The sequence below is a fragment of the Pseudomonas sp. NPDC077649 genome, from assembly GCF_044542855.1.
Classification (GTDB): Bacteria; Pseudomonadota; Gammaproteobacteria; order Pseudomonadales; family Pseudomonadaceae; genus Aquipseudomonas.
Genome location: NZ_JBITVF010000007.1, coordinates 166156 through 275589 on the forward strand (window position 1 = coordinate 166156; position 109434 = coordinate 275589).

General features: G+C 68.4%; 111 protein-coding genes and 1 pseudogene (1 of these 112 only partly in view). 45 read left to right on the plus strand and 67 right to left on the minus strand.

The features are described from left to right. Positions 1-88 precede the first annotated feature (88 nt). Complete coding sequence (locus tag ACIGFL_RS19880) at positions 89-2719, plus strand: DEAD/DEAH box helicase (protein ID WP_397498300.1); 2631 nt, start codon at positions 89-91, stop codon at positions 2717-2719. Positions 2720-2960: 241 nt separating this feature from the next. Here the strand turns inward: ACIGFL_RS19880 and ACIGFL_RS19885 are convergent, their stop codons facing one another. The 7 genes from ACIGFL_RS19885 to ACIGFL_RS19915 all read right to left on the minus strand — a co-directional run bounded on the left by ACIGFL_RS19885 (position 2961) and on the right by ACIGFL_RS19915 (position 9876). After that, positions 2961-3455 carry a phosphate-starvation-inducible protein PsiE gene (locus ACIGFL_RS19885; protein WP_021444933.1) on the minus strand — a complete coding sequence of 165 codons (495 nt, stop codon included), beginning with the start codon at positions 3453-3455 and terminating at the stop codon, positions 2961-2963. 143 nt (positions 3456-3598) lie between these two features. Next, a complete protein-coding gene (locus ACIGFL_RS19890; RefSeq protein WP_397498301.1) occupies positions 3599-3922 on the minus strand; it encodes a DUF3325 domain-containing protein in 324 nt (107 codons plus the stop codon). Continuing rightward, a complete protein-coding gene (locus tag ACIGFL_RS19895) occupies positions 3919-5442 on the minus strand; it encodes a PepSY-associated TM helix domain-containing protein (RefSeq protein ID WP_397498302.1) in 1524 nt (507 codons plus the stop codon). Before ACIGFL_RS19895 ends, ACIGFL_RS19890 begins: the two co-directional genes overlap by 4 nt. After that, complete coding sequence (locus tag ACIGFL_RS19900; protein ID WP_021443557.1) at positions 5439-5735, minus strand: hypothetical protein; 297 nt, start codon at positions 5733-5735, stop codon at positions 5439-5441. Before ACIGFL_RS19900 ends, ACIGFL_RS19895 begins: the two co-directional genes overlap by 4 nt. 163 nt (positions 5736-5898) lie before the next feature. Next, positions 5899-8346: a TonB-dependent siderophore receptor gene (locus ACIGFL_RS19905; protein ID WP_397498303.1), complete on the minus strand. Its 2448-nt coding sequence runs from the start codon at positions 8344-8346 to the stop codon at positions 5899-5901. An 88-nt stretch (positions 8347-8434) separates the two neighbouring features. Continuing rightward, positions 8435-9376, minus strand: coding sequence for a FecR domain-containing protein (locus ACIGFL_RS19910; RefSeq protein ID WP_397498304.1), 942 nt, complete (start codon positions 9374-9376; stop codon positions 8435-8437). After that, complete coding sequence (locus tag ACIGFL_RS19915) at positions 9373-9876, minus strand: sigma-70 family RNA polymerase sigma factor (RefSeq protein WP_397498305.1); 504 nt, start codon at positions 9874-9876, stop codon at positions 9373-9375. The genes ACIGFL_RS19910 and ACIGFL_RS19915 overlap by 4 nt, the downstream gene beginning before the upstream one ends. Positions 9877-10121: 245 nt before the next feature. Between ACIGFL_RS19915 and ACIGFL_RS19920 the strand changes: the two genes are divergently transcribed. Further along, positions 10122-10385: a YebG family protein gene (locus ACIGFL_RS19920; protein WP_397498306.1), complete on the plus strand. Its 264-nt coding sequence runs from the start codon at positions 10122-10124 to the stop codon at positions 10383-10385. 54 nt (positions 10386-10439) lie between these two features. Here ACIGFL_RS19920 and ACIGFL_RS19925 read toward each other — a convergent pair whose 3' ends face one another. Next, entirely contained in the window at positions 10440-10694 is a 255-nt protein-coding gene (locus tag ACIGFL_RS19925) for a hypothetical protein (RefSeq protein ID WP_397498307.1), read from the minus strand. Positions 10695-10795: 101 nt separating this feature from the next. Here ACIGFL_RS19925 and ACIGFL_RS19930 point away from each other — a divergent pair, with 101 nt between their 5' ends. Beyond that, positions 10796-11200 carry a DUF488 domain-containing protein gene (locus tag ACIGFL_RS19930; RefSeq protein ID WP_397498308.1) on the plus strand — a complete coding sequence of 135 codons (405 nt, stop codon included), beginning with the start codon at positions 10796-10798 and terminating at the stop codon, positions 11198-11200. Positions 11201-11202: 2 nt separating this feature from the next. On the opposite strand, the gene ACIGFL_RS19935 is transcribed toward ACIGFL_RS19930, so the two are convergent. The 4 genes from ACIGFL_RS19935 to ACIGFL_RS19950 form a co-directional block, all read right to left on the minus strand. Next, positions 11203-12309 (minus strand): dihydrolipoamide acetyltransferase family protein, encoded by a 1107-nt coding sequence (locus tag ACIGFL_RS19935; protein WP_397498309.1) that lies wholly within the window; start codon positions 12307-12309, stop codon positions 11203-11205. Positions 12310-12464: 155 nt separating this feature from the next. Beyond that, positions 12465-13451 carry an alpha-ketoacid dehydrogenase subunit beta gene (locus ACIGFL_RS19940; RefSeq protein WP_397498393.1) on the minus strand — a complete coding sequence of 329 codons (987 nt, stop codon included), beginning with the start codon at positions 13449-13451 and terminating at the stop codon, positions 12465-12467. Between the two features lie 10 nt (positions 13452-13461). Further along, positions 13462-14553 (minus strand): pyruvate dehydrogenase (acetyl-transferring) E1 component subunit alpha, encoded by a 1092-nt coding sequence (gene pdhA, locus ACIGFL_RS19945; protein ID WP_397498310.1) that lies wholly within the window; start codon positions 14551-14553, stop codon positions 13462-13464. A 103-nt stretch (positions 14554-14656) separates the two neighbouring features. After that, a complete protein-coding gene (locus tag ACIGFL_RS19950; RefSeq protein ID WP_397498311.1) occupies positions 14657-15679 on the minus strand; it encodes a Leu/Phe/Val dehydrogenase in 1023 nt (340 codons plus the stop codon). A gap of 105 nt (positions 15680-15784) precedes the next feature. On the opposite strand from ACIGFL_RS19950, the gene ACIGFL_RS19955 reads away from it, so the two are divergent. The 7 genes from ACIGFL_RS19955 (at position 15785) to ACIGFL_RS19985 (ending at position 21534) form a co-directional block, all read left to right on the plus strand. Then, positions 15785-16588, plus strand: a complete 804-nt coding sequence (locus ACIGFL_RS19955; protein ID WP_397498312.1) for a SirB1 family protein — start codon at positions 15785-15787, stop codon at positions 16586-16588. A 164-nt stretch (positions 16589-16752) separates the two neighbouring features. Beyond that, complete coding sequence (locus ACIGFL_RS19960; protein ID WP_397498313.1) at positions 16753-17424, plus strand: DUF3313 domain-containing protein; 672 nt, start codon at positions 16753-16755, stop codon at positions 17422-17424. 74 nt (positions 17425-17498) lie between these two features. Next, on the plus strand, positions 17499-17852 hold the full coding sequence (locus ACIGFL_RS19965; RefSeq protein ID WP_397498314.1) for a DUF3302 domain-containing protein: 354 nt from the start codon (positions 17499-17501) through the stop codon (positions 17850-17852). A gap of 3 nt (positions 17853-17855) precedes the next feature. Beyond that, positions 17856-18815 (plus strand): HlyD family secretion protein, encoded by a 960-nt coding sequence (locus tag ACIGFL_RS19970; RefSeq protein WP_397498315.1) that lies wholly within the window; start codon positions 17856-17858, stop codon positions 18813-18815. A gap of 63 nt (positions 18816-18878) precedes the next feature. Beyond that, positions 18879-19247, plus strand: coding sequence for a DUF5064 family protein (locus tag ACIGFL_RS19975; protein ID WP_397498316.1), 369 nt, complete (start codon positions 18879-18881; stop codon positions 19245-19247). Between the two features lie 54 nt (positions 19248-19301). Further along, complete coding sequence (gene potE, locus ACIGFL_RS19980) at positions 19302-20630, plus strand: putrescine-ornithine antiporter (protein ID WP_397498317.1); 1329 nt, start codon at positions 19302-19304, stop codon at positions 20628-20630. A 10-nt stretch (positions 20631-20640) separates the two neighbouring features. Continuing rightward, positions 20641-21534, plus strand: coding sequence for an amino acid ABC transporter substrate-binding protein (locus ACIGFL_RS19985; RefSeq protein ID WP_397498318.1), 894 nt, complete (start codon positions 20641-20643; stop codon positions 21532-21534). Positions 21535-21542: 8 nt separating this feature from the next. Here the strand turns inward: ACIGFL_RS19985 and ACIGFL_RS19990 are convergent, their stop codons facing one another. From ACIGFL_RS19990 to ACIGFL_RS20000, 3 genes are all read right to left on the minus strand, one after another. After that, complete coding sequence (locus ACIGFL_RS19990) at positions 21543-21899, minus strand: PilZ domain-containing protein (RefSeq protein ID WP_021442481.1); 357 nt, start codon at positions 21897-21899, stop codon at positions 21543-21545. A gap of 59 nt (positions 21900-21958) precedes the next feature. Continuing rightward, a complete protein-coding gene (locus ACIGFL_RS19995; RefSeq protein WP_122108733.1) occupies positions 21959-22381 on the minus strand; it encodes a DUF4124 domain-containing protein in 423 nt (140 codons plus the stop codon). A gap of 70 nt (positions 22382-22451) precedes the next feature. Then, positions 22452-22826, minus strand: coding sequence for a tol-pal system YbgF family protein (locus ACIGFL_RS20000; RefSeq protein WP_021442408.1), 375 nt, complete (start codon positions 22824-22826; stop codon positions 22452-22454). 151 nt (positions 22827-22977) lie between these two features. On the opposite strand from ACIGFL_RS20000, the gene ACIGFL_RS20005 reads away from it, so the two are divergent. The 3 genes from ACIGFL_RS20005 (at position 22978) to pyk (ending at position 26322) form a co-directional block, all read left to right on the plus strand. Further along, entirely contained in the window at positions 22978-23784 is an 807-nt protein-coding gene (locus ACIGFL_RS20005) for a tetratricopeptide repeat protein (protein ID WP_397498319.1), read from the plus strand. Between the two features lie 107 nt (positions 23785-23891). Beyond that, complete coding sequence (locus ACIGFL_RS20010) at positions 23892-24815, plus strand: universal stress protein (protein WP_397498320.1); 924 nt, start codon at positions 23892-23894, stop codon at positions 24813-24815. A gap of 55 nt (positions 24816-24870) precedes the next feature. After that, positions 24871-26322: a pyruvate kinase gene (gene pyk, locus ACIGFL_RS20015; protein WP_397498321.1), complete on the plus strand. Its 1452-nt coding sequence runs from the start codon at positions 24871-24873 to the stop codon at positions 26320-26322. Between the two features lie 91 nt (positions 26323-26413). On the opposite strand, the gene ACIGFL_RS20020 is transcribed toward pyk, so the two are convergent. The 3 genes from ACIGFL_RS20020 to ACIGFL_RS20030 all read right to left on the minus strand — a co-directional run bounded on the left by ACIGFL_RS20020 (position 26414) and on the right by ACIGFL_RS20030 (position 29347). After that, positions 26414-27187: an enoyl-CoA hydratase gene (locus ACIGFL_RS20020; RefSeq protein ID WP_397498322.1), complete on the minus strand. Its 774-nt coding sequence runs from the start codon at positions 27185-27187 to the stop codon at positions 26414-26416. 101 nt (positions 27188-27288) lie between these two features. Next, positions 27289-28227, minus strand: coding sequence for an iron-sulfur-binding ferredoxin reductase (locus ACIGFL_RS20025; protein WP_397498323.1), 939 nt, complete (start codon positions 28225-28227; stop codon positions 27289-27291). After that, positions 28220-29347 carry a diguanylate cyclase domain-containing protein gene (locus ACIGFL_RS20030; protein WP_397498324.1) on the minus strand — a complete coding sequence of 376 codons (1128 nt, stop codon included), beginning with the start codon at positions 29345-29347 and terminating at the stop codon, positions 28220-28222. Before ACIGFL_RS20030 ends, ACIGFL_RS20025 begins: the two co-directional genes overlap by 8 nt. A 362-nt stretch (positions 29348-29709) precedes the next feature. Here ACIGFL_RS20030 and ACIGFL_RS20035 point away from each other — a divergent pair, with 362 nt between their 5' ends. After that, positions 29710-31233, plus strand: a complete 1524-nt coding sequence (locus ACIGFL_RS20035) for a fumarate hydratase (protein ID WP_397498325.1) — start codon at positions 29710-29712, stop codon at positions 31231-31233. A gap of 225 nt (positions 31234-31458) precedes the next feature. Beyond that, on the plus strand, positions 31459-32787 hold the full coding sequence (locus tag ACIGFL_RS20040; protein ID WP_397498326.1) for a beta-xylosidase: 1329 nt from the start codon (positions 31459-31461) through the stop codon (positions 32785-32787). 231 nt (positions 32788-33018) lie between these two features. Here the strand turns inward: ACIGFL_RS20040 and ACIGFL_RS20045 are convergent, their stop codons facing one another. From ACIGFL_RS20045 to ACIGFL_RS20080, 8 genes are all read right to left on the minus strand, one after another. Further along, positions 33019-33318: a ribbon-helix-helix domain-containing protein gene (locus ACIGFL_RS20045; RefSeq protein WP_021442219.1), complete on the minus strand. Its 300-nt coding sequence runs from the start codon at positions 33316-33318 to the stop codon at positions 33019-33021. Positions 33319-33420: 102 nt separating this feature from the next. Further along, positions 33421-34005 carry a DJ-1/PfpI family protein gene (locus ACIGFL_RS20050; RefSeq protein WP_397498394.1) on the minus strand — a complete coding sequence of 195 codons (585 nt, stop codon included), beginning with the start codon at positions 34003-34005 and terminating at the stop codon, positions 33421-33423. 136 nt (positions 34006-34141) lie between these two features. Then, on the minus strand, positions 34142-34750 hold the full coding sequence (locus tag ACIGFL_RS20055; RefSeq protein WP_397498327.1) for a DUF2846 domain-containing protein: 609 nt from the start codon (positions 34748-34750) through the stop codon (positions 34142-34144). A 78-nt stretch (positions 34751-34828) separates the two neighbouring features. Beyond that, complete coding sequence (locus tag ACIGFL_RS20060) at positions 34829-35596, minus strand: crotonase/enoyl-CoA hydratase family protein (protein WP_122108747.1); 768 nt, start codon at positions 35594-35596, stop codon at positions 34829-34831. 97 nt (positions 35597-35693) lie between these two features. After that, the gene (locus tag ACIGFL_RS20065; RefSeq protein WP_122108748.1) at positions 35694-36605 is read right to left on the minus strand and encodes an SDR family oxidoreductase; all 912 of its coding nucleotides are present in this window, start codon (positions 36603-36605) and stop codon (positions 35694-35696) included. A gap of 109 nt (positions 36606-36714) precedes the next feature. Continuing rightward, positions 36715-37245 carry a DUF1569 domain-containing protein gene (locus tag ACIGFL_RS20070; protein WP_397498328.1) on the minus strand — a complete coding sequence of 177 codons (531 nt, stop codon included), beginning with the start codon at positions 37243-37245 and terminating at the stop codon, positions 36715-36717. After that, positions 37224-38135, minus strand: a complete 912-nt coding sequence (locus ACIGFL_RS20075) for an alpha/beta fold hydrolase (protein ID WP_397498329.1) — start codon at positions 38133-38135, stop codon at positions 37224-37226. Before ACIGFL_RS20075 ends, ACIGFL_RS20070 begins: the two co-directional genes overlap by 22 nt. Further along, a complete protein-coding gene (locus ACIGFL_RS20080; protein WP_397498330.1) occupies positions 38132-38908 on the minus strand; it encodes a class II aldolase/adducin family protein in 777 nt (258 codons plus the stop codon). The genes ACIGFL_RS20075 and ACIGFL_RS20080 overlap by 4 nt, the downstream gene beginning before the upstream one ends. 293 nt (positions 38909-39201) lie before the next feature. Here ACIGFL_RS20080 and ACIGFL_RS20085 point away from each other — a divergent pair. Beyond that, positions 39202-39399 (plus strand): annotated as a pseudogene (locus ACIGFL_RS20085) (LysR substrate-binding domain-containing protein); the annotation flags it as partial. Positions 39400-39412: 13 nt separating this feature from the next. On the opposite strand, the gene ACIGFL_RS20090 reads toward ACIGFL_RS20085, so the two are convergent. Continuing rightward, positions 39413-39862 carry a flavodoxin gene (locus tag ACIGFL_RS20090; protein WP_397498331.1) on the minus strand — a complete coding sequence of 150 codons (450 nt, stop codon included), beginning with the start codon at positions 39860-39862 and terminating at the stop codon, positions 39413-39415. A 103-nt stretch (positions 39863-39965) separates the two neighbouring features. Between ACIGFL_RS20090 and ACIGFL_RS20095 the strand changes: the two genes are divergently transcribed. Continuing rightward, a complete protein-coding gene (locus ACIGFL_RS20095) occupies positions 39966-40403 on the plus strand; it encodes a PAS domain-containing protein (RefSeq protein WP_397498332.1) in 438 nt (145 codons plus the stop codon). Between the two features lie 65 nt (positions 40404-40468). Beyond that, positions 40469-41083, plus strand: coding sequence for a PilZ domain-containing protein (locus ACIGFL_RS20100; protein ID WP_397498333.1), 615 nt, complete (start codon positions 40469-40471; stop codon positions 41081-41083). A gap of 244 nt (positions 41084-41327) precedes the next feature. On the opposite strand, the gene ACIGFL_RS20105 is transcribed toward ACIGFL_RS20100, so the two are convergent. Then, positions 41328-42281 carry a MerR family transcriptional regulator gene (locus tag ACIGFL_RS20105; RefSeq protein WP_031303067.1) on the minus strand — a complete coding sequence of 318 codons (954 nt, stop codon included), beginning with the start codon at positions 42279-42281 and terminating at the stop codon, positions 41328-41330. A gap of 90 nt (positions 42282-42371) precedes the next feature. Here ACIGFL_RS20105 and ACIGFL_RS20110 point away from each other — a divergent pair, with 90 nt between their 5' ends. Continuing rightward, positions 42372-42809, plus strand: a complete 438-nt coding sequence (locus ACIGFL_RS20110; protein WP_122108755.1) for a thiol-disulfide oxidoreductase DCC family protein — start codon at positions 42372-42374, stop codon at positions 42807-42809. 111 nt (positions 42810-42920) lie between these two features. After that, positions 42921-43484, plus strand: coding sequence for an antibiotic biosynthesis monooxygenase (locus tag ACIGFL_RS20115; RefSeq protein WP_397498334.1), 564 nt, complete (start codon positions 42921-42923; stop codon positions 43482-43484). Here ACIGFL_RS20115 and ACIGFL_RS20120 read toward each other — a convergent pair whose 3' ends face one another. Continuing rightward, a complete protein-coding gene (locus ACIGFL_RS20120; protein ID WP_397498335.1) occupies positions 43485-43763 on the minus strand; it encodes a hypothetical protein in 279 nt (92 codons plus the stop codon). It lies immediately after the preceding gene. Positions 43764-44027: 264 nt separating this feature from the next. Between ACIGFL_RS20120 and folM the strand changes: the two genes are divergently transcribed. From folM to ACIGFL_RS20150, 6 genes are all read left to right on the plus strand, one after another. After that, entirely contained in the window at positions 44028-44738 is a 711-nt protein-coding gene (folM, locus tag ACIGFL_RS20125) for a dihydromonapterin reductase (protein WP_397498336.1), read from the plus strand. 22 nt (positions 44739-44760) lie between these two features. After that, on the plus strand, positions 44761-45321 hold the full coding sequence (gene folE / locus ACIGFL_RS20130; RefSeq protein ID WP_021444044.1) for a GTP cyclohydrolase I FolE: 561 nt from the start codon (positions 44761-44763) through the stop codon (positions 45319-45321). Continuing rightward, positions 45321-45692 (plus strand): dihydroneopterin triphosphate 2'-epimerase, encoded by a 372-nt coding sequence (folX, locus tag ACIGFL_RS20135; protein WP_031303127.1) that lies wholly within the window; start codon positions 45321-45323, stop codon positions 45690-45692. Before folE ends, folX begins: the two co-directional genes overlap by 1 nt. A gap of 77 nt (positions 45693-45769) precedes the next feature. Further along, the gene (locus ACIGFL_RS20140) at positions 45770-46063 is read left to right on the plus strand and encodes a DUF1244 domain-containing protein (RefSeq protein ID WP_397498337.1); all 294 of its coding nucleotides are present in this window, start codon (positions 45770-45772) and stop codon (positions 46061-46063) included. Then, complete coding sequence (locus tag ACIGFL_RS20145; RefSeq protein WP_122108760.1) at positions 46060-46401, plus strand: HopJ type III effector protein; 342 nt, start codon at positions 46060-46062, stop codon at positions 46399-46401. The genes ACIGFL_RS20140 and ACIGFL_RS20145 overlap by 4 nt, the downstream gene beginning before the upstream one ends. 156 nt (positions 46402-46557) lie before the next feature. Next, on the plus strand, positions 46558-47145 hold the full coding sequence (locus ACIGFL_RS20150; RefSeq protein ID WP_397498338.1) for a putative glycolipid-binding domain-containing protein: 588 nt from the start codon (positions 46558-46560) through the stop codon (positions 47143-47145). 9 nt (positions 47146-47154) lie between these two features. On the opposite strand, the gene ACIGFL_RS20155 is transcribed toward ACIGFL_RS20150, so the two are convergent. The 4 genes from ACIGFL_RS20155 to ACIGFL_RS20170 all read right to left on the minus strand — a co-directional run bounded on the left by ACIGFL_RS20155 (position 47155) and on the right by ACIGFL_RS20170 (position 49714). Then, on the minus strand, positions 47155-47484 hold the full coding sequence (locus ACIGFL_RS20155) for an AzlD domain-containing protein (RefSeq protein WP_397498339.1): 330 nt from the start codon (positions 47482-47484) through the stop codon (positions 47155-47157). Beyond that, the gene (locus ACIGFL_RS20160) at positions 47484-48194 is read right to left on the minus strand and encodes an AzlC family ABC transporter permease (protein WP_021444038.1); all 711 of its coding nucleotides are present in this window, start codon (positions 48192-48194) and stop codon (positions 47484-47486) included. The genes ACIGFL_RS20155 and ACIGFL_RS20160 overlap by 1 nt, the downstream gene beginning before the upstream one ends. Positions 48195-48304: 110 nt before the next feature. Next, positions 48305-49141, minus strand: coding sequence for an AraC family ligand binding domain-containing protein (locus tag ACIGFL_RS20165; RefSeq protein ID WP_397498340.1), 837 nt, complete (start codon positions 49139-49141; stop codon positions 48305-48307). A 3-nt stretch (positions 49142-49144) separates the two neighbouring features. Further along, positions 49145-49714, minus strand: coding sequence for a GNAT family N-acetyltransferase (locus tag ACIGFL_RS20170; protein WP_021444174.1), 570 nt, complete (start codon positions 49712-49714; stop codon positions 49145-49147). A 191-nt stretch (positions 49715-49905) separates the two neighbouring features. Between ACIGFL_RS20170 and ACIGFL_RS20175 the strand changes: the two genes are divergently transcribed. Next, complete coding sequence (locus tag ACIGFL_RS20175) at positions 49906-53388, plus strand: NahK/ErcS family hybrid sensor histidine kinase/response regulator (protein WP_397498341.1); 3483 nt, start codon at positions 49906-49908, stop codon at positions 53386-53388. Positions 53389-53575: 187 nt separating this feature from the next. After that, the gene (locus ACIGFL_RS20180) at positions 53576-54829 is read left to right on the plus strand and encodes an MgtC/SapB family protein (RefSeq protein WP_397498342.1); all 1254 of its coding nucleotides are present in this window, start codon (positions 53576-53578) and stop codon (positions 54827-54829) included. A 14-nt stretch (positions 54830-54843) separates the two neighbouring features. Here the strand turns inward: ACIGFL_RS20180 and ACIGFL_RS20185 are convergent, their stop codons facing one another. Further along, complete coding sequence (locus ACIGFL_RS20185; RefSeq protein ID WP_397498343.1) at positions 54844-55656, minus strand: MerR family transcriptional regulator; 813 nt, start codon at positions 55654-55656, stop codon at positions 54844-54846. Between the two features lie 293 nt (positions 55657-55949). Between ACIGFL_RS20185 and ACIGFL_RS20190 the strand changes: the two genes are divergently transcribed. Next, positions 55950-56876: an alpha/beta fold hydrolase gene (locus tag ACIGFL_RS20190; RefSeq protein ID WP_397498345.1), complete on the plus strand. Its 927-nt coding sequence runs from the start codon at positions 55950-55952 to the stop codon at positions 56874-56876. A 78-nt stretch (positions 56877-56954) separates the two neighbouring features. On the opposite strand, the gene rmuC is transcribed toward ACIGFL_RS20190, so the two are convergent. From rmuC to ACIGFL_RS20210, 4 genes are all read right to left on the minus strand, one after another. Next, positions 56955-58316 (minus strand): DNA recombination protein RmuC, encoded by a 1362-nt coding sequence (gene rmuC, locus ACIGFL_RS20195; protein WP_397498395.1) that lies wholly within the window; start codon positions 58314-58316, stop codon positions 56955-56957. 165 nt (positions 58317-58481) lie between these two features. Continuing rightward, entirely contained in the window at positions 58482-58895 is a 414-nt protein-coding gene (locus ACIGFL_RS20200; RefSeq protein WP_122108769.1) for a tetratricopeptide repeat protein, read from the minus strand. 379 nt (positions 58896-59274) lie between these two features. Next, positions 59275-60027, minus strand: a complete 753-nt coding sequence (locus ACIGFL_RS20205) for an RES family NAD+ phosphorylase (protein ID WP_021445018.1) — start codon at positions 60025-60027, stop codon at positions 59275-59277. A 172-nt stretch (positions 60028-60199) separates the two neighbouring features. Then, positions 60200-60571 carry an XRE family transcriptional regulator gene (locus tag ACIGFL_RS20210; RefSeq protein WP_021445017.1) on the minus strand — a complete coding sequence of 124 codons (372 nt, stop codon included), beginning with the start codon at positions 60569-60571 and terminating at the stop codon, positions 60200-60202. Between the two features lie 131 nt (positions 60572-60702). On the opposite strand from ACIGFL_RS20210, the gene ACIGFL_RS20215 reads away from it, so the two are divergent. From ACIGFL_RS20215 to ACIGFL_RS20225, 3 genes are read left to right on the plus strand one after another with little or no spacing between them, the layout of a single operon-like run. Continuing rightward, positions 60703-63267, plus strand: a complete 2565-nt coding sequence (locus ACIGFL_RS20215; protein WP_397498346.1) for a YdbH domain-containing protein — start codon at positions 60703-60705, stop codon at positions 63265-63267. A gap of 4 nt (positions 63268-63271) precedes the next feature. Continuing rightward, positions 63272-63463 carry a YnbE family lipoprotein gene (locus tag ACIGFL_RS20220; protein WP_021445189.1) on the plus strand — a complete coding sequence of 64 codons (192 nt, stop codon included), beginning with the start codon at positions 63272-63274 and terminating at the stop codon, positions 63461-63463. Positions 63464-63474: 11 nt separating this feature from the next. Then, a complete protein-coding gene (locus ACIGFL_RS20225; protein ID WP_021445190.1) occupies positions 63475-63813 on the plus strand; it encodes a YdbL family protein in 339 nt (112 codons plus the stop codon). A gap of 70 nt (positions 63814-63883) precedes the next feature. Here ACIGFL_RS20225 and grxD read toward each other — a convergent pair whose 3' ends face one another. From grxD to ACIGFL_RS20240, 3 genes are all read right to left on the minus strand, one after another. Next, the gene (gene grxD, locus ACIGFL_RS20230) at positions 63884-64210 is read right to left on the minus strand and encodes a Grx4 family monothiol glutaredoxin (protein ID WP_003246056.1); all 327 of its coding nucleotides are present in this window, start codon (positions 64208-64210) and stop codon (positions 63884-63886) included. Positions 64211-64310: 100 nt separating this feature from the next. Next, positions 64311-66419, minus strand: a complete 2109-nt coding sequence (locus ACIGFL_RS20235; protein ID WP_397498347.1) for a molybdopterin oxidoreductase family protein — start codon at positions 66417-66419, stop codon at positions 64311-64313. Positions 66420-66564: 145 nt separating this feature from the next. Further along, positions 66565-66996 carry a hypothetical protein gene (locus tag ACIGFL_RS20240; RefSeq protein WP_021445192.1) on the minus strand — a complete coding sequence of 144 codons (432 nt, stop codon included), beginning with the start codon at positions 66994-66996 and terminating at the stop codon, positions 66565-66567. A 336-nt stretch (positions 66997-67332) separates the two neighbouring features. Here ACIGFL_RS20240 and argF point away from each other — a divergent pair, with 336 nt between their 5' ends. Beyond that, positions 67333-68253, plus strand: a complete 921-nt coding sequence (gene argF, locus ACIGFL_RS20245; RefSeq protein WP_397498348.1) for an ornithine carbamoyltransferase — start codon at positions 67333-67335, stop codon at positions 68251-68253. Then, positions 68250-69356 carry an ABC transporter ATP-binding protein gene (locus ACIGFL_RS20250; RefSeq protein WP_397498349.1) on the plus strand — a complete coding sequence of 369 codons (1107 nt, stop codon included), beginning with the start codon at positions 68250-68252 and terminating at the stop codon, positions 69354-69356. Before argF ends, ACIGFL_RS20250 begins: the two co-directional genes overlap by 4 nt. 72 nt (positions 69357-69428) lie before the next feature. On the opposite strand, the gene ACIGFL_RS20255 is transcribed toward ACIGFL_RS20250, so the two are convergent. The 3 genes from ACIGFL_RS20255 to ybaK all read right to left on the minus strand — a co-directional run bounded on the left by ACIGFL_RS20255 (position 69429) and on the right by ybaK (position 72374). Beyond that, positions 69429-70235: a PhzF family phenazine biosynthesis protein gene (locus ACIGFL_RS20255; protein ID WP_397498350.1), complete on the minus strand. Its 807-nt coding sequence runs from the start codon at positions 70233-70235 to the stop codon at positions 69429-69431. A gap of 129 nt (positions 70236-70364) precedes the next feature. Then, complete coding sequence (glpK, locus tag ACIGFL_RS20260; RefSeq protein ID WP_021445196.1) at positions 70365-71852, minus strand: glycerol kinase GlpK; 1488 nt, start codon at positions 71850-71852, stop codon at positions 70365-70367. Positions 71853-71903: 51 nt separating this feature from the next. Continuing rightward, positions 71904-72374, minus strand: a complete 471-nt coding sequence (gene ybaK / locus ACIGFL_RS20265) for a Cys-tRNA(Pro) deacylase (RefSeq protein ID WP_397498351.1) — start codon at positions 72372-72374, stop codon at positions 71904-71906. 97 nt (positions 72375-72471) lie between these two features. Here ybaK and ACIGFL_RS20270 point away from each other — a divergent pair, with 97 nt between their 5' ends. The 3 genes from ACIGFL_RS20270 to bfr all read left to right on the plus strand — a co-directional run bounded on the left by ACIGFL_RS20270 (position 72472) and on the right by bfr (position 75598). After that, a complete protein-coding gene (locus ACIGFL_RS20270) occupies positions 72472-73230 on the plus strand; it encodes a DeoR/GlpR family DNA-binding transcription regulator (RefSeq protein ID WP_021445198.1) in 759 nt (252 codons plus the stop codon). A gap of 122 nt (positions 73231-73352) precedes the next feature. After that, a complete protein-coding gene (glpD, locus tag ACIGFL_RS20275) occupies positions 73353-74873 on the plus strand; it encodes a glycerol-3-phosphate dehydrogenase (protein WP_397498352.1) in 1521 nt (506 codons plus the stop codon). A 254-nt stretch (positions 74874-75127) separates the two neighbouring features. Beyond that, positions 75128-75598 (plus strand): bacterioferritin, encoded by a 471-nt coding sequence (bfr, locus tag ACIGFL_RS20280; protein ID WP_397498353.1) that lies wholly within the window; start codon positions 75128-75130, stop codon positions 75596-75598. A 234-nt stretch (positions 75599-75832) separates the two neighbouring features. On the opposite strand, the gene ACIGFL_RS20285 is transcribed toward bfr, so the two are convergent. Both ACIGFL_RS20285 and ACIGFL_RS20290 read right to left on the minus strand, forming a co-directional pair. Next, positions 75833-78907, minus strand: coding sequence for an efflux RND transporter permease subunit (locus tag ACIGFL_RS20285; protein ID WP_397498354.1), 3075 nt, complete (start codon positions 78905-78907; stop codon positions 75833-75835). A gap of 6 nt (positions 78908-78913) precedes the next feature. Continuing rightward, entirely contained in the window at positions 78914-80017 is a 1104-nt protein-coding gene (locus ACIGFL_RS20290) for an efflux RND transporter periplasmic adaptor subunit (RefSeq protein WP_397498355.1), read from the minus strand. Positions 80018-80111: 94 nt separating this feature from the next. On the opposite strand from ACIGFL_RS20290, the gene ACIGFL_RS20295 reads away from it, so the two are divergent. Then, entirely contained in the window at positions 80112-80747 is a 636-nt protein-coding gene (locus ACIGFL_RS20295; RefSeq protein ID WP_397498356.1) for a TetR/AcrR family transcriptional regulator, read from the plus strand. Between the two features lie 42 nt (positions 80748-80789). On the opposite strand, the gene ACIGFL_RS20300 is transcribed toward ACIGFL_RS20295, so the two are convergent. Then, positions 80790-81539: a class I SAM-dependent methyltransferase gene (locus ACIGFL_RS20300; RefSeq protein WP_371921468.1), complete on the minus strand. Its 750-nt coding sequence runs from the start codon at positions 81537-81539 to the stop codon at positions 80790-80792. 219 nt (positions 81540-81758) lie between these two features. On the opposite strand from ACIGFL_RS20300, the gene ACIGFL_RS20305 reads away from it, so the two are divergent. Then, entirely contained in the window at positions 81759-82445 is a 687-nt protein-coding gene (locus tag ACIGFL_RS20305) for a hypothetical protein (RefSeq protein ID WP_397498357.1), read from the plus strand. 14 nt (positions 82446-82459) lie between these two features. Here ACIGFL_RS20305 and ACIGFL_RS20310 read toward each other — a convergent pair whose 3' ends face one another. From ACIGFL_RS20310 to ppc, 6 genes are all read right to left on the minus strand, one after another. After that, entirely contained in the window at positions 82460-83320 is an 861-nt protein-coding gene (locus ACIGFL_RS20310; RefSeq protein WP_397498358.1) for a DUF72 domain-containing protein, read from the minus strand. Positions 83321-83461: 141 nt separating this feature from the next. After that, entirely contained in the window at positions 83462-83806 is a 345-nt protein-coding gene (locus tag ACIGFL_RS20315; protein WP_397498359.1) for a hypothetical protein, read from the minus strand. Positions 83807-83919: 113 nt separating this feature from the next. After that, positions 83920-84603: a tRNA (adenosine(37)-N6)-threonylcarbamoyltransferase complex dimerization subunit type 1 TsaB gene (tsaB, locus tag ACIGFL_RS20320; RefSeq protein WP_397498360.1), complete on the minus strand. Its 684-nt coding sequence runs from the start codon at positions 84601-84603 to the stop codon at positions 83920-83922. A gap of 108 nt (positions 84604-84711) precedes the next feature. Next, positions 84712-85497, minus strand: a complete 786-nt coding sequence (locus ACIGFL_RS20325; protein ID WP_397498361.1) for a 5'-nucleotidase, lipoprotein e(P4) family — start codon at positions 85495-85497, stop codon at positions 84712-84714. A 197-nt stretch (positions 85498-85694) separates the two neighbouring features. Next, positions 85695-86342 (minus strand): adenylate kinase, encoded by a 648-nt coding sequence (adk, locus tag ACIGFL_RS20330; protein WP_021444676.1) that lies wholly within the window; start codon positions 86340-86342, stop codon positions 85695-85697. Positions 86343-86564: 222 nt separating this feature from the next. Then, a complete protein-coding gene (gene ppc, locus ACIGFL_RS20335; RefSeq protein ID WP_397498362.1) occupies positions 86565-89201 on the minus strand; it encodes a phosphoenolpyruvate carboxylase in 2637 nt (878 codons plus the stop codon). A gap of 184 nt (positions 89202-89385) precedes the next feature. Between ppc and ACIGFL_RS20340 the strand changes: the two genes are divergently transcribed. Then, positions 89386-89730, plus strand: a complete 345-nt coding sequence (locus ACIGFL_RS20340; protein ID WP_021446420.1) for a hypothetical protein — start codon at positions 89386-89388, stop codon at positions 89728-89730. 58 nt (positions 89731-89788) lie between these two features. Here the strand turns inward: ACIGFL_RS20340 and ACIGFL_RS20345 are convergent, their stop codons facing one another. From ACIGFL_RS20345 to prfB, 8 genes are all read right to left on the minus strand, one after another. Next, positions 89789-90109 (minus strand): hypothetical protein, encoded by a 321-nt coding sequence (locus ACIGFL_RS20345; RefSeq protein WP_021446419.1) that lies wholly within the window; start codon positions 90107-90109, stop codon positions 89789-89791. After that, the gene (locus ACIGFL_RS20350) at positions 90106-90999 is read right to left on the minus strand and encodes an alpha/beta hydrolase (RefSeq protein ID WP_397498363.1); all 894 of its coding nucleotides are present in this window, start codon (positions 90997-90999) and stop codon (positions 90106-90108) included. The genes ACIGFL_RS20345 and ACIGFL_RS20350 overlap by 4 nt, the downstream gene beginning before the upstream one ends. Next, positions 90989-91735, minus strand: a complete 747-nt coding sequence (locus ACIGFL_RS20355; RefSeq protein ID WP_397498364.1) for a TIGR00266 family protein — start codon at positions 91733-91735, stop codon at positions 90989-90991. The genes ACIGFL_RS20350 and ACIGFL_RS20355 overlap by 11 nt, the downstream gene beginning before the upstream one ends. A 138-nt stretch (positions 91736-91873) precedes the next feature. Next, positions 91874-93163, minus strand: a complete 1290-nt coding sequence (locus tag ACIGFL_RS20360) for a flavohemoglobin expression-modulating QEGLA motif protein (protein WP_021446416.1) — start codon at positions 93161-93163, stop codon at positions 91874-91876. Positions 93164-93171: 8 nt separating this feature from the next. After that, positions 93172-93723, minus strand: coding sequence for a hypothetical protein (locus tag ACIGFL_RS20365; protein WP_397498365.1), 552 nt, complete (start codon positions 93721-93723; stop codon positions 93172-93174). Positions 93724-93766: 43 nt separating this feature from the next. Next, positions 93767-94480: a TetR/AcrR family transcriptional regulator gene (locus tag ACIGFL_RS20370; protein ID WP_021446414.1), complete on the minus strand. Its 714-nt coding sequence runs from the start codon at positions 94478-94480 to the stop codon at positions 93767-93769. Positions 94481-94624: 144 nt separating this feature from the next. Further along, positions 94625-96142 carry a lysine--tRNA ligase gene (gene lysS, locus ACIGFL_RS20375; protein ID WP_397498366.1) on the minus strand — a complete coding sequence of 506 codons (1518 nt, stop codon included), beginning with the start codon at positions 96140-96142 and terminating at the stop codon, positions 94625-94627. 46 nt (positions 96143-96188) lie between these two features. Beyond that, positions 96189-97284, minus strand: a protein-coding gene (prfB, locus tag ACIGFL_RS20380) for a peptide chain release factor 2 (protein WP_156350974.1) whose coding sequence is annotated in 2 segments (ribosomal slippage) — positions 96189-97211 and positions 97213-97284 — 1095 coding nt in all. Because the reading frame shifts where the segments join, the coding sequence is not laid out codon by codon here. A gap of 168 nt (positions 97285-97452) precedes the next feature. On the opposite strand from prfB, the gene ACIGFL_RS20385 reads away from it, so the two are divergent. After that, complete coding sequence (locus tag ACIGFL_RS20385; RefSeq protein WP_397498367.1) at positions 97453-99099, plus strand: diguanylate cyclase domain-containing protein; 1647 nt, start codon at positions 97453-97455, stop codon at positions 99097-99099. On the opposite strand, the gene ACIGFL_RS20390 is transcribed toward ACIGFL_RS20385, so the two are convergent. The 3 genes from ACIGFL_RS20390 to recJ form a co-directional block, all read right to left on the minus strand. Beyond that, positions 99089-100744 (minus strand): GMC family oxidoreductase, encoded by a 1656-nt coding sequence (locus tag ACIGFL_RS20390; RefSeq protein WP_397498368.1) that lies wholly within the window; start codon positions 100742-100744, stop codon positions 99089-99091. The genes ACIGFL_RS20385 and ACIGFL_RS20390 overlap by 11 nt on opposite strands. Positions 100745-100848: 104 nt before the next feature. Then, the gene (locus tag ACIGFL_RS20395) at positions 100849-101571 is read right to left on the minus strand and encodes a tellurite resistance TerB family protein (RefSeq protein WP_397498369.1); all 723 of its coding nucleotides are present in this window, start codon (positions 101569-101571) and stop codon (positions 100849-100851) included. A 163-nt stretch (positions 101572-101734) separates the two neighbouring features. Beyond that, a complete protein-coding gene (recJ, locus tag ACIGFL_RS20400; protein ID WP_397498370.1) occupies positions 101735-103444 on the minus strand; it encodes a single-stranded-DNA-specific exonuclease RecJ in 1710 nt (569 codons plus the stop codon). A 298-nt stretch (positions 103445-103742) separates the two neighbouring features. Here recJ and pxpB point away from each other — a divergent pair, with 298 nt between their 5' ends. Continuing rightward, positions 103743-104447 (plus strand): 5-oxoprolinase subunit PxpB, encoded by a 705-nt coding sequence (pxpB, locus tag ACIGFL_RS20405; RefSeq protein ID WP_397498371.1) that lies wholly within the window; start codon positions 103743-103745, stop codon positions 104445-104447. Then, a complete protein-coding gene (locus ACIGFL_RS20410; RefSeq protein WP_397498372.1) occupies positions 104444-105361 on the plus strand; it encodes a biotin-dependent carboxyltransferase family protein in 918 nt (305 codons plus the stop codon). The genes pxpB and ACIGFL_RS20410 overlap by 4 nt, the downstream gene beginning before the upstream one ends. A gap of 22 nt (positions 105362-105383) precedes the next feature. Here ACIGFL_RS20410 and ACIGFL_RS20415 read toward each other — a convergent pair whose 3' ends face one another. Then, positions 105384-105926, minus strand: a complete 543-nt coding sequence (locus ACIGFL_RS20415) for a YaeQ family protein (protein ID WP_021446137.1) — start codon at positions 105924-105926, stop codon at positions 105384-105386. 132 nt (positions 105927-106058) lie between these two features. Here ACIGFL_RS20415 and ACIGFL_RS20420 point away from each other — a divergent pair, with 132 nt between their 5' ends. Continuing rightward, entirely contained in the window at positions 106059-107258 is a 1200-nt protein-coding gene (locus tag ACIGFL_RS20420; RefSeq protein ID WP_397498373.1) for a CaiB/BaiF CoA transferase family protein, read from the plus strand. A 4-nt stretch (positions 107259-107262) separates the two neighbouring features. Continuing rightward, positions 107263-107514, plus strand: a complete 252-nt coding sequence (locus tag ACIGFL_RS20425; RefSeq protein WP_021446139.1) for a hypothetical protein — start codon at positions 107263-107265, stop codon at positions 107512-107514. A 104-nt stretch (positions 107515-107618) separates the two neighbouring features. Here the strand turns inward: ACIGFL_RS20425 and thrC are convergent, their stop codons facing one another. Beyond that, complete coding sequence (thrC, locus tag ACIGFL_RS20430) at positions 107619-109028, minus strand: threonine synthase (RefSeq protein WP_397498374.1); 1410 nt, start codon at positions 109026-109028, stop codon at positions 107619-107621. Positions 109029-109085: 57 nt separating this feature from the next. After that, on the minus strand, positions 109086-109434 hold the 3' portion of the coding sequence (locus tag ACIGFL_RS20435; RefSeq protein ID WP_397498375.1) for a homoserine dehydrogenase. Its footprint extends 956 nt past the window's final position; the window shows 349 of its 1305 coding nt (coding positions 957-1305); the start codon falls outside the window, past its right edge; it ends in the stop codon at positions 109086-109088.

Below are 109434 nucleotides of genomic sequence, written 5' to 3' on the forward strand. Positions count from 1 at the left end.
ATCGCGCCGCGGCTGTGCGAAAATCTGCGGCTTTGCATTGCCGCGGCCGAGTCATGCGCCTATCACCTGCGTCCCCGGGGTTTCGCTGATGCCCCTGGATATTCACCAGCTGCGCCAGGAGGACTGGCGCTCCGAGTTCGGCGCCGGCGACCTGCGCCGCGGCATCGCCTACGCCGAGGAAAAGCGCAGCAAGCTGCTCAGCCTCAAGGACAACAGCCTGCTGGCCAGCTGCCGCGGCGCGGTCGGGCACACCTACCAGCAGCGCATCACCCTGCACCCCTATGGCCGCCGCTGGAGCGTCACCGGCCACTGCAACTGCCCGGTGGGCTTCAACTGCAAGCACGTGGTCGCCGCCCTGCTCACCCTGGAGGCGCAACAGCGCGGCGGCGGCGATCTGTCCGAGATCATCGTGGCGACCAAGGAAGTGGCCGAGCAGCGCCTCGAAGGCATCGCCCCGACCCCGCAGCTGAGCCTCGGCAGCCAGGTGCGCGTGCATTTCGACGCGCGCAAGGGGCGCATGCAGGAGCAGACCCAGCACCGCGCCGCGCTGGCCTTCGATTACGCCGGGCACCGGGTGTTCGGCAAGCCGGCCAAGGATCTGGTCAAGCGCCTCGATGCCGACACCAACCTGCGCCTGATCCGCGACGCGCAAGCGGAGGCGGCGCTGCGCAAACGCCTGGAAGGCCTCGGCCTGCAGGTGGCGCTACGGCAGAGCGAGGCGCTGCCGGCCGAGGCCGGCGAGCCGTTCGAGCTGGACAGCGAGCGCGACTGGCTGGATTTCGTCCAGCAGCAGCTGCCGCAGCTGCGCGCCGAGGGCTGGCAGATCCACATGCGCCCGGACTTCCAGTACAACCTGGCGGAGGTCGACGACTGGTACGCCGAGGTCGAGGAAGACCCACAGCAGAACTGGTTCGACCTGGAGCTGGGCATCGAGGTGGAGGGGCAGCGCCTGAGCCTGCTGCCGATCCTGCTCCAGGCCATCCGCCGTACGCCCTGGCTGCTGGCCCCCGAGACGCTGGCCCAGCGCGCCGACGAGGACCGCCTGCTGGTCAGCCTGCCGCAGGGCGGCAAGCGCATCGCCCTGCCCTTCGCCCGCTTGAAGCCGCTGCTGGCCACCCTCGGCGAGCTGTATTTCCGCGACCCCGGCGAGGATGTAGGCCGCCTGCGCCTGGGCCGCGCCGACGCCGCGCGCCTGGCCGAGCTGGCCGCCGGCCCGGCACTGAGTTGGCAGGGCGGCGACGAACTGCGCGGCTTCGCCCAGCGCCTGCAGCAACTGCAGAGCCGCGAGGTGGTCGCCCCCGAGGGCTTGCGCGCCGAGCTGCGGCCCTACCAGCTGCAGGGCCTGAACTGGATGCAGACCCTGGCCGAGCTGCGCGTCGGCGGCGTGCTGGCCGACGACATGGGTCTGGGCAAGACCCTGCAGACCCTGGCGCATATCCTCTGCGAGAAACAGGCCGGGCGCCTGAGCCAGCCGGCGCTGATCGTCATGCCCACCAGCCTGATTCCCAACTGGCAGGACGAGGCCGCGCGCTTCGCCCCCGAGCTGCGCGTGCTGGCCCTGCACGGCGCCAGGCGCCGCGCGCTGTTCGAGGAGATCGAAGCGCACGACCTGATCCTCACCACCTACGCCCTGCTGCCGCGCGACCTCAAGGCGCTGAACCGGCATGCCTATCGCCTGCTGATCCTCGACGAGGCGCAGAACATCAAGAACCCGCGCAGCAAGGCGGCCACCGCCGCCGGCCAGGTGCGCGCCGAGCTGCGCCTGTGCCTGACCGGCACGCCGCTGGAAAACCACCTGGGCGAGCTGTGGTCGCTGTTCCACTTCCTCATGCCCGGCTGGCTGGGCGACGCCAAGGCCTTCACCCGCGACTACCGCACGCCGATCGAGAAACGCGGCGACGCCCAGCGCCTGGCCCACCTGGTCGGGCGCATCCGCCCCTTCCTGCTGCGCCGCAACAAGGAACAGGTGGCCCGCGAGCTGCCGCCGAAGACCGAGATCACCCACTGGGTCGAGCTGACCCAGCTGCAGCGCGACCGCTACGAGACCCTGCGCCTGGCGATGGATCAGAAGGTGCGCGCGGAGATCGCCCGCCAGGGCCTGGCGCGCAGTCATATCGTCATCCTCGAGGCGCTGCTGCGCCTGCGCCAGAGCTGCTGCGACCTGCGCCTGCTGGGCGACGGCGCGGCCGAGCTGAGCGCCGCCGACTCAGGCAAGCTCAGCGCCCTGCTGGAGATGCTCGAGGAACTGGTGGACGAAGGCCGCCGGGTGCTGCTGTTCTCCCAGTTCACCTCGATGCTGGCGTTGATCGAGACGGAGCTGGCGGCGCGGCAGATCGCCTACGCCAAGCTCACCGGTAGCACCCAGGACCGGCGCACGCCGGTGCAGCGCTTCCAGGCCGGGGAGTTCCCGGTGTTTCTGATCAGCCTCAAGGCCGGCGGCAGCGGCCTCAACCTGACCGCCGCCGACACTGTGATCCACTTCGATCCCTGGTGGAACCCGGCCGCCGAGGCCCAGGCCAGCGACCGCGCCTACCGCATCGGCCAGGACAAGCCGGTGTTCGTCTACAAGCTGATCGCCCGCGGCAGCGTCGAAGAGAAGATCCAGCAGCTGCAACAGGCCAAGGCCAGCCTGGCCCAGGGCGTGCTGGAGGGCGGCAGCCAGGGTCAGTGGCAGCTGAACGAGGCCGACCTGGCGGCGCTGTTCGCCCCGCTCGACTAGCAGGCCGTTGAAAAACGTAGGCGAGGCAGCCAGTGCAAGGCAATAACAGGCGAAAAAGCGGAGTTTACGAGCTGTAAATGAGCATTTTGAGCCTGTTTTTAACGCAGCAATGGCAACGCAGGTAGTTTTTCAACAGCCTGCTAAAGGCCCTGGCCCTTGTCGTCGCAGGGTGGATCACGCTTTATCGATCCACCATGGCGCCGGCATAGGTGGATGCAAAGAGCCTGATCCACCCTACGCCTCAATCGGAGGTGTCGTCGCGCTCGGCTTCGGCATCGGCGCGGTTGCGCGCCTTGCCGCGCGCCGCCGGGGCGGCCACCGCCGGGTAGCGGGCCGAGGCATAGCGCACCACCAGAATCGCCAACGCCAGCAGCAGGATGGCGCCGGACACCATCACCACGCCCCAGTCCGGCTTGTGGTTGTGCGAGATGTCGGAGATCAGCAGGCGGGTCAGCGCGGTGATGGCCACATAGATCATGAAGCGGATCGGCATGTGGTTGGTCTTGAAGTAGATCCCCACCATCGCCGCCAATTCCAGGTAGATGAACAACAGCAGGATGTCGTCCACCGTGATCTGGCCGTTGTCGAGCATGCCGATAAAGGTCATCACCCCGCCCCAGGCGGTGATCGCGCCGATGGCGAACAGCGCCAGGTAGTGGAAGGCCTCCATCAGCAGGTTGCCCAAGGATTCGGCCAGGCCATGCATGCCCGCGCGCAGACGTTCCGCCCAATTCATCGTGTCACTCCCCAAAGCCTGGCATGACGGCCCGGACATCCGACATGGATGCCCGCCCCCAGCGATCATGCAGGAAAAACACCAGCCTCAGGATGATGCCGGCGGACGCGCAAAAGGCACAGGCGCAGATTGCCGCAGGCGCGCTACAACAGCCAGCCGAGCCCCCCGGCGGCCAGCAGCGGCGCGGCGGCCGGCAGCGCCCAGCGCAGGCGCCAGGCCAGCAGGGCGACCAGCAGCAAGGCGGCGAGCATCAGTTGGCACAGCCACAGCAGCGCACCGATCTCGCCGCCCTGGCTCAGGCTGCACAGCCCCAGGGCGAGGCCGAAGCACAGCGCCGCAGCCAGGCGCAGGCCGCGCTGGCGCACGCGCCCCGGCTCGCCGCCGAGCAGCGGCTTGTGGTGACGCGGCATGGCCAGGCACAGGGCGAGCATGCCGAGATAGGCCAGGGCGAAGGCGAGCAACATCACAGCGCCTCCCCGGCCGGCTTGCGCGGCGCAGGCACCGGCCTGGCCAGCGGTTGCGCGCCCAGGCGCCAGGCGCACAGGGCGCAGAGCAGGCCGGCGAGCAGCAGGAACGCGTCGACCCCGGCCAGCGCCCAGTCGCCGCGCGCCAGGCTGGCCAGCAGATGGCCCTGCGGCGCGAGCAGCGCCGACAGCAGCGGCAGGCCGAGGGCCAGCAGCGCGCCGAGGCGCAGTTGCCGGCGCAGCAGCTGCGCGCTGTGCCGTTGCCACACGGCCCACAACGCCAGCAGCGCCCAGCTGGCGACGAACACCCAGGCCTCGGCGCTGGCCCGCGCCGCGAGGTCGTCCGGCAGCAGGCGATTGCCCCACAGCAGCGCCAGGCTGGCCAGCGGCAGGCCGGCGAACACCGCGCCGTTGAGCGCCCGCACCAGGCCGATGCCAGGCCCGCCGCGGGCCGCGCGCTTGCTCAGCCAGACCCGGCTACCGGCCACCAGCATGGCGCAGCCGGCCAGGCCCAGCAGCAGGTAGAGGCCGCGCACCAGGGCGCCGCCGAATTGCGCCATATGCAGGCCGACCAGCCACAGGTAGGCGCCGTAGCCGGCCGGCGCGCGCTGCGCGTGGAGCAACTCGCCGCTGCTGGCATCGAAACTCAGGGTGTCGGCCGGGATGGCGATGCGCGAGCGATCGGCGCGACGGATCTCCACCACCGCCGAGGCGTCGTCCGGGTGGTGCACGCTGATCCGCCCCGGCTCGCCACCCTGCCAGTGGTCGCGCGCGCGCTCGATCAGTAGGTCGAGGGAAACCGGCGCCGGTGCCGGACGCTGCAGCTCCTCGCGGTGATAGCCGCCCATCACCTCGCTGAAGAAGTGCTCGATGTCGCTCTTGTAGGCCACCTGGGCGCCGGCCGGCATATAGGAGGCGACGAAGACTGCCACGCCGGTGTAGGCCAGCACCAGGTGGAAGGGCAAGCCGGCGACGCCGAACAGGTTGTGCGCATCCAGCCAGGCGCGCTGGCCGTTGGCGGCCGGGCGCAGGGTGAAGAAATCCTTGAAGATGCGCCGGTGGATGATCACCCCGGAGACCAGCGCCACCAGCATGAACATGCCGGCCAGGCCGACCAGGTAGCGCCCGGCCATGCCGCCGTGCAGCTCGTAGTGCAGCTTGAAGAAGAAGTCGCCGCCCTGGGTCTCGGGCAGGGGTTGCAGGCTGTGCGGGGCGAAGGCGCGGCGCTCGATGCGCTCGCTGCCGTCCACTTCCCAGGCCAGCTGCCAGAAGGGCTCGCGCGCGCTCGGCGGCACCATCCAGAAGGCATGCAGCCGGTCCGCGACGTTGCCCTGCAGCCAGCCGCGCAGCTGCTCGGCGCTCAGCGTGGCCGCCTGCGGCCGGTGCAGCGCCGGACGCATCCAGCGCTCCAGCTCCTTGTCGAAGCAGGCCACAGTGCCGCTGAACAGGATGACGAACAACAGCCAGCTGGGCAGCAGACCGCCCCAGGTGTGCAAACCGGCCATGGATTGACGCAGGCTCATGGGCGCGCTCCGAACTCGGCGGGGAGGAAGGCGGCCAGGCACAGCAACAGCGCCAGCCCGAGCGGCAGCGACCAGGCGCGCAGGGCGCTGCGCGCGGCGAACACGTAGATCACCGCGGCGGTCCACACGGCGAAGCACAGCAGGCTGGCGAACACCACGCGGTCGGCGCGCGCCAGCGGCAGGTAGACGGCGAAGAACGCGGTAAAACCGTAGGCCAGGGCATAACCACCGAACAGTGCGGCCAGTATTCGCGAGGCGATGCTCCAGGGGGTCGGGGAAGGTTGCTTGCTCACGGTCGGCTCGTTGTTCGCTGATCGGGCTGGGGCCGGCGCCCGCAGGACGGGCGCCGAGCTTGAGTAATGTAAACAGTCTGTATGGCGACGCCATATTAGTGAGAAGTGTTTTTATTTGAAATATCAGTCGTAAAAATGGCCGCCGCCTGGCGGCCTTTTCCACTTACCAGCTGTAACTGGCGCTGGCAGTCAGGGTGCGGCCGTAGCCGTAGTAGCAGGTCACCTCGCTGCAGGAGGTGTCGTACTCCTTGTCCAGCAGGTTGCTGGCGTTGAGCGCCAGGCGCATGCCGTCCAGCTGGTAGTGCAGGCTGGCGTCGACCAGGCTGTAGGCCTCGGACTCGACGCTGACGATGGGCTCCAGGGCCGGGTTGAACGCCCGCGCGGCGTTGCGCCCGGTGTGCCGGCTCTCGCCGACGTATCGCACGCCGATGCCGCCGCCCAAGCCCTTGAGCGCACCGCTCGGCTGGGTGTAGTCGAGCCAGGCGCCGGCCGAGTCGCGCGGCGTGCGCGGCAGGCGGCTGTCCTCCTCCCAGGGGTTGGGGCTCTTGCTGACGAAGGCGTCGGTGTAGCTGTAGAAGGCGGTCAGGTCCAGGCCTTCGGCCAGGCTGGCCAACGCCTCGATCTCGACGCCGCGCGAGTTGACCTCGCCCACCTGACGGCGCAGGTTGCGCCCCGGATCGCTACTGGAATCGTTGAGCACGTAGTCCTGCTTGGTCAGGTCGAACAGTGCCAGGCTGACGAAGCTGCGCGCGCCCTCGGGCTGGTACTTCACCCCGACCTCGTACTGCTTGCCGCGCTCCGGGTCGAAGGGCTTGCCGCTCAGGCTGTCGCTGCCGCTGACCGGGTTGAACGACTCGCTGTAGCTGACATAGGGCGCCAGGCCGTTGTCGAACAGGTAGACCAGTCCGGCACGGCCGCTGAAGGCCTCGCTGGTGGCCCTGCTGTCGGCGCGCAAGGCGTCGTCAGTCTGGTTCACCGCCCAGTCGTAGCGGCCGCCGAGCAACAGCCGCCAGTGCTCGCCCAACTCGAGCTGATCCTGCAGGTAGAGGCCGGTCTGGCGCACCAGCAGGCTCTGCTTGCGGTCGATCCCCGGCGGCGCCACCGGCCGGCCGTACTGCGGGTCGAGCAGGTCCAGCGGCGGCACCGCGGCGCCGTAGTAGGCCGCCTCGTTGGAGCGGCTGCGGCGCCAGTCGAGGCCGAGCAGCAACCTGTGCTGGACGCTGCCGGTGGCGAAGCTGGCCTCGGCCTGGTTGTCCACGCCCCAGCCGCTCATGTGCTCGTCCTGAATGCCGGCGTTGCGCAGCAGGGTGCGACCGTCGGACGGCAGCACGGCGTAGGCATTGATATAGCGGTAGTCGAGGTCGACGTCGTCGTAGCGCAGGTTCTGCCGCAGGGTCCAGGTGTCGTCGAGACGGTGCGACAGCTGATAGCCGACCGAATAGTAGCTGCGCTGGAAGTCGTTGAAGTCCGGCTCGCCATCGAAGAAGTCGGCGTCACGGTCGTAGGGCAGATTGAAGGCCTCGCGCAGGTAGGGCGAGAAGTGCGTGCTGAAGCCGTAGCGCCCTTCGTCCTTCTGGTAGGCGGCCTGCAGGGTCAGCTCGGTGTCGGCGTTCGGGCGCCAGGTCAGGCTCGGCGCCAGCAACTGGCGCTGCATGCCGGTCTTGTCGACCTGGGCATTGGCGTCGTTGCCGAGCATCACCACGCGGTAGAGCAGCCTGCCGTCGTCCGTCAGCGGCCCGCTGAAGTCGCCGGCCAGTTCCGCCAGGTCGTCGCTGCCGGCGCGCACGCGCACTTCGTTGTGCGCGGTCTCGCTAGGCCGCTTGCTCACCAGGTTGACGATGCCGCCCGGCTCGGCCTGGCCGTAGAGCACCGAGGCCGGGCCGCGCAGCACCTCGATACGTTCCAGCGCCCAGCTGTCCAGACGCGGCAGGCCATAGGTGCTGGCCGGTTGCACCAGGCCATCGCGGAAGACCCGGGTCTTGGCGTCGAAACCGCGGATGCTGAACCAGTCGTAACGGGTGTCGAAGCCGTAGGGCACGCTGATGCTCGGGGTGTAGCGCAGCGCCTCCTCGAGGGTGGTGACGCCGCGCGCGTCCATCTGCTCGCGACTGATCACGCTGATCGCCTGCGGGGTTTCCAGCAGCGGCGTGTCGGTCTTGGTGGCGGTGGCGCTACGAGTGGCGACATAGCTGCCGACCGGCCCATTGGCGCGCTCGGCAAGCTGGGCGGTGACGGTCTGGCTCTGCAGCTCGAGACTGCCGGACGCCGCCCGCGGCGCCGGCTCCAGGCGATAGGCGCCCTGCCCGTCCGCCACCACGCGCAGGCCGCTGCCGGCCAGCAGCTGGGCGAAGCCCTGCGCCACCCCGTATTCGCCCTGCAGACCGGAACTGCTGCGGCCGCGGGTCAGCGCCGGGTCGAAACTGAGCAGCACGCCGGACTGGCGGGCGAACTCGGTCAGCGCCGCCTCCAGGCCGCCGGCACCGATCTGGTAGGACTGTGCGGCCCAGGCCACAGGCGCCGCGGGCGACAACGCCAGCGGCAGGCTTAGACTCAGCAGCGCGGCGCGTACGGCACGCGCCAGGGGCTGGGGACGACGAACAACGCGGGGCATGACGACTCCTTCGGCATAGCGTTAGGTAACGATTGCCTGGGAAGCCGGACGAACGCGAAAAACCTGCAAAGGAATCTGCGAATTATTTTCATGCAGCCTGCAGACTGACCCAGAAACGGGTGCGATAGACCACCCGCACCGGCAGAGTGCGGGCCAGCATCGCCAGTACACGGTCGCCGTCGTCCAGTGGGAAGACCCCGGAGATGCGCAACCCGGCCACCTCCGGGGCGCAGCGCAGCACACCCGGTCGCTGGCGCCCCAGCTCGGCGAGAAACTCCGCCAGCGGCATGTCGTGGGCCACCAGCAGGCCGTCTGCCCAGCGCCCGCGGTCGACATCGGCGGCGCCCAGCGCTTGCAGCGCGCCTTCGCTCAGCCTTACCCGCTGCCCGGCCTCGACCCGCTGCGTCACGCCGCCCCACGGCCGTGCCTCGACCGTACCCTGATACACCGACAGTTCGCAGGTATCCGCCTGCTGACGCACCTGAAAGCGCGTGCCGAGGGCGCGCAGCAGGCCCTGCTCGGTACTCACCAGGAACGGTCGACCGAGCGGATCAGCGGCGGTCTGCACCAGGATCTCGCCCTGGTACAGCTGGATCAGCCGGCGCTCGGCGCCATAGTGGATATCCAGCGCGGTATCGCTGTTGAGGTGCAGGGTGCCGCCGTCGGCCAATTGCAGGCGGCGGCGTTCGCCGGTGCCGGTGCGCTGTTGCGCCAGCAACGGCTGCCAGGGCTGCAGGTGCTGGCCCAGCACCCCCGCGGCCACCAGGGTGCCGAACAGGCCCAGTTGCTTGAGGCTGCGCCGCCGCTGGCGATCCACCTGCGCACCGGCCAGCGCATGGCGAGCCAGCGGCGCGGACAACCCGGCAAACGGCTGGCCCAGTTGCTCCAGGCGCTGCCAGGCCTGCTCGTGCTGCGGATCGGCCGCCCGCCAGTCGGCGCACAACCGCCACTCCTGCGCCGTAGCGGTTCCCGAGGACAGCCGCACGCGCCAGGCGATGGCCTGCTGCACCACCTCGTCCAGCGCGCTCATGGGTAAGCCACCCGGTAACAATGGGCGAAGGCCTGGGTCATGTACTGCTGGACGGAACTGACCGACAGGCCCAGGCGTTCGGCGATCTGCGGGTAGGTCAGGCCGTCCAGTTGCGACAGCAGGAAGGCTTCGCGCACCGCCGGCCTGAGTCCGTCGAGCAGGCGGTCGATGGCCACCAGGCTTTCCATGACCAGCGCCTGGCTTTCCGGCGAGGGCACCTGCGGTTCGGGCAACTGCGCCAACGCCTCCAGATAGGCACGCTCCAGGCTGGCGCGACGGTAATGATCGATCAGCAGGCCGCGCGCCACCGTGGCGAGAAAGGCCCGCGGCTCGCGTACCGCTGGTGCCTCGCGCTGCAGCAGCAGGCGCACGAAGGCGTCCTGGGCCAGATCGGCCGCCTGCTGCGGGCAGCCCAGGCGCTGCCGCAGCCAACCGAGCAGCCAGCCGTGATGGCCGCGATAGAGCGTGGCGAGGGAGTCGTTCGAAGCGGAGTGGGCCATCGCTGGAATGTTCCGAGAGACAGTAAAGAGCGAATGCGAATATATTGCATTTGAAAAATACTGTCACTCTGCCTTATCGCGCGGCACGGCCCTTTCAGGCCCCGAGGGGGCCAAGACATGACTTACCGCGAATGCCGAGCTATTCAATGCTGGCCAAACGGCAGCGAGTTCTTTATGCTCGCCAGCACTGTACAAATAACCAGTTAAAAACTGATCGACACGCATGAAGGCAGACGAGGTGATGAATGGCCGTCGAAGTGGTGTACCGCAGCAGCCGCGATCCGGAGCGCTTGTTTATGGATAAGGCCGAAGCCGACCGTCACGACAAGATGCTGGAACTGGCCGAGCGCCTCAGCCAGGTGCTGCACAAGGCGGTGCCGTCGCTGAGCGAGGAACAGGGCGAGGAGCTGGGCATCTTCATGGCGAAGAATCGCGAGGTCTTCGCCAAGGCGTTCAAGAGCCAGCCCGATGCCCTCGACGAGCTGGAAAGCGACGCCGCCGACGAGTGACCCTATCCCCCTGGCCCCGCCGTCCGCCCTGGACGCGGGGCTTTTTTCATAGCATCAAGCCGCTCCGCCGCTATCGCTCGCCCGGTACTGCGCCGCGGCGCGTTCCAGCCAGGCCGGCAGTTCGCGCCGGCGCACGCCTTCGCGCTGCGCCCGGGCCAGCTGCTCGAGCATGTACTGGCGCATCGGCGCGTCGCCTGCGGCCAGCGACAGCGCCAGGTCGCGGTCGCTCCACCGGCGGATGCACCGATACAGCCACCAGTGGAAGTACAGCCCGGCGGCCGTGGTGACGACGATGATGAAGTAGTCCATGGCATGCCTCCTCGCCCGCCACGCTAATCCAGCGGCGCCGCGGCGCCAAGTGCAGGATTGCCGCAGGGTCATGGGCTAGGCTCTGAGCGAGGAGGCACAGCATGATCCAGTGCAAACGGGTTTATCTCGGCGCCGCCGCGGGCGACGGCCGCCGCGTGCTGGTCGACCGCCTGTGGCCGCGCGGCCTGGCCAAGGAAAAGCTGCAGCTGGACGCCTGGCTGCCGCAGGTGGCGCCCACCAGCGCACTGCGCAAGGCCTTCGGTCATAAGATCGGCGCCTTCGCGGATTTTCGCCGCGCCTATCTGCAGGAACTGGCCGGCCATCCCGAGCACTGGCAACAGCTGCTGCACTGGGCCGCAGACGGCCCCCTGACCCTGCTCTATGCCGCCCGCGACGAGGCGCACAACAACGCCCGGGTGCTGGCGGAGTTTCTCGAGGACGAGCTGGAGCGCCATGGCACACCGAGCTCGCCGGTGTGCTATCGGGGTGAGTTCGACGGCGCTTGAGTTCAATCCGGCTGCTGCAGCGCCTCGACCAGCGCCTTGAGAAAGCGCGCTGCCTCGCCGCCGGTGACCGCGCGGTGGTCGAAGGTCAGCGACAGCGGCAGGATCGGGTGCACCACCACCTGACCATCGACCGCCACCGGCTCGTCGCGGATGCCGCCGGCGCCGATGATCGCCACCTGCGGCGGCACCACCACCGGGTTGGCGTAGCGGCCGAACAGGGTGCCGAAGTTGGACAGGGTCAGGGTCGCGCCCATCATCTCCTGCGGCGGAATGGAGCGTGCGCGCACGTCGGCGCGCAGGCGCGCGACGCCCTCTTTCAGATCCTCGGCACTGCGCGCGCCGACATTGCGCAGCACCGGCACGAACAGGCCGTCGGGGGTATCCACGGCTATCCCCAGGTCGAGCTGGGCATGGCGCCTGATCGACAAACCCTTGCCGTCGAACCAGCTGTTAAGCACCGGCTCCGCCGCGCAGGCCACCGCGATGGCCTGGGCGATGCGCACCAACGGGTCGCGCGCCTCGCGCCAGCGATGCAGGTCGGCGTCGCCGACTATCACCACCGGCACCACCTCGGCATGCGCGCGCGCCATGTTCAGCGCCATGCTGCGCCGCACGCCGCGCAATTTCTCGCCGCCGAAACGCTCGCGCGCGCCCTGGCTGGCGCCCTCGACGTCGGCGCGGGTGATCAGGCCGTCGGCGCCGCTGCCCGGCACGGTGGCCAGGTCGACGCCGAGCTGGCGCGCCAGCTGGCGCACCGCCGGCGTGGCGCGCGGCGCCAGGTGTTCGCGGGTGCTCGGCGCGGCACCGACGAAAAAGCTGTCCGCGCCGGCCTCGCCACCGCCCTCCAGGCGCCCGACCACCGTGCCGGCGTCGGCTTCACCCTCGTAGGCAGCCAGCGGCTCGCCGACATGCAGGATGTCGCCCTCCCTGCCGAAGGTCTTGACCAGCACCCCGTCATAGGGCGCAGGGATATCGACTATGGCCTTGGCGGTTTCCACCGACACCAGCAACTGGTCGGCCTTGACCTGGTCGCCGGCCTTGACGTGCCACTCGACGATCTCGGCTTCCTGCAGGCCCTCGCCCAGGTCGGGCAGTTTGAAATATTTCATCGTGGTGCTCCTTGGGTCTTCTGCTCGTCTAGACCCTCTCCCCCGGCCCCTCTCCCGCATGCGGGAGAGGGGAGCAAAAGACGCACGCGCCAGAATCCACGTCGCGGCCGGCCCCCTCTCCCATTAATGGGAGAGGGCTGGGGAGAGGGCAGCCCCTAGGCATAGTTCAACACCGTCTCGCAGGCGGCGAGGATGTCCTCGACGCCAGGGATATACAGCTGCTCCAGGCGATACAGCGGCGGCGGAATATCCGGCGCAGCGACCCGCTGGATCGGCGCCTGCAGGTCGAGCAGCGCACGCTCGTACAGGCTGGCGGCGATTTCCGCGCCGACCGCGCAGCTCTTCGGCGCCTCGTGGACGATCACGCAGCGCCCGGTCTTGCGCACCGAGGCCTCCAGGGTGTCGAGGTCCAGCGGCTTGACGCAGGCGACGTCGATCACCTCGGCCGCGATGCCACGCTCGGCCAGCCGGTCGGCGGCCTGCAGCGTCTCGTGCACGCTCGCACCCCAGCTGATCAGGGTCAGGTCGCTGCCTTCGCGCAGGGTAAAGCAACTGTCCAGCGGCAGGCGCTTGCCATCGTCGGCCAAGGGTTGCGGGTTCATCCGGTACAACCGGGTGGGTTCGAGGAACACCACCGGGTCGGGGTCGTCGATGGCGGCCAGCAGCAGGCCGTAGGCGCGCGCCGGCGAAGACGGCATGACCACGCGCAGGCCGGGGATATGCGCCAGCAGCGCCTCGGTGCTCTCGCTGTGGTGCTCCGGCGCGCGAATCCCGGCGCCCATCGGCGTGCGCAACACCAGCGGGCAGCTGAGGCGGCCGCGGGTGCGGTTGCGCATCCGGCTGGCGTGGCAGATCAGGTGATCCAGGGCCGGATAGATGAAGCCCATGAACTGGATCTCCAGCACCGGCTTGAGCCCCTGCGCGGCCATGCCGACGCCGAGCCCGGCGATCATGGTCTCGGCCAGGGGGGTGTCGATCACCCGCTTGAAGCCGAACGCCTCGCGCAGCCCGGCGGTGGCGCGGAACACCCCACCGTTGACGCCGATGTCCTCGCCCAGCAGCACCACGTTCTCATCCTCGGCCATGGCCCGGTGCAGGGCCAGGTTGACCGCCTCCAACAGGCTGACTTTCTTCTCGCTCATAGCTGGTTTGTCATTCATGGCCGCTCTCCTCCCGCCGCGCAGCGCGCTCGCGCAGCCATTCGCGCTGCTCGGCCAGGGCCTGCGGCCATTGGCCGTAGACATGCTCGAGCGCCGCCTCGGCCGGCGGCATGAGCGTCGCCTCGAAGGCCTCCACCGCGCGCTGCACCTCGGCCTGGCACTCGCCGACCAGGGCCTGCTCGCGCTGCGCATTCCACACGCCATGGCTGACCAGAAAGGCCTGCAGGCGCGCCACCGGCTCCTCGCGCCAGGCCTGCTTGACCTCTTCGGCCGGGCGATAGCGGGTGGCGTCGTCGGCGGTGGTGTGGTCGCCCAGGCGGTAGCTGAGGCACTCGATCAGGGTCGGCCCCTTGCCCTGGCGCGCCCGCTCCAGCGCCGCCTGCACCCGGTCGTACACCGCCAGCACGTCGTTGCCGTCGACCTGCTCGCCGGGGAAGCCGGCGCCGATCGCCTTCTGCGCCAGGGTCGGCGCGCCGCACTGGATGCGCCGCGGCACCGAGATGGCCCACTGGTTGTTGTTGACCACGAACACCACCGGCAGCTGCCAGGCGCCGGCGACGTTGAGCGCCTCGAGAAAATCGCCCTTGCTGGTGGCGCCGTCGCCGCAGGTGGTGACGGCGACGCGGTGCTGGCCGCGGATCTTGAACGCGCTGGCCACGCCGCAGGCGTGCAGGGCCTGGGTGGCGATCGGCACGCAGAGCGGGAAGTCCTCGGCCACCGCCGGGTCGACATAGGCGCTGCCGCGCTCGTCGCCGCCCCAGTAGAGCAGGATCTCCTCCATGCGCACACCGCGCATCACCTGCACCGCGGTGTCGCGGTAATAAGGCACCAGCACGTCGTCGGCGCGCATGGTCGCGCCGATGGCCACGCCTATGGCCTCCTGGCCGATGGTCGGCGCGTAGGTGCCGATGCGCCCGGTGCGCTGCAGGGCCACCGCCTTCTGGTCGAACAGGCGGGTCAGCAGCATCTGCCGGTACAAGCGGATCAAGAGTTCGAAGTCGTCGCTCCAGGCCGGCAGCTCGGCGCAGGGCGTGCCGTCAGCGGCAAGGTAGCGGGTATGCGGCAGTTTCGGCTGTTCGGACATGGCAGTCTCCTCGGCATCTTGTGGACACCTTGCTGGCCCCGGGCTGGTGGCCTGGGGCCGGATGCGCCGCCACGCGGGTGGGCGTGGCGCGCGCAGCGGGCCATCAGGGCCCGTAAAGCAAGCGTTCGGCCAGGCTGTCGGCGACCCGCGCCGGGGAGCGCTTGTCGGCCTGGGCATGGGCGTAGATCTCGGTCAGACGCAGGCTGATCTGCGCCAGATGGGCGGTGATCGCCGCCAGCTCCTCGCCGCGATGGCGCAGCGCGACGTAGATCAGCCCACCGGCGTTGAGCACGTAGTCCGGCGCGTAGAGGATGCCGCGTGCCTCCAGCTCGTCGGCGATCTCCGGGTTGGCCAGCTGGTTGTTGGCCGCCCCGGCCACCGCCGCGCAGCGCAGCTGGCCGACGGTCTGGCCGTTGAGCACGCCCCCCAGGCCGCAGGGCGCGAGGATGTCGCAGGGGGTGGTGAGCAGCGCCTCGCTGGCCACCGGATGGGCGCCGAGCTGCTCCACCGCCAGCTGCACCCGGCCGGGGTCGAGGTCGCTGACCAGCAGCTCGGCGCCGGCCGCATGCAGTTCCTCGGCCAGGGCGAAACCGACGTTGCCGAGGCCCTGGATGGCGATGCGCAGCCCCTCCAGATCGTCGCTGCCAAGGCGCGCCTGGGCAGTGGCGCGAATCCCGGCGAACACCCCCAGCGCCGTATGCGGCGAGGGATCGCCCTCGCTGGTGGTGCTGGTGGCATGGCGGGTGTGCTGGGCGATGCAATCCATGTCGACGCTGGAGGTGCCACTGTCCATGGCGGTGATATAGCGCCCGTTCAGCGTCTCGATAAAGCGGCCGAAGGCCTCGAACAGCGCCGCGCGGTTGGCCACGTGGGGCGGACGGATGATCACCGCCTTGCCGCCGCCGTGGGCGATGCCGGCCAGGGCGGCCTTGTAGCTCATGCCCTGGGCCAGGCGAATGGCGTCGCGGATGGCGCTCTGTTCGTCGGGATAGGCCAGGTAGCGGCAGCCGCCGAGGGCCGGGCCGAGACGAGTGTTGTGGATGGCGATGACGGCCTTGAGGCCAGTGGCCGGATCCTGCGCCAGGTGCAGGGCCTCGAGGCGGGCGGCTTCCATCATGCTGAACATGGGCGAGCTCCCGGTCTGACTTTAGGCCTCAGTATAGGTGGCTGGGCGGAGACTGGACGCGGATCGGCCGAAGGGCTACAAGAGCAGGAGTCACCGGAGAAAGCGATGAGCCCACGCCAAGCCTGCCTGCTGTGCCTGGAGCGCGATCCGCCCGAACCGTTCGAGGCGGCGCTGTGGATCGCCGCCGAACACGATGGGCAAGTGCAGCCGGCGCAGGTGCTCGGCGAACTGCACGGCCTGCAGCTGCAGGTCAGCGCCGGACTACCCGCCCTGCCGGCGCGCGAACTGGCCCAGCCGCTGTTGCGCCGGCTCGCCGAATTGGACTTTCAGGAAGACGACGAAGGCGTCACCCGCCCCCGCCATGCGCTGCTCCACGAGGTGCTGCGCCGGCGCCGCGGACAACCGCTGCTGCTGGCGCTGATCGCCCTGGAGCTGGCTCGGCGCCTGGACATCCCCCTGCAGGGGGTGAACTTCCCCGGACATTTCCTGTTGCGCGTGCCCGGCGCCGATCACCTGCTCGACCCCTGCGGCGGTCGCCGCCTGTACACCCGCGACTGCCGCGAACTGCTCTACCGCCAGCTAGGCCCGGATGTCGCGCTCAGCGCCACGCACCTGCACAGCGCCGACGCCCGCGCCATGCTGCAGCGCCTGTCGCGCAACCTGCGCCTGTTGCACCTGCAGCAGGACGACGACCTGGCCGCCCTCAAGGACGCCGAACGGGTGCTGCAGATAGGTCCCGCGAGCATGGTCGACCATCTGGCGCGCTCCGACATCTACCGCAATCTGGCCTGTCCACAGGGCGAACGCTACGACCTCGAACGCGCCCTGCTGCTGTGCGACGACGCCGCCCTGCGCCTGCAGCTGAGCCAGCGCCTGCGCAAGCTGGACAGTGCGCCGGCGTTGCATTGAGCGGCGCCTGAGCGGCAAACCGCGCAACGTTCTGCAGCGCCCCGCACGATCTTTCGACCGGCCCGTGTAACTGGATATTTCCCGCCTACACTTTCGCTTGTTCGGCCTTCTGCCAACGCAGCGAACACCACGAACGCACGAATGACTCCACGAAGGGAAATAGCATGCAAAGACTCCTTGGTTTGTCGCTGTTGGCGGCCGTTCTGAGCACTGCCGGTTGCAGCAGCACCCTGGTGGCCCCCGAGCAGTATTCGGGTTTCTTGCAGGACTACAGCCGCCTGAGCGAGCAGCAATCGCCGTCCGGCGCCAAAGTGGCGCGCTGGATCGACCCGGATCTGCAGATCGCCCGCTACAACCAGCTCTTTCTGGAACCCAGCCAGTTCTACCCGCAGCCGCAACCCAGCGCCCGTCTGTCCCAGGAGACCCTGCACGGCATCACTCGCTACTTCGATACCGCGCTGCGCCGCGAGCTGAGCAAGGTCATGCCGCTCAGCGACTCGCCCACCGCCGGCACCCTGGTGTTGCGCCCGGCCATCACCGCGGTCTCGGCCTCGACCGAAGGCCTCAAGCCCTACGAAGTCATTCCCATCGCCCTGGTGGTGGCCGCCGCCAGCACCGCGGCCGGCACCCGCGACCAGCAGGTGGAGATCGCCGTCGAGGCCGCGGTCATCGACGCGCAGAACAGCCGCGTCGTCGCCCAGGTGGTACGCAAGGGCAGCGGCCTGGACCTGGAGAACGACGAGCAGGTGATCAGCCTCGACAACGTCAAGCCGGTGATCGATGTCTGGGCCAACGACATGCGCCAGTCCGTCGAGCAGCTCAAGGCCAAGCGTTGAGAACTAGTCTGCCGGCACCGCTGCGGATCGTCCGAGCGGTGCCGTACGCAGAACAGCCGCATTAGGGAGGCAACATGCTGGACTACTTCGCCCTGGGCGTACTGATCTTCGCCGCCGTGGTGCTGTTCTACGGCGTCATCGCGATCCACGATATTCCCTACGAGATCGCGGTGCATCGCAACCACCCCCAGCAGGACGCCATTCATGTGGCGGGCTGGGTCAGCCTGTTCACCCTGCATGCGATCTGGCCCTTCCTGTGGATCTGGGCGACGCTCTACCGCGAGGATCGCGGCTGGGGCTTCGCCACCACGGCCAAGGCGGATACGGCGCGCCTGCAACAGCTGGAACAGCAGGTGGCAGCGCTCCAGGCCCGTCTGGATGCGCTGGAACAGCCACCCGCCGAAGCACCATTGGAGGCGAGGGACTGAGCCATGGACCTGCTGCTGATACTCACCTACACCGCCATCTGCGTCGCCATCTTCAAGATCTTCAAGATCCCGCTGAACAAGTGGACGGTGCCCACCGCGGTACTGGGCGGCATCGTGCTGATCGGCACGCTGATTTTCCTGATGAACTACAACCACCCCTATTCCGAGGTCTCGCGCAGCTACTTCGTCAGTACCCCCATAGTGCCGGCGGTGAGCGGACAGGTGATAGAGGTACCGGTGCGTGGCAACCAGTTGCTGGAAAAGGGCGACGTGATCTTCCGCATCGACCCCACCCCCTTCGAGAACCGCGTGCGCTCGATCAAGGCTCAGCTGGTTTCGGCCAAGGGTGACCAGTTCCGCGCCAGCGAGCTGGTCAAGCGCAACCTGGGCAATCGGCGCGATCTGGACATCACCACGGCGCGCGTGGACGATCTGCAGGCGCAACTCAATATCGCCCAGTTCGAGCTGGACAACACGGTGGTGCGGGCGCCGTCACGTGGCTACGTGACCCAGGTGGTGCTGCGCCCCGGGGTCTATGCGGTGAAGATGCCGCTGCGTCCGTCGGCGATCTTCATTCCCCAGGAAGAGTATTTCTACGTGGCCTGGATGCGCCAGAACAGCCAGCTGCGCCTGACCCTGGGCGATTCCGCCGAGATCGCCCTCGACGGCCTGCCCGGCCAGGTGTTCCAGGCGCGGGTCAAGCAGGTGCAACCGGTGATTGCCGAGGGCCAGGTGCAGCCTGGCGGCAATCTGGTGGGCGTGACCGGCGCCATGCCGGCCGGACGCGTGCCGGTGGTGCTGGAAATCATCGACCCGGCCTTCGAGCCCTACAAGGAGCTGATACCGGGCGGCGCCTACGGCCAGGCGGCGCTCTACTCCGAGCACTTCCCCCATGTGGCGATCCTGCGCAAGGTGCTCCTGCGCATGGCGGCCTGGATGAACTACATCTTCCCGTTCCACTGACGCCCGCAACCCACCCGGCGACGCCTGGCACAGGCGCCGCGCCATGACACAGAGGAGTCCATCATGTTCGAACCCGGCCACCTCAACCGCAAGAAACAACCCGGCATGCCGGGCGTCCCCGATTACGACATCGACGTCTACTACGACGTGCGCCACGACCCCAAGGAGGGTGTGCTGTTGCACTTCAAGCTGTCCGGCCAGGTCGCCGGCCGCAGCGTCGCCGAAGAGTTCGACATGCACCGCGACACCGCCTTCAACTTCGCCAGCCGCCTGGCCAAGGCTGCAGTGAAACTGGGACTGCCGCCCAACGCCAGCCCGATCATGCGCAGCCACGGCGAGTACGACGCGATGTTCGCGGACATCCGCAAGAAGCTCAACGTCAACCCCGGCGACCCGGTGGACTTCGACCACTTGGACAAGGACGGCTGCTGACCCTGCGCCCGCCGCTCGTATCCCTCCACCCACGCGTAGCGCGAGGATCAGGCCATGGCCGACGCCAGCAAGAAGATGGGCCTGACCGGCCTGACCACCCTGGTGGCGGTCAACATGATGGGCTCCGGCATCATCATGCTGCCCTCGAGCATGGCCCAGCTCGGCGCGGTGTCGCTGCTGTCCTGGGTGGTCACGGCGGTCGGCTCCATGGCCATCGCCTACGGCTTCGCCCAATGCGGCATCTACTGCCCGCGGCCCGGCGGCATGTCGGCCTATAGCGAGGAAGCCCACGGCAAGTCCGCGTTCTTCCTCTGCTCCTACCTGTACTTCCTGTCGCTGGTTATCGGCAACGTGGCCATCGGCATTTCCGCGGTCGGCTACCTCACGCCTTTCTTCCCCTGGCTGGGCAGCAGCGCCGGCGCCCTGGTGCTCGGCACCGTCGGCCTGATCTGGCTGACCATCCTGGCCAACCTCGGCGGCCCCAGCCTCACCGGGCGCCTCGGCGCCGTGACCGTGTGGGGGGTGATCATCCCGGTGGCCGGCCTCGGCCTGATCGGCTGGTTCTGGTTCCAGCCCAGCCTGTTCCGCGAGGCCTGGAACCCCAACGACCTGGCCGTCGGCGATGCCATCGCACAGAGCATCCCGCTGACCCTCTGGGCCTTTCTCGGCATGGAGTCGGCGGCGCAGAACTCCGATGCGGTGGACAATCCCAAGCGCAACGTGCCGCTGGCCTGCCTGCTCGGCACCCTCGGCGCCGCGGTGGTCTACGTGCTGTCGACCAGTGTGATCCAGGGCATCATCCCCAACCCGGAGCTGGCCAACTCCAGCGCGCCCTTCGCCCTGGTCTACGCGCGCATGTTCAACGACGGCGTCGGCGACGTCATCATGGCCCTGGCGGTGATGGCCTGCCTCGGCTCCCTGCTCGGCTGGCAGTTCACCCTGGCGCAGACGGCCAAGGTCACCGCCGAACAGGGCATGTTCCCCAAGCTGTTCACCCGGGTCAGCTCGCGCGAGGCACCGCTGCTGGGCCTGCTGTTCTGCGGCGTGCTGCAAAGCCTGATCGCGCTGTCGACCATCTCGCCCAACGCCAGCGCCCAGTTCAACAAGCTGGTGGGTCTGGCCGCGGTGACCAACATCATCCCCTACGTCACCTCCCTGACCGGACTGTTGGTGATCATGCACAAGGCCCGGGTGACGCCCCAGGTATTCCGCCGCAACAGCCTGATCCTGCTGGTGGCCATGCTCTACTGCTTCTATGCCCTGTACGCCTCGGGCCTGGATGCGGTGTTCGGCGCGGCGCTGGTGATGGTGGTCGGCTACCTGCTGTTCGGCGCCATCGCCAAGCGCTTCGTCGGTGCCCTCGACAGCCTTGGACGCCCCTAGGAGAACCGGCATGCCCATTCCCTACCTGGCCCGGCTGCTGCTCCTCTGCGCCTGGCTGCCTGCCATTGCCAACGCCGCCACCCTGGAGCGCATCCGCGACAGCGGCCAGCTGGTACTGGGCTTCGTGCCCGGCAACCCACCCTTCTCCGACGGCGACGCCCGGCAGGCCGACGGCTATGCCATCGAGCTGTGCCGCCGCGTCGCCAGTCAGGTACAGGAACAGCTGGCCATGCCCCACCTGCAGCTGCGCTACCAGCCGCTGACCACCGGCGACATGCTCGACGCGGTGGCCGCCGGACGCGTCGATATCCTCTGCGCGCCCGTGGTGGAGAGCCTGGAACGGCGCCGCCAGGTCAGCTTCTCCCTGCCGATCTTCACCGCCGGCCTGGGCGTGGTGGTGCGTCAGGACGCTCCGGCGACGCTACTGCTGCCGCTCAAGGGCGAGGCGGCGCACAGCGGCCCGACCTGGCGCGCCACCATCAATCAGGGCCTGAACCGCCACCGCTTCGCCGTGCTCGAGGGCACGGTCAGCGTCGACTGGGCGCGCACGCGCATTCGCCAGCTCGGCCTGCAATCCGAGCTGGTCGAGGTCGACAGCAATCGAGAGGGCGTCGAGCAGGTGGTCAGCCGCCGGGTCGACGCCTTCTTCGCCGACCGTCTGGTGCTGCTCAACTACCAGGCCCAGCATCCGCAGGGCGCACAGCTGTGGGTGCCGGAGCGCCTGTTCGAAGTGGAAGCGGTGGCCATGCCGCTGGCCCGCGACGACGAGGACTTCCGCCTGCTGGTGGATACTGCGCTCAGCCGGCTGAACCGTTCCGGCGACGGCGAGGCGCTCTATCGCCGGTTCTTCGGCGAGCTCAGCGAGCAGAGTCGGCTGATGTTGCGGCTCAACTCGCGGCCCTGAGCCCGCGCTCAGGCCGAGGCGGCCAGGCTGTGGAAACTGAAGTAGTAGCGCAGGGCGTCGACCATCTCGACGTAGTCGGCCGGCGGCGCCACCAGGGCGAAGCCGGAGTCGTAGCTGCCGGGGGTGACGTCCTCGCGGCACCACTGGCAGGTGGCGGAGAAGTCGACGAAGTGCTGGCCGTGCTGGCCGGGGATCTTCAGACGCATGTCGAAGCGCGCACCCACCAGCATCGGCAGCTGGCTGATCAGCATCAGGCCGTCCAGTGAGACATTGCCGATGGAGCCCATCGGCTTGTCGGTGATGCGGTTGAACACCTTCAGGTAATAGGGCAACTGATGGCGTTCGATTCGACGTTGGCTGCGCATGCTGGCGAATCGCTACAAGGGGCTTTGAGTATGGCCCCGAAGCCGCCGCTTAACCAGCCTCAGCCACAGCGCTCGGCGATGCGCGTGCGCAGCTGGCGACGAGCGGTGTCGGTCTCTTCATCACTGTAATAAATGCGCTCGCCATTGGCGTCCGTGCGGTAGTAGCTGAAGCCTTCCGGAATCTGCGCCAGGCGCCGGCGCAGGTCGCGGCACTCGGCGGCGCGCGCCTCGCGCTGTTCGGCCGCGGCGGCGGCGGCCTGCTGTTGCTCCTCGCGGCGGGCATCGAAGAAGCGCTGGCTGCGCGCCTCGCGCTCGCGGGTGTGTTCGTCGCGTTCGACCACCTGAGGCTTGACCTCCACCGGCTCGGCGCCGGCGCCCGGGCGCTGGCCGAAATGCACGCGGCCCTGGGCATCGGTCCAGCGATAGATTTCCGCTGCGGCCAGGGCCGGCAGCAACAGGGCGACAAGCAGCAGGCTGCGCATGCTGATCCTCCGTGAACAGGTGGCCCAGCTTAAACCGCCGCGCAGCCGGCGCAAATGGCTGACGATCGGCTCACAATGGCGCCGGCGTAGCCTTGGCCGGCTCCGCCGGGTTGTGGTGGCCGAGCTGCTCCAGGGTCTGCAGACGCGCGCGAGCGCGGTAGGCGTACTCGCTGGTCGGGTAGCGGCTGATGATGAACTGGTAGGTCTGCGCCGCGTCGACGAACAGGTTCTCGCGCTCCAGGCACTGGCCGCGCAGCAGCGAGATTTCCGGCTGCAGGTAGCCGCGCGAACGGCTCTTGCGTTCGGCCTTCGACAGCTCCAGGGCGACGCAGGCGCAGTCGCCATCCTCGTAGGCGCGATAGGCGTTGTTCAGGTGATGGTCGAGCGACCAACGGGTGCAGCCCGTGGCGACCAGCGCCAGGGTCAGGATGATCAGGGTTCGCATGGGCAATTCCTCCGCTGAGCAGTGTATCGACTGGCGCCGGGAAAACTGAACCGCCGCAAACCTCCGATGGGTTGTGCCGCGCCCGCCTTGGCGCTGGGCGGGCGGCTGACTAGACTGCGGCGCATCGGCCGACTCCGGCCAAGGAGCCCGCATGCCGCGCACTCGCCTGATCCCATTTATCGCCCTCGCCGCGCTGCTGAGCGCCTGTGCCCCCACGACGCCGCTGTTTATCGCCCAGGTCACCACCAACGAGGTGGTCGAGTACAAGGCGCTGAAGACCAAGCGCATGACCGCCGCCATCGAAGAGGAAGGCGACCTGCTCACCTACAGCGCCATGGCCATCCGCGACGCCCACAGCGACAAGGCCGAGGCCCTGTACCTGGACGGCTACCGCGACCGCCAGCTGAGCGGCGAGGTGCGCGCCATCGCCCTGTACCAGATCGGCCTGATCTACATGAACCGCTTCAACGAGCAGCGCGACGACGCCAAGGCGCTCAACTACTTCTACCGGGTGCTCAACGAGTTTCCCGCCAGCCGGGCCGCCGGCCGGGCCGAGCAACGCATCACGCTGATCCGCCAGCGCAGCGAGGAGCCGCTGCACAAGACCTCGCGCGAGCTGCTGGCGCACTGGCAGCCGAGCCAGAACCTCGACCTGTACCAGAGCAGCCTCGATCCGGACATGACCCTGCTGTCGCGCCGTGCCGTGCTCAAGGGCCGCGTCGCCGAGGCCGAGGAGCTCTACCTGCTGGGCCTGGCCGACCCGCACGTGCCGGCCGGGATCAAGGAAAAGGCGCTGTACCAGCTGGCGCTGATGCACATGGCGGCGGACAACCCCGACGCCGACCGCGCCAAGGCCATCGCCTACCTGCGCCGCCTGCTGGTGCAGTACCCGGACGGCGAGCTCAGCGCCAAGGCCGCCCGCCACCTGGACATGGTGCTGAATCCGGCCGTGCGCTGAGCGGCGCCCGCCCTTCGTTCACCTCCTGGGACTAAGCTGACCCATATCAAGACAGGCGCCTGCAAGGCGCGCTGCAATGCCCGGGTCACCCTCGCGAGGTACAGACCATGAAACTGCAACGACTGCTGGTGGTCATCGACCCCAACCGCGACAGCCAGCCGGCGCTGCAACGCGCCGCCTGGCTGGCCCGGCACAACCCGGCGCAGCTGCACCTGCTGCTGGTGGACTATCACGCCGGCCTCGACGGCCGCCTGTTCGACAGTGCGATCCAGGCCAAAGGCCGCGCCGCGCTGCTGGAGCAGCACGGCCAATGGCTGGAGCAACGCATCGCGCCGCTGCGCAGCGGCGGTCTCGAGGTGCAGGTGGACATCCGCTGGGGCAAACGCCTGGACAAGGAGGTGCTGGCCAAGGTCGCCGAACTGCAGCCGGACCTGGTGCTCAAGTCCGCTGCGCACAACAGCCTGCTGCGCCGCCTGCTGCTGACCGACAGCTGCTGGCAGCTGATCCGCCATTGCCCGGTGCCGCTGTGGCTGGTGCACCACGCCGAGTGGCAGGGGCGCAGCCTGTGCGCCGCCCTCGATCCGCTGCACAGTGCCGACAAGCCGGCGGCCCTGGATCACCAGCTGATCCGCACGGCCATGGAGCTGAGCCAGCGCTTCGCCCTGCAGGCCCACTACCTGCACTGCCACGCGCCGCTGCCGCGCACCCTGGTGTTCGATGCGGCGATGGTCGCCGACTACGACAACTATGTGCGCGACAGCGCGAAAAGCCACCGCGAGGCCTTCGAGCAGCTGCTCGGCCAGTACCCCATCGCCCTGCCCGACACCCACCTGCTGGAAGGTTTCACCGAGGAAGTGCTGCCTCGTTTCGTGCGCGAGCACAATATCGACCTGCTGCTGATGGGCGCCATCGCCCGCGGCCAACTCGACACTGCCCTGATCGGCCACACCGCGGAGCGGGTGCTGGAGGCCGTGGAGTGCGACCTGCTGGTGCTCAAGGCGGATTCGTCACGTAGTGCAACGGAACAATGACTACAGCGAATCGCCGTAGTAGCCTCGCCGGCACATTCCATTAGGGAGTCCGCGCATGACCTTTCGCCGCACCAAAATCGTCGCCACCCTGGGCCCGGCCAGCAACTCGCCGGAAGTGCTCGAGCAGCTGATTCTCGCCGGCCTCGACGTGGCCCGCCTGAACTTCTCCCACGGCACGCCCGACGACCACAAGGCCCGCGCCCAGCTGGTGCGCGACCTGGCGGCCAAGCACGGCCGGCACGTGGCGCTGCTCGGCGACCTGCAGGGGCCGAAGATCCGCATCGCCAAGTTCGAGAACAAGCGCATCGAGCTCAAGGAAGGCGACCTGTTCCGCCTGTCCTCCAGCCACTCGCGCACGGCCGGCACCCAGGACGTGGTCGGCATCGACTACCCGGCGCTGATCCAGGACTGCGACGTTGGCGACGAGCTGCTGCTGGACGACGGCCGGGTGGTCATGCGCGTCGAGCTCAAGGGCGCCGACGAGCTGCACTGCCGCGTGCTGATTGGCGGCCCGCTGTCGGACAACAAGGGCATCAACCGCCGTGGCGGCGGCCTCACCGCGCCGGCGCTGACCGAGAAGGACAAGGTCGACATCAAGCTGGCCGCCGAAATGGACCTGGACTACCTCGCCGTGTCCTTCCCGCGCGACGCCGCCGACATGGCATATGCCCGCCGCCTGCTCACCGAGGCCGGCGGCACGGCCTGGCTGGTGGCCAAGATCGAGCGCGCCGAAGCGGTGGCCGACGACGAGACGCTGGACGGCCTGATCCGCGCCAGCGATGCGGTGATGGTGGCTCGCGGCGACCTCGCCGTGGAGATCGGCGATGCCGAGCTGGTCGGCATCCAGAAGAAGATCATCGCCCACGCCCGCCGCCTGAACAAAGCGGTGATCACCGCCACCCAGATGATGGAGTCGATGATCCACAGCCCGATGCCGACCCGCGCCGAGGTCTCCGACGTAGCCAACGCCGCGCTGGACTACACCGACGCGGTGATGCTGTCGGCCGAGAGCGCCGCCGGCGAATACCCGGTGGAAGCGGTCGAAGCCATGGCCCGCGTCTGCCTCGGCGCGGAAAAGCACCCGACCAGCCAGAAGTCCAGCCACCGCATCGGCCGCACCTTCGAGCGCTGCGACGAGAGCGTGGCCCTGGCCACCATGTACACCGCCAACCACTTCCCGGGCGTCAAGGCCATCATCAGCCTGACCGAAAGCGGCTACAGCCCGCTGATCATGTCGCGCATCCGCTCGTCGATCCCGATCTTCGCCTTCACCCCGCACCGCGAGGCGCAGGCCCGCGTGGCGCTGTTCCGCGGCGTCTACACCGTGCCCTTCGACCCGGCCGCACTGCCGGCCAACAAGGTCAGCCAGGCGGCGGTGGACGAGCTGCTCAAGCGCGGCGTGGTCGAGCCCGGCGACTGGGTGATCCTGACCAAGGGCGACAGCTACCACGGCACCGGCGGCACCAACACCATGAAGATCCTGCATGTCGGCGATCCGCTGGTTTAAGGCACAGCTGAACGCAAAAGGCCGCTCGAACGAGCGGCCTTTTGCTTTTCTGTGGGAGGCGCTTTAGCGGCGGTGCGCGCGACGCCACCCCCTACGCGAACCTGGAGAAATCCGGCTTTCTGCGCTGCATAAAGGCCGACAGCGCCTCGATGGCCTCGGGCGAGCGCAGGCGTTGGCCGAACAGTGCGCCCTCCTCCTCGATCACCCGGCGCAATTGCTCGCGATCCGGTGCGCGCATCAGGCGCTTGCTGTCGGCCAGCGCCGCGGGCGCCAGGTCGAGAAAGCGCAGCGCCATCTCGCGTGCCTTGGCCAGGGTCGCCGCGCCGTCGTCCAGCGCCTGGTTGGCGATGCCCCAGGCCGCCGCCTGCTCGCCGCTGAAGCTCTCGCCGAGCAGCAGCAGTTCGGCGGCGCGGGCGTGGCCGAGCAGACGCGGCAGGATCAGGCTGGAGCCGTACTCCGGGCACAGACCGAGGTTGACGAAGGGCATCTTCAGCTGCGCGTCGCGGCTGACGTAGACCAGGTCGCAGTGCAGCAGCAAGGTGGTGCCGATGCCCACCGCCGGCCCCGCCACCGCCGCCACCACCGGCTTGCTGAATTCGAACAGCGCACGCATGAACTGGAACACCTCGCTGTTCAGCCCGCTCGGCGGCGCCTGGATGAAGTCGGCGACGTCGTTGCCGCTGGTGAAGCACTGCTCGCCGCCGGTGAGCAGCACGGCGCGCACCGAGCGGTCGCGGTCGGCCTCGTACAGGATTTCAGCCATGCCGGCGTACATGGCGCGGGTCAGCGCGTTCTTCTTGTCCGGGCGCTGCATGCGCAGGGTCAACAGCGCACCGTCGCGCTCGATTTGCAGGAATTCGCTCATAGATGCTCCGAGGTCGTAGGCGCATGGATCCGTCTGAGCCGCGCACCGGAGGCCCGCTGTGATCGGCGCCAGTGTGCCCAGCCTGGATGGCCCCGCGCATCCTACATACGGGTTAGAAACAGGTCGGCAAACATCTGGCTACGCGGCAAACCGGCCATATAGAGGCGCCGCGCGAAGCTGTCGACCGTCGTGGGATGGCCGCAGAGTAAGGCGAGGGTCTGCCGCGAAACAAGCCGCAGTTCGGCCAAAGCAGCCGGCAACTGCGCCGCCGTCACCAGCTCGATCTGCAGCTGCGCATGCTCGGCAGCCAGCGCCTGCAGCTCGCCGGCCAGGTAGTGCTCGGCCGGCTCATGGGCCGCATGCAGCAGGCGGATGGCGCCGCGATGCTCCTGGCGCAGCGCCTCGCGCAGCACGCCGTAGAGCGGCGCCAGGCCGGTACCGGCGGCCAGCAGCCAGAGCGGCCGCGCCTGCCAATCGGGATCGTAGTGCAGCGCGCCGCCGCGCAACTCGCCCAGGCGCAGGTCGTCACCGAGCTGCAGGCGTCGCGCGGCGTCGCAGAAGGCGCCGGGCTGGCGGCAGTCGAGATGGAATTCCAGCCAGGCGTCCTCGCCCGGCAGGCTGGCCAGGGAATAGGGCCGCGCCACGCCGTCTGCGCTCCACAGCAGCAGGTGCTGGCCGGCCTGGTAGCGCAGCCGTCGCTCGGGTTGCAGGCGCAAGCGCAGCACGCTGGGGCTCAGCCAGTCGAGGCCGACCACCCTGGCGGCCAGGCCGTCGCGCTGCGGGTCGAAGGGTTCGACCTGCAGATCGCCGCCGACCTGACACTGGCAGGCCAGGCGCCAGCCCTCGGCGCGCTTGTCGGCGGCCAGCGCCTCGGGCTGCAGATCCAGCGGTTCGCCGGCCAGGCAGCGCACCAGGCAGGCGCGGCAGCTGCCGGCGCGGCAGCTGTAGGGCACTTTGATGCCGCCGGCCAGCAGGGCATCGAGCAGATTGGCCTGTTCGGCCACCTGCAATAATTTGGCGCCAACGCGCAATTCAGGCACCCGCTCTCTCCCAGCTGGCATCGCAGCGATTGCGGCCGCCGCGTTTGGCCTGGTACAGCGCCTGGTCGGCGCGCTGCAAGGCCTCCTCGAGGTCGTCGCCGGCGGCGAGCAGGGTCATGCCGGCGGACAGGCTGAGATTATCCACCTTTATCCCCACCGGTTCAGCCTGGGCGAAGGCTTCGCGCAGGCGTTCGCAGCAGGCGGTGAACTGGTCGGCATCGGTATTGGGCAGCAGCAGGACGAATTCCTCGCCGCCGTAGCGGGCGATGACGTCGCCGTCGCGCAGGCAGGCGCGCGCCACCGCGGCGAAAGTCTGCAGCACGCGGTCGCCGGCGGCGTGGCCATGGGCGTCGTTGATGCGCTTGAAGTGGTCCAGATCGATCAGCGCCAGGCCGTGCTGACGACCGGCGCCGAGATGCTGCAGCTCGCGGCCGGCCAGACGGAGGAAATGCCGGCGGTTGAACAGCCCGGTCAGCTCGTCGGTGGCCACCAGGTCCTCGAGCTGGCGCATCATGCCACGCAGGGTGTCCTGGTGCGCCTGCAGGGCGAAGCGGCGCTGACGCATGCGTTGGCGCATGGCCTGCACATAGCCGGTGAACAGGCACAGCCAGACCAGCAGGATGAACAGCACGCCGACTTGCAGCAGCGCCAGGCTAGGATCGCCGAGCTGCTCGCGGTAAGCCTGGATCAGGATCATGCCGGCGAAACCGAAGAAGGCGAACGCCGCGCAGCGCGCGAACACCCGCGGCGGCAACTGGAACACGCCGAACAGCAGGATCAGCACGTAGAACACCAGCAGGCTGCCACGCGCGCTGTCGAAGAAGGCCAACAGCAGCGGCTGCCAGGCCAGCGCCAGGAGCACCTGCACCTCGGTCAGGCTGGGGTCTTCGAAACGCAGGTTGCGCCCGGACAGAAACAGCCAGAGCAGCACCAGCTGACTGGCAAATATGCCCAGAGTCAGCCCGACAGCCGTGGCCAGGGAACCGCGAAACAGGCCGGCGAGAACGGCGAACCAGCACACCAGCGCCATCATCGCGTAGGTGGCGAAGGCCATGGCGAAGCGCTTGAGCAGCAGGCTCTGCAGGCTGCGTTGCGTTACCCGGTGGCTGGTTGGGCTCATGGGCTCCATCCCATACTGGCATCTGGCCGTTACTCTACCCCCGTGATCACAAATTGCCTAGCGCGCCGATAACCGCCCACAGCTAGCAGCATCGACCTTCGGCGGCTGTGCCCTGTGCGACCGGCGCGCTATACTGCCGCGCCTTTTTTGTTGCCTGCCAACCCTGGCGGCAACCCAAGGGGCCGTCGCGGAGCGACGTCAAAATTGCTCCCGGCATTTTTTGTGGCCCGCCAAGCTTGGCGGCCACCTGAGCAGACCGTCGCGGGGCGAGGTGAAATACCGTTCCCGACCATTTTTCGCCGTTGCGCCGGGTCATGATTCGGCGCTTCCTTATAGATGTTCCCTGATAGAGGAGCGCCCCCATGACCGTGATCAAGCAGGACGACCTGATCCAGAGCGTCGCCGACGCCCTGCAGTTCATCTCCTATTACCACCCCGTCGACTTCATCCAGGCCATGCACGAGGCCTACCTGAAGGAAGAGTCGCCGGCCGCCAAGGATTCCATGGCGCAGATCCTGATCAACTCGCGGATGTGCGCCACCGGCCACCGTCCAATCTGCCAGGACACCGGCATCGTCACCGTGTTCATCAAGGTCGGCATGGACGTGCGCTGGGACGGCGCCACCATGAGCGTCGACGACATGATCAACGAGGGCGTGCGCCGCGCCTACAACCTGCCGGAGAACGTCCTGCGCGCCTCGATCCTGGCCGACCCGGCAGGTGCCCGCAAGAACACCAAGGACAACACCCCGGCGGTGATCCACTACTCCATCGTCCCCGGCGACAAGGTGGAAGTGGACGTCGCGGCCAAGGGCGGCGGCTCGGAGAACAAGTCGAAGATGGCCATGCTCAACCCGTCCGACTCGATCGTCGACTGGGTGCTCAAGACCGTACCGACCATGGGCGCCGGCTGGTGCCCGCCGGGCATGCTCGGCATCGGCATCGGCGGTACCGCCGAGAAGGCCGCGGTGATGGCCAAGGAAGTGCTAATGGAGCACATCGACATCCACGAGCTGAAGGCCCGCGGCCCGCAGAACCGCATCGAGGAGCTGCGCCTGGAGCTGTTCGACAAGGTCAACCAGCTGGGCATCGGCGCCCAGGGCCTGGGCGGCCTGACCACCGTGCTCGACGTCAAGATCATGGACTACCCGACCCATGCCGCGTCCTTGCCGGTATGCATGATCCCCAACTGCGCCGCCACCCGTCACGCCCACTTCGTGCTGGACGGCAGCGGCCCGGCCGAGCTGGAAGCGCCGGACCTGTCCGCCTACCCGGAAATCGTCTGGGAAGCCGGCCCGAGCGCGCGCCGGGTCAACCTCGATACCCTGACCCCGGAAGAGGTGCAGAGCTGGCAGCCGGGCGAGACCGTGCTGCTCAACGGCAAGATGCTCACCGGCCGCGACGCCGCGCACAAGCGCATGGTCGACATGCTCAACAAGGGCGAAGAACTGCCGGTGGACCTCAAGGGCCGCTTCATCTACTACGTCGGCCCGGTCGATCCGGTGCGTGACGAAGTGGTCGGCCCGGCCGGCCCCACCACCGCCACGCGCATGGACAAGTTCACCCGGCAGATCCTCGAGCAGACCGGCCTGCTGGGCATGATCGGCAAGTCCGAGCGCGGTCCGATCGCCATCGATGCGATCCGCGACAACAAGGCCGTGTACCTGATGGCCGTCGGCGGCGCCGCCTACCTGGTCGCTCAGGCGATCAAGAAGTCGCAGGTGCTGGCCTTCCCCGAACTGGGCATGGAGGCGATCTACGAGTTCGAGGTCAAGGACATGCCGGTGACCGTGGCGGTCGACACCCAGGGCGAGTCGGTACATATCACCGGCCCGGCGATCTGGAACAAGAAGATCGCCGAAAGCCTGGCGGTGGAAGTGAAGTAAGCGCCAACGCAGATGACAGACCCGGCCGCGTGCCGGGTTTGTCGTTTCTGGCCCCGACAGCGCTAAGTGCGCATCCGCAGCGACGGTATTTTGGCTCGGCAAAATGCCACTAAACCGTCAGTCGCATTTCTCGCGCCCTTCGTCTTCCGCCCCGTCCTAGAGCGGTTCGCGCGCTATAAAAGCCCTATGCTGCAACTCTCAGAGTTCCGCCGCAGGGAGAGCGCCATGTCCAGTTTCGTCAGTTTTCTTCGCCGGCCGCTGCTGGCTGGCCTTGCCACCCTGCTGCTGAGCAGCCAACTGGCCCTGGCCGCCCCGTCGCACTCGCTGAAAGCGCCGCGGCCGCTGGTCTGGGCAGACTTTCTCGGCCTCAACGCGCAGCTGCACTGGTTCTCGGAAAGCGCCTATCGCCAGCAGATCGCCAAGCTCAAGGCGCTCAACCTGCAGTGGGTGCGCCTCGGCCTGCACTGGATGCTGCTGGAGCCGAGCCCCGGTCAATGGCGGCTGGACGAGCTCGACCGGCTGATCCAGGTGATGCACGAGGAGCAGCTCAAACCGCTGATGTACCTGGTCGGTTCGCCCGCCTTCGCCAGCTCGGCGCCGGCCGGGGCGAGCAATGTCGACCAGTACCCGCCGAGCAACCCGCAGCTGTTCGCCAGCAGCCTGGCCCACCTGGCCGGGCGCTATCCGCAGGTCGAGGCCTGGCAGGTGTGGAACGAACAGAACATCCCGCCGTTCTGGCAGCCGGCGGAAGACCCGCTGCACTATCGCCAGTTGCTGGAAAGCAGCCTCGATGCCCTCGGCGCGGTACGTCCGCAGGCCACCCAGGTGATGGGCGGCCACGCCTACTACAGCCAGATGCCGGTACGCGGCGGGCTGATGCTCGAGGCGCTGATGCACCTCGGTAGCCTCAAGCCGAACCGGGTCACCGCCTATCACCCCTACTCGCAGGAACCAGAGGGCGACGTGCCCGGTGCCGGCGACTTCCTGCTCAACGCCGGCACCCTCAACCAGCATCTGCGCCTGCTCGGCAGCGGGCCGATCTGGGCCACCGAGTTCGGCTGGTCGAGCTACGCCGGGCCGGTGGAGCTGCAGCCGATCATCGGCGAACAGGGCCAGGCCGACTACCTGCTGCGGCGCCTGGCGCTGATGAGCGCAATGGACTTCGACAAGGTGTTCCTCTTCACCCTCAGCGACCTGGACGCCCGCGCCACGCCGCGCGACCGCTTCTACGGCCTGCTGCGCCTGGACGGCAGCGAAAAACCCGCCTACCTGGCGCTCAAACGCTTTCTGCAGATCGCCGGCCCGAGCCTGACACCACTGACTCCGCCGGCCTTCGCCGACGCCCCGACGGGCATGCTCAGCATCGCCTGGCAACGCGCCGACGGCCGCTGGCTCTGGCTGTTCTGGGCCCAGCAGGCCGGTACGGTGCGCCTGCAACGAAGCGGCAGCGGCACCCTGCACAACCCGCTGCGCGGCACCAGCCAGACGCTGCGCAGCAGCGGTGGCGGCATCAACGTCAACGTGACCCGCGAACTGCAGATGCTGGTGCTCTAGACGCGCGCAGGCGGCAACCGGGCATCCATAGCCATTATGTTATGGATGCCATAGCCACAATCGAATTCATCAATGTCGAGCAGTGCCCGATCATGCATCCCTGTCAGCCATATCACTCAGGGATCCCCACCATGACCATGCTCAAACGCCTCTTCCAGCAAACCCGCCCGGCCCCGAAGCCGGCAGCGCCGGCCGTGCCGGAGCATCCGAACTTCTGGATGTACCAGTGATTCAACCGGCGCCGACCACCCGCAGCGGCACCGCGCGCCCGGCCTTCTGCGCCAGGTAGCGGGTGCAGCTGACGCGTAGGAAGGAGGCGAAGTTGACCACCTCGCCGCGAAAGTCCATGACCTCGTCGTAGAGCTTGGCGATCAGCTGGTTGGTGGTCATGCCGTCGACTTCGGCGATCTCGCGCAGGATGTCCCAGAACTGGTTCTCCAGGCGCAAGGTGGTCACCACGCCGTGGATGCGCAGCGAACGCGAGCGCGATTCGTAGAGGATGGGGTCGGCCTTTACATAGAGTTCGCACATGAGCGTCGCCTCCTGGAAACTTGTGGCAGCGTCGTAGCCCGGATGCAATCCGGGGAATATCGGCAATGATGCGCCGCGGATGGCGTCCGGGCTACGGCTCGACTACAGGCGAATCTCGGTGCCGAGCAGCTTGAGGAAGCCGGCCAGCCAGGCCGGATGCGCGGGCCAGGCCGGCGCGGTGGCCAGGTTGCCCTGCACGTGAGCCTGATCCACCGGGATATCCACGTAGCGGCCGCCGGCCAGCGTCACTTCCGGCGCGCAGGCCGGGTAGGCGCTGCATTCGCGGCCCTCCAGCACGCCGGCGGCGGCCAGCAGCTGGGCGCCGTGACAGACCGCGGCGATCGGCTTGTCGGCCTTGGCGAAGGCTTTTACCAGCGCCAACACTTCGCCATTCAGGCGCAGGTATTCCGGGGCACGGCCGCCGGGAATCAGCAGCGCGTCGTAATCCTCGGCCTTGACCTTGGCGAAGTCGAAATTGAGGGCGAAGTTGTGCCCCGGCTTCTCGCTGTAGGTCTGGTCGCCCTCGAAGTCGTGGATGGCGGTGCGCACGGTCTGCCCGGCGACCTTGTCCGGACACACCGCATGCACGCTGTGACCGACCATCTGCAGGGCCTGGAAGGGCACCATGGTTTCGTAGTCTTCGGCGTAGTCGCCGACCAGCATCAGAATCTTCTTGGCAGCCATGATCGTCTCCTGGGGGTGGATGCAACGGAGCCATTATTCGCCCCTACTTGCTCCGACAGGTAACAGCCCGGTACTACTCCCGTGCGCCCGTGCAGGCCGATGGTCGTTGCCGCGGGTTGGTACGCGCGGCGCCGCCAAATCAGATGCCGATCTTGTCCAGCGCCTGGCCGACCGAGCGCCAGAAGCCGCGCTGCGGGCGCTCCCCCTGCTGGTGATGGGCAGCGATGCGAGCCGGCGGCTGCACCAGGCGGGTGGCGCCCAGTTCGCGCTCGGCCAGCTCGGCCGACACCAGCTGCAGCGGGCCATCGCCACCGCCGTCCAGGGCGCCGCTGTGCGGCGGCGGGCCGTCCTCGTCGTAGCGCAGGTAGTAGGTGCCGCCCACGGCGGCATCCAGGCTGAAGCTGGAGATCAGGGTGAAGTCCAGCGGCCCGTCGGCCAGCAGGGTCCAGAAGCTGCCGGCCAGCGGCCGACGCATTTCCAGTCGATGGTTGGCCGCCTCGAACTCCAGCACCAGGTAGCCGTTGCTCGGCAGGCTGCCGATCATCTGGTTGTCGAGAAACAGCCCCGGCGCCTCCAGCTCCTGATCGGCCCAGTCGTTGCGCGGGCGGTACAGATAGACCAGGGAGTGATTCTCGTCGCTCAGCGCGTGGGGGGCGAAGGCTTCGCCGTCCAGGTCGCCGAAGAAGGCGCCGGGGGTCGAGCAGCCGACCAGCAGGACGGCGAGCAAGGGCAGCAGCAGGCGGCGCATCGAGCATTCCTTGTGAGGGGCATGCACGCAGCTTAGCCGGCCCGCGCACGGGCAACACCCGACAAAAGTGCGGCCCGTTCAGAAGGCGCCGTGGCGCCCCTTGCCGTCGCGAAAGCGCCGCGCGCCCTCCGCCGTCTCGCCGCTGGCCACCACCGCCAGGCCGCCGCGGAATTCGCCGGCCAGCGCCTCGTTCAGCGGCAGGTCCCACTGCGCATAGACACTGGCGCGGTCGGCCAGCAGGCAGCGCTGGGGGAAGGCGGCGAGCTGCGCCGCCAACTGCTGCGCCGCCGCCAGCGCCTGACCGGGGGCCACCACGCGGTTGACCAGGCCCATCTGCAGCGCCTCGTCCGCCGCCACCGGGCGGCCGCTCAGGATCAGGTCCAGCGCCCGGCCCTGGCCGACGATACGCGGCAGGCGCACCGTGCCGCCGTCGATCAGCGGCACGCCGAAGCGCCTGCAGAACACCCCGAGCAGCGCATCCTGCGCCATCACCCGCAGGTCGGCGAGCAGCGCCAGCTCCAGGCCGCCGGCCACGGCATGGCCCTCGATGGCGGCGATCAGCGGTTTGCCGAGCTGCATGCGACTCGGCCCCATGGGCGCATCGCCCTGCTCGTCCAGGCGATTGGCACGCTCGCCGCCCTCGGCCACCGCCGCCAGGTCGGCGCCGGCGCAGAAGGTGCCGCCGCTGCCGGTCAGCACCGCCACGCGCGCTTCATCGTCCGCCTCGAAGGCGCGCAAGGCCGCGGCCAGCGCCTCGGCCGTGGGGCGGTCGACGGCGTTGCGCGCCTGCGGCCGGTCGATGCTCAGGGTGGTCACCGGGCCGTTCTTCTCGACTATCACCGACATTAAGCTGCACTCCGCTGGCTGAACGAAAAAAGGCCGGCATCGCTGCCGGCCTTCGAGCCTAATCCGCCTGCGCGGGCGCGTCAGCCCGGCTGGCCGATCAGAGGGCGTACTTGTGCAGATTCGCCATCATTTCCCGGAGCGCCTCGACGTTGTCGGCCGGGTGCGCGGCGCCCTCGAAGTCGCAGATGCGCTGCCACTGCGCGGCCACGTCGTCCGGGCTGAAGCCGGCCTTGGGGTCGAAGCCGGCGCCCAGGCTGCGCTCCCAGCGCACCTTGCCGACCCAACCGCCGCCGACCTCGAACAGGCCGCCGCTGTCCTGGCAGGCGGCGCTGCCGAGGTAGACCACCAGCGGGCTGACCAGCTCGGGTTTGAGCTGCTCGAACACCTGCGGCGGAATCAGCCCCTCGGTCATGCGGGTGGCGCCGGTGGGGGCGATGGCGTTGACCAGGATGTTGTTCTTGCGCCCCTCGATGGCCAGGGTGCGGGTCAGGCCGTAGAGGCCGAGCTTGGCCATGCCGTAGTTGCTCTGGCCGAAGTTGCCGTAGATGCCGGAGGTGGACGAGGTGAAGATCACCCGCCCGTAGTTCTGCTCGCGCAGGTGCGGCCAGGCGGCGTGGGTGGTCTTGTAGGCGCCTTCGACATGGACCTTGTAGACCAGCTCCCAGTCGGCGTCCTCCATCTTGTGGAAGCTCTTGTCGCGCAGGATGCCGGCGTTGTTGACCAGCACGTCGATGCGGCCGAAGTGATCCAGCGCGGTCTGCACTATCTTGTCGCCGTCGGTCACCGAGTCGTGGTTGGCTACGGCATCGCCGCCGAAGGCCCTGATCTCTTCCACCACCTTGTCCGCCGCCGAGGCATTGGCGCCCTCGCCGTGGGTGCTGCCGCCGAGGTCGTTGACCACCACCTTGGCGCCATGGCGGGCGAACAGCAGCGCGTGGGCGCGGCCCAGACCGCCGCCGGCGCCGGTGACGATGACGACCTGATCCTCGAAACGAACCGCTTCACTCATGGCAGAAACTCCTCGGCAGTGGGCAATGGCAGCGAGTGTCACGCAGGGCCGCTGCGCTCACAACGAACCGGCCTGACGCTGAATGGTGCGCGATAAGGCGCCGGGATGGTCAGGCCGGACGGATCAGGCGCAGATGGTCGTACAGGTGCAGCACATGGGCCTGGGCGTACTCGGCGTGGCTCAGCGCGCCGTAGGCGAAATGCGGCTGCAGGGCGCCAGTGTGCGCGGCGAAGCGCTCGAAGGCGGCCTGCAGACGCTGCAGGGCAGCCGCCTGGCTCGCCGGCTCGGCCAGTGGCGCGGCGCCGGGAATCGCCTCGGTCAGCGGATGGCGCATGCCGCCACGGGCGCTGAACAGGGCGAAGGCGGCCGGGCCGAGGCTGTGGCGAAACCAGGCAGGTTTGAGCTGCGGAAAACCGTCCAGGGAATACTCGATGCTCTGCGCGCAGTGGTTGAATACCTCGCTCGGGCTCCAGCCCTGCAGGCTGACCAGTGGCCGGCCGGCCAGCTCGGCCAGCAGGCGCTGCGCCGCCGCCAGCTCGACGGCAGCCGGCGCCGGGCCGCCGGGCAGCGCCCAGAAACCAGCGCTGAGGGCCGCCACGCCGCTGGCGGCGGCGCCTTTCAACAGGGTGCGGCGCTGCATGCTGCGGTCTCCAGCCGCTGGCGAAACTCGAGGTAATGGGCGAGCACCAGCTCCGGCGCCTCGGTTTGCGGGTAGTGGCCGATGCCGTCGAGCAGCACCGTGTCGGGCTGCTCGATCAGCTCGCGGTAGCGCGCCACCATATGCGCGCCGGAGATCGGATCGACCGCACCGTCGATCACCCGCATGGGCACCGTGGTTTCCTGCATGGCCGCCACCCAGCGTGCGCGGCTGGCGCGGCGATCGAGGATGTAGCGGATCAGCCGGTGCATCACCTTGGGCCCGTCGTTATGTGCGATCAGCGCCCAGAAGGCGTCCAGCTCGGCCTCGCTGGGCGGCGTATGCGGGCCGAACACCTTGGCGAAGTTCTGCGCCAGGGTGCGCCGCGAGAACAACCGGCCGAGCAGCGGCCCCAGCGGGCCGAGCAGCAGTTTCTGGGTCAGCACCGGATAGTGGGTCTCGGGAAACAGGCCACCGTTGAGGAACACGCAGCTGGCCAACTGGATGCATCCGTCCTGATGGCGGGCCAGCAGCTCCTGGGCCACGCTGTCGCCGTAGTCGTGGGCCAGCACATGCAGCGGGCGCGTCTCGCCCAGGTGGGCCAGCAGCGCCTGCTGCAGGTCGGCCTGCTCCAGCAGGCTGTAGGCATGGCCGCGCGGCTTGGCCGAGTAGCCGAAGCCGAGCATGTCGCAGGCGATCAGCCGGTACTGGCGCGCCAGCGGCTGCCACAGGCGGTGCCAGTCCCAGCTGGCGGTGGGAAACCCGTGGATCAGCAGCAGCGGCTCGGCTGCCGCTTCGCCCGCCGTCCAGTAGCGAATCGCGTGCGGGCCGAAACGCAGCTCCTGCCCCTGGGCGCGCCAGGCGTCCAGGGCGATGCCGGGCAACGCCGTCACTGCGCGTAGCCCGGGTTGCAGCGGTCGAGCTTGCGCAGCAGCGCCGGCCAGGGCAGCGCGCCGCCCATGCCCTGCGAGCTCTTCATCACCCCGGCGAGCATCGCCCGGGCGCCGTCGAGAATCTGCTGCGGGATATGGATCAGCTCGCCGCCACCGCTCTGCGCCATGACCTGGATCTCGCAGGCGCGCTGCAGGGTGAACATGCCGAGGAAGGCGTCGGCGATGCTGCCGAAGGCGGTGAGCAGGCCGTGGTTGGGCAGGATCATGAAGTTCTTCTCGCCCAGGTCGGCCTGCAGCCGCGCCTTCTCGTCATGGTTCAGCGCCACGCCCTCGTAGCCGTGGTAGGCCAGGCTGGAAAGGACGAACAGCGACTGCTGCGACAGCGGCAGCAGGCCCTGCTGCTGCGCCGACACGGCGATGCCGGCGGCGGTATGGATATGCAGCACGCAGCCGACGTCGTGGCGCACCTCGTGCACGGCGCTGTGGATGGTGTAGCCGGCCGGGTTGATGTCGAAGGGGCTGTCCATCAGCTTGTTGCCGGCCAGGTCGACCTTGACCAGGCTGGAGGCGCTGATCTCGTCGAACATCAGGCCGTAGGGGTTGATCAGGAAGTCCTCGGTGCCCGGCACCTTGGCCGAGATGTGGGTGAAGATCAGGTCGTCCCAGCCGTACAGGGCGATCAGTCGGTAGCAGGCGGCCAGGTCGACGCGGGTCTGCCATTCGGCGGCGGATACCTGGTTCTTCACGTCGGGCAGATTCAGCGGAGCGTTCACGGCGGTCACCTCGATCTTGTTGTGGTTCGGCGGTGTCCGCAGTCTAGCCGCGCATGGGCCCTGCGATAGTTGCCCTGGCAGCCAAGCTGCTGACCCTGCGGGTCAATGACTCGAGCGTACGGGCTGCGATAAGGCGTCATTCGCCGCTCTTATGGAAGGCCATGCTCCATTCTGCGTCGACAGGGCACGCGGTTTTGCAGGAGCGGATTTATCCGCGAATGTCACGGCTGAAGCCGCTTCCACGGCCAATCATCGACAAAGGGGCCTTAAAGCAGGGCGATCAGCAGCGGCGCGGCCTGCCCCCGCAGGAAGGCGGCCGCAGCGGCCAGGCGAACTTTCTCGCCGCGCTGGAACGGCGGGGCGTGGTGCGCCGGCCATTGCTGGAGTCGGATCTGCGCTGGGATATCGCCTTTATCTGGCGGCGCGACGCCTACCTGTCACGCGCGGCGCAGGCCTGGCTGGAGCTGCTGGACGAGTCCCCGGCGCCGTAGGCCGCCTGCGGGGTCAGCCCTGCAGCGCGGCGGCGAAGGCCTGCAACCAGGGCTCGGCGTCGCGTTCCGGGGTGACCGTCTCGCTGGCGTCCAGGCGCAGCATCTCCACCACTTCGCGCAGACCCAGCTCGGCGTACAGCTCGCGCACCAGCTCACCGCCGCCGCAGAAGCTGTCGTAGCTGGAATCGCCCAGCGCCAGCACCGCGCCGGGTAGCCCCTGCCAGGCCGGCAGGTGATCGCGAATGGCGCCGTACAGCGGCAGCAAGTTGTCCGGCAGCTCGCCCATGCCGGTGGTGGAGGTCACGGTGAGAAAGGCCTCGGGGCCGAAGGCCAGCAGCTCTTCCAGGCTCAGGTTCGGCTTGTGCCAAGCCTCCAGCCCGGCGGCCTGGAGCAGGCGCTCGGCGTGGCGGGCAACTTCTTCGGCGGTGCCGTAGACCGACCCCGAGAGGATGGCGACTTTCATGACAACTCCTGAAACAGTGGCAAAGGCGGCGCATTATGCCGCAAGTGGACAGCCCGACCCGATGTTTTAGAATGCAGCGCACATACCCTGCGGAACCGCGCCCATGATCAACGCCAAACTGCTGCAACTGGTAATCGACGCCTCCAACGACGGCATCGTGGTGGCCGAGCAGGAGGGTGACGACAACATCCTGATCTACGCCAACCCGGCCTTCGAGCGCCTCACCGGCTACGCCAGCGAAGACATCCTCTACCAGGATTGCCGCTTCCTGCAGGGCGACGACCGCGACCAACCCGGCCTGGACGCCATCCGCCAGGCGGTCAAGACGCAGCAGCCGTGCCGGCAGATCATCCGCAACTACCGCAAGGACGGCAGCGCCTTCTGGAACGAGCTGTCGATCACCCCGGTTTTCAACGAAGGCGACCAGCTGACCTACTATATAGGTATCCAGAAGGACGTCACCGAGCAGGTCGAGGCCCAGCAGCGCGTCAAAGCGCTGGAGGCGGAGCTGGCCGAACTCAGGGCACGCCTGGATAACTGACGAACGCACACAACTCTCGCTGCGGGACGCGGTCTGAAGGTGCTGGACTCTAGGTAGTATCCGCCATGCAAAGCGACCCGCTGCTGACCCAAGCCGAGTTGGATTTCATCCAGCAACTCAGCTCGCCACAACCCCGCAAACGCCGCCCCAGTGAAGCGCAAACACGGCGCCTGGCCATCGGCGCACAATTGCGCGAGCTGCTCAACCAGTTGAGCAGCGACGAACAGCTCAGCCTGGACACCCACAGCGACAATCAGCACCTGAGTTTTCCCTTGCGCCTGATCCAGGACGGCCAGAGCGGTTCGCGCCTGGAGCTGGACGCACCGCTGATCTTCGAGCAAGGCGTCAGCGAACGTCCATGGCGCCTGTCCCTCACCGCCCCGCTGCCCCTGCTGGACCGACGAGAGCGCCCCAGCGGCCTGCAGGTCGTGGAGCTGTCGAACAACGGCATGCTGGTGCAGCACAACAATCCCGGCAACCCGGCCAAGGATCAGCTGCTGCAGCTGCTGTTGCCGCAACAGCGCCGCGTGCAGTTGCGCGCCCGCCTGGTACGGCGCATCGGCAAGGCCCGCTACGCCTATAGCCTGCAAACCCTGCACGACGAAGACGAGCAGACGCTGCGCCAATACCTCTTCGAACAGCACAGCGACCGCCAGCGGCGCAGCGACCCGGTCACCTGAGCGCCGCCGCGGAAGAAAAAATCCGATAGCCGAAGGGGATAGGAGAGGGCTGGCTATCGGATTGCGCAGTCGGTCGAGCTTCCGCCGTGCAGCCTCAGCGGCCGCGAGTCGCGACGGTAAGCCCTACACACGATCACAATGTACAATTCTTGTACAACTAATTTTCGTCACCGACAAGCGTTTTCGCGCACGCTCACGCGCCCGGCTCCCGGCAGACGGGATAAGCGGCACGTGCGGACGGGGATCAGGTATCGAGGTGACCGGCGAGAAACTGCTGCAGGCGTCGCTGCATCAGCCGCCCTTCATTGCCCAGGCAAGCAATCGGCGAACCGGCCAGGCTCTCCTCGGCCAGGTCGGCGCTGTCGCCGGCCAGCAACAGCGGGCAGTCCAGCGCCAGCGCCAGGCGCGACAGCTGCCGCGGCAGCTCGTCGCTGGGCGGCTGGTTGCTGAACAGCACCAGCGCCTGCGGCTGCATCTTCTCGCACACCAGCGGCAGCTCGGCCAACGGCTGGCCGACGCCGAGCACGCTGACGCCGATATCGAGGCTGCCCAGCAGCAGCGCGGCGACCAGCAGCTCCAGCTCGCGACAATGCCCCGGCAAGGCGGCGAGCAGCACCCTTTCCTCGACGCTGCCGCGGCCCAGTTGCAGGCGCTGCAGGCAACGTCCGCGCAGGAAGCTGTCGAGCAGCAGCCATTCGCTGCACTGGCCGAACTCGTCCTGGCGCAGCAGCAGGGTCTGCCACACCGGCATGAGGATGTCCTGGAACACCACCGGCAGCGGGTAGGAGGAGAAGATCTGGCCGTACAGGCGCTCCAGGCGCAGCTCGTCGAAATCGCCGAGGGCGCGGCGGACCTGCCCCTGCCACTCGCTCCATTCGCCGGCGCTGACTTCCTCGTAGGCCGGCGTCGCCGCGCTGCGGGCGCCGGCACTCTTGGCCAGGATCTTGCCGACCTTGCTCACCGCCACGCCGCGCTCGATCCAGGCCAGGATGCTGCGCACCGCCTCGATGTCGGCCTGCGAATAGAGGCGATGGCCGCTGTCGGTGCGGGTCGGCTGGATCAATCCGTAGCGTCGCTCCCAGGCCCGCAGGGTGACCGGGTTGACGCCGGTCAGGCGCGAGACTTCACGGATCGGAAACAACTCTTCCTGTTTCAGGGCGCTGGACGCGAGCAGAGGGGCACCGGCGAGTTCAGGCATGGCTTCGGGCATCGCGGCAGAAAAGGTGCCGGCATTGTAACCCAGGCCCCGACGCGCTTACATTGTACAAAACCTGTACAAGGCATCCCCATGCGCGATCCCACCTGGCCACTCACCCTCTACTACGACGGCGCCTGCCCGCTCTGCGCCCGCGAGATCGCCCTGCTGCGCCGCCATGCCGCCCGCGAACGGCTGCGGCTGGTGGATATCGCCGCCGCGGACTTCGACCCGCAGCCGCTGGGCCTGGCACTGTCGACCCTGCAGGCCCGCCTGCATGCACGCTGGGCCGACGGCCGCTGGCTGGTCGGGCTCGATGCCAGCCTGGCCAGCTGGCAGGCCGCCGGCCTCGGCGCCTGGGTCGCGCCGCTGGGCTGGCGCGCGCTGCGCCCGCTGCTGGAGTGGGGCTATCGGCTGTTCTGCCGTCTGCGCCCGCACCTGGCGCGGCTGCCGCACCCCGATGGTGCGCGGCGCTGCCGGCAGAACGCGGCCTGCACGCCGCCACGCCCGCCATCGCACGACGCTGGCTAATTGGCGCAAAACCGGAATAATCCTTGCTGCATTCCTACCCGGCGCATCACCCCGCGCCGCGTACGCCCCAGGCCACACCCCGGCCACGGGCCAGCTTCGAGGAGATACACGATGTCCCCGGTTACCCTGATGGTGGCGCGCCGCGTCGCCCACGGCCGCTATCACGACTTCATCGCCTGGCTGCGCGAAGGCGAACACCTGGCCACCGACTTCCCCGGCTACCTCGGCTCCGGCGTGCTGGCGCCGCCGTCCGGCGACGACGAATTCCAGATCGTCTTTCGTTTCAGCGACGAGCAGACCATGGCCTCCTGGGAGCATTCCGCCTCGCGCCAGGCCTGGCTGCAGCGCGGCAGCGGGCTGTTCGCCCAGCCCCAGGAAAAACGCGCCGTCGGCCTCGACGCCTGGTTCGGCAGCGCGCACCGCCAGCCGCCGCGCTGGAAGCAGAGCATCGCCATCTGGCTGGCGTTCTTCCCGGTCTCGCTGGCCTTCAACCTGCTGTTCGGCCCGGCGCTGGACGACCTCTCGCTGGTCGTCCGGGTGCTGCTGAGCACCCTGGCCCTGACCCCGCTGATGACCTACCTGTTCATCCCCCTGGCTAGCCGCCTGCTGGCGCCCTGGCTGCTGGCCGACAGCGGACGCCTGGACGGACGTCAGGGCCTACCCGGCAAGCCCTGATCAGAGCGGCAGGCGCAACCCGGCGTGAGCCTGGCGCAACGCCGGTCGAGCGATGATTTCGTCGTGCGCCTCGCTCTGCAGCGGGTACAGAGCATCCACCCCGCACTGGCGCAGACGCCGCTTCAGCGGCGCCAGCGCCAGGCTGGGCGGCCCCAGCCAATGGCGACGCCCGTCGGCACACAGCGCCCGCGCACGGTAACCCGCCGCGCGCAGCACCAGCACCTCGATGCGCAGCACGCTCCCCGCGCGCCAGGCCACACGCAACTCACGCCAGCTCATCCACACCTCACACCTATACAGAGATAAGTTTTTTGTACATGAAAAGAGCAAATTTTCTACAGGCCAGAGAAAATTAAAAACCCTTGAATCTCAATGAAATAGCGAAAACAAGCGCTTTTCCTGAAAAACCACAGGCGCGGCATGGTTGTACAAGCTGCCGAGCTGGTATAGCTTTACTCCAGGTTCGGCCGGTGCCGTTTCCCTACTGGTCAGGTAACCCGAAGCGGTGCCGCTGAACCCTCCCTTATTCCGCCAGGGCCCGAAATGAGCGCTGCCAGCCTTCCCATCCTGATCACCGGCGCCAGCCAGCGAGTCGGCCTGTACTGCGCCGAACGCCTGCTCGATGCCGGCCAGCCAGTGATCCTCAGCTACCGCCACGAACGCGAGGGCGTGCAGCGCCTGCGTCAACGCGGCGCCCTGTGCCTGCCGGCGGACTTTCGCGACGAGGCCAGCATCCTCGCCTTCGTCGACGCGGTGAAATGCCACACCGACGGTCTGCGCGCCATCGTCCACAACGCCTCGGACTGGCTCAGCGAGACGCCGGGCGACGAGGCGGCGGCCTTTCAGCAGCTGTTCGCCGTGCACATGCTCGCGCCCTACCTGATCAACCTGCACTGCGCCGAGCTGCTGCAGCGCGCCAGCCCGGCCGACATCGTCCATGTCAGCGACGACGTGACGCGCAAGGGCAGCGCCAAGCGCCCCGCCTACTGCGCCAGCAAGGCCGGCCTGGAGAGCCTGACGCTGTCGTTCGCCGCACGCTTCGCGCCGCACATCAAGGTCAACGGCATCGCCCCGGCGCTGCTGATGTTCAACCAGGACGACGACGCCGAGTATCGCCAGCAGACCCTGGCCAAGTCGGCGCTGGGCATCGAGCCCGGCCCGGAAGCCTTCTACCTGAGCCTGCGCTACCTGCTGGACAACCCGTACCTGACCGGCACCACCCTGACCCTCAACGGCGGCCGCCACCTCAAGTGAGGCGGCGCCAAGGACAACTGCCATGCACCCACAACTGCCCCAGCACTACCGCGAGATCCTCATCGGCCTGGGCGAGAATCCCGAGCGCGAGGGCCTGCTCGACACCCCCAAGCGCGCGGCCAAGGCCATGCAGTACCTCTGCCACGGCTACCAGCAGTCGCTGGAAGAGATAGTCAACGGCGCGCTGTTCGCCTCGGACAACGACGAGATGGTGATCGTCAAGGACATCGAGCTGTACTCGCTGTGCGAGCACCACCTGCTGCCCTTCATCGGCAAGGCGCACGTCGCCTACATCCCCACCGGCAAGGTGCTGGGCCTGTCCAAGGTGGCGCGCATCGTCGACATGTTCGCCCGCCGCCTGCAGATCCAGGAGAACCTGACCAAGCAGATCGCCGATGCGATCCAGCGCGTGACCAACGCCGCCGGCGTCGCCGTGGTGATCGAGGCCAAGCACATGTGCATGATGATGCGCGGGGTGGAGAAGCAGAACTCGGTGATGAGCAGCTCGGTGATGCTTGGCGCCTTCCGCGAGTCCTGCAACACTCGCCACGAATTTTTGCAACTGATCGGACGGAACAAGTAATGCCGCGACTGGAACCCGGAATGGCGCGCATCCGCGTCAAGGACCTGCGCCTGCGCACCTATATCGGCATCAAGGAGGAGGAGATCAACAACAAGCAGGACGTGCTGATCAACCTGACCATCCTCTATCCGGCGGTCGACGCCGTGCAGGTCAACGACATCGACCACGCGCTGAACTACCGCACCATCACCAAGGCGATCATCGCCCACGTCGAGGGCAACCGCTTCGCCCTGCTCGAACGCCTGACCCAGGAAATCCTCGACCTGGTCATGGCCCACCAGGCGGTGCGCTACGCCGAGGTGGAAGTGGACAAACCGCACGCCCTGCGTTTCGCCGAGTCGGTGTCCATCACCCTGGCCGGCCACCGCTAAGCGGCGCCGCGGTCGGCTTGCCGGCCCCGCGAGGGGCTCTTATCATCGCCGCCACCGCCCGCCCCGGAGAGCCCGAGATGACCGAGCAAGAACGCCTCGAACTGGAAGCCGCCGCCTTCCGCAGCCTGGTGCAGCACCTGCGCACCCGCCCCGACGTGCAGAACATCGAGCTGATGAACCTGGCCGGCTTCTGCCGCAACTGTCTGTCCAAGTGGTACAAGGCCGCCGCCGACGACCTCGGCGTCGAGCTGAGCCCCGAACAGGCCCGCGAAGCGGTCTACGGCATGCCCTATGCCGAGTGGAAGGCCAAGTACCAGAAGGACGCCACACCCGAACAGCAGGCCGCCTTCGACAAGGGGAACAAGGCATGAGCGCCCTCGCCGACTTCCGCCGCCGCCTGCAGCAGGACGACTTCGCCTTCGCCGAGACCCTGGCCTTCGTCGCCGCGCACTACCACTACCAGCCCAGCGCCTTTCGCAACGGCAGCGTGGACAACGCCGCCGGGCAGAACGAAGGCTCGTGCAAGACCCTCGGCCTGGCCCGGCTCGAAGGCTTCAGCCTGGACGAAACCTTGCGCTGCTTCGGCGAGCACTACCGCAGCGTGCTGGCCACCCCGGACGGCAGCGATCACGGCAATATCCGTGCGCTGATGGCCCACGGCCTGAATGGCGTACGGTTCGAGCAGGCGCCGCTGCGCCGCCAGGACTGATCCAGCCGCGCAACAATTTGCGCAACTGTCGGCAAAAGCTGACAGACATCACAAAACCAAGCGCTTATCCTGCGCGCCATGAGAGTCACCAGGGAAGGGGCTCGGCGCGATCCGTGCGGCACTTCCCGTGGTGCGTACACGGCATGGAGTCGCCCGATGCAGCAAACCCTGGTATGGAAACCCTGGAGCAACCCCGGCGTGGAGACCCTGCGCCTGAGTCAGGACGAAGCCGGCATCCATGCCAGCAGCCACCTGATGCAGAGCCTCAGGGGCGACAGCATAGTCGCCAGCTACCTGCTCGACTGCGACCCGCGCTGGCGCTTTCGCCGCCTCTGGCTCAAGGTGGACAACCACGGCCCGCGCAAGCTCTGCCTGCAACGCGATCTCCGCGGCAACTGGCTGCACAACGGCGAGCCGCGCCCCGATCTGCAGGGCTGCCAGCACGTCATGCTGTCCGCCTCGCCCTTCACCCACACCCCGCTGCTGCAACGCTGCGCCCTGGAAACCGGGCAGAGCGATGAGGTCCAGGTGGCCTACGTCGACCTGCTCAGCTTGCGGATCGAGCCGCGCCGCCAGCACTACCAGTTCCTGCAGCGCCGCCCGGGGCAAAACCTCTACCGCAGCCAGGCCGAGGGCAAGCCGAGCTGCGAGTTGACGGTGGACGACCAGGCCCTGCTGCTCAAGGCCAGCGAGCAGTACCTGCGCATGAGCCAGCGCGGGCTGAAGATCAGCACCCTGGTCTAGCGCGTAGCGCTAGATCGGCAATTGCCCGAACGCCCAGCGCAGCAGGAAGAACACCAGCAGGCCGCCGCCGATGGTCGCCAGCAGGTGGCGGGTGAAGGCGGCGATGGCGATGGTCGCCAGGCCGGCGAGCAGGTAGGCGTTGTCCAGGCTCGGCGCCCAGTGCGTGCCGTCCGGCAGCAGCATGCCGGGCACCACGATGGCGCTCAGCACCGCCGTCGGCACGTAATGCAGGCCCTGGCGCACCAGCGGCGGGAAACGCAGGTCGGGAAAGGCGAACAGGCTGTAGCGGGTGGCGAAGGTGATCGCCAGCATGCCCAGGATCAGCAACCAGATATCCATCACACCAGTTCCTCCTGCAAGTCCGGCTCGCGCCGCTCCAGCCACACCCCGACCACAATGCCGCTGGCCGCCGCGGCCATCAGCCCGAGCTTGTAGGGCAGCGCATGACAGGCCAGCGCCACCGCCGCGGCGACCAGCGCTGCCGCCACCTGCGGCTGGCTCCTGAGCATCGGCACGACGATGCCGATAAAGGTCGCCAGCATGGCGAAGTCCAGCCCCCAGTCGCCGATATTCGGCACCGCCTGGCCGAACAGCACGCCGATCAGGGTGCACAGCAGCCAGTTGCCGTACATCGCCAGCGCGGCGCCGAGAAAGTACCAGTGCCGATACGGCGCGCTGTCGCCGCGGGCGTAGCGCTGCAGCACCACCGCATAGGCCTCATCGGTCAGCCAGAAGGCCAGCGGCATGCGCCAGCGCTTGGGCAGGTGGCGCACGTAGGGCTGCAGGCTGGCGCTGTACAGGGCATGGCGCAGGTTGACCACGAAGGTGGTGAGCAGCACCACCGCCATGCCGGCGCCGCCGGCCAGCAGGCTGACGGCGATGAATTGTGCCGAACCGGCGAACACCAGCGCCGACATGCCCAGGGTCTGCCAGGGGCTGAGTCCGGCGGCGCCAGCCAGGCTGCCGAAGATGATGCCGAAGGGCATGGCGCCGAGCAGCATCGGCAGCATATCGCGGGCGCCCTGGGTGAATTCGAGATGACGGGACATGGAACCTCCTTGGGCCGCTCAGTCTAACCAGCGCCCGCGGGCAGGTTCTTGAACGATCTTGCGCCGCCAGGGGGCACCGTGCGCAGCGAGTCGGGGCCGATCTCGCGGATTTACTGGCGACAGGCCCTGCGGTATTCGCCCGGCCCCACGCCATAGGCCTGTTTGAACTGCCGCGTCAGATGGCTCTGGTCGGCGAAGCCCAGTTGCGCGGCGACGCCGGCCGCGCTGCAGCCGCCCTTGAGCAGGGCGCGCGCCTGCTCCAGGCGGCGCTGCTTGAGCCAGGCATGCGGCGGCAGGCCGGTGGCGCGGCGAAACACCCGGGCGAAGTGAAAGGGCGACAGATTGACCGCCGCCGCCAGCGCCTCCAGCGACGGCGGCTCGCTCAGCTGGCTGGCCAGCAGTTCCTTGGCCAGCGCCACCGCCCGCGGTTCCTCGCCGACGCCACGCGGCACCGGCTGGCGCGCGTAACGCTGCAGCAGCTCGAGCATCGCCTCGCGCCACAGGGTCTGACGCTGCAGCGCCTCGCTGTGCGGATCCTCCAACAAGCGGTGCAGTGCGCTCAACCGCGACGCCAGGACCGGATCATGGTGCACGCTGTCGTGGAACATCGGCGGCGCAGCCGGCGGCAGCTCGAGTTCGGCCATCAGCACCTCGAAGGTGCCGGGCTGCGGGTAGAACACCCGGTACTGCCAGCCCTGCTCGACGCCCTTGGAACCGGTGTGCACCTCGTCCGGATTGAGCAAGGCGATGCTGCCGGCGCCCGCCAGGTGGTCGACGCCGCGATAGCGATAGCGCTCGGCGCCGGCTTCGAGCACGGCGATCACATGGCCGTCGTGGACGTGCGGGGCGAAACGGTGCTCGATGAAGCGCGCGGACAGCAGCTCCAGCCCGTGCAGATCGTCGCTGGCGCTGAACCGCGCGCGTTCGCCTCCCGCCAGTGGCTGCATGGCTCAGGCGCCGAAGCGCGCCTCCAGCTTCTCGCGCACCTGCGGCCACTCCTGATCGGTGATGCTGTACAGCACGGTGTCGTCGAGGCGGCCGTCGGCCAGGCGCCGGTGGTTGCGCAGCAGCCCCTCGCGCACGGCGCCGAGCTTCTCGATGGCGCGCTGCGAGCGCAGGTTGCTGGCGGCGGTCTTCAGTTGCACGCGGACCATGCCCCAGTTGTCGAAGGCATGCTTGAGCATCAGGTACTTGATGCTGGTATTCAGCCCGCTGCCGTGCTGGCCGCGGTCGAGCCAGGTCCAGCCGATCTCGCAGGCCGGCAGGTTGTTCATGAAGTCGCCGAAGCGGGTGGTGCCGACCAGCTGCTCGCCGAGGCGGATGACGAACGGCAGGGCGCGCAACTCGCGCAGATCGCTCAGGGCGCTGCGATACCAGTCCAGGCGCTGGGTGCCGCTCATGTACAGCAGCTCGTCGCGATTGGCCTCGGCCAGCGCCACCAGCGCCGGGATATCGGCGTCGGCCAGCGGCTCCAGGCGCAGGGCGCCGCGTTGCAGAGTCACCAGTTGCGGCTTGAACATAGGGTCCCTCCTCGGACAGCCTCGCAAGCCGGTCACGCTATCAGGCGCGCGCCTGCGGCACAATTGGCCTGCGCTGCCCCGCTCGCTGCGACCTTGGTCGCAACTGACGCGCGCGGGCTTTGGTGCAACACTGCTGCTTATCGCCGCCGGCCGTGCCGGTGTTCCGTTCTCTCCTGCGTTCCGGAGTCCGCATGTCGCTGTCCCCCGGGCTGATCGCCGCGGTCGCCCTGATCTACATGGCCATCCTCTTCGCCATCGCCTTCTATGGCGACCGGCGCAGCACGCCCATGCCGCCGAAGGTGCGCGCCTGGGTCTACTCGCTGTCGCTGGCGGTGTATTGCACCAGCTGGACCTTCTTCGGCGCGGTCGGCCAGGCCGCCGAGCAGCTGTGGTCGTTCCTGCCGATCTACCTGGGGCCGATCATCCTGCTGCTGAGCATGCCCTGGGTGCTGCAGAAGATGGTGATGATCAGCAAGCAGGAGAACATCACCTCGATCGCCGACTTTATCGCCGCCCGTTACGGTAAATCCCAGTCGCTCGCCGTGGTGGTGGCGCTGATCTGCCTGGTCGGCGTGCTGCCCTATATCGCCCTGCAGCTCAAGGGCATCGTCCTCGGCGTCAACCTGCTGATCGGCGAGCACGCGCTGGATACCGGCACCAGTGCCCAGGACACCGCGCTGATCGTGTCGCTGGCGCTGGCGCTGTTCACCATCCTGTTCGGCACGCGCAACCTCGACGTCACCGAGCACCACCGCGGCATGGTGCTGGCGATCGCCTTCGAGTCGCTGGTCAAGCTGCTGGCCTTCCTCGCCGTCGGCGCCTTCGTCACCTTCGGCCTGTACAACGGTTTCAACGACCTGCTCGATCAGGCGCACAACACCGCCGAACTGGACGCCTTCTGGAACGAGGCGGTGAACTGGCCGGCGCTGCTGGTGCAGACCGGCATGGCGATGATCGCCATCGTCTGCCTGCCGCGGCAGTTCCACGTCACCGTGGTGGAGAACATCGAACCCAAGGACCTGCGCCTGGCGCGCTGGGTGTTCCCCGCCTACCTGGTGCTGGCCGCACTGTTCGTGGTGCCCATCGCCCTGGCCGGGCAGATGCTGCTGCCGGCCGGCATCACCCCGGACTCCTTCGTCATCAGCCTGCCGCTGGCCGAGGCCCATCCGGGTCTGGCGGTGCTGGCCTTCATCGGCGGCGCCAGTGCCGCCACCGGCATGGTGATAGTCGCGTCCGTCGCCTTGTCGACCATGATCTCCAACGACATGCTGCTGCCCTGGCTGCTGCGCCGACAGAGCACCGAGCGGCCGTTCGAGGCCTTCCGTCACTGGATGCTCACCGCGCGCCGGGTCAGCATCGTGCTGATCCTGCTGCTGGCCTACGTCTGCTACCGCCTGCTCGGCGAGGGCGCCAGCCTGGCCACCATCGGCCAGGTGTCGTTCGCCGCCATCGGCCAGCTGGCGCCGGCCATGTTCGGCGCCCTGGTGTGGAAACAGGCCAACCGTCGCGGCGTGTTCGCCGGGCTGATCTTCGGCGCCCTGCTGTGGTTCTACACCCTGGTCCTGCCGCTGGCGGCGCGCGGCATGGGCTGGTCGCTGGCCAGCTTCCCCGGGCTGAGCACCCTGCTCTACGCGCCCATCGGTCTGCAGGTCGACCCGCTGACCCGCGGCGTGGTGCTGTCGCTGGCCGGCAACCTGCTGCTGTTCGCCTGGGTCTCCTGGTTCTCCCGCACGCGGGTGTCGGAGCACTGGCAGGCCGGGCGCTTCATCGGCCATGACCTGGGCACCAAACCGAGCAACCGCAGCCTGCTGGCGGTGCAGGTCGAGGACCTGCTGCTGCTGGCCAGCCGCTTCGTCGGCGAGGAGCGCGCGCGGCAGAGCTTCGTGCGCTTCGCCGAGCGCCAGGGCAAGCCGTTCGAGGCCAACCAGCCGGCCAACAGCGAATGGATCGCCCACACCGAACGCCTGCTGGCCGGCGTGCTCGGCGCCTCCAGTACCCGCGCGGTGGTCAAGGCGGCCATCGAAGGCCGCGAGATGCAGGTCGAGGACGTGGTGCGCATCGTCGACGAGGCGTCCGAGGTGCTGCAGTTCAATCGCGCCCTGCTGCAGGGGGCGATCGAGAACATCACCCAGGGCATCAGCGTGGTCGACCAGAACCTGCGCCTGGTGGCCTGGAACCACCGCTACCTGGAGCTGTTCGACTACCCCGAGGGGTTGATCTACGTCGGCCGACCGATTGCCGAAATCATCCGCTTCAACGCCGAACGCGGCATGCTCGGCGGCGGCGACGTCGAGGAGAACGTGGCCAAGCGCCTGTACTGGATGCGCCAGGGCACCGCGCACAGCTACGAGCGGGTATTCCCCAACGGCCGGGTGATCGAGCTGATCGGCAACCCCATGCCCGGCGGCGGCTTCGTCATGAGCTTCACCGACATCACCGAATTCCGCGAGGCCGAGCGGGCGCTCAAGGAAGCCAACGAGAGCCTGGAGCGGCGCGTCGCCGAGCGTACCCAGGAGCTGTCCAAGCTCAACCAGGCGCTGACCGAGGCCAAGGCCCACGCCGAGGCCGCCAACCAGTCGAAGACGCGCTTTCTCGCCGCGGTCAGCCACGACCTGATGCAGCCGCTCAACGCCGCGCGGCTGTTCTCCGCGGCGCTGGCCCACCAGGACGAGGCGCTGCCGCACGAGGCGCAGGAACTGGTGCGCCATCTGGACAGCGCGCTGCGCTCGGCCGAAGACCTGATCACCGACCTGCTGGACATCTCGCGCCTGGAGAACGGCCGCATCGCTCCGGATCGCCACCCCTTCGCCCTGGCCAGCCTGTTCGACACCCTCGCCGCCGAGTTCGGCGTGCTGGCCGCCGAACAGGGTATCGACCTGCGCGTGCGCGGCAGCAAGCAGTGGGTCGACAGCGACAGCAAGCTGCTGCGGCGCATCCTGCAGAACTTCCTGACCAACGCCTTCCGCTACGCCAAGGGCCGCGTGGTGCTCGGCGTGCGCCGCGAGGGCCAGCATCTGCGCCTGGAGGTGTGGGACCGCGGCGCCGGCATCCCCGAGGACAAGCGCAAGGTGATATTCGAGGAGTTCAAGCGCCTGGACAGCCACCAGACCCGCGCCGAGAAGGGCCTGGGTCTGGGCCTGGCGATCGCCGACGGCCTGTGCCGGGTGCTCGACCACCGCCTGGAGGTGCGTTCCTGGCCGGGCAAGGGCAGCGTGTTCAGCGTCAGCGTGCCGCTGGCGCGCCAGCCGGCGGCCAAGCCCAAGGCGGCGGTCGGCAGCGAGCTTAACGGCCAGCCGCTGCAGGGCACCCAGGTGCTGTGCATCGACAACGAGGACAGCATCCTCACCGGCATGCACAGCCTGCTGTCGCGCTGGGGCTGCCAGGTGTGGACGGCGCGCAATCGCCTGGAATGCGAACACCTGCTGAGCGAGGACGTGCGCCCGCAACTGGCGCTGATCGACTACCACCTCGACGAGGGCGAGACCGGCACCGAGCTGATGGCCTGGCTGCGCACGCGCCTGGGCGAGCCGGTGCCCGGCGTGGTGATCAGCGCCGACGGCCGCCCGGAGCTGGTGGCCGAGGTGCATGCCGCCGGCCTCGACTACCTGCCCAAGCCGGTCAAGCCGGCCGCCCTGCGCGCCCTGCTCAGCCGTCATCTGAGCCTGCGCGGCTAAGCGCGCGATTCGCCGCTGCAGCCGCTGTGAAGCGACTTCCGCGCGCGGCGCGGATGCCATCCGGGGAGTGCCTGCCCCGGGCGGCATCCGGGCTGCCTCGGGTTTGCCCCCCGACCAACTGATCTGCCGCAATACCCGCCGGCGCCGGCCGACTAGACTGCCTGCATCCCCCGCCCAAGGACGCGCCATGCCCGACGAGCTGCAGACTCTGCTGAATTTCGCCAGCGCCCTGGCCGCCGGCCTGCTGATCGGCGCCGAGCGCGGCTGGCAGGAACGCCATGGCGACGACACCCGCCTGGCCGCGGGCATTCGCACTTACGGCCTGGTCGGCCTGCTCGGCGGCTTCGCCCTGCTGCTCGGCGAGCACTTCGGCGTGCTCGCCTGGGCGGCGATCTTCCTCGGCTTCGCCGCCCTGGTACTGACCGCCTATGCCGGCGACCTGCTGCAGCTGGGCGACCGCGGCCTGACCAGCGAGATGGCGCTGCTGATCACCTTTCTCCTCGGCAGCCTGGCCGTCGCCGACCAGGCGCCGCTGGCCGCCGCCGGCGCGGTGGCGGTGGCCTTGCTGCTGGGGCTGAAACAGGCGCTGCACGGCGCCCTGCGCCGCCTCAGCGAGGGCGAAGTGCTCGGCGCGCTGAAGCTGCTGTTCATCTCCCTGGTGCTGCTGCCGGCGCTGCCGAACCAGGGCTACGGCCCCTGGCAGGCGTTCAACCCCTACGTGATCTGGTGGATGGTGGTACTAATCGCCGCCATCGGCTTCGCCGCCTACGTGGCGATCCGCCTGGTCGGCACCCGCCATGGCCTGCTGATCACCGCCCTGCTCGGCGGCATCGTCTCGTCCACGGCGATGACCCTCACCCTCGCCCGCCTGCACGGCGAACGCCGCCTGCAGGCGCTGCTGGCCTGCGGCCTGCTGGCCACCTCGGCGCTGATGTTCCCGCGGGTGCTGCTGGAGGTCGGGCTGATCAATCCGGCGCTGCTGGCGCAGCTGTTCTGGCCGCTGACCGCCGCCGCGCTGGTCTACAGCGGCGGCGCCCTGGCTTACTACCGCCTGGCCGGACGCGAATCGGACGAAAGCGGCGAGCCGCCGCTGAAGAACCCCTTCGAGCTGGGCCCGGCGCTGCGCTTCGCCGCCCTGCTGCTGCTGATCCTGTTTCTGGTCGAAGGCGCGCGGCGCTGGCTGGGCGATGCCGGGGTGTATCTGGTGGCGCTGGTCTCGGGCCTGGCCGACGTCGACGCCATCACCCTGTCGCTGGCGCGCAGCGCGCAGATGGACCTCGACCAGCAGGTGGCGGTACGCGGCATCTTCCTCGCCGCGCTGAGCAACAGCCTGGTCAAGGCCGGCCTGATCGCCCTGATCGGCGGCCGCCAGCTAGCGCTGCGCACGGCGCCGGTGATGCTCGGCGGCTTGCTGGTCGGCGCGGCGCTGCTGCTGTTCTGAGCACCGGACGCCGCTCAGGGGCGCTGCAAGAACCCCTGCAACAGGCGATGCACCCGCTCGCTCAGCTCGCGGTTGGCGGCCACCGGCAGGCCGCGCGCCAGCTCCGCTTCCACCACCTGCTCGACCAGCGGGCGCAGCTGCAGCAGCTGGGCGCTGAGCGGTTCCAGCTGGTCGGCATGCGGCAGCGAGGTCTGCAGCAGCGGGTTGACCAGGTGGCCGACGATCATCTGCACGATGCCGGTGGCGACCTGCTCGACGTGGCCGCGAATCGACTCCAGCTCGTCCAGCAGCGCCGGCAGCGGGATGCCGGCGCGGTACAGCTCGATCCCGGCGGCCAGCAGCCGCGGGCTGGGCACTGCCAGGTGATCGCCGGCGAACTGCAGCAGGCCGAGGGCCTGGGCGCGGTCGATCACCACGTCATCCAGATCCGCGCCGAAGATCGCCTGCAGCTCGGCGAACTCCAGGCGCCCGGGCTGCTCGGGCTCGCCCGGGCCGCGGATGGCCTGCTCCAGGCCCAGCACGTGGGCCAGGTCGCGGCCCTGGGCCCAGGCCTCGAACAGCTCGCGAATGCTGGCGATGCTGTAGCCGCGCTCGAGCAACTGGCCGATCAGTTGCAGCCGCGCCAGGTGCTCGCCGCTGTAGATGCCGACTCGCCCGCGCCGCTCGGGCGGCGGCAGCAGGCCGCGATCCTGATAGGCGCGCACGTTGCGCACGGTGGTCTGCGCGGCCTGGGCCAGCTCGTCGACCGTGTATTCGGCGGCCGCCGCCGTGGCCATGGGGGCGGCGCTGCCGAGCAGGCGCTGGAAGAACAGGGAGGCTTGGGTCATGGCGCGATCATAGCCGCGCGCTTCGCCCGCCAACAACCGCGCCGGCGCCCCCAACCAAGGGCTGGACTTGCCCTGCCCGGCTCCCGCGGCAAAGTCGCGCCAGGCGCTATAACCCCTGATCTAGAGCGGCTGCAAGGCGCTCGGTAACGCCGTAACGCGGCCACCTGCCAGGCGCCGGATCGGCTAGGCAAGCGCGCAGCGGCCCTGAACAATGACGATGACATCGAGCGATGTAACCGTCACTTGCCGGAGCCTGCCATGCCCGCCTCATCCACCCCTGCCGGATTCGCCCCGTGAACGCGCCGCTGCCCCGCCACGAGCCGCCAGCGCAGCGCCTGGAGGTCCAGGGCGACGGCGTGCGCCTGCAAACCTATGCGTGGGGCCGGGCCGACGGCCCGACCCTGCTGCTGGTGCACGGCTACCCGGACAACCACGAGATCTGGCTGCCGCTGGTACGCGAGCTGGCCGCCGAATACCGCATCGTCGCCTACGACGTGCGTGGCCATGGCGCCTCGCAGGTGCCGCGGCGCCTGCGCGACTACCGCCTGGACCGGCTGGCGAACGACCTGGAAGCGGTGATCCGCGCCGTCAGCCCGCAGCGCCCGGTGCATCTGGTGGCCCACGACTGGGGCTCGATCCAGAGCTGGGAGGCGGTCACCGAGCCGCGCATCCAGCCGCTGCTGGCCTCCTACACCAGCATCTCCGGGCCCTGCCTGGACCACGTCGGCCACTGGCTGCGCGAGCGCCTCAGCCTGCGCCGCCCGCTGGCGCTGGTGCAGACGCTCAGGCAGCTGCTCAGCTCCTGGTATATCGCCTTCTTCCACACCCCGTGGCTACCGGAGCTGACTTGGCGCCTGGGCCTGGATCGCGCCTGGCCCTGGCTGCTGCGCCGCCTCGAAGGGGTACGCGGTCTGCCGCCGAGCAGCAGCCAGCGCGGCGACGGCATGCGCGGCGTGCAGCTGTACCGCGCCAATTTCATCCGCAGCCTGCTGCGCCCGCGCGCACGCAGCACCCGGGTGCCGGTGCAACTGATAGTGCCGCTGGGCGACCGCTTCGTCCGCCCGCAGCTGTTCGACGACCTGGCGCACTGGGCGCCGCTGCTGACCCGCCGCGAGGTGCGCGGCGGCCACTGGCAACTGCTGGCCGAGCCGAGCGCGCTGGCCAACTGGCTGCGCGAACATGTCGGCCGGATGGAGAGCGCTCAGGGCGTATCGAGATAGGCCGCTGGCGGCCGACCCAGCGCGAAGAAGCAAGGCCGCGGCGCGCCCTGCGGCCGTAACCTATCGCCTCGCCGCCGGCTACTCGCCCAGCTCGTCCAGCGCCGGCAGGTCGGCGGCGCGCTCCAACAGCTCGGCCGGCAGACTCTTGCTGGCGCGGGCGCCGAGCAGCTTGAGATTCTCCGCGCGACCGATCAGGTTGCCGCGGCCCTCCACCAGCTTGTTGCGCGCGCCGGCGTAGGCCTTGTCCAGCTGCTGCAGGCGGCTGCCCATCTCGTCCAGATCGGCGATAAAGGCGACGAACTTGTCGTACAGCTGACCGGCGCGCTCGGCGATCTCGCGGGCGTTCTGGCCCTGGCGCTCCTGGCGCCAGAGGCTGTCGATGACGCGCAGGGTGGCCAGCAGGGTGGTCGGGCTGACGATCACCACCTGCTGCTCGAAGGCCTCCTGGAACAGATTCGGCTCGGCCTGCAACGCCGCGGCGAAGGCCGCCTCGATGGGCACGAAGAGCAGGACGAAATCCAGGCTGTGCAGGCCTTCCAGGCGCTGATAGTCCTTGCCGGACAGGCCCTTGAGGTGGCTGCGCAGCGACACCAGGTGCTGCTTGAGCGCCTGCTGACGGAGCACCTCGTCGTCGGCGGCGACATATTGCTGATAGGCGCTGAGGCTGACCTTGGCGTCGACTATCACCTGCTTGTCGCCCGGCAGGCGAATCAGCACGTCGGGCTGGAAGCGCTCGCCGCCGGCGCCCTTGAGGCTGACCTGGGTCTGGTATTCGCGGCCCTTCTCCAGACCGGCATGCTCCAGCACCCGCTCCAGCACCAGCTCGCCCCAGTTGCCCTGGGTCTTCTGGCCCTTGAGCGCGCGGGTCAGGTTGGTCGCCTCGTCGCCCAGGCGCTGGTTGAGCTGCTGCAGGCGCTCCAGCTCCTTGCCCAGGGAAAAACGCTCGCGCGCCTCCTGCTGGTAGCTCTCGTCGACGCGTTTCTCGAACGCCTGGATGCGCTCCTTGAGCGGGTCGAGCAACTGGCCGAGGCGCTGCTGGCTGCTCTCGGCGAAGCGCTGCTCGCGCTCGTCGAAGATCTTCGTCGCCAGCTCGGCGAACTGTGCGCGCAACTCGTCGCGCGCGCCCTGCAGGTCGTCCAGGCGCTGCTGCTGGTTGTCCCGCTGTTCCTGCAGCTCGGCGCTCAGCGCCGCGCACTCGGCGGTCAGCCGGCGCAGCTCGGCCTCGTTGCGCTCACGCTGCTGGTTCCAGCTCTGCGCCGCCTCGCGGGCGATCTGTCGCTCCTGCTGGAGCAATTCGTTCTCGCGGCGCAGGCCGGCCAGCTCGCTCTGCTGCTCGACCTTGATCTCGCTGACCTCGGCCAGCTCGGCGCGGCAGTCGTCGAGCTGAGCGGTCAGCCCGGCCTGGGTCAGCTGGGCATGCTCCAGACGTTCCTGCAGCAGCGCCTGCTCGCGCTCGGCGCGCGCCAGACGCCGCTGCCAGGCCCACAGCCCGGCCAGCAGAGGCAGCAGCGCAGCGGCGAACCCGAGCGCGAGGGATAACGGATCGAAAGACATAGACACTCCCAGTGGAACCGCCGGGCAGTATAACCAGCGGTGCAACCAGGGTCAGCGCGGCAGGCGTGCGAGCAGGCGCTTGGCCTCGTGGGAACCCTGGGCCGCGGCCTGCTCCAGCCAGTGACGGGCCTGCTGCGGCTCGCCGGCACCCGGCTGGCTGCACAGCCGCCCGAGCTCCAGCTGGGCGCGGCGGTCGCCGGCGCGGGCGGCCTGGCGCAGCAGCTCGAAGCCGATTCGGCGGTCGCGCGGGTTGCCGCAGTCGCGGCAGAGCAACTGGCCCAGGCGGCTCTGCGCCTGCACGCAACCCTTGCGCGCCGGCTGCTTGAGCAGGTTGCCGGCCAAACGCTTGACGCTGTGGGCATGGCCCAGGCGCGGACTGTCGAGCAGCCAGAGGGCGACGCGCATGGGCAGGCGCGAACTGACGGGAACCGTATCGAGGGAGGTGGCGGATAAAGCGCGGGACATAAGACTGGGGGGCTGGGGCAAGGGCGCGCCACTCTACTCCTTTTTTCGCCAAGGTAAAGCCTTGGCAAAAACGCCGAGCGGCGTTCTAGAGCAAGCGCTTGGGACAATCCACAGAAGCTGTGGATAACTCCGTGCACAACTTGGGCGAAAGGCGCTTCAGGCCCGATGCCATGGGCCTCGCAGACAAACTGTCGATTTTTTCACCAACGAAAAAATTGCATATTTTTCATTGACTTAAAAATCAAGCGCGGAAAATCAAGCGGTTACCGGCGATTCTGACAGTGACGTGACAGGCTGCTTCATCAATGTGCACAACTCGCTGCGGCATAACCGCGCAACGCTCTGTTTCGGGGCATCGCCAGGCGCTTGGCGCAGGGTTTCAGGCCGGTTGCGGCAGCCGTCCCTGCACCAAGAACTGCTCCCAGCGAAACAGCCGCGGCTGGTCCGGGGCCTGGGCATGCTTGAACGCCACGTACGCGGCGGTGGTTTCGCACAGCCAGGGCGTCAGGTTGCGCGGACGCGTCTCGGCGAAGGCCTGCGGCGCATAGAGCGCGACATTGCTGCCACCGTCCGGGCAGCGCGCCGAACGGTACTCGAAGGCCTGCACCCCGGCCGCACGCATCGCCGCGCCCAGCTGCTGGGTCGCCCGGTAGTCGCTGGGATGAGCGAGCAGGCGCTGATGCTCGCTGAACGGCGGGCGCTGCAGCTGGATGCCGCGCTCGACCCGGTAACGCGCCTCGAAGGTGGAATGCTCGGAGAGGATGCGCCCGCTGGGCGGCGGGCTGGCCATGCCGTGCCACAGCACGAAGCGGTAGTAGGCGGCCTCGGCCATGGCCGTCTCCAGACGCTGCGCGGCATAGAACAGACTCGGCTCGTGCACGCCGCCGAAACGCGAGCCCCAGCGCAGCGGCGGGTAGCGAAACGGCGTCTTCAGCAGGTAATGCAGCGGCTCGGCCGCGCTCGGCAGCGGCGGCTTGCTGCTTTCCAGCAGTTCTTCGAGCAGCGCCTGCTCGGCCAGGTTGTCCACCAGCTGCAGGGTCGCCACCTGCACCTGGCTCTCCACCATGCGCAGCAGCTTGCCGCGCAACGGACGGATCTGCCGAGCGCCGTCGCAACTGTGCCAGATATCCATGCCATCGCCCTCCCTGGTTTATGTCGTGCCTAGAACCTATTTACGAGCTTGAGAGCTAGAGGTAAACGGTGGCGAAAACGGCCGAGAAAGCGGAGTTTACGCATGTAAATGAGCATTTCGAGACCGTTTTCAACACCGTTTAACCGACGCGCAGCAGGTCGTGAAAAGGTTCTCAGACCTTGCCGCGGATGGCGTCCAAGTACTCCACCACCCGCACCAGGCCCTGCACCTGGCTCATCTGCTGCAGCGGCACGCCGGCCAGGTGGCGGTTCTCGGTGCGCAGAAAGTGGCGCATGTCCTGCTGATTGCCGCCGAACAGGGCGAACAGCGCGCGGTAGACGCGGATCAACAGCAGCGCCAGCTCGCCGGTCTTGCTCTGCGGACGCAGGCCGCCCTGCTCGTTCCAGCGGCTGACCGCGCTGCGGTGCACGCCGACGATATCGGCCAGCTCCTGCTGCGTCAGCCCCAGCTGTTCACGGGTATTGAGCAGGGCCTTGGCCAGCACCGCATCGGCGTCGGGCAGGCTGCGAGTCACTGCACTCATCGCGCATTCCTCCGTGTGTTTGTATCAATAGTAATAGTAAAAGCTGCAAATGCACAGCAACACCTACAACGGCTTGGCACTCGCCCGGGCATTGGGGTACCGTCCCGGCAGACACCGAGCAAGGAGAGAGCATGGGCCGCCGGCGCTTCTGGCTGGGCACCTGCGCCGGCGTACTGGGCGTGCTGCTGATTCTTGGCAGCTACGCCGGCTACCGCGTCCAGCGCCTGCTGAGCGAACAGGGCATCGCCCTCGGCTGGCAGGCGCTGAGCCTGTCGCCGCGCGGCCTGCGCCTCGACGGCTTCAGCCTGCAGCAGGTCGGCGCCGCCGCCGGCCTGCAACTGCACGCCGGCCAGTTGCAGCTGGACTGGCTGGCCAGCGAGGCGCCGCGCTACCGCCTGCGCCTGCAGGATCTGCAACTGGACTGGCAGCCGGGCCCGGCGGACGCAACCGCAGCGCCGCCCGGCGACCTGCAGGCCCTGCTCGCGCGACTCGACGCCGCCCTGCCCTGGCTGCCGCGACGCCTCGAACTGCAAGCCGTGCAAGCACAACTGCCCTGCGCCAGCGGCCGCTGCACGCTGCGCGGCGATGCCAGCGTGCAGGTACGCAGCGCCGGCCTGCAGCTGCATAGCCGGCTGCTGCACGACGCGCACCGCGCCGAACTGCAGGCCGAGCTGCAGATGCCGGCGCGCGACGTCCCGCTGCAGCTGCAGGCCGAGCTGCGGCTGGACGACCAGGCCCAGCTGCAACTGCACAGTCAGCTGCAGAGGCAGGCCGACGCCACGCGCTGGAGCGGCCGGCTGAGCATGCCGCAACTGGGCGAGGTGGCCTGGTTCGGCGACTGGCTGAGCCAGTGGCTGCTGAGCACGCCCACAGCGCTGCCGGCCACCCCGCAGCAGGCGCGCCTCGCCGCGCAGTGGCAGGTGCAACTGGCGCCCGGCCCCTGGCAACTGGACGACCTGCTCGCCGCGCCGGGCTGGCTGCGTCTCGATGCCCTGCTGCAACACCCCTGGCCGCTGCCTGCGCTGGGCCTGGTCAGCGGCGAGCTGGCGGTGGATCTGCATAACGCCGCCGGCCGCTGGCAGGCCCGCGAACTGCACGCCGACCTGCTGCTCGATCCCCAGGGAGCGCCCTGGCTGACGGCGCTGCCCGACGGACTGCGCCCGCAGCAGCTGCGCCTGCAGATCGCCCCGCGCGCGACGCCCACCAGCACGTCCGACGGCCTGGCCCTGCACGCGCAACTGCAGGGTCAGGGACCGCTGCGACTGCAGGGCGAGGCCGATATCGAGCTGCAGCTGCAGAAGGACTGGGCGCTGACCCTGGCGCACCTGCGCCTCGATGCCGACGCCGCCCGGGTCCGCCTGGCCGGCAACCGGCTCGACGACCTGCAGCTGCGGTTGCGGCTAAGCGGCCTGGCCGATGCCCAACGCCTGGACGTCGTCCTCGGCGAAGGCTCGCGAATCGCGCTCCGGCGCCTGCGCAGCGGCGAGCTCGAACTGCAGCAGCTGGGCGCCGAGCTGGGCGCCCTGCACCTGCACGGCACGCCCCAGACGCCGCAGCTCGAAGGGCCGCTAACGCTGCGCACACAACGCCTGCAGCACCCCCGGTTGCAGGCGCAAGGCTGGCAATGGCAGGGCCAGCTGCAGGCCACGGGCGAGCGCCAGCGCCTCGCCGGCAGCCTGCTGGGCGACGCCGGGTTGGGCCTGGCCCTGCAACTGGAGCGCGACGCCGCGGGGGAGCTGCGCACCGCGGCGACGCTCGAAGAACTGTTCCTGCGCGCCGGCAACCCGCTGCCGCAGCTCCTCGCCGACTGGCCGCCGCTGCTGTCGCTGGACAACGGCCGCCTGCAGGGTGAGGCGCAGCTGCGCCTGCCGCCGGGCCAGCCGCTGCAGGCGCAGCTGAGCCTCAACGTCCGGGGGCTGAGCGGCATCTACGACCGCAGCAGCTTCGCCGGCCTCGACGGCGAGCTGCGCCTGGCGCTCGAGGGCGAGCGCCTGGACCTGCACCTGCCGCAGTTGAGCGCGCGACAGATCGATCCCGGCATCGCCCTCGGTCCCCTGCAGCTGCAAGCCCGCTACCAGGCGACGCTGGCCCGGCCGCTGGCCGGCGTGCTGAGCCAGCAGCGCGCCGAGCTCGGCATACTCGGCGGCAGCCTGAGCCTGGCGCCGCACCAATGGCGGCTCGACAGCCCCAGCCAGGTGCTGCCGCTACGCCTGAGCGGCCTGGACCTGCAGCAGCTGTTTCGCGTCTACCCGGCCGAGGGCCTGGAAGGCAGCGGCCTGCTCGACGGCCTGATCCCCCTGCGCCTGGGCGCCGGCGGCCCCAGCGTCGAGCAGGGCCTGATCGAGGCGCGCGCACCGGGCGGCCGCCTGCGCTTTCACTCGCCGCGCATCCGCGCCATGGGCCAGGCCAACCCGGGGATGAAACTGGTCACCGACGCCCTGGAAGACTTCCACTACGACCTGCTCGGCAGTAGCCTCGACTATGATCAGTCCGGCACACTGAGGCTGGGCATGCGCCTGCAGGGACGCAACCCGGCCATCGAGCAGGGCCGGCCGATCCACTTCAACATCAACCTGGAAGAGGACATCCCCACCCTGCTGGCCAGCCTGCAACTGACCGCCAAGGTGAGCGAGATCATCCAGCAACGGATCCAGCAACGGATGCGCCAGCGTGTCCCCCAAGAAACCAAGGAGTAGCGCCATGCGCCTGTGCCGCTTCCTCGCAGTCCTGAGCCTGGGCCTGCTGTGCCTGGCCTGTACCCCGACGGTACAACTGGCCATGCCCAACGAGCCGATCAATATCAACCTCAACGTCAAGGTCGAACACGAGATCTATATCAAGGTGGACAAGGCCCTGGACAACGTCTTCAACGAAGACAGCGGCCTGTTCTAAGGAGAAACCCGATGATTCGCCATATTTCGACCCTGCTGCTGGCGCTCTGCCTGAGCCTGCCGGCCTATGCGCTGAACCTCAACCAGGCCATGAGCGCCCTCGGCGCCGCCAAGGCCAGCGGCCAGCTGGGCGAGCAGCCCAACGGCTACCTCGGCGTGGTCAAGCCGGACGGCCAGGCCGAGGAGATCGCCCGCCTGATCAACCAGGCGCGCCGCGCCGAGTACCAGAAGGTGGCCAAAGACAACGGCATCGCCCTCTCCGACGTGGAAGCCATCGCCGGCAAGAAGGCCATCGACCGCACGCCCCAGGGGCAGTTCATCCAGTTGAACGGGCAGTGGCTGAAGAAGTAGCCACTGCCCAGCCGGAGCCCAAAAGCAAAGAACCCGCCGAGGCGGGTTCTTTCGTTTGCAAGCGCAGCGATCAGGCGCCGGCCTTGCTCACGGCATCCTTGATCAGGGTCTGCAGCTCGCCCTTCTCGTACATCTCGGTGAGGATGTCGCTGCCGCCGACCAGCTCGCCGGCCACCCACAGCTGCGGGAAGGTCGGCCAGTTGGCGTACTTCGGCAGGTTGGCGCGAATTTCCGGATTCTGCAGGATGTCGACGTAGGCGAACTTCTCGCCGCAGCCCATCACCACCTGCGCGGCGCGGGCGGAGAAGCCGCACTGCGGCGCGTTGGGCGAGCCTTTCATGTACAGCAGAACGGTGTTGTTGGCGATCTGCTCTTTGATGGTTTCGATGATATCCATGGGGCACCTCAGCGTAGACTTCCCGACCCCTCGGTCGGCACGGTGGCGCGATTGTAGCGAAAAGCCGAGCGCAATGCTCGGCCTTGCCACGGCATCCGGGCTACGCGGCCACCACCTCCACCGGCAGGCCATTGAGCGCGGCGTTGCCGGACAGCGCATCGAGCTGACGTTCGTCGGTCAGGTCGTTGGCGCTGGCGCCCGGCTGCTCGCGGGCAATCGCCATCTGCACGCCGGGGCGGGCATGGCCCCAGCCATGCGGCAGGCTGACCACGCCGGCCATCATCTCGTCGCTGGCGGCCACCTCCACCTCGATGCTGCCGACCCGCGAGCGCACCCGCACGCGCTGGCCGTCGACCAGGCCGCGGCGGGCCAGATCCACCGGATTCATCAGCAACTGATGACGCGGCTTGCCCTTCACCAGGCGGTGGTAGTTATGCATCCAGGAATTGTTGCTGCGCACGTGGCGGCGGCCGATCAGCAGCAGCTGGTCCGCCGCTGGCGGTAGCTGCGCGGCGAAGCGCGCGAGATCGCCCAGCAGCAGCTCGGGAGCGGCCTCGATGGCTTTCGATGCGGTCTTCAGCCGCTCTGCCAGGTTCGCCTGCAACGGTCCCAAGTCGAGCCCGTGCGGATGATCGCGCAATGCAGCCAGGCTGAGCTTGCGCTCGCTGCGATCGCCATAGGGGCCGAAGCGCAGGCCCATGTCGATCATCTGCTCGGGGGCCATGGTCGGTTTCAGTTCCAGAGCGTTGCGCGCGGCGAAGGCCTTGGCCAGGCCGACGAAGATTTCCCAGTCGTGCAGCGCGCCGTCCGGCTTGGCCAGGATCGCCTCGTTGAAGCGGGTGACGTTGCGCACGGCGAAGACGTTGAAGGTGGTGTCGTAGTGGTCGTGCTCCAGTGGCGCGGTGGGCGGCAGGATCAGGTCGGCATGGCGGGTGGTTTCGTTGATGTAGAAGTCCACCGAGAGCATGAACTCCAGACCGTCCAGCGCCTGCTCCAGCTGGCGGCCGTTGGGCGTGGACAGCACCGGATTGCCGGCCACGGTGACCAGCGCGCGGATCTGCCCCTCGCCGGGGGTGAGCATCTCCTCGGCCAGGGCCGAGACCGGCAGCTCGCCGCCGTATTCCGGCAGGCCGGACACGCGGCTCTGCCAGCGGTTGAAATGCCCGCCCGAGGTGCTCGCCACCAGGTCCACCGCAGGCGTGGTGCAGAGCACGCCGCCGACCCGGTCGAGGTTGCCGGTGACCAGGTTGATCAGTTGCACCAGCCACTGGCAGAGGGTACCGAAGGCCTGGGTGGAGACGCCCATGCGCCCGTAGCACACCGCCTTGTCGGCGGCGGCGAAATCCCGCGCCAGCTGGCGAATGGTCGCAGCCGGCACGCCGCAACGCTCGCTCATGGCCTCGGCGGTAAATTCGGCAATGGCCGCGCGCACGGACTCCAGCCCCTCCACCGGCAAGTGGCTGGCGCGGGTCAGGCCTTCCTCGAACAGGGTATTGAGCAACCCCAGCAGCAGCGCCGCGTCGCCACCGGGACGCACGAACAGGTGCTGGTCGGCGATGGCGGCGGTCTCGCTGCGCCGCGGGTCGACCACCACCAGCTTGCCGCCGCGGGCCTGGATGGCCTTCAGGCGCTTCCCCACGTCCGGCACGGTCATGATGCTGCCGTTGGAGGCCAGCGGGTTGCCGCCGAGGATCAGCATGAAGTCGGTGTGGTCGATGTCCGGAATCGGAATCAGCAGGCCGTGACCGTACATCAGGTGGCTGGTCAGGTGGTGCGGCAGCTGGTCGACCGAGGTGGCCGAATAACGGTTGCGCGTCTTCAGCAGGCCGAGGAAGTAATTGCTGTGGGTCATCAGCCCGTAGTTGTGCACGCTGGGGTTGCCCTGGTACACGGCCACGGCGTTCTGCCCGTGCTCCGCGCGGATCGCGCTGAGGCGTTCGGCGACCAGCTCGAACGCCTCGTCCCAGGCGATGGCCTGCCACTGCTCGCCGATGCGGCGCATGGGCTGGCGGATGCGGTCGGGGTCGTTCTGGATGTCCTGCAGCGCCACCGCCTTGGGGCAGATATGGCCGCGGCTGAAGCTGTCCTGGGCGTCGCCCTTGATCGAGCGGATCTGCGTGCTGCCGTCAGGCTGCGCTTCGGTTTCGATGGCGAGGCCGCAGATGGCTTCGCACAGGTGGCATGCACGGTAATGGAGGGACTTGGTCATGGCCTGGCCTCTTGTTCTGATGCGAGACGACCGGTCAGGTCGCAGACTTCGAACTATGGGCCGGGCAAGAGGACGACGCCAGCAGCGTTCGTCTCATGAATCGGCAGGCATCATGCCTGCCGATTCAGGGTCGCGACTATCCGAATCAACGGATGGCGGTCACGGTGCCCTTGTGGCCGGTCACGCTGACGTTGACGGTCTTGTACACGAAGTAATCCTCAACGTTCACTTCGTAACGCGGGGCGACGATCACGTCGGCACCCGAGGCCTTGACTGCCTTGTAGGCAGCTGCGGACTTGGCGGAAGCCACCGGGTCGAGACCCAGGGCGAAACCACCCTCGCCACCACCGTAGGTCACGCCGTCGGCGAACTGGGTATCGCCACCCAGCTTGAACACACCGAACAGGATGTTCACCGAAGATTGACCGGAGATGGGCTCGCCCACTTTCACGTCGGCCTGCAGGTTAGTCTTGACGGTACCGTTCAGCGGAACGGCCGGCTGGCTGACGTTCTGGCTGGCACAGCCAGTCAGCAGGGCGAGGGCGGAGAAAGCGGCGGCGTAGGCTACGTGTTTCATGCAAAACTCCTTTGCACATATATTCCATGGGTACCCCATTGCGGGGGCAATGCATTGCCTAGGAAAGGCGGCGGCATCCTAGGAGCGCGTCGCAGAGCGGCGCAAGCAGGGATGTCAGTTTTGTGACATCTCGCACGCAGCTTTGGGAAAAGGCTTACAAAACAGCCCTTTGTCATGGCCAGGCGGGCAATTTGCGCCTTCTCGTCATTTCCTTATAAGATCGCGCCTTCCCCCTGTTTCGTCGCACCCTGCGGCCTCCTGCCGCAAGCCTCGCTGTTTTCCCGGTTTTTGTCGCCGACGCGGGCTTGCGACCTGTAGTGAAAAAGGTAGTTAACGATGAGCGCCAGACACTTTCTCTCGATGATGGATTACACACCGGACGAACTGGTGGGGCTGATCCGCCGCGGCATCGAGCTGAAGGACCTGCGCAATCGCGGCGTGCTGTTCGAGCCGTTGAAGAACCGCGTGCTGGGCATGATCTTCGAGAAGGCCTCGACCCGCACCCGCCTGTCGTTCGAGGCCGGCATGATCCAGCTCGGCGGCCAGGCCATCTTCCTCTCCCCGCGCGACACCCAGCTGGGCCGCGGCGAGCCGATCGGCGACGCCGCCATCGTCATGTCGAGCATGCTCGATGCGGTGATGATCCGTACCTTCGCCCACAGCAACCTCACCGAGTTCGCCGCCAAGTCCAGGGTGCCGGTGATCAACGGCCTGTCCGACGACCTGCACCCCTGTCAGCTGCTGGCCGACATGCAGACCTTCCTCGAGCACCGCGGCAGCATCGCCGGCAAGACCGTGGCCTGGATCGGCGATGGCAACAACATGTGCAACTCCTACATCGAGGCGGCCATGCAGTTCGACTTCCAGCTGAAAGTTGCCTGCCCCGAGGGCTACGAGCCGGACGCGCGCTTCCTCGCCCTGGCCGGCGAGCGCGTACAGGTGCTGCGCGACCCACGCGAGGCGGTGGCCGGCGCCCATCTGGTGAGCACCGACGTGTGGGCCTCGATGGGCCAGGAAGACGAAGCGCAGCTGCGCCTGCAGCGTTTCAAGCCGTACCAGGTCAGCCGCGAGCTGCTCGACCTGGCGGCCAAGGACGTGCTGTTTATGCACTGCCTGCCGGCACACCGCGGCGAGGAGATCAGCGAGGACCTGCTCGACGACCCACGCTCGGTGGCCTGGGATCAGGCGGAGAACCGCCTGCACGCGCAGAAGGCGCTGCTGGAACTGCTGGTCGAACCGGCGTACCACCACGCATGAGCGAGCCGCTGCTGCAACTGCGCGGGCTGAACTGCGGCTACCACGCGCACAAGGTGGTGCAGGACCTGGACCTGCATCTGAACCCCGGCGACATCGGCTGCCTGCTCGGCCCCTCCGGCTGCGGCAAGACCACCACCCTGCGCGCCATCGCCGGCTTCGAGCCGGTGCTCGACGGTGAGATCGAACTGGCCGGCACGGTGATTTCCCGCGCCGGCTTCACCCTGGCGCCGGAGAAGCGCCGCATCGGCATGGTGTTCCAGGACTACGCGCTGTTCCCCCACCTGAGCGTGGCGGACAACGTCGCCTTCGGCATCCGCCAGCAGGAGGGCGCCGAACGCGTCACCGCCAAGCTGCTGGAGCTGGTCAAGCTCGGCCACCTGGCCAAGCGCTACCCCCACGAGCTGTCCGGCGGCCAGCAGCAGCGCATCGCCCTGGCCCGCGCCCTGGCGCCGGAGCCGCAGCTGCTGCTGCTCGACGAGCCCTTCTCCAACCTCGACGGCGAGCTGCGCCGGCGCCTCAGCCATGAGGTGCGCGAGATTCTCAAGGCGCGCGGCACCAGCGCCATTCTGGTCACCCACGACCAGGAGGAAGCCTTCGCCGTCAGCGACCATGTCGGCGTGTTCAAGGATGGCCGCTTGGAGCAGTGGGACACCCCCTTCAACCTCTATCACGAGCCGTCGACACCCTTCGTCGCCAGCTTTATCGGCCAGGGCTATTTCATCCGCGGCCAGCTGCTCGGCCCGGACACGGTGCAGACCGAACTCGGCGCCATCCGCGGCAATCGCGCCTACACCTGGCCCAGCGGCAGCGCGGTGGACGTGCTGCTGCGTCCCGACGATATAGTGCCGGACCCGCAGAGTTCACTTACGGCACGTATCGTCGGCAAGACCTTCCTCGGCGCCGCCACCCTCTACCGCCTGCAACTGGCCACCGGCAGCCAGCTGGAGTCGATCTTCCCCAGCCACGCCGACCACCTGCCGGGCGACGAGGTGGGCATCCGCGTCGCCGCCGACCACCTGGTGGCCTTCCCGGCCCTGGGCAGCGTGGCGGCCCATGTGCCGCTGGGCGAGTCGGGCGGCGTGCGCCGGGTCAGCAGCAACTGACCCCGGCAACGTCCATAGGCTGTCGCGGGGCCGCCTGGGCCCTGCGCCCCAACGCCCTGCAGACGTGCCCGGCTACAGAAACAGCCGGCCACTGGCGATATGCCGGGCATGGCCGGCGATCTTCACCCGCTCGCCCTCCAGCCTGCACAGCAGTTCGCCGCCACGCGCCGAGCACTGCCAGGCGCTCAGCGCGCCTCGCCCCAGACGCTCGGCCCAGTAAGGCACCAGGATACAGTGGGTGGAGCCGGTGACCGGGTCCTCGTCGATGCCGATGCTCGGCGCGAAGTAGCGCGAGACGAAGTCGTGGCGCTCGCCGGGCGCGCTGATCAGCACGCCGAGACCCGGCAGTTCGGCCAGCGCCAGCAGGTTCGGGACGAAGCCGCGCACCTCGGCCTCCGAATCCAGCACCACCATCAGCTCCTGCACGCTGCCGTCGCCATTGCGCAGCGCCAGCACCTGCTGCGGCGCATGGCCCAGGGCCTGCTCCACCACCGTCCGCAACGCCTGCTCCACCGGCACGGCGCGGCGCACCGGGAAATCCAGCTCCAGCAGCCGGCCCTGGCGGGTGACGCGCAGCGCCCCGGAGCGGCAGACGAACTCCAGCGCCTGGCCCGGCTCCTGATACAGATCGAACAGCACGCAGGCCGCCGCCAGGGTGGCATGGCCGCACAGCGGCACCTCGCTGGTCGGGGTGAACCAGCGGATATGCCAGCGCTCGCCCTCGCGCACCACGAAGGCGGTCTCGGCCAGGTTGTGCTCGGCGGCGATACGCTGCATCAGCACCTCGTCGAGCCAGGCCTCGAGGCGATAGACCATGGCCGGATTGCCGGCGAAGGGCTGTTCGGTAAAGGCGTCGACTTGATGGAATTCGAGAGGCATGCTGCATTCCTGGCCAGATGAGAGCCGCCAGCATGCCTGCGCAGGGTAAGCCGCAACAGATACAGTTCCTGTTTTCCAGATGCTCTGAGAGCATCGCGGCTGAAGCCGCTCCTACGCTCCTGGGGTGCTTCAGGGCTCGCTACGCACCCGTTTCACCGCGTCCAGCCAGCCGGCGTAGAGGCGCTCGCGGTGCGCCTCGTTCATCCGCGGCTCGAAGCGCTGCTGGCGGTGCCAGTGGCTGGCGATGGCCTCGAGGTCGGCGTACAGCCCCAGCTGCAGGCCGGCCAGGTAGGCGACGCCGAGCGCGGTGGTCTCGGTGACCTCGGGGCGCTCGACGCCGACGCCGAGGATGTCGGCGAGAAACTGCATGACCCAGTTGTTCTCCACCATGCCGCCGTCCACGCGCAGCGCGCTGGGAGGCGCGGCGCCGTCCTGACGCATGGCCTCGAGCAGGTCGCGGGTCTGGTAGCACACCGACTGCAGGCCGGCGGTGACGATCTCCTTGATCCCGGTGTCGCGGGTCAGGCCGAAGATCGCGCCACGCGCCTTGGGGTCCCAGTAGGGCGCGCCGAGGCCGGTGAAGGCCGGCACCAGGTAGACCCCGCAGGCATCGCCGGTCTGCTCGGCCAGGGCCTCAGTATCGCGCGCGTGGCCGATCAGCTTGATGCCGTCGCGCAGCCACTGTACCGCCGCGCCGGCGACGAAGATGCTGCCCTCCACCGCGTAGGTGACCTCGCCGTTCAGGCGGTAGCCGACGGTGGTCAACAGGCGATTCTTCGACACCACCGGCGTGCTGCCGGTGTTCTGGATCATGAAGCAGCCGGTGCCGTAGGTACTCTTGACCATGCCCGGTTCGAAGCAGGCCTGGCCGATCAGCGCCGCCTGCTGGTCGCCGGCCATGCCCAGCACCGGGATGCTGGCGCCGAGCAGCTCGGCGTCGGTGTGACCGAACTCGGCGGCGCAGTCGAGCACCTCGGGCAACAGGCTGGCGGGAATGTCGAACAGGTCGAGCAGCTCCGCGTCCCACTGCTGGCTGTGGATATTGAACATCAGGGTGCGCGAGGCGTTGCTGGCGTCGGTGCGGTGCACCTTGCCGCCGCTCAGGCGCCACAGCAGGAAGCTGTCCACCGTGCCGAAACGCAACTCGCCGCGCTCGGCCCGATCCCGCGCGCCGGGCACGTTGTCGAGCACCCAGCGCAACTTGGTGGCTGAGAAATAGGGGTCGATCAGCAGGCCGGTCTTGGCCGCCACCATGGCCTCGTGACCGGCAGCCTTGAGCCCGGCGCAGTAGTCGGCAGTGCGACGGTCCTGCCAGACGATGGCCGGGTGGATCGGCGTGCCGCTGACGGCGTCCCACACCAGGGTGGTCTCGCGCTGATTGGTGATGCCGATGGCGGCAATCGCATCGGGCTGCAGGCCGCTGCTGGCGATGGCCTCGCGGCAGACCTTGAGGGTGGACAGCCAGATTTCCTGGCCGTCGTGCTCGACCCAGCCGTCCTGCGGGAAATACTGCTGGAACTCCTGCTGGGCGCGCGCCACCGGCAGGCCCTGGGCGCTGAAGATGATGGCGCGGGAACTGGTGGTGCCCTGGTCGATGGCTAGCAGGTACTGGGACATGCGCGTTTCCTTGTTGTTATGCGGGTGTTGGCCGTAGGAGCCTTGTCGGTATCACTCGCGACCGATGGCGGCGAAGCTGCCCTGAGTGTGCTGCGCCAGCACCTCGGCCGCCAGTTCCACCTCCAGGCCGCGGCGGCCGGCGCTGACGAAGATGCTGCCATGCTCGCGCGCCGAACTGTCGATAAAGGTGCGCAGGCGTTTCTTCTGCCCCAGCGGGCTGATACCGCCGAGCAGGTAGCCGGTGGCGCGCTGGGCCGCGGCCGGGTCGGCCATGTCGGCCTTCTTCACGCAGGCGGCCTGGGCCAGTGCCTTGAGGTCGAGGCTGCCGGCCACCGGCACCACTGCCACCAGCAGCTCGCCCTTGTCGCTGGCGGCGAGCAGCGTCTTGAATACCCGGGCCGGCGGCAGGTCGAGCTTTTCCGCGGCCTCCAGGCCATAGGACGGTGCCTTGGGGTCGTGCGCGTAGCTGTGCACCCGGTGTTCGGCCTTGGCCTTCTTCAACAGATCGATCGCTGGAGTCATGTTCGAATGTGAAAATAATCTGAAAAGATTGCCGTACCTTAGCCGAAATCCCTTTTCGCGGGCAGCCTATAATGGCAAGCCACCAAAGGAAGCCGCCATGAACCTGGCCCCTCGCCAACACGACATCCTCAACCTCGCCCGCGAACGCGGCTACGTCAGCATCGACGAACTGGCCCTGGCCTTCGCCGTGACCCCGCAGACCATCCGCCGCGACATCAACCAGCTGGCCGAACACGGCCTGCTGCGGCGCACCCATGGCGGCGCCGCCTGCGAGGCATCGAGCATCCACAACACCGCCTACGGCATGCGCGCCGGGCAGATGCGCGAGGAAAAGCAGCGCATCGCCGAGGCCGTGGCCGCGCACATCCCCGACCACGCCTCGCTGTTCATCAACATCGGCACCACCACCGAGGCCATCGCCCGCGAGCTGCTCGGTCACCAGGGCCTGAAGATCATCACCAACAACCTGCACGTCGCCGCCCAGCTCAGCGCCAAGGCCGACTTCGAGGTGCTGGTGGCCGGCGGCACGGTGCGCAGCGACGGCGGCATCGTCGGCCAGGCGGCGGTGGACTTCATCCAGCAGTTCAAGGTGGACTACGCCATAGTCGGCATCAGCGGCATCGACGAGGACGGCAGCCTGCTCGATTTCGACTACCAGGAAGTGCGCGTGTCCCAGGCCATCATCGACAACGCCCGCCAGGTGTTCCTCGCCGCCGACTCGAGCAAGTTCGGCCGCAACGCCGTGGTGCGCCTGGGCTCGATCGCCCTGGTCGACCGCGTGTTCACCGACTGCGCGCCACCCGCCGCCGTAGCCCGCCTGCTGCACGAGCACAAGGTCCACCTCGACCTGGTCTGAATCCGCGCCAGCACCGTTCGGCGCGAAAGCGCGCGCCGAGCTGGCGTACCTGCGCGCATTCGACTAGCATATTTTCGAAAGTGAACATAACCACATTCGAATTCAATAGCGAGTGCCCTGCCATGCCCCACGATCCTCTCGCCAGCCCTGTCGCCGAAGTCTATGACCTCGCCGTGGTCGGCGGCGGCATCAATGGCGTGGGCATCGCCGCGGATGCAGCCGGCCGCGGCCTGGCGGTGTTCCTTTGCGAACAGGACGACCTGGCCAGCCACACCTCCTCGGCCAGCAGCAAGCTGATCCACGGCGGCCTGCGCTACCTGGAGCACCACGAATTCCGCCTGGTGCGCGAAGCCCTGGCCGAGCGCGAGGTGCTGCTGGCCAAGGCACCGCACATCGTCAAACCCATGCGCTTCGTGCTGCCGCACCGGCCGCACCTGCGCCCGGCCTGGATGATCCGTGCCGGCCTGTTCCTCTACGACCACCTGGGCAAGCGCGAGCGGCTGCCTGGCTCGCGCGGCGTGCGCTTCGGCGCCGGCAGCCCGCTCAAGGCCGAGATCGGCCGCGGCTTCGAGTACTCCGACTGCTGGGTCGACGACGCCCGCCTGGTGGTGCTCAACGCCATGGCGGCGCGCGAGCACGGCGCGCATATCCACACCCGCACCCGCTGCATCAGCGCGCGGCGCAGCAAGGGCCTGTGGCACATCCACCTGGAGCGTGCCGACGGCAGCCTGTTCTCCATCCGCAGCCGCGCCCTGGTCAACGCCGCCGGCCCCTGGGTCGCACGCTTCATCGGCGAGGACCTCAAGCAGCAGTCGCCCTACGGCATCCGCCTGATCCAGGGCAGCCATATCGTGGTGCCGCGTCTGCACGACGGCGAGCAGGCCTACATCCTGCAGAACGAGGACCGCCGCATCGTCTTCGCCATTCCCTACCTGGAGCGCTTCACCCTGATCGGTACCACCGACCGCGAGTACCGGGGCGATCCGGCGCAGGTGAGCATCAGCACCGAGGAAACCGACTACCTGCTCGCGGTGGTCAACGCCCACTTCAAGCAGCAACTGAGCCGCGCCGACGTGCTGCACAGCTTCTCCGGCGTGCGCCCGCTGTGCGACGACGAATCGGACGAGCCCTCGGCCATCACCCGCGACTACACCCTGGCGCTGGCCGGCGCGCCGGGCGAGGCGCCGCTGCTGTCGGTGTTCGGCGGCAAGCTGACCACCTACCGCAAGCTGGCGGAAGCCGCGATGAACCAGTTGGCGCCGTTCTTCTCCAAGCTGGGCCCGAGCTGGACCGCCAGCGCGCCGCTGCCCGGCGGCGAGCAGCTGGACAGCCAGAGCGCCCTGATCGAAGCGCTCTGCGCCCGCCATGGCTGGCTGCCGACCAGCCTGGCCAGACGCTGGGCGGCCAGCTACGGCAGCCGCAGCTGGCGCCTGCTCGACGGCGTGCACAACCTCACCGACCTCGGCGAACACCTCGGCGCCGGGCTCTATGCCCGCGAGGTGGATTACCTGCGCCGCGAGGAATGGGCGCGCAGCAGCGCCGATATCCTCTGGCGCCGCAGCAAGCTCGGCCTGTTCATGACCCCGGCGCAGCAGGCCCGCCTGCAGCAGTACCTGCAACCCCATTCGGCCCACGCCGCCTGAACTTCTGCGTGCCCCATGCCCCGCTCCGCGGGGCTTTTTTATGTTCCGGGGTACTCGCCCGCTTATTCGCCCAATGAACCCGGGCCAAAGTTTTTATCGCGTCAATTCAACGACTTGGCACTTTGATGCGGAATTAAAACATTCGTATTCAGTTTTATTTTTATTTAAGTTTCAAGTACTTAGGTTTGACAGGCGGCGAATTGGGGCAGAAGATTTGACGTTACCAATCTCACCGCAACACGGCAGGAGCGATCATGAAAGGCGACAAGAAGGTCATCCAACACCTGAACAAGATCCTCGGCAACGAGCTGGTGGCCATCAACCAGTACTTCCTGCACGCGCGCATGTACGAGGACTGGGGGCTGAAGAAGCTCGGCGAGCACGAGTATCACGAGTCGATCGACGAGATGAAGCACGCCGACAAGCTGATCAAGCGCATCCTGTTCCTCGAAGGCCTGCCCAACGTGCAGGACCTGGGCAAGCTGCTGATCGGCGAGAACACCAAGGAAATGCTCGAGTGCGACCTCAAGCTCGAACACAAGGCCCACACCGACCTCAAGGCCGGTATCGCCTACTGCGAGAGCATCGGCGACTACGCCAGCCGCGAACTGATGGAAGAAATCCTCTGCTCGGAAGAGGACCATATCGACTGGCTGGAAACCCAGCTGGGGCTGATCGAGGCGGTCGGCCTGCAGAACTACCTGCAGTCGCAAATGGACGAATAAACCCTATTGGCCAGATGAAGAACGGGAGCCAGTGGCTCCCGTTTTTTATTGCTGCTGTTCACTTGTTCAAGAAGGTCGTGGGAGGGGCTTTCGGCTCGGGCATCCTGCCTCGCAATCCACGGGGATGTGGTGAATGCCGCAGCCCGTAAGGAACGGGCGCGGCGCTACCTCCTGCATCCATGCAGTCGTGGCCGCGACGAGGATCGCCGCGAAAGCGCCCCCCACCCTGGAGCTTCAGCGCGCTTCCTCCTCCTTGACCCGGAACCAGGCGGCGTAGAGCGCCGGCAAAAACAGCAGGGTGAGTGCCGTGGCCACCACCAGGCCGCCCATGATGGCCACCGCCATCGGCCCGAAGAACACGCTGCGCGACAGCGGGATCATCGCCAGCACCGAGGCCAGCGCGGTCAGCACTATGGGCCTGAAACGCCGCACCGTGGCCTCGATGATGGCGTGCCAGCGGTCCAGGCCGGCGGCGATGTCCTGCTCGATCTGGTCGACCAGGATCACCGAGTTGCGCATGATCATGCCGGCCAGGGCGATGGTGCCGAGCATGGCGACGAAGCCGAACGGCTGGCGGAAGATCAGCAGGAACAGGGTCACCCCGATCAGCCCCAGCGGCGCGGTGAGAAACACCATGGCCGAGCGCGAGAAGCTTTTCAGCTGCAGCATCAGCAGGGTCAGCACCACCACGATGAACAGCGGCACCCCGGCGTTCACCGATTTCTGCCCGCGCGCCGAATCCTCCACCGTGCCACCCACATCCAGCAGGTAGCCGTCCCGCAGCTCGGCGCGGATCGGCTCCAGGGTCGGCAGGATCTGCGCCACCAGGCTGGCCGGCTGCTCCTTGCCGTAGACGTCGGCGCGTACGGTGACGTTGGGCAGCCGATTGCGGTGCCAGATGATGCCTTCCTCGAAGCCGTATTCCAGGGTCGCCACCTGCGACAGGGCCACGCTACGGCCGCTGTCGGTGGGCACCGCCAGGCTCGGCAGCAGGCTCAGCGACTGGCGCTCCTGCACGGTACCGCGCAGGAGAATCTCGATCAGCTCGTTGCCTTCGCGGTACTGGCTGACGCTGGTACCCGACAGCGCGCTCTGCAGGAAGCGCGACAGCTCGGCGGTGTTGACCCCCAGGGCGCGTGCGCGCTCCTGGTCGACGTTGAGGTAGATGACCTTGCTCGGCTCCTCCCAATCCAGGTGCACGTTGACCACATGGGGGTTCTCGCGCACCTTGGCCGCCACCTGGCGCGCCAGCGCACGCACCTCGTCGATATGCTCGCCGCTGACCCGGAACTGCACCGGGTAACCCACCGGCGGGCCGTTCTCCAGGCGACTGACGCGGCTGCGCAAGCCGGGGAATTCGTCGTTCATGGTCTGGATCAGCCAGCTGCGCAGGCGCTCGCGCTCCTCGATGCTGCCCGCCAGCACCACGAACTGGGCGAAGCTGGCCGCCGGCAGTTGCTGGTCCAGCGGCAGGTAGAAGCGCGGCGAGCCGGTGCCGACGTAGGCCACGTAGTTATCGATCCCAGGCTGCGTCTTGAGCAGCGCCTCCAGACGCTTGACCTGGGCCTCGGTGGCGGCGAGCGAGGCGCCCTCCTCCAGCTTGATGTCGACCATCAGCTCCAGGCGCCCGGAGGCCGGGAAGAACTGCTGGGGGACGAAACGAAACAGCAGCACGGCGGCGACGAACAGGCCTATGGTCAGCAGGATCACCGTCCGCCGCCGGCGCACGCACCACTCCACCGTGGCCCGCACGCGCCGGTAGAAGGGCGTCGCGTAGGGATCGTGGCCGGCGTCGCTGCCGCCGTGCTTGGCCGCGTGCAGCTTGGCCAGGTCAGGCAGCAGCTTGTCGCCCAGGTAGGGCACGAACATCACCGCGGCGATCCACGAGGCGACCAGGGCGATCACCACCACCTGGAAGATCGAGCGGGTGTACTCGCCGGTGCCGGACTGCGCGGTGGCGATCGGCAGGAAGCCGGCGGCGGTGATCAGGGTGCCGGTGAGCATGGGGAAGGCGGTGCTGGTCCAGGCGTAGCTGGCCGCCTTGAAGCGGTCGTAACCCTGCTCCATCTTGATCGCCATCATCTCCACCGCGATGATCGCGTCGTCCACCAGCAGGCCGAGGCCAAGCACCAGGGCGCCGAGGGAAATCTTGTGCAGGCCGATCCCCAGGTAGTACATGCTGGCGAAGGTCATCGCCAGCACCAGCGGGATCACCAGCGCCACCACCAAGCCAGTGCGCAGGCCGAGGGAGAAGAAGCTGACCAGCAGCACGATCACCAGCGCCTCGACCAGCACGCGGACGAACTCGCCGACTCCGGTCTTCACCGCCGCCGGCTGATCCGACACCTTGCGCAGCTCCATGCCCAGCGGCAGGGTCTGCTGCAGGCGGGCGAACTCGCCCTCCAAGGCCTTGCCCAGCACCAGGATGTCGCCGCCGGCCTTCATCGATACCGCCAGGCCGATGGCGTCCTCGCCCATGAAGCGCATACGCGGCGCGGGCGGATCGTTGAAGCCGCGCTTGACCTCGGCCACGTCGCCGATGCGGAAGGTGCGGTCGCCGACGCGGATGGGGAAGTCGCGGATTTCCTCCACCGACTCGAAACGCCCGGTCACGCGCAGCTGGATGCGGTCGCTGACGGTCTCGAAGAAGCCGGCGGCGGCCACCGCGTTCTGCGCCTCCAGCGCCTGCTGCACTGCGGCCAGGGGCAGGCCGAGGGTGGCCAGCTTGGTGTTGGACAGCTCGATCCAGATCTTCTCGTCCTGCAGGCCGACCAGCTCCACCTTGCCGACGTCCTTGACCCGCTGCAGCTGCAGCTGGACGCGGTCGGCGTAGTCCTTGAGCACCGCGTAGTCGAAGCCGTTGCCGGTCAGCGCGTAGATGTTGCCGAAGGTGGTGCCGAACTCGTCGTTGAAGAACGGCCCCTGGATGCCGGCTGGCAGGGTGTGGCGGATGTCGCCGACCTTCTTGCGCACCTGGTACCACAGCTCGGGGATTTCCGAGCTGCGCATGGAATCGCGCGCCATGAAGGTCACCTGCGACTCGCCGGGGCGCGAGAAGCTGGTGATGCGGTCGTACTCGCCGGTCTCCATCAGCTTCTTCTCGATGCGCTCGGTGACCTGGCGCGACACCTCTTCGGCGCTGGCGCCCGGCCAGTTGGTGCGGATCACCATGGCCTTGAAGGTGAAGGGCGGGTCCTCGCTCTGCCCCAGCTTGGTGTAGGACAGCGCGCCGACCACGGCCAGCAGCAGCATGATGTAGAGGACGATCTGGCGGTGGCGCAGCGCCCAGGCGGACAGGTTGAAGCTCATCCGGGCTTACTCCTTGGCGGCCAGTTCGACGTTGCGGTTGTCGCGGTCAACCGGGCGCACCTGCTGGCCCTCGCGCAGCACCTGCACGCCGGCGGCCACCACCCAGTCGCTCGCCGCCAGGCCTTCGAGCACCGGCACGCGGTCGTCGCCGTAAGCCCCGACGCGCACCAGGCGGCGCTGCACCTTGTGTTCCCTGGGCTCGACCACCCAGACGAAGGGCTGACCCTGCTCGGCGCTGAGCGCCGACAGCGGCACCGCCAGCGGCACCTCGCCGTTGCTGGCGATGAACACCCGCGCGCTCTGCCCCAGTTCGGCCGGCACCTTGCCCTCGGTGAAGGCGACGCGCGCGGCGAAGGTGCGCGACTGCGGATCGGCGGCCGGCGCCATCTCGCGGATGCGCCCGGGGAAGCGCTGATCAGGCTGCGACCAGAGCTCCACCTCCACCGGCTGACCGATTGCGAAGCGACCGAAGCTCTGCTCCGGCAGGCTGATGGAGACCTCGCGCTCGCCATCGGCGGCCAGGGTGAAGACGGTCTGTCCGGCGGCCACCACCTGCCCCACTTCCACCGCGCGGCGGGCGATCACGCCGTCCTGGGAGGCGCGCAGCACGGCGTAGCCGGCCTGGTTGCGGGCCACGTCGTACTCGGCCTTGATCTGCTTGAGGCGCGCTTCGCCGGCGCGGTAGAGGTTCTCGGTGTTGTCGTACTGCGAGCGGCTGACCAGGTTGCGCGCCAGCAGGGTCTTGTAGCGATCGCGCTCGGCGCGCACGGTCTGCAGGTTGGCCTCGGCGGCGGCCACCTGGGCGCGGATGGCCTCCAGCTGCAGGCGCACGTCCTGCGGGTCGAGCTCGGCCAGCGGCTGGTCCTTCTTCACCCGCGCGCCGACGTCCACCAGGCGCTTGGCCACCTTACCACCGATGCGAAACGCCAGGTCCGGCTCGAAACGCGCGCGCACCTCGCCGGGGTAGCTGTCGACCAGGGCGCCGGCCGGTTGCGGCTGCACCACCATGGCCGGACGAATGGGTTGCTCGACCTGCTCGCCGTTGCCGCACGCGGACAGCAGCAGGGCAAGGGTGAGGGACGCTACAAGAGGCATGGCATGGCGGAACATGGCGAATGACCTGTGACGACGAAGGTTTGGAATATTTGTACTGGCGGGTATAGTAAAAATAGCAAACTCACCAGTCCAGTATTAAAATCCGCCGATGCCTAACAAGTTGTTACCGCCCGCCGGTCCCGGTCGCCCCAAGGACCCCGCCAAACGCCAGGCCATTCTCGAAGCGGCCAAGACCCTGTTCCTGCGCCATGGCTACGATGGCAGCAGCATGGACGCCATCGCCGCGGAAGCCGGGGTGTCCAAGCTCACGGTGTACAGCCATTTCACCGACAAGGAGAGGCTGTTCTCCGCCGCGGTGAAGGCCAAGTGCGAGGAGCAGCTGCCCGAGCTGCTGTTCGAGCTGCCGGCGGGCGTGCCGATCGAGACGGTGTTGCTGAGCATCGGCCGCGGCTTCCATGCCCTGGTCAGCAGCCGCGAATCGGTGGAGCTGCACCGCATGATGGTCAGCCTGGCCAGTCAGGATCCCAAGTTGGCGCTGATGTTCTACCAGGCCGGGCCGCAGCGCGTGCTGCAGGAGATGGCGGCGCTGCTGCGCAGGGCCAACGCCAACGGCCTGCTGCAGATCGCCGACCCGCTGGGCGCGGCCGACCAGTTCTTCAGCCTGGTCAAGGGCGGCGCGCATTTTCGCCTGCTGATCGGTTGCTGCGCCCCGCTGGAAGGCGAGGCCGCCGAGCGGCACGTGCGCGAGGCGGTGGGACTGTTCCTGCGCGCCTATCGACGCTGAAGCCCGGGCTCCTGGGGGGCGCCGCCAGCAACCGGCTGCGCCCTAAGCCCCTTCCAGCTTCTTCTTCGGGTAGATGTCGTAGCGGCTGGACTTGCCCTCCAGCACGTAGCCGGGCTTCGCCCCGTCGATGGCCGGCGCCTTGCGCGGGCGCTTGACCACCACCCGATGGCTGGCCAGCGCCAGGGCCGCCTCCAGCAGCGCCGGGGCATCCAGGTCGTCGCCCACCAGCGGGCGGAACAGACGCATTTCCTTCTTCACCAGCGCGCTCTTGTCGCGATGGGGAAACATCGGATCGAGGTAGATCACCTGCGGCGGCTCGCCCTGCCACTGGCGCATCAGCTCGATGGCATTGCCCGTCAGCAGGCGCATGCGCGCGGCAATCGGCGCCACCTCCAGGCTCAGCTCGGCACGCGCCAGGCCGTCCTCGAGCAGGGCGGCGATCAACGGCTGACGCTCGATCAGGGTCATGCTGCAGCCCAGACTGGCCAGGACGAAGGCATCGCGCCCCAGCCCGGCGGTGGCGTCCAGCACCCGCGGACGGATGCCCGGCTGCACGCCGACCGCCTTGGCGATCATCTGCCCGCTGCCGCCGCCGAACTGACGGCGATGGGCCATGGCGCCCTCGACGAAGTCGACCCGCACCGGCCCCGGCGCCTTGTCGCCCAGCTCCGCCAGCTGCAGGCCGTCCGCGCCCAGTTGCAGGGCGAACTCGGCGTCGCCGCCCAGCGCCAGGCCGAGACGCGCCGCCCAGCGGGCCGCCGCCTCGGCGTAGAAAGGTTGCAGGGCATCCATGCGGATGCGGGCGCTATGCCGCTCGTCGCTCATCGGGAAATCTGCTCAAAAAACGTTCAACTGATCGACCGCGCGGCCGACAACCTCAACCAGCGGCATTCTGCCAGACCCAGCCCCCTGCGCCGCAAAGAGTTTGCCCATGTTCGACGCCCTCTCCGCCCCGCGCCCCGCCGCCAGCCCGACACGCACACCCACCCGCGAGGACAACTCGACGCCGGCGTGCGCGAATCGCTCGACTACCAGATCCTCCGTCGCACCCTCGGCATCGCCGAACAGGACGCACCGGGCGAGGCCGCCCGCGAAATCCGCGCGGCCGCCACACCGCCGGCGGTCAGCGCGGCGGCGGCCAGGGTCAGTCAGGCGCTTGTCGAGCAACGCAGCCTGGAGCTGAACGTCACGGCCGACGGCCAGGCGCAGCAGACCGACCCGCTGGTGCTCGATCTGGCCGGCGACGGGTTCGCCACCAGCGGCCTGCAGCGGCCGCAGCGTTTCGACCTGGACGGCGACGGCCGCCAGGACTGGATCAGCGTGCCCACCGGCGACGACGCCCTGCTGGCCCTGGATCGCAATGGCAACGGCCGTATCGACGACGGCCGCGAGCTGTTCGGCGACCAGCACGGCGCCGCCAACGGTTTCGCCGAACTGGCCAGGTTCGACGACAACGGCGACGGCCGCATCGACACCGCCGATGCGGTATTCGCCGACCTGCGCCTGCTGCGCTTCGACGCCGCCGGCCGCCAGCACAGCCAGAGCCTGGTCGAGGCCGGGGTCGGCGCCATCGAGCTGAAGGCGCGCGACGTCAGCATCGCCCTCGGTGCCTACGACCAGATCGCCCAGCTCGGCCGCTTCGAGTTCGCCGACGGCCGCAGCGGCCAGGCCGCCGATCTGCTGCTGGCCCAACGCTGAATCCGGGCTACGCGCTAGAGCAACCCCAGTTGCTCCAGCTCCGCCTCGACCTGCAAGGTCGGCAGCTCCGCCAGGCCAGGCAGGCGCAGGCGCAACTGCTCGTGGAAACGCCGTGCCAACTGCGGCGCCAGGCGATTGTCGGCGGTGTGGACGAAGACATGGGGGCGTCGCCCCTCCTCGATCCAGGCGGCGACCTTGTCCAGCCAGGGCGTCATGAAGGGGTCGTTGGCGAGCAGCTCGGGATGGCCGATAAAACGCAGCTGCGGGCTCTGGCTGAAGGCCGTGGGGCGGGTCGGCAGACGCGGCTTCTTGGCCTGGGCATGCAGTACCGCCGGCGCCTGCGACGCGCAGCTGAACAGGGCGCGCGAGTCCAGACAGATACGCTCGATGCCGCGCTCCAGCAGCAGGCGATTCAAGGCGCGCTCGGCCTCGCCCTTGGCGAAGAACTGTGCATGACGCACCTCGATGGCCAGCGGCCAAGCGCCCCACCACTCGACGAAGGCCGCCAGCTCGTCCAGCCGTGACGGCCCGAAGCTGGCCGGCAACTGCAACCAGTAGGGTGCGACGCGTTCGCCGAGCGGCGCCAGCAACCGACGAAAACGCTCGACCGCCTCCAGTTGCTGGCACAGGTCGTCGCCGTGGCTGATATCGCGCGGCAGCTTGGCGCAGAAACGAAAGTGCGCCGGCATCTGCTCGGCCCAGCGCGCCACGGTCTGCTCGCTGGGGCGGGCGTAGAAGGTGGTATTGCCCTCCACGGCGTTGAATACCTGGGCATAATGACTGAGGAAGTCGGCCGCTCGGGTGTCGCCGGGGTAGAGCGTGGACCGCCAGGCCGCCTCGCTCCAGGAGGGGCAGCCGAGGTAGTACGGCAACATCAGAACCTGTTTACGATCTGCTACGCGTCGGCCCTGCTGCGTTGAAACCAGGCTCGGAATGCTCATTTACAACAGTAAACTCCGCTTCCTCGCCTGATTTCGCCTTGCATGGCTCTAGCCCGCGAGATCCTAAACACGTTCTCAGGCGTAGAGGTCGAGACCGAGCACTTGCTGCGCGTCAGCCTCGCTGGCGTAGCTGGCGGTGGCGCCGTAGCTGGCCAGCGCCTGGGCGGCGCGGTTGCTCAGCGCGGGTTGCGGGTAACCGATATCCTGGGCGCGCACCGGCAGGCTGTCGCCATTGCCGCTGCTGGCCTGCACCCGGCGGATCTGCGGGGTCTGTTCCAGGCCCTGGCTGCTGGCCGGGGCGGCCGGCTGCTCGCGTTGTACCTCGACCTCGCGCTGCGCCTCGCGATAGGGCGTGACCGCAGTCCCCGAACGGGGGCCGCGATCCGGCGAATAGGAAGGTAGGTAGGCGTCGATGCGCATCTACAACTGCTCGGTGGGCTCGGCTGGAAAGTAGACAGTGCTGGCAATGTAGCGGCGCACGGCGGGCTTGGCAAATACCGCCGGGCCTTCTGCCCCTGCCGGGCGACCGCGGGTCATGCCGGCGGCGCCTTGGGCGTGGCCACCTGATCGCGCAGGTAGACCGGCTGGGCCTGGTCGGCCGCCACGGCCTCGCCGCGCGCCCAGGCGAATTGCGCCAGACTCAGCAGATCCTCGGCGTGGGGCAGCAGGCTGCCGTCCATGGCTGCCGGTTTGAGCGCGATGCGCGCGGCATAGCTACCCCAGCCGGTGCCGGCGCCGAACCAGTCGCCGCTGGCGCCGCGCGGCGCCTCGGCCTGCTCCGGCGGCAGTACCGCCTCCTGGCCGAGCAGGCGCATCTCGCCGGCCTCGGCGTGGTAGCAGCCCCAGTACACCTCGTCCATGCGCGCATCGATGGCTGCCGCCACCTGGCGCGCGCCCTGCTCGCGCAGCGCGCGCTGGGCCAGCACCGCCAGGTTCGACACCGGCAGCACCGGACGCTCCAGGGCGAAGGCCAGGCCCTGGACCACGCCGATGGCGATGCGCACCCCGGTGAAGGCGCCCGGGCCGCGGCCGAAGGCGATGGCATCCAGCTGCGCGGCGGCGATGCCGGCCTCGCCCAGCAGTTGTTGGATCAGCGGCAGCAGGCGTTGGGCGTGCAGGCGCGGCGCCACCTCGTAGTGGCTGAGCACGCGACCATCGTGCAGCAGGGCAACGGAACAGGCTTCGGTGGCGGTATCCAGGGCCAGGATCGTGGTCATCGGGTTCGCATGGCTGAAGAAAAAAGAGCCGGCATTAGACCGGCTCGAGGCTTTTTTTTCCAGCACCAGGATGGTCACAGGCCGCTAGCGTGCGACCGGCGGACGCCCTTACCAGGGTTCGACCACCGGTTCGGCTTCCCAGGCCTGCAGCGGCGCCTTGGACCAGGTGCCGTAGGTCGCGTTGGGGAACACGATCCACTCGCTGCCCCATTTGCCCGCCTCGCTGGCCACGGTAGTGCGCTGCTGATCCAGCGGCGTCTTGCGAAAACGCGCGTCGAAATCGTGCAGGGTATCGCCGAGCAGCAGCACGATCTGGTGCTCGGCGCTGACGATGGCGCGCCGCTCGACCTTAGGCGGGCCGAGCAACAGCACGCTTTCTTCCGAGACCTGGGGCAGGCCGAGTTTGCTCAGGGTGGCCAGGGTGTGCTGCTTCTGCTCGTCGGCGCGGTCGGAGATATAGCGGATGGTCACGCCGAGCTGGTCGGCGTGCTGCAGGAACTGCTTGGCACCTGGGATCAGCGCGGGCGTGCCGTCGCGCTCCCAGGGCAGCCAGGTGTCCCAGGCGTCGTATTGGTGACAATTGGCCAGGTCGCGCGCCAGCAGCGCGCTGTTGTCGATCACGGTTTCGTCTAGGTCGGTGACGATGGCCAGCTTGGACGGGTCTTTCGCCGCCGCCACGGCCGCATCCAGCTTCTGCGTGGCGATATTGTAGGCCTGCAGCTGCAGCGCCTGGATTTCCGCCGACTGCTGCTGGAAACGCAGGCCCATGGCGAACTCGGCAACCGCGCACTCCTGCTTGGCTTGTGCCTTGCTGTCGGCGAACGCCGCGCAACTGCCCAGCAGCGTTATCGCCAGGCCCAGCCAGATGACACCCTTTCCTGTTTTCTCGGTCATTGCACGCCCTCTCTTCCTTAGTGGTTCACGGATCGACATGCCCATGGCAAGCGCCGGGCAGCCGGAGACTAGCGTCGCCGATGGTAGAAAGGCTGACGAGCACAGCCATGCCCGAGAGCGACCCGGACTTATCCATGCACCACAAACGACAAAGGCCCCTTGCGGGGCCTTTGTCCATGGGCAGCTGGCGGGAAAACTCAGGCCAGCGCGGCCAGGGTCTTGGCGGTGATTTCCTCGACGCTGCCGACGCCCGGGATGTGGCTGTACTTCGGCGTGCCGGTGGCGGCGGACAGCTGCTGGTAGAAGTCCACCAGCGGCTTGGTCTGCGAGTGGTACACGGACAGGCGATGACGCACGGTCTCTTCCTTGTCGTCTTCGCGCTGCACCAGGTCTTCGCCGCTGACGTCGTCCTTACCGGCGACCTTCGGCGGGTTGTATTCGGTGTGGTAGACGCGGCCCGAGGCCGGGTGCACGCGGCGGCCGGACAGACGCTTGACGATTTCCTCGTCGTCGACGGCGATCTCGACCACGTTGTCGATGGTCACACCGGCTTCCTTCATGGCCTCGGCCTGCGGGATGGTGCGCGGGAAGCCGTCGAACAGGAAGCCCTTGGCACAATCGGGCTGGGCGATGCGCTCCTTGACCAGGTTGATGATCAGGTCGTCGGAGACCAGGCCGCCCGCGTCCATCACGCTCTTGGCCTTCAGGCCGAGCTCGGTGCCCGCCTTGACCGCCGCGCGCAGCATGTCGCCGGTGGAGATTTGCGGAATACCGAATTTCTCGGTGATGTAGCGAGCCTGGGTACCTTTGCCGGCACCGGGCGCCCCCAGCAGAATCACGCGCATCGATGTGCTCCTCAAGATTTATGTAGAAATCGGTCGGACCGCCTCAAAGGGCCAGTCTCTTGGATGTTGTGCGGCAGCTGTGGCGGCCAAAAGGTTGATCAAGATACACAGCGCCCCCCAGGCACACAAGCCGCCGAAAGTCGGATAAAAACCCTCCTGCCGACGGCTCGGACGCCGCTGCGGACGCGCCTTGCCCGGGTGTCCGCGGAGCCGCGCGGCGGCTCAACCGGTATTGCGCAAACCGGCGGCGATACCCGCCACGCTGACCAGCAGCGCCTGCTCCAGAGGGCTCTCCGGCGCCTGTTCACGCAGCCGGCAGCGCGCCAGCAGCTCGGCCTGCAACAGGTGCAGGGGATCGAGGTAGGTGTTGCGCACGCTGATCGATTCCAGGGTCTCGGCGCTGTGCGCGAGCAGCCGCGACTGCCCGGTCAACTCCAGCACCGCGGCGCAGGCCTGCGACAATAGGTCGCGTAACTGCGCCCCCAGCGGACGCAGCGCCGGCTCGACCAGGCGCTCGTCGTACAGCGCGGCGATGCTGGCGTCGGCCTTGGCCAGCACCATCTCGAGCATGTCGATGCGGGTGCGGAAGAACGGCCAGTGCTCGCGCATGCCTTTCAGCAGCTCGCCGTCGCCGCCGGCCAGGGCCTGACCCAAGGCCTGCTCCCAGCCGAGCCAGGCCGGCAGCATCAGCCGCGTCTGGGTCCAGGCGAAGATCCACGGAATCGCCCGCAGGCTCTCCACCCCGCCCTCGCGGCGCTTGGCCGGACGGCTGCCCAGCGGCAGGCGCCCCAGCTCCTGCTCCGGGGTGGCCTGGCGGAAATACTCGACGAACTGCGGGTGCTCGCGCACCACGCCGCGGTAGGCACTCACGCCGGCGGCGGCCAGGCGATCCATCATCGCCCGCCAGCTCGGCTCGGGGGCCGGCGGCGGCAGCAGGGTGGCCTCCAGCACGGCGGCCAGGTAGAGGTTGAGGTTCTGTTCGGCGATATCCGGCAGGCCGAACTTGAAACGAATCATTTCGCCCTGCTCGGTGGTGCGGAAGCGTCCGGCCACCGAACCCGGCGGCTGCGACAGGATCGCCGCGTGGGCCGGACCGCCGCCGCGACCGACTGTGCCGCCGCGGCCGTGGAACAGCAGCAACTCGACCTGGTGCTCGCGGCACAGGCGCACCAGCGCTTCCTGGGCGCGGTACTGGGCCCAGGCGGCGGCGGTGGTGCCGGCGTCCTTGGCCGAGTCGGAGTAGCCGATCATCACCTCCTGCGGCCCGTGCAGACGCGCGCGGTAGCCCGGCAGGCCGAGCAGGCGGTCGATCACCGGGCCGGCGTTATCCAGGTCGGCCAGGGTTTCGAACAGTGGCACCACGCGTATCGGCCGGCGCAACCCGGCCTCCTTGAGCAGCAGTTGCACCGCCAGCACGTCGGAGGCGGCGCCGGCCATCGAGATCACGTAGGAGCCCAGCGAGGCAGCCGGCGCAGCGGCCACTTCGCGGCAGGTGGCGAGCACCTCGGCGGTGTCGGCCGAGGGCCGGTAGTCGCTCGGCAGCAGCGGCCGACGGTTGTCCAGCTCGCGCTGCAAAAAGCTCAGCCGCGCCGCCTCGTCCCACTCGGCGTAGCGGCCCAGGCCCAGGTAGTCGGTGATTTCCGTGAGCGCCGCGGCATGCCGACTGGAGTCCTGGCGCACGTCCAGGCGCACCAGGAACAGGCCGAAGGTGGCCGCACGGCGCAGGCAGTCGAGCAGCGGGCCGTCGGCGATCACGCCCATGCCGCAGGCGTGCAGCGACTGGTAGCAGAGCTGCAGCGGCGCCAGCAGGTCGTGGTTGTCCTGCAGCACCGCGGCGCTCGGCGCCACTTGCGCGGCGAGCGCCTGCTGCGCCCAGCTGCGAGTCTCGCGCAGGCGTTCGCGCAGTTGCTTGAGCAGCGCCCGGTAGGGCTCGGCACTGTCGCCGACCTGGGCACGCAGCTCGGCGCTGGCCTGCTGCATGGACAGCTCGGCGGCCAGCTGGTCGACGTCGCGCAGGTACAGGTCGGCAGCCATCCAGCGCGCCAGCAACAGCACCTCGCGGGTGACCCGGGCGGTGACGTTGGGGTTGCCGTCGCGGTCGCCGCCCATCCAGGAGGCGAAGCGGATCGGCGCCGCCTCCAGCGGCAGGCGCAGGCCGGTGGCGGCCTGCAGGCTGCGGTCGGCGCGGCGCAAAAATTGCGGCACGGCCTGCCACAGCGAGTGCTCGATCACCGCGAAGCCCCACTTGGCCTCGTCCACCGGGGTCGGCCGGCTGCGGCGGATCTCCTCGGTATGCCAGGCCTCGGCGATCAGCCGCTGCAGGCGCTGGACGCTGCGCTCGCGCTCGTCCGCCAGCAGGTCGCTGTGATCCAGCGCCGCCAGCTGTGCGGCGATGGCGTCGTACTTCTGGATCAGGGTGCGCCGCGCCACCTCGGTGGGGTGGGCGGTGAGCACCAGCTCGATATCCAGGCGGCCGAGCTGACGGGCCAGCTCGTCGGGCTTCTGCCCGGCAGCGAGCAGGCGCGCCAGCAGCTCGTCGAGCACGCGCAGCTCGAACGGCTCGGGCTCGCCGCCGCGGCGGCGGCGCACGCGGTGCTGCTGCTCGGCGATATTGGCCAGGTTGAGGAACTGGTTGAAGGCCCGCGCCACCGGCAGCAGTTCGTCGTCGGCGAGGTCGCCGAGGGTGCTGGCCAGCTGCTCGGCGCCGGCCGCCGAGCCGCGCCGACCGGCCTTGGCGCCCTTGCGGATGCGCTCGATCTTGTCGAGAAACTCGGCGCCCAGCTGGGTGCTGATGGTTTGTCCGAGCAGTTCGCCGAGCAGGTGCACCTCTTCACGCAGGCGCGCATCGATTTCCGCCATATCGCCCTCTCCTTCCAAGCCGCGGCTTGCGCCACACAGGCCTCAAGAGTGCCCAGCGCGCCAACTTCTTACAAGGGCGCGACGCACGGCGCGGCGGCCGCGCGTAGTGGGTCTAGGCTTGAGATAGGCGTTTGCGGCGTCCGCCAGCCGGTCACCGCCGGCGCCGTCCATCAGGAGCCCTATCATGAAAATTCGAGAGTTGGTCAACCATTGGGAACAGAACGCCCGGGGCCGCCTGACCCCGAGTCAATACCACATCCACCTGGATATCGAAGCCGCCGCGCGCCTGGCGGCCCTGACCGAGATGTATCCCAAGCATCACGCCGAGGAACTGCTCGGCGAGCTGATCGGCGCGGCGCTGGAAGAGCTGGAGGCCAGCCTGCCCTACGTACAGGGCAGTCAGGTGGTGGCGCAGGACGAACAGGGCGACCCGCTGTACGAGGACATCGGCCCCACCCCGCGCTTTCTCGCCCTGTCGCGCAAGTACCTGCGCGAGCTGAGCGCCCAGGCCAAGGGCGCGGCGCACTGAACGCCCGCTAGTCCGCCGGCGTGCCGCGGCAGCGGCGGTGCGCCGCCGGCGACGCGCCTTACTGCAGCGCCGGGGTGTCCTGGCCCATGCAACGCACGGCCTGCTTCTTGTTGTCCACCAGCACGCCGGTGAGGCCCTTCTGCTGGGTGTCGAACAGCACCAGCACGCCGTCGATGCACTGCGCCACCTGGCTGGCCGGCTTCAGCGAGACCTTGTAGTCCTCGCCGGGCACGGTCTTGAGCATGGTGAAATCCGACAGCAACAAGGCGTCCTCGGGCTTGGCCATGTGCAGGTAGCCGTAGTACCAGAGCACGCCGATGGTGCCGACTATGCTGGCGATGCCGGTAAGGATCAGGGGAATGGGGTCACGTTCGGTCATTGCGGACTCTCGATTGCGGATTCGGTGGCCGGCGGCCGGCGTTCGACGAAGGCCTGCGGGGCGCTGACGAACTCCAACAGCAGCTGGCGCCAGGCCGGCTCGGCGAAGGTTTGCACGTGTTGCCCGCGGGTCGCCTGGAAGGCGCGCGGCGGGCGCGCAGCTTGATACAACAGGCGACCATTGGCAAATGGCACCACCTCGTCGTCAGCGCTGTGCAGGATCAGCAGCGGCAGGCCTTCGAGGGCGGCGATGCCGTGGATGGCGCTGTCGCCGTCGGGGATCAGCCAGGACAGCGGCACCTGCAGCGGCCAGGTCAGCCAGGAGCGACTCAAGGCATGGCGGGCGACGCCGCGGTAGCTGGCCGGCACCCCGTCGAGCGCCAGGGCGTGCAGCGCCGCGCGGCGCTGCGGGCGTTCGCCCAGGTAGTGCACGGCCAGCGCGCCGCCCAGGCTCTGGCCGAGCAGGATCAGCGGCTTGCCCTGCACCTCGGGCGCCTGCTCCAGCCAGGCGAAGGCGGCGTCGATGTCCTGGTACACCGCCGGCAGGCTGGGCTTGCCCTCGGACAGGCCGTAACCGCGGTAATCGAGCATCAGCACCTGGTAGCCCTGGGCCGGCAGCCAGTAAGCACCGCCCAGGTGCCAGGCCAGGTTGCCGCCGTTGCCGTGCAGGTGCAGCACCGTACCCTTGACCGCCACTCCCGGCTTGGCCGGCAACCACCAGGCATGCAGGCGCGTGCCGTCGGCGGCGCTCAGGTGGATATCGCGGTACTCCAGCTCGGCCCGCGCCGGGGTGAACGGCAGCCCCGGTTCGGGATAGAACAGCAGGCCGCTGCAGCCGCTCAGCAGGCCGCCGAGCAGCCCGACCAGCAGCAGGCGCAGTTTACTTGCCACCGCCACGCACCTCTTCGCGGGCCTGGAAGGTGGCGGCGTAGACGCGCTCGGCCAGGCGCGAGAACGGCAGGCTCTGGATCCACACCGTGCCGCTGCCCTTGAGCGTGGCCAGGAGGATGCCCTCGCCGCCGAACAGCATGCTCTTCAGCCCGCCGGCCAGGGCGATGTCGTAGTCGATGCCGTCACTGAAGGCCACCAGGCAGCCGGTATCCAGGCGCAGGGTCTCGTCGTTCAGCTGCTTGCGGATCACCGTGCCGCCGGCGTGCACGAAGGCCAGGCCGTCGCCTTCGAGCTGCTGCAGGATGAAGCCCTCGCCGCCGAAGAAACCGGCGCCGATGCGCTTGTTGAAGCGGATGCCGATGCGCGTGCCGTGGGCGGCGCAGAGAAAGGCGTCCTTCTGGCAGATCAGCCGGCCGCCGACCTGGGCCAGGTCGATCGGCACCACGGTGCCCGGATAGGGCGCGGCGAAGGCGACCCGCGCCTGGGTTTTGCCGGCATTGCTGAAGTGGGTCATGAACAGCGACTCGCCGGTGAGCAGGCGCTTGCCGGCGCCCCACAGCTTGCCCAGCAGGCCGCTGGCCGAGCCGTCGCCCATGCGCGCCTCGAAGCGCACGCCCTCGGTCATGTAGTTCATCGCCCCGGCTTCGGCGATCACCGTCTCGCCGGGGTCGAGGACGATCTCCACCGACTGCGCCGAGCTGCCGAGGATTTCGTAGTCGAGTTGATGGCTGGGCATCAAGCAGCTCCTTGCAGGTAAGCCCGGCGGCAATCCGGGCGTCGGGCTGAGCGAAGTTGGGCTTCGCCGCTGCGCGCCTCAACCCAACCTACGCCGCTGGCGAGTGGTGCGCGCGGCACACCCTACCTGTGGCGTGATTCAGAGGATGTTCGCGTAGTCGGCTTCGATGCGATCCAGGCTCAGGTGGTTGAGGAAGTTGGAGAAGCACATCCAGGCCGACAGCGCGTTCATGTCCTGGAACTGCGGCGGCAGGTACTTGGGCGGCCGCACCAGGCCCTCGTCCACCAGCTTGCGCAGGGTGCGCATGTCTTCCAGGGTGGTCTTGCCGCAGAACAGCAGCGGGATCTGCTCCAGCTTGCCCTTGCGCACCGCCAGCTGGATGTAGTTGTAGATCAGGATGAAACCCTTGAGGTAGGACAGGTCCTTGGTGAACGGCAGGCCGGTCGGCAAGGAGCCGCGGAACACCCGGCTGGCGTTGCTGTAGCCGCCTTCCAGGCCGTAGCCCTGCTCGCGAAAGAACTCGAACACCTCGAGAAAATCGGCGCCCTCCTCGGCCATGTGGATGGCGCGGGTGCGGTTGGTCAGCTTGCGCAGGCGCGTGGGGTAGGAGGCGAAGGCGATCACCTCCATCAGGATCGCCAGGCCCTCCTGGGTCACCGTCGACGAGGGCGGGCCCTTGGCCAGGAAGGTGCAGATCGGCTGGGCCAGTCCATTGAGCGTGGTGCCGACGTGCACCAGGCCTTCGTGCACCTCCAGCGCCTTGACGTCGCGCTCGTTGAAGCGCGCGTCGCTGCGGATCTTGATGTAGTCGGCGCCGGCCGCGGCATCGGCGAGGATGCCGTCGGACTCGAAGACGCGGATGGTGTCGTCGCCGAACACCCCGGCCAGGCGCTGCTGCAGGATGCTCACCGCATCGGTGGCGCCGAGCAGCTTGGGCTCGTCCTCGAGGTCGCCACGGGCGGCGATGTTGTTGAGGTAGTCCGAGAGCATCAGGCCGAGATCGGCCAGGGTCGGGTCGCCGGCATGGAAGGCATCGGAGGCGGCGCCGTAGAGCTCCTGGCTGATCAGGCCGAAGTCCTCGGTACCACGCGCCTCGAGCATGCGGATGACCATGCGGTACTCCTTGCACATGCGCCGCATGATCTGCCCGACCGGGTTGAACTGGCCGAGCTGGCGGGTGATGTCGCGCTCGATGTTCTGGAATTCCAGCTTCTTCGCCGCGGCGTCGAAGGCCAGCGGGCGGCCCAGGTAATAGTCACGATCCACCGCCGGCAGGGCCTTGCCCTTGGCCTTGAGGAAGGCATCGCGGACGCCATCGTCCCACTTCACCGCATCGAGCACGCGGATTGGCGTCTGCGCCTCGACGATGCGGTCGCTCAGGGCACGGATGCCCAGTTGGTAGTCGTCCAGTTTCTGCTGGCTGTTCATCGCAATTCCTAGTCGCCGGCCCGCTGGTAGCGCGCCACCTCGACGAACAGATCGGCGTTGGCCGGGTCGTCGAGGTAGGCGAACACCTGGTCAAGCGAGCTGGTGATCAGCGCGCCGTCGCCTTCGGGCATGCTTACCGTCTCGCCCTCCAGCAGGCCCTTGCTCATGTCCTGGAGGATGCGCTCGGTATCCAGGTTGTACACCACCAGCTCGTTGCTGCGGGTCAGCTCGAAACCGGCGATGGCGAAGTTGGCGCCCAGGCTCTTCGGCAAGCCGGCGGACAGGTACCAGCGGCGGCCGTGGTGGGCGACGGTGAAACCGAACTCCTCGAGGCTGTCGAGGTTGTCCGGGTTGCCCTCGTAGATGCGGGCCTTGTACAGATTGGAGCCGGCCCGACTGACCTCCAGATAGAGCTGCTCGCCCCACTCGTCCTGACGGGTCCACTCGCCCAGCAGCGGCATGGGCGCCGCCTCGTTGGCCGGAATCGGGTCCTTGAAGGTGACCAGGCAACCAGTCAACAGCAGGAAGGACAAGGCGACCACTGCGCGCCAGGCTTTCATTTCGCTCTCCTTGTGAAGACCGTTCGACCTCGTGGCCGACGGTTTACAACCCCAGAACCAGGTTCATATAGCGTTTAAGGATGGCCAGCATTCCCTCGCTGTCCAGATGCTCGACGCCGTCCAGCAGGCCCTGATACTCCATCCGCACGATGGTGGCCGTCAACAGCACGGCATCCTGCTCCGGCTGGCGCGAACCGAGCACCTCGAAGAAGTGGGTGACGCCCTGCTGGAGGATCTGCCGGTGGGCGCGCACCAGATCGCGCAGGCGCGGATTGAGCAGCGCCTCCTGCTGGAACGCCTGCTCGGCGATCAGGTGGTCGCGGCGTTCGCGCAACTGGCGCTGCACGTACTGCACCGCCAGCGCGGCGATCTCGTCGGCCAGCTGCCGGCGCGCCGCCTCACTGCCGTCCAGACGACCGACCAGATTCGCCAGCAGGCCCTGGGTACTGTCCCAGAAGGCCGCCATCTGCGCCGCGCTGCGCTCGACGAACTGGGCGAAGGTGTCGGTGATGAGGTCGTCGATGTCCTTGAAGTAGTAGGTGGTGGCCGACAGCGGCACCTGCGCCTCGGCCGCCACCGCGCGATGGCGCACGGCGCGCACGCCGTCGCGCACGATGATGCGCATGGCGGCGTCGAGAATTGCCTGGCGGCGCTGCTCGCTGCCCTGACGGCTGGCCTTGCGGCCCTGGTACTGGACGCTTTCGGCGACGGCATTGGCCGCCTGGGTGGCACTCGGGGGGGCAGGCGCACGGCTCACGGCAGGTCGATCCTCTACGTTCCGGTTATGACATAGCAGAGTAATGGGTTCGGTAGACAAGCAAAAGATTGCGCAGTTGCCGGCGCCAGGCAGGCGGCCCGGGCGCAACAAAAAGCCGCCCGAAGGCGGCTTGTGGCGAGAACCTCAGGCCTGCGGGCGCATGTGCGGGAAGAGGATCACGTCGCGGATCGACGGCGAGTTGGTCAGCAGCATCACCAGGCGGTCGATGCCGATGCCTTCGCCGGCGGTCGGCGGCATGCCGTACTCCAGGGCGCGGACGAAGTCGGCATCGTAGTGCATGGCCTCGTCGTCACCGGCGTCCTTGTCGGCCACCTGCTGCATAAAGCGCGCGGCCTGGTCTTCGGCGTCGTTGAGCTCGGAGTAGGCGTTGGCGATCTCGCGGCCGCCGATAAACAGCTCGAAGCGGTCGGTGACGCTCGGATCGTCGTCGCTGCGCCGGGCCAGCGGCGAAACCTCGAACGGATAGCGGGTGATGAAATGCGGCTGCTCCAGCTTGTGCTCGACCAGCTCCTCGAAAATCATCACCTGCAGCTTGCCCAGGCCTTCGAAGCCGAGCACCTTGGCGCCGGCCTGCTTGGCAATTTCACGGGCGCGATCAATGTCGTTGAGATCTGCCGCCGTAATTTCCGGGTTGTACTTAAGGATCGAGTCGAACACCGACAGGCGCACGAAGGGCTCGCCGAAGTGGAACACCTTGTCGCCGTAGGGCACGTCGGTGGTACCCAGCACGGCCAGGGCCAGCTCGCGGAACAGCTCCTCGGTCAGGTCCATGTTGTCTTCGTAGTCGGCGTAGGCCTGGTAGAACTCGAGCATGGTGAACTCGGGGTTGTGCCGGGTGGAGACGCCTTCGTTACGGAAGTTGCGGTTGATCTCGAAGACTTTCTCAAAGCCGCCGACCACCAGCCGCTTGAGGTACAGCTCCGGGGCGATGCGCAGGAACATCTGCATGTCCAGGGCATTGTGGTGGGTCTCGAAGGGCTTGGCCGCGGCGCCGCCGGGGATGGTCTGCAGCATCGGGGTTTCCACTTCGAGGAAACCGCGCTCGCTGAGGAAGCGGCGGATATGACCGATCACTTGGGAACGCACGCGGAAGGTGTCGCGCACCTCCTCGTTGACGATCAGGTCGACGTAGCGCTGGCGGTAGCGCTGCTCGGTGTCGGTCAGGCCGTGGTGCTTGTCCGGCAGCGGGCGCAGCGACTTGGTCAGCAGGCGCACGTTCTGCATGTCGACGTACAGGTCGCCCTTGCCGGAACGGGCCAGGGTGCCCTCGGCGGCGATGATGTCGCCCAGGTCGAAGTGCTTGACCGCGTCCAGCTGCTCGGCCGGCAGGGTCTTGCGGTTGACGTAGACCTGCAGGCGCCCGGAGGTGTCCTGGATGACCATGAAGGCGCCGCGGTTGAGCATGATGCGCCCGGCGACCTTGACCGGAATGGCGGCCGCTTCCAGCTCTTCCTTGGTCTTCTCTGCGTACTCTTTCTGCAGCTCGGCGCACAGGCTGTCGCGGCGGAAATCGTTGGGGAAGGCATTGCCCTGCTCACGGACGGCAGCCAGCTTTTCCTTGCGCTGGGCAATCAGCTTGTTTTCTTCGTGCTGCCGTTCTTCGTGGGAGAGGCTTTGCGGGTCGAGTTGTTGGTCGCTCATGGTCGTTATCTGCCTGACGCGTAAATGCAAAGGGGGGTTGGGAGGGTTACAGGCCCTGCTTGAGGCTGGCCTCGAGGTACTGGTCGAGGTCGCCATCGAGGACCTTCTGGCAGTCGCTACGCTCGACGCCGGTCCGCAGATCCTTGATGCGCGAGTCATCGAGCACGTAGGAACGGATCTGATGCCCCCAGCCGATGTCCGACTTGCTGTCTTCCAGGGCCTGCGAGGCGGCGTTGCGCTTCATCATCTCCAGCTCGTACAACTTGGCCCGCAGCATCTTCATCGCGGTGTCCTTGTTGGCGTGCTGGGAACGCTCGTTCTGGCAGGCCACCACGGTGTTGGTCGGCACGTGGGTGATACGCACCGCCGAATCGGTGGTGTTGACGTGCTGGCCACCGGCGCCGGAGGAGCGGTAGGTGTCGATGCGCAGGTCGGCCGGGTTGATCTCGATCTCCACCTTGTCGTCGATCTCGGGCGAGACGAACACCGCCGAGAACGAGGTGTGGCGACGGGCGCCGGAGTCGAACGGGCTCTTGCGCACCAGGCGGTGCACGCCGATCTCGGTGCGCAGCCAGCCGAAGGCGTACTCGCCCTTGATGTGCACGGTGGCGCCCTTGATGCCGGCGACTTCGCCTTCGGACAGTTCGATGATGGTGGCGTCGAAGCCGCGCTTGTCGGCCCAGCGCAGGTACATGCGCAGCAGGATATTGGCCCAGTCCTGCGCTTCGGTGCCGCCGGAGCCGGCCTGGATATCCAGGTAGCAGTTGTTGGGGTCCATCTCGCCGCTGAACATGCGGCGGAATTCCAGCTTCTCGAGGATGTCGCGCAGGCGTTCGACTTCGGCGACGATGTCGTTCACCGCGCCTTCGTCGTTCTCTTCGGCGGCCATTTCCAGCAGATCCTTGGAATCGGCCAGGCTGCCGGTGAGGTCGTCGATGGTCTCGACGATCTGCGCCAGCATGGCGCGCTCGCGGCCCAGGTTCTGCGCGTACTCGGGGTTGTTCCAGACGCTGGCGTCTTCCAGCTCGCGGTTTACTTCGACCAGACGATCATGCTTGTGATCGTAGTCAAAGATACCCCCGAATGCTCTGGGTCCGCTCGGACAGGTCCTTGATGGCGTTGAGGATCGGATTGATTTCCATGGTAGTCGGCGCTCGCGGCAAATCGGACGGAAAAGCCGGCGATTATACCCGAGCGCATGCGCCCTGGCAGCCCATCATCGGCAACCGATCACAGCGTTCTGGATCAACGGCGCACTATACTTGGGCAACAGCCGACAGCAGTGGCCGCCCCCCTGGAAATCCCCCGTCATGCCCGCATCGCACAGCCTGCGCAGCCGTATCGCCCTCCTTATCGCCCTCCTGGTCGGCGCCCTCAGCTGGCTGCTGGGCACCCTGATCGGCCAGTACAGCAGCGAACAACTGCGCAACGAGGTCGGCCGCGACCTGGCGGAGCTGTCCTACGTCATGGTCGACCGCCTGGATCGCGACATGGCCGCCCGCGCCGCCGTGCTGCGGGTGCTGGGCAACCTGCAGGCGCTGCGCCAGCCGGACGATATCGGCGAGGTACGGCGCCTGCTAGACAGCCTGCAGCAGGAAATACCCAGCATCGCCTGGATCGGCTTCACCGACCCACAGGGCAACGTGCAGGCCTCCAGCAATGGCGTGCTGGAGGGCGCCAGCATCGCCCAGCGCCCGGTGTACCTGGAGGGTCGCCAGGGCCTGTTCATCGGTGACGTGCACGAGGCGCTGCTGCTGGCCAAGTTGCTGCCCAACCCCAGCGGCGAGGCGATGAAGTTCGTCGACATCAGCCTGCCGGTGCTAGCCGGCGACGGCGGCCTGAGCGGCGTGCTGGCCTGCCACCTGTCCTGGGGCTGGGCCGACGAGGTGCGCCAGTCGATCCTCGGACCCATGCAGGATCGCCGCAGCGTCGAGTTCTTCGTCATCGGCCGGGACCGCGACATCCTCCTCGGCCCGCGCTCGATGATCGGCCAGCGCCTGCACCTGCCGACGCTGGACGAGCTGGCCCCGGGCAACAGCCAGTGGACGGTGCAGCAGTGGCCGGACGGCGTCGACTACCTCACCGGCCTGACCCTGAGCCAGGGTTATCACGACTACCCCGGCCTGGGCTGGACCGTGGTGGCGCGCCAGCCGCTGGAGCAGGCCTACGCCCCGGCGCGCCGCCTGTTGTTCAGTATCCTGCTGTGGGGCAGCGGCCTGGCCCTGCTGTTCGCCGTGCTCGGCTGGCTGCTCAGCGGCTATTTCATCCGTCCGCTGCGGCAGATCGCCGACGCCGCCGACCGCCTCAGCGCCGGCGAGATCACCGAGATCCCCGACCTGCGCGGCAGCCGCGAGATCGAGCAGCTGAGCCAGTCGATCCGCCACCTGGTGGAAAGCCTGACCCAGCAGCAGACCGCCCTCGGCGCCATGGAGACCCTGGCCCACCACGACGTCCTCACCGGCCTGCCCAACCGCATGGCGCTGGAGAAATTCCTGCCCCAGGCGCAGCAGCGCGCACGCCTGCAACAGGGCTGCCTGGCCCTGCTCTATCTCGACCTGGACGGTTTCAAGCCGATCAACGACAGCTTCGGCCACGCCGCCGGCGACCACCTGCTGCGCGAAATCGCCCAGCGCCTGCGCCATTGCCTGCGCGACGGCGACATGGTGGCGCGCCTGGGCGGCGACGAGTTCCTCATGGTGCTGCAGGTGCCCGGCCAGGAGGCGCTGCAGCATGCCAGCCTGGTCGCCGAGCGGGCCATCGCCGCGCTCGGCCAGCCGGTGCTGCTGGAAGTCGGGCGCGTCGCCATCGGCTGCAGCATCGGCGGCGCCATCTGGCCGCTGGATCACGCCGAGCTGGACGAGGCCTTGCAACTGGCCGACCAGGCGCTGTACCGGGCCAAGCAGGGCGGGCGCAATCGCGCCGAATTCCAGCGTCAGGCGGCTGCGCTCAGCCCGTAACCGCGACAACCCGAGGCGACGCGGCCAGCGCCGGCCGCCGCGCGTCCTCGGCGATCAGCGTTGCGGCCTTCTCGGCGATCATCAGCACCGGCGAGCAGGTGTTGCCGGAGACGATACTCGGCATGATCGAGGCATCGGCGATGCGCAGCCCGGCGATGCCGTGCACGCGCAGGCGGGCGTCGACCACCGCGTCGCGGCCCTGGCCCATGGCGCAGGTGCCCACCGGGTGGAAGATGGTGGTGCCGATCTCCCCCGCCGCCCGCCGCAGATCGTCCTCGCTGCGATAATCCGGCCCCGGTTTGTATTCCTGCGGACCGTAGGGCGCCAGCGCCGGGGCGGCGACGATGCGCCGGGTCAGGCGGATGGCGTCGGCCGCCACCTGCAGGTCGCGTTCGTCGCTCAGGTAGTTGGGCCGGATCGACGGCGCGACGCCGGCCTCCGCCGCGGCGATCTCGATGCGCCCGCGGCTGTGCGGACGCAGGTTGCACACCGAAGCGGTGAAGGCCGGGAAATCGTGCAACGGCTCGCCGAAACGCTCCAGCGACAGCGGCTGCACGTGATACTGCAGGTTGGCGCGGGCCTGGCCGGGGTCGGATTTGGCGAAGGCGCCGAGCTGGCTGGGCGCCATCGACAATGGCCCGCTGCGCTTGAGCAGGTACTCCAGGCCCATGCCCAGCTTGCCCCAGGAACTGGCGGCGATGCGGTTGAGGGTTTTCACGCCGTTGACCCGGTAGATCAGGCGCAGCTGCAGGTGATCCTGCAGGTTCGCGCCGACCCCAGGCAGCTCATGGCGCACGCCGATGCCCAAGCGTTCGAGCAGGGGCCTGGGGCCGATGCCCGAGCGCTGTAACAGCGCCGGGGTGCCGATCGCGCCGGCGCACAGGACGATCTCGCGACGCGCCGCCACGCCGAGCGTGCGCCCCCGCCAGCGCAGCTGCAGGGTGCGGGCCCGTCCCTCGGCCAGTTCCAGGCGCTCGACCTCGGCACCGGTCAGCACCTGCAGATTGGCGCGCTGGCGGATACCGCGCAGGAAGGCCTTTGACGCATTCCAGCGCACGCCGCGCCGCTGGTTGACCTGGAAGTAGCTGCAGCCCTCGTTGTCGCCGCCGTTGAAGTCCTCGACGCTGGCGATACCGCTCTGCGCCGCGGCTTCCCGGAAGGCCTCGAGGATCTCCCAAGACAGCCGCTGGCGCTCGACCCGCCACTCGCCGGCACCGCCGTGCAGCGCGCTGGCGCCGGCGAAGTGGTTTTCCGTGCGCTTGAACAGCGGCAGCACGTCGCGCCAGGCCCAACCGGGATTGCCCGCCGCGGCCCAGGCGTCGTAGTCGGCGGCCTGGCCGCGCATGTAGATCATGCCGTTGATCGACGAGCTGCCGCCGAGCACCCGCCCGCGCGGGTACTTCAGCGCGCGGCCGTGCAGGCCGGGCTCGGCCTCGGTGCTGTAGCACCAGTCGGTGCGCGGGTTGCCGATGCAGTAGAGGTAGCCGACCGGAATATGGATCCAGGGGTGGTTGTCGCGCCCGCCGGCCTCGATCAGCAGCACGCTGACGCCGGGGTCGGCGGACAGGCGGTTGGCCAGCAGGCAGCCGGCAGGACCGGCGCCGACGATCAGGTAGTCATAGGCATCCAGGGGCGCTGGCGACATGGGCATCCTCGCGTGTCGTTCTGGTCATCGGCCACCAGCCTAGAACAGGCCGGGGGCGAGGATGAATGATCTTTTGGTCTGATAGCCCCGCCCGGCGCCCCGACTCAGACCGCGCTCAGTTCGACCCGCACCTGGGCTTCCAGCTCGCGCTTGAGCGCCGGATCGAGCTTGAGCTGGCGGGACAATTCCTCGAGGTAGGCGCGTTCCATAAAGTGCTCCTCGTCCACCATCAGCACGCTGGCGATGTACATCTCCGCGGCCATCTCCGGGGTGCTGGCGGCGCGCGCCACCTCGGCCGGGTCGAGCGGCTTGTTCAGCTCGGTGTGCAGCCACTGCTGCAGCTCGGCGTCCTGTGCCAGCTTGCCCAGCTCCTCTTCGATCAATTGGCGCTCGCGCTGGTCGACATGGCCATCAGCCTTGGCGGCGGCCACCAGCGCCTTGAGGATGGCGCGGCTGTGCTGCTCGACCTGCGGCGCCGGCAGGCGATCCAGGGTCTGCGGCTCCACCGGCTGCGGGCCACCCTGAGCAGCCTGCTGCGCCTGCCAGTTACCGTAGGCCTTGTAGGCGATCACGCCGAGCGCGGCCAGGCCGCCATAGGTCAGCGCCTTGCCGCCCATCTTGCGCGCCTTCTTGTTACCCAGCAGCAGGCCTACCGCGCCGGCGGCCAGGGCGCCGCCACCGGCCCCGGAGAGCAGGCTGCCGAGGCCGCTGCCGGAGAGCAGCCCGCCCAGGCCGCCGGCGCTGCCCTGGGTCTGACCGGAGGAGGATTTCTGCATGGCCTGCTGGCCAGCCTTGAGCAGTTGGTCGAGCAGATTGCTGGTGTTCATCACGGGTTCTCCTGCAGGTGGGCGGCGTAGCATCCGACCCTGGCCGTGCAGGGAAATTCCGGATGTTCCAGGCGCCCGCACTGGGCGCTGGCGCCAGGAGTTTCTAGCAGAGTTCGACGCCGCCGGCCGGCGCCTTTGGTTACAGCGGATTTCGCCCTGCCCCTCAGCGCGGGGCGATATGTGCCACCAGCAGCTGCACGCTCTCGTTGCCGCGGAACTCGTTGAGGTCGAGCTTGTAGGCCAGCTCGGCCCAGCGCAGCGTCGGGTTGGGCCAGACCTCACGGTCGATGTTGAAGGCGATGCCGTCGAGCTGCACGCTGCCGCATTCGGTCTTGAGCACCAGCTTGAGGTGACGTTCGCCGACGATGCGTTGCTGGACGATCTGGAACACACCATGAAACAGCGGCTCGGGGAAATGCTGGCCCCAGGGCCCGGCATTGCGCAGGGCGCGGGCCAGCTCCAGGTGGAACTCGGTGGCGTCGAGCTGGCCGTCGGAGAGCAGGCGCCCGGTCAGGTCGTCCTCGCTGAGCTGGCGGCGCACCTCGGCGTCGAAGGCGGCGGCGAAGGCGCCGAAATTTTCCTGCGGCAGCGACAGCCCGGCGGCCATGGCATGCCCGCCGAACTTGCTGATCAGCCCCGGGTGGCGGGCGGCCACGGCGTCCAGCGCATCGCGGATATGCAGCCCCGGCACCGAGCGCGCCGAGCCCTTGAGCAGGCCGTCGCCGGCGTCGGCGAAGGCGATGGCCGGGCGGTGGTAACGCTCCTTCAGGCGCGAGGCGAGGATGCCGATCACGCCCTGGTGCCAGTCGGCCTCGAACAGGCACAGGCCGAACGGCATGTCCTGCAGCGGCAAGTCCTTGAGCTGGGCCAGGGCCTCGCGCTGCATGCCCTGCTCGATGGCCTTGCGGTCCTGGTTGAGCTGATCGAGCTGCACCGCCATGTCGCGCGCCAGCGCCTCGTCGTCGCAGAGCAGGCATTCGATGCCCAGGCTCATGTCGTCCAGCCTGCCGGCGGCGTTCAGCCGTGGGCCGAGGATGAAACCGAGGTCGGTGGAGCTGATGCGCGCCGCCTGCCGCCCGGCCACCTCGAGGATCGCCTTGAGCCCCGGTCGTGCCCGGCCGGCACGGATGCGCGCCAGGCCCTGGTGCACCAGGATGCGGTTGTTGGCGTCCAGCGGCACCACGTCGGCGACGCTGCCCAGGGCCACCAGGTCGAGCAGCTCGCCCAGATTCGGCTCGGCGCGGCTGGTGAACCAGTCCAGCTCGCGCAGGCGCGCACGCAGCGCCAGCAGCACGTAGAACATCACCCCGACGCCGGCCATGGCCTTGCTCGGGAAGTCGCAGCCCGGCTGGTTGGGATTGACGATGGCGTCGGCCGCCGGCAGCTCCGCCCCCGGCAGGTGGTGGTCGGTGACCAGCACCCTGAGCCCGGCGGCCTTGGCCGCGGCCACGCCGTCGACGCTGGAGATGCCGTTGTCCACCGTCAGCAGCAGGTCGGGCTGGCGCTGCAGCGCCACCGCGACGATTTCCGGGGTCAGGCCGTAGCCGTATTCGAAGCGGTTCGGCACCAGGTAATCGACATGCGCGGCGCCGAGCAGGCGCAGGCCGAGCACGCCGACCGAGCTGGCGGTGGCACCGTCGGCATCGAAGTCGCCGACGATGAGGATGCGCTGGCGCTGCTCCAGCGCCTCGACCAGCAACTGCACCGCCGCCTCGATGCCCTTGAGCTGCTGAAAGGGGATCAACCGCGCCAGGCCCTTGTCCAGCTCCTCGGCGGACTGCACGCCACGGGCGGCATAGAGGCGGGTCAGCAGCGGCGGCAGGTTGCCCAGGTCGGGCAGTTGCACGGGCAGCGGGCGAAGGTCGATGCGCATCAATCGGATTCCGGCATGGCGGCGCGCGCCATCGTGGGCGCAGGCAACGGGGTCAAGGCCAAGCGGCGGCGCTGGGCACGGCCCCTGCGTCCGGCCGCCCGGGCCGCGAGTCGGCAAGCATACAGCAAAGCAGCCCGGCCACGGCTTGCGAGCGGCCGCTGGCCTCTCTCAGAATGAGGGCGACCTTTCCATCCGCCGGCCCCAGGCCCAGGCAGGCCGCCAGAGGACACCGATGCAGCGCCCCTTCCCCGTTGCCGAGCTCGCCGCCCACCGCCCCGGGGACGCGGAGCCTGCGGCCATGACCCCGCGCATCGAGGTGGTCGGCATCGACTGCCTGATCCTGCGCCTGTTCGAGCGGATCGAGGAAAGCAACATGCCCTGGCTGCTGGCCGCCGGCGAACGGCTGCGCGCCGCCTTCGGCCCGGCGCTGGTGGACCTGGTGCCCTCCTACACCACCCTGCTGCTGCACTACGACCTGCAGCAGCTGGACGACCGCCAGGCCCGTGCGCGGATCGCCCAGGCTTTCGAAAACCTCTCTCCACAGGCCGATACCAACGGTCGCGAACTGCAGATTCCGGTGTGGTACCACCCCAGCGTCGGCCCCGAGCTGGCGCTGCTCGGCCAGCGCAGCGGGCTGGGCATCGGCGGCGTGATCGAGCGCCACAGTGCACACAGCTACCAGGTATTCGCCCTGGGTTTCGCCCCCGGCTTCGCCTTTATGGGGCTGGTCGACGAATGCCTGGCCAGCCCGCGCCTGAGCACCCCGCGCCAACGCGTGGCGGCCGGCAGCCTGGGCATCGCCGACCGTCAGACCGCGATCTACCCGCAGGTCTCACCCGGCGGCTGGAACCTGATCGGACGCAGCCCGAGCCAACTGTTCGACCGCCGGCTGGACGGCTACAGCCTGCTGCGTCCGGGCGACCGGGTGCGTTTCGTGGCGATCGAGCGCGACGAGTTCGTGCGCCTGGGCGGCGACGACAGCCCCTTCGAGGAGACGCCATGAGCCTGTTGATCGAACGCAGCGGCGCCCTCGCCAGCCTGCAGGACGGCGGCCGCTTCGGCGTGCGCCACCTCGGCGTGACCCAGGGCGGCAGCGCCGACTGGTGCTCGCACCACTGGGCCAACTGGCTGCTGGGCAACCCGCTGGCGGCGCCGGTGGTGGAGATCGTCCTGGGTAATTTCGAGCTGCTCGCCGAGCGCGACAGCTGCCTGGCGCTGACCGGCGCCGACCTCGGCGCCAGCCTCGACGGCCAGGCGCTGGCGCCCGGGCGCAGCTTCCGCATCGGCCAGGGCCAGCGCCTGCGCTTTGCCCAGCCGCGCCAGGGCGTGCGCGCCTACCTGGCGGCGCCTGGCGGCTTTCGCGCCGAAGCGGTGCTGGGCAGTTGCGCCACGGTGCGCCGCGAAGCGCTCGGCGGCCTGCACGGCGACGGCCGCCCGCTGACGGCCGGCGACTGCCTGCAGTGGCAGGGCCCGGCGCCGGCGCCACGCGCCCTGGCCGCCGCGCAGATCGCCCGGTTCGACGGCGATGCCCTGCTGCCGGTGATCCTCGGCGCGCAGATCGGCGACTTCAGCGGGCAGAGCCTGTTCGATGCGTTCAACCTCGAATGGCGGGTCGACCAGCGCGCCGACCGCATGGGCATCCGCCTGCGCGGCCCAGTGCTGCAGTGCGCGCGCCGGTCGATGGTGTCCGAGGGCGTGCCACTGGGGGCGATCCAGGTGCCCAGCGACGGCCAGCCCATCGTCCTGCTCAACGACCGCCAGACCATCGGCGGCTACCCGCGCCTGGGCGCCCTCACCCCGCTGGCGGTGGCGCGTCTGGCGCAATGCCTGCCTGGCAGTCGGGTGCGCCTGCGGCCCATCGCCCTCGACGAGGCGCAGCGTCAGCAGCGTCGCATACTGGCGCAGTGGTGCGCCTGAGCCACCGCTCCCGCAAGCCGCCTCAGCCGCGCTCGCCGGCCAGCCACTCCAGGGGAATCTCATGCTGGCCGCGCTCGTCGGTGACGAACAGCTCGCCGTCGCTGATCATCAGGCTCCAGGACAGCGAGCGCGGCAGGTCCAGCGCCAGGTCGGCCAAGGCCTCCTGGCCGAGGGCGACCACGTTGATGTTCTTCAGGCTGCGCACCGGGTCCAGTTCCTTGCTCTGCCACACGCGCAGGTTGCCGTAGGCCACCAGGCTGAACTTCTCGGTACGCCGCGAGCACCAGGTGATGCGCTCGCTGTCCGGCTGGCCGACCTCGATCCAGTGCAGCACGCGGCCGTCCAGGCTCTTCTCCCACAGCGCCGGCTCGTCGACGTCCGACAGACCGCGGCCGAAGGCCAACTGCTCGTGATAGAACAGCGCATAAGCGATCAGCCGCGCGGCCAGGCGCTCCTCGGTCTCCGAAGGGTGCCGGGCGACAGTGAAACGCAGGCTCTCGTAGACGCTGCGGTCCATGTCGGTGAGGTTCAGGTCGATCTTGTAGGTGGTCGATGGCAGGGCCATGGCGGGCTTCTTGGCTGGTCGTAAAGGCGGCAAGTCTACCCTGATCCTTCGACCCGTGCCCTAGCGATGCGCCCGTGGCCAGGCCACCGCCAATGCAATAGGCTTGCAGGCATTGCAGCCACAGGAGCCACCATGAGCGCGCCCAGCAAACCCCTCGCCGGCCTGAAAGTGATCGAACTCGGCAGTCTGATCGCCGGCCCCTTCGCCGCGCGCATCTGCGCCGAGTTCGGCGCCGAGGTGATCAAGGTGGAATCGCCCGACGGTGGCGACCCGCTGCGCAAGTGGCGCAAGCTCTACGAAGGCACCTCGCTGTGGTGGTTCGTGCAGGCGCGCAACAAGCGCTCGATCACCCTTAACCTCAAGCACCCGCAGGGCCTGGAGGTACTGAAACAGCTGCTGGCGGACGCCGATATCCTGATCGAGAACTTCCGCCCCGGCGTGCTGGAGAAGCTCGGCCTGGGCTGGGACGTGCTGCACGCGCTGAACCCCAAGCTGGTGATGGTGCGCCTGTCCGGCTTCGGCCAGAGCGGGCCGCTGAAGGATCAGCCGGGCTTTGGCGCGGTCGGCGAGTCCATGGGCGGGCTGCGCTATATCACCGGTTTCGAGGATCGCCCGCCGGTGCGTACCGGCATCAGCATCGGCGACTCCATCGCCGCGCTGTGGGGCGTGATCGGCGCGCTGATGGCGCTGCGCCAACGCGAGGTCAACGGAGGCAGCGGCCAGGTGGTGGACGTGGCGCTGTACGAGGCGGTGTTCGCCATGATGGAGTCGATGGTGCCGGAGTTCGACGTGTTCGGCTTCGTGCGCGAGCGCAGCGGCAATATCATGCCCGGCATCACCCCCTCCTCCATCCACACCTGCGCCGACGGCCGGCATATCCAGATCGGCGCCAACGGCGATGCGATCTTCCAGCGCTTTATGCGCGCCATCGGCCGCGCCGATCTGGCCGAGGCCCCGGACTTGGCCGACAACGCCGGGCGCGATGCGCGGCGCGACGAGCTGTACGGGGTGATCGACCGCTGGGCGGCGAGCCTGCCGCTGAGCGAGGTGGAAGCGCTGCTCAAGCGCGCCGAGGTGCCGGCCAGCCGCATTTACTCGGCGGCGGACATGCTCGACGACCCGCAGTTTCTCGCCCGCGAGATGTTCCTTTCGGCCAAGCTCCCCGACGGCAAGGCGTTCAAGATGCCCGGCATAGTGCCCAAGCTGTCCGACACCCCCGGCTCGGTGGAATGGACCGGCCCGACACTGGGCGAACACAACGCCGAGGTGCTCGCCAGCCTGGGCTACGACGCCGCGCAGATCGCCGCACTGCGCGATTCGGGCGCGATCTGAGGCCGTGGACGAGCTGCCGGAGGAGGTACGCCGCCTGCTGCGCCTGGAGCAGCGCGAGGCGGCCATCGAGCTGCTGCGCCTGCGTCAGCGCCTGAGCGAGGAAGAGGCGACCCGGCGCGTTGATCTGTATCTGGAAGAGAATCCGCCGATTCGCCCGCGCGGGCCGGCCATCCTCCTCGCCAGCAGGCTCAACGCCCTGATCTGGCTGGCGCTGATCGGCCTGAGCGCACTGCTGGCACTGATCTTCGGCGGCTGACTCGGCCATCGACCCCGGGGATCGCTGCGCTCGGGGCGAGGCGCCAGCCAGCGAAACGAAACCGGCGCCACGAGGGCGCCGGTTTGCGTTGCCAGGGATAACGCTTACAGCGGCTTGCCGCGGTTGCCGTGAGCGGCGACGAACTGCTGCACGGTCTTCAGGTCGTTGGCCAGCACGGTGCAGCGCTCCTCGCGCTGGAACAGGTCGGCCAGGTGCGGCGGCAGCGCCGGCACCGCGTCGATGCCGGCCTTTTCCACCGCTTCGGGAAACTTGACCGGGTGCGCGGTGCCCAGCACCACCATGGGCGTGGCCAGGCTGCGCCGGCATTCGCGGGCGGCGCGCACGCCGATGGCGGTGTGCGGGTCGAGCAGCTCGCCGCACTCGGCATAGACCTCGGCGATGGTCTCGCAGGTCTGCGCGTCGTCCACCGCCAGCGAGTCGAACAGCTTGCGCGCCTCGGTCCAGCGATCGTCCTCGACACTGAAGCCGCCGCCCTGCTTGAAGGTTTCCATCAGCCCGGCGATGGCGGCGCCGTTGCGGCCATGCAGGTCGAACAGCAGGCGCTCGAAGTTGGACGACACCATGATGTCCATCGACGGCGACAGGGTCGGGTGCAGGGTCTCTTTCACATACCGATTGCCACTCATGAAGCGGTGCAGGATGTCGTTACGGTTGGTGGCGACGATCAGCTGGCTGACCGGCAGGCCCATGTTGCGAGCCAAATACCCCGCAAAAATGTCGCCGAAGTTGCCGGTCGGCACCGAGAAGGCGATGGAGCGAGCCGGCGCGCCGAGCTGCAGCGCAGCGTGGAAGTAGTAGACGATCTGGGCCATGATCCGCGCCCAGTTGATCGAGTTGACCGCCACCAGGCGGGTACCCTTGAGGAAGCCCTGGTCGGCGAAGCTGGCCTTGACCATCTCCTGGCAGTCGTCGAAGTTGCCCTCGATGGCGATGTTGTGGATGTTCTCACCGAGGATGGTGGTCATCTGCCGGCGCTGCACTTCGGACACGCGGTTGTGCGGGTGCATGATGAAGATGTCGACGTTGTCGCAGGCCTTGCAGCCTTCGATGGCCGCCGAGCCGGTATCGCCGCTGGTGGCGCCCATGATCACCACGCGCTCACCGCGCTTGGCCAGCACATGGTCGAGCAGGCGGCCGAGCAGCTGCAGGGCGAAGTCCTTGAACGCCAGGGTCGGGCCGTGGAACAGCTCCAGCACCCACTCGTTGCCGTTGAGCTGGCGCAGCGGCGCCACGGCGTTGTGGGCGAACATGCCGTAGGTTTCCTCGAGAATCTTCTTGAAGTCGGCGTCAGCGATGCTGCCGGCAACGAACGGGCGCATCACCCGGAACGCCAGCTCGTGATAGGGCAGGCCGGCCCAGGAGGCGATTTCCTCGACGGTGAAACGTGGCAGATTTTCCGGCACGTAGAGGCCGCCGTCGCTGGCCAGGCCGGCCAGCAGCACGTCTTCGAAATTCAGGGCCGGCGCCTGGCCGCGGGTACTGATATAGCGCATGGGATAAACCTTCGTTCTGCTGCACCCGCAGGCCAAGACCTGCGGGCGGACACGGGATTAGTTGAGCTGCTCGACGCGGATACGGACGATGGGCGAGGCCACGCCGTCCAGCGCTTCCATGGCGGCGATGGCATCGAGGATACTCGCCTCCTCCACGCGATGGGTGACCAGGATCATCGGCACCAGGCCGTCCTGCTCCTCGGCTTCCTTCTGCATGATCGACTCGATGTTGATGCCGCGCTCGGAGAGGATGCTCGCCACCTGGGCCAGCACGCCCGGATGGTCCTTGGCCTGGATGCGCAGGTAGTAGGCGCTCTCGCACTGCTCGATGGGCAGGATCGGGTGATCGGACAGCGAATCCGGCTGGAAGGCCAGGTGCGGCACGCGGTTGGTCGGGTCGGTGGTC

Coding starts and splice junctions, on each gene's coding strand:
- ACIGFL_RS20055 (WP_397498327.1), bottom strand. CDS start 34,750: ATGCGCCGCCTGCTGCTGCCCTTGCTCGCCGTCCTGCTGGTCGGCTGC.
- ACIGFL_RS19975 (WP_397498316.1), top strand. CDS start 18,879: ATGTTCGAACCCGGCCACCTCAACCGCAAGAAACAACCCGGCATGCCG.
- ACIGFL_RS19985 (WP_397498318.1), top strand. CDS start 20,641: ATGCCCATTCCCTACCTGGCCCGGCTGCTGCTCCTCTGCGCCTGGCTG.
- recJ (WP_397498370.1), bottom strand. CDS start 103,444: ATGCGCATCGACCTTCGCCCGCTGCCCGTGCAACTGCCCGACCTGGGC.
- ACIGFL_RS20410 (WP_397498372.1), top strand. CDS start 104,444: ATGAGCCTGTTGATCGAACGCAGCGGCGCCCTCGCCAGCCTGCAGGAC.
- folM (WP_397498336.1), top strand. CDS start 44,028: ATGAGCGCTGCCAGCCTTCCCATCCTGATCACCGGCGCCAGCCAGCGA.
- ACIGFL_RS20040 (WP_397498326.1), top strand. CDS start 31,459: ATGTCCAGTTTCGTCAGTTTTCTTCGCCGGCCGCTGCTGGCTGGCCTT.
- ACIGFL_RS19965 (WP_397498314.1), top strand. CDS start 17,499: ATGCTGGACTACTTCGCCCTGGGCGTACTGATCTTCGCCGCCGTGGTG.
- ACIGFL_RS20035 (WP_397498325.1), top strand. CDS start 29,710: ATGACCGTGATCAAGCAGGACGACCTGATCCAGAGCGTCGCCGACGCC.
- tsaB (WP_397498360.1), bottom strand. CDS start 84,603: ATGACCACGATCCTGGCCCTGGATACCGCCACCGAAGCCTGTTCCGTT.
- pxpB (WP_397498371.1), top strand. CDS start 103,743: ATGACCCCGCGCATCGAGGTGGTCGGCATCGACTGCCTGATCCTGCGC.
- ACIGFL_RS19970 (WP_397498315.1), top strand. CDS start 17,856: ATGGACCTGCTGCTGATACTCACCTACACCGCCATCTGCGTCGCCATC.
- ACIGFL_RS20390 (WP_397498368.1), bottom strand. CDS start 100,744: ATGTCGCCAGCGCCCCTGGATGCCTATGACTACCTGATCGTCGGCGCC.
- ACIGFL_RS20210 (WP_021445017.1), bottom strand. CDS start 60,571: ATGAGTGCAGTGACTCGCAGCCTGCCCGACGCCGATGCGGTGCTGGCC.
- ACIGFL_RS19940 (WP_397498393.1), bottom strand. CDS start 13,451: ATGAGCGAGAAGAAAGTCAGCCTGTTGGAGGCGGTCAACCTGGCCCTG.
- ACIGFL_RS20150 (WP_397498338.1), top strand. CDS start 46,558: ATGCAGCAAACCCTGGTATGGAAACCCTGGAGCAACCCCGGCGTGGAG.
- folE (WP_021444044.1), top strand. CDS start 44,761: ATGCACCCACAACTGCCCCAGCACTACCGCGAGATCCTCATCGGCCTG.
- ACIGFL_RS20345 (WP_021446419.1), bottom strand. CDS start 90,109: ATGACCGAACGTGACCCCATTCCCCTGATCCTTACCGGCATCGCCAGC.
- ACIGFL_RS19995 (WP_122108733.1), bottom strand. CDS start 22,381: ATGCGCAGCCTGCTGCTTGTCGCCCTGTTGCTGCCGGCCCTGGCCGCA.
- ACIGFL_RS19895 (WP_397498302.1), bottom strand. CDS start 5,442: ATGAGCCTGCGTCAATCCATGGCCGGTTTGCACACCTGGGGCGGTCTG.
- glpK (WP_021445196.1), bottom strand. CDS start 71,852: ATGTCCCAGTACCTGCTAGCCATCGACCAGGGCACCACCAGTTCCCGC.
- ACIGFL_RS19915 (WP_397498305.1), bottom strand. CDS start 9,876: ATGGCCCACTCCGCTTCGAACGACTCCCTCGCCACGCTCTATCGCGGC.
- ACIGFL_RS19990 (WP_021442481.1), bottom strand. CDS start 21,899: ATGCGCAGCCAACGTCGAATCGAACGCCATCAGTTGCCCTATTACCTG.
- ACIGFL_RS20010 (WP_397498320.1), top strand. CDS start 23,892: ATGAAACTGCAACGACTGCTGGTGGTCATCGACCCCAACCGCGACAGC.
- ACIGFL_RS20310 (WP_397498358.1), bottom strand. CDS start 83,320: ATGTTGCCGTACTACCTCGGCTGCCCCTCCTGGAGCGAGGCGGCCTGG.
- ACIGFL_RS20255 (WP_397498350.1), bottom strand. CDS start 70,235: ATGCCTCTCGAATTCCATCAAGTCGACGCCTTTACCGAACAGCCCTTC.
- ACIGFL_RS20030 (WP_397498324.1), bottom strand. CDS start 29,347: ATGAGCCCAACCAGCCACCGGGTAACGCAACGCAGCCTGCAGAGCCTG.
- lysS (WP_397498366.1), bottom strand. CDS start 96,142: ATGAGCGACCAACAACTCGACCCGCAAAGCCTCTCCCACGAAGAACGG.
- folX (WP_031303127.1), top strand. CDS start 45,321: ATGCCGCGACTGGAACCCGGAATGGCGCGCATCCGCGTCAAGGACCTG.
- ybaK (WP_397498351.1), bottom strand. CDS start 72,374: ATGACTCCAGCGATCGATCTGTTGAAGAAGGCCAAGGCCGAACACCGG.
- ACIGFL_RS19955 (WP_397498312.1), top strand. CDS start 15,785: ATGAGCCCACGCCAAGCCTGCCTGCTGTGCCTGGAGCGCGATCCGCCC.
- ACIGFL_RS20165 (WP_397498340.1), bottom strand. CDS start 49,141: ATGCAGCCACTGGCGGGAGGCGAACGCGCGCGGTTCAGCGCCAGCGAC.
- ACIGFL_RS20220 (WP_021445189.1), top strand. CDS start 63,272: ATGCGCCTGTGCCGCTTCCTCGCAGTCCTGAGCCTGGGCCTGCTGTGC.
- ACIGFL_RS20290 (WP_397498355.1), bottom strand. CDS start 80,017: ATGTTCCGCCATGCCATGCCTCTTGTAGCGTCCCTCACCCTTGCCCTG.
- ACIGFL_RS19910 (WP_397498304.1), bottom strand. CDS start 9,376: ATGAGCGCGCTGGACGAGGTGGTGCAGCAGGCCATCGCCTGGCGCGTG.
- ACIGFL_RS19935 (WP_397498309.1), bottom strand. CDS start 12,309: ATGAAATATTTCAAACTGCCCGACCTGGGCGAGGGCCTGCAGGAAGCC.
- ACIGFL_RS20175 (WP_397498341.1), top strand. CDS start 49,906: ATGTCGCTGTCCCCCGGGCTGATCGCCGCGGTCGCCCTGATCTACATG.
- pyk (WP_397498321.1), top strand. CDS start 24,871: ATGACCTTTCGCCGCACCAAAATCGTCGCCACCCTGGGCCCGGCCAGC.
- ACIGFL_RS20340 (WP_021446420.1), top strand. CDS start 89,386: ATGAAAATTCGAGAGTTGGTCAACCATTGGGAACAGAACGCCCGGGGC.
- ACIGFL_RS20155 (WP_397498339.1), bottom strand. CDS start 47,484: ATGGATATCTGGTTGCTGATCCTGGGCATGCTGGCGATCACCTTCGCC.
- ACIGFL_RS20115 (WP_397498334.1), top strand. CDS start 42,921: ATGTCCCCGGTTACCCTGATGGTGGCGCGCCGCGTCGCCCACGGCCGC.
- ACIGFL_RS20000 (WP_021442408.1), bottom strand. CDS start 22,826: ATGCGAACCCTGATCATCCTGACCCTGGCGCTGGTCGCCACGGGCTGC.
- ACIGFL_RS20005 (WP_397498319.1), top strand. CDS start 22,978: ATGCCGCGCACTCGCCTGATCCCATTTATCGCCCTCGCCGCGCTGCTG.
- ACIGFL_RS20070 (WP_397498328.1), bottom strand. CDS start 37,245: ATGCAGCGCCGCACCCTGTTGAAAGGCGCCGCCGCCAGCGGCGTGGCG.
- ACIGFL_RS20090 (WP_397498331.1), bottom strand. CDS start 39,862: ATGAAAGTCGCCATCCTCTCGGGGTCGGTCTACGGCACCGCCGAAGAA.
- adk (WP_021444676.1), bottom strand. CDS start 86,342: ATGCGCGTGATTCTGCTGGGGGCGCCCGGTGCCGGCAAAGGTACCCAG.
- ACIGFL_RS20240 (WP_021445192.1), bottom strand. CDS start 66,996: ATGAAACACGTAGCCTACGCCGCCGCTTTCTCCGCCCTCGCCCTGCTG.
- grxD (WP_003246056.1), bottom strand. CDS start 64,210: ATGGATATCATCGAAACCATCAAAGAGCAGATCGCCAACAACACCGTT.
- pdhA (WP_397498310.1), bottom strand. CDS start 14,553: ATGTCCGAACAGCCGAAACTGCCGCATACCCGCTACCTTGCCGCTGAC.
- glpD (WP_397498352.1), top strand. CDS start 73,353: ATGCCCCACGATCCTCTCGCCAGCCCTGTCGCCGAAGTCTATGACCTC.
- thrC (WP_397498374.1), bottom strand. CDS start 109,028: ATGCGCTATATCAGTACCCGCGGCCAGGCGCCGGCCCTGAATTTCGAA.
- ACIGFL_RS20060 (WP_122108747.1), bottom strand. CDS start 35,596: ATGTCGGTGATAGTCGAGAAGAACGGCCCGGTGACCACCCTGAGCATC.
- ACIGFL_RS19880 (WP_397498300.1), top strand. CDS start 89: ATGCCCCTGGATATTCACCAGCTGCGCCAGGAGGACTGGCGCTCCGAG.
- ACIGFL_RS20180 (WP_397498342.1), top strand. CDS start 53,576: ATGCCCGACGAGCTGCAGACTCTGCTGAATTTCGCCAGCGCCCTGGCC.
- ACIGFL_RS20315 (WP_397498359.1), bottom strand. CDS start 83,806: ATGCGCATCGACGCCTACCTACCTTCCTATTCGCCGGATCGCGGCCCC.
- potE (WP_397498317.1), top strand. CDS start 19,302: ATGGCCGACGCCAGCAAGAAGATGGGCCTGACCGGCCTGACCACCCTG.
- ACIGFL_RS20110 (WP_122108755.1), top strand. CDS start 42,372: ATGCGCGATCCCACCTGGCCACTCACCCTCTACTACGACGGCGCCTGC.
- ACIGFL_RS19950 (WP_397498311.1), bottom strand. CDS start 15,679: ATGTTCAGCATGATGGAAGCCGCCCGCCTCGAGGCCCTGCACCTGGCG.
- ACIGFL_RS20325 (WP_397498361.1), bottom strand. CDS start 85,497: ATGACCGAGAAAACAGGAAAGGGTGTCATCTGGCTGGGCCTGGCGATA.
- ACIGFL_RS20365 (WP_397498365.1), bottom strand. CDS start 93,723: ATGAAAGCCTGGCGCGCAGTGGTCGCCTTGTCCTTCCTGCTGTTGACT.
- ACIGFL_RS20200 (WP_122108769.1), bottom strand. CDS start 58,895: ATGTCCCGCGCTTTATCCGCCACCTCCCTCGATACGGTTCCCGTCAGT.
- ACIGFL_RS20215 (WP_397498346.1), top strand. CDS start 60,703: ATGGGCCGCCGGCGCTTCTGGCTGGGCACCTGCGCCGGCGTACTGGGC.
- ACIGFL_RS20065 (WP_122108748.1), bottom strand. CDS start 36,605: ATGAGTGAAGCGGTTCGTTTCGAGGATCAGGTCGTCATCGTCACCGGC.
- ACIGFL_RS20300 (WP_371921468.1), bottom strand. CDS start 81,539: ATGGATGCCCTGCAACCTTTCTACGCCGAGGCGGCGGCCCGCTGGGCG.
- ACIGFL_RS20170 (WP_021444174.1), bottom strand. CDS start 49,714: ATGTTCAAGCCGCAACTGGTGACTCTGCAACGCGGCGCCCTGCGCCTG.
- ACIGFL_RS20395 (WP_397498369.1), bottom strand. CDS start 101,571: ATGAACACCAGCAATCTGCTCGACCAACTGCTCAAGGCTGGCCAGCAG.
- ACIGFL_RS20360 (WP_021446416.1), bottom strand. CDS start 93,163: ATGAACAGCCAGCAGAAACTGGACGACTACCAACTGGGCATCCGTGCC.
- ACIGFL_RS19960 (WP_397498313.1), top strand. CDS start 16,753: ATGCAAAGACTCCTTGGTTTGTCGCTGTTGGCGGCCGTTCTGAGCACT.
- ACIGFL_RS20355 (WP_397498364.1), bottom strand. CDS start 91,735: ATGCCCAGCCATCAACTCGACTACGAAATCCTCGGCAGCTCGGCGCAG.
- ACIGFL_RS19925 (WP_397498307.1), bottom strand. CDS start 10,694: ATGGACTACTTCATCATCGTCGTCACCACGGCCGCCGGGCTGTACTTC.
- bfr (WP_397498353.1), top strand. CDS start 75,128: ATGAAAGGCGACAAGAAGGTCATCCAACACCTGAACAAGATCCTCGGC.
- ACIGFL_RS19930 (WP_397498308.1), top strand. CDS start 10,796: ATGATCCAGTGCAAACGGGTTTATCTCGGCGCCGCCGCGGGCGACGGC.
- ACIGFL_RS20185 (WP_397498343.1), bottom strand. CDS start 55,656: ATGACCCAAGCCTCCCTGTTCTTCCAGCGCCTGCTCGGCAGCGCCGCC.
- ppc (WP_397498362.1), bottom strand. CDS start 89,201: ATGGCGGAAATCGATGCGCGCCTGCGTGAAGAGGTGCACCTGCTCGGC.
- ACIGFL_RS20385 (WP_397498367.1), top strand. CDS start 97,453: ATGCCCGCATCGCACAGCCTGCGCAGCCGTATCGCCCTCCTTATCGCC.
- ACIGFL_RS19905 (WP_397498303.1), bottom strand. CDS start 8,346: ATGCCCCGCGTTGTTCGTCGTCCCCAGCCCCTGGCGCGTGCCGTACGC.
- ACIGFL_RS20250 (WP_397498349.1), top strand. CDS start 68,250: ATGAGCGAGCCGCTGCTGCAACTGCGCGGGCTGAACTGCGGCTACCAC.
- ACIGFL_RS20105 (WP_031303067.1), bottom strand. CDS start 42,281: ATGCCTGAACTCGCCGGTGCCCCTCTGCTCGCGTCCAGCGCCCTGAAA.
- ACIGFL_RS20205 (WP_021445018.1), bottom strand. CDS start 60,027: ATGGATATCTGGCACAGTTGCGACGGCGCTCGGCAGATCCGTCCGTTG.
- ACIGFL_RS20145 (WP_122108760.1), top strand. CDS start 46,060: ATGAGCGCCCTCGCCGACTTCCGCCGCCGCCTGCAGCAGGACGACTTC.
- ACIGFL_RS20285 (WP_397498354.1), bottom strand. CDS start 78,907: ATGAGCTTCAACCTGTCCGCCTGGGCGCTGCGCCACCGCCAGATCGTC.
- ACIGFL_RS20225 (WP_021445190.1), top strand. CDS start 63,475: ATGATTCGCCATATTTCGACCCTGCTGCTGGCGCTCTGCCTGAGCCTG.
- ACIGFL_RS20100 (WP_397498333.1), top strand. CDS start 40,469: ATGCAAAGCGACCCGCTGCTGACCCAAGCCGAGTTGGATTTCATCCAG.
- ACIGFL_RS20045 (WP_021442219.1), bottom strand. CDS start 33,318: ATGTGCGAACTCTATGTAAAGGCCGACCCCATCCTCTACGAATCGCGC.
- ACIGFL_RS20095 (WP_397498332.1), top strand. CDS start 39,966: ATGATCAACGCCAAACTGCTGCAACTGGTAATCGACGCCTCCAACGAC.
- ACIGFL_RS19885 (WP_021444933.1), bottom strand. CDS start 3,455: ATGAATTGGGCGGAACGTCTGCGCGCGGGCATGCATGGCCTGGCCGAA.
- ACIGFL_RS20020 (WP_397498322.1), bottom strand. CDS start 27,187: ATGAGCGAATTCCTGCAAATCGAGCGCGACGGTGCGCTGTTGACCCTG.
- ACIGFL_RS20415 (WP_021446137.1), bottom strand. CDS start 105,926: ATGGCCCTGCCATCGACCACCTACAAGATCGACCTGAACCTCACCGAC.
- ACIGFL_RS20160 (WP_021444038.1), bottom strand. CDS start 48,194: ATGTCCCGTCATCTCGAATTCACCCAGGGCGCCCGCGATATGCTGCCG.
- ACIGFL_RS20140 (WP_397498337.1), top strand. CDS start 45,770: ATGACCGAGCAAGAACGCCTCGAACTGGAAGCCGCCGCCTTCCGCAGC.
- ACIGFL_RS20235 (WP_397498347.1), bottom strand. CDS start 66,419: ATGACCAAGTCCCTCCATTACCGTGCATGCCACCTGTGCGAAGCCATC.
- ACIGFL_RS20120 (WP_397498335.1), bottom strand. CDS start 43,763: ATGAGCTGGCGTGAGTTGCGTGTGGCCTGGCGCGCGGGGAGCGTGCTG.
- ACIGFL_RS20270 (WP_021445198.1), top strand. CDS start 72,472: ATGAACCTGGCCCCTCGCCAACACGACATCCTCAACCTCGCCCGCGAA.
- ACIGFL_RS19920 (WP_397498306.1), top strand. CDS start 10,122: ATGGCCGTCGAAGTGGTGTACCGCAGCAGCCGCGATCCGGAGCGCTTG.
- argF (WP_397498348.1), top strand. CDS start 67,333: ATGAGCGCCAGACACTTTCTCTCGATGATGGATTACACACCGGACGAA.
- ACIGFL_RS20295 (WP_397498356.1), top strand. CDS start 80,112: ATGCCTAACAAGTTGTTACCGCCCGCCGGTCCCGGTCGCCCCAAGGAC.
- ACIGFL_RS20420 (WP_397498373.1), top strand. CDS start 106,059: ATGAGCGCGCCCAGCAAACCCCTCGCCGGCCTGAAAGTGATCGAACTC.